The organism is Bacteroides sp. GM023, assembly GCF_014750685.1.
GTDB lineage: Bacteria > Bacteroidota > Bacteroidia > Bacteroidales > Bacteroidaceae > Bacteroides.
Genome location: NZ_JAAXGE010000014.1, coordinates 173,014 through 288,356 on the forward strand (window position 1 = coordinate 173,014; position 115,343 = coordinate 288,356).

Consider the following 115,343-nt stretch of genomic DNA (forward strand, 5'->3'; position numbering starts at 1 on the left):
GTATAATGCTTTAATAGACATCACAAATAAATTATATATACAACAAATTATCTTATATCAATAACATGATGTTTGTATTTTCCCAACATCCCATATATTTACTATATCTGGCTCAAAGATACATAAAAACGAAAATTTTATATCAAAACCTGAGAATTAAAAATATCGTATATCTATTTTATTCATAATATTCATCTATAATTATTTCTTCTAAGCATCATTTTTCTTAGCATATACAGATATTCACTAATAAATCTCCCTCTCCCAACCCCTCAAACCCTTATACATGAGAAAAACTTGAAGTATTAGATAGCACTGAATAAGCAAATGGTGCAGTCTGCTTCAGGTATTATAATAGAACAAATTGCCGGGTTGAATTCAATTGCAGAAGATGGTTGAAACATTCAATTCGAGGGATAGAAACGATACAAGTAATCATCACAGCTTTAGTCTTGATAATGAAAGTAGCGGATCTGTCAAAGAGCATGAGTCGAGATGATGAGTCTTGATAACGGCTCTTTATTTTTTTTCTTCCCCACCATTCCCATTTCCCCTCAAACCCTTATATATGAGAAATATATAAGAGAATAGAAACATAATATCAACAATTTAAAATCAAAAGAACAAAATGGGAAAATTAATCAAAGGAATCAAAATCGCGGCTTGGATAGCTGAGATTATCGTAGCAAGTTCAGTTATCGTTGAATTTGCAGAAAAGTATGGCAGCAAAAAGAAAAAAGAAGATGCTGCCGGTAAAGTTGGTACAGACAATGTAACAACAGAGAACCAATAGTACGTCTTATGAATGGAATATAATAAAGCACAGGACGTAATTATTACAATACTGGAAGTAACTGTTTCGGTATTAAAAGGGCTCAAAAAGCTAAGAGGATTTGTAAAAGCAAAGAAATAACCTCTTGGCTTTTTCTTTTATCGGATATTTATTAACCAACTAGAAGTAAATAAAATGGAAAGAATTAATTTATTATTGCCATCCATACAAAGGACGGCAGGAGCAAACGAATGGAAACAAGATGTGGAAGATGCAGTACTTATCACGGAACAGGCACACAAGCGTTCACCATTCATTGAAGCCAATACAACAGAGGTGACTTTGGAGCATCTCAAAAACGATTGTATTATACCGACTTTTGCCAAAGATAACGAAGTCTGTATATCACATCAGAGTTTCATAGAATCAGTCTATGAGGCAGCCAGAGATTTTTATCATGGGGAAACAATCTGCACCCCGGAAATAAGAACATCCCACATTGTCAGAGGGCGTATTCCGGAAGCGATCAATAAAAGAGTCGATCAGCTGTTGGAATCAGACAAGACAATGTATTATGAAAGAATGATTTTCAACATAGAAGTTCCGAGTATCAGCCGGAATATCAATGGAAATCAACTGAACCTATCCATCACAGGCTGTAAAAGCTATGCAAGGGATAATCTGAGCGGAAAGATGACGGCACAGAAATTCAATATTGCCGTCGGATTTCTCAATCTTGCCTGTACCAACCAATGTTTATCAACAGACGGGTACAAGGAGGAAATCAAAGCGACAAGTTCGAGGGGACTATATCAATTCACCCTAGACTTGTTCGGACAATACAATGTAGCAAAACATATTCACCTGATGCAGTCGCTGGGTGATACAATGCTGAGTGAACACCAATTCTGTCAGATACTGGGGAGAATGAGACTATACAACTACTTACCCCAGCACCAACAGAGGACATTACCGAGACTGCTTATTACAGACAGCCAGATCAACAATGTGGCCAGGCAGTATATCCATGACGAAAACTTTGCCGGGAATAACGGTGAATTAAGCATGTGGATGTTCTACAACCTGATAACGGGAGCAAACAAGAACAGTTATCTCGATTCATTTCTGGGACGTAGTGTAAACGCGACAGAGGTATCAGTGGGACTAGCGGAAGCATTGAATCACAGGGACGAAGCATATTCCTGGTTTATAGAATGACCGGAAGAATATGATTTGACTACTATATCCGAAGAGGGTATCACCAAAGAAGAACGGTGGTATCCTCTTTTTTTATTATCAGAAACTCAACTAAAAAAGAAAGGAGAAAAATATATGAGCGTAGCATGTGTACAGGACATATACAAATGTGACACCTGTAAATCAGCATCAGACGAGCACGGAAGGAATTGCAGGCACGGGATATTATTTCCCCTGCTTCTTTTAATGGGAAATTGTAAGAAGTGCATGAATTATGAATTTGATGCAGAAAAGGTAAAACTTCAGCTGCAAAAAAGAGAAAATGGACCAACAAGCCACTCTGAAAAAGATTTGGAAGGACTTAAAACTGTAAAACATGAGTGAATATTCATTGAAAGAAAGTGTTCGGATGTTGACAGCATCACTTGTTTATGGCGGTCCTATGACATTTGAACAAATCAAAAAGTTGGATTGGTTAAAACATACATCTGAATATGGGATATCCTTCTATATCCAGGAAGCGGAACGAAATGAATGGATAAAAACCAAATGTTTCAGCAATAAACCCAATATCTATTCGGCAACTGCAAAAGGTAGGAAAATGGCTGAAGCAAGAGATTAACATAAAGTATAATAGTAAAAACATAATAGAAAAGGAGTTATTATGGCATGGTTAGCAATAGATAAAATTGGAAGGGAAACAATATCACCCGGCAGACCTGAATTTGACGGTTCCGAGTGGTATTATGAAGAAGAAAACTCTATAGAAGGCGAATACGGGAATATAGGATACTCTATAGACCTGCCTGATGGAACAATTGAAAAGATATTAGGCAGGAAACTAACATATGAAGAAAGTCCTGTAGAAATCAAATAGAAAAGAATTATGGAAAAATATGAACTTGAAAACAGTAAAGAGTTCAAGGTGGCACAGGAACTGGAAGATGCCTTGAACAATATGTCATGGAACAGTGAGATATTCGCGGAGTCAGTGGGGTATTATCACAGGACACTCCAACAAAAGCTGTTCAGCACTATGGTAAAGGTCATAGAGATGATGGGAAAAGAGGAATATGGATATGACCTGAGAAATGAGGCTTCACACAGGATAGCCCGGAAAATAGTTGAATCAGGAATACTGGACGAGACTATACCGATCATTTGAAAAACGGTTGAAACAGACCGGAATTATATCTGAGGAGGATATCACAATCAACGTGGTGTCCTCCTTTTTTTATTTACCTAAAATACAAAAGATTATGTTATACTATAAATTTCAAAATTACGAAGAATTCAAAAACATGTTTGGTATTATCAAGCATGGAAACGGAGTATGCAGCAGAAAGAACAAGATACTGCTGGCATATGTGAAAGACAAGAGATTATTACATGAAGCCGTAGAGAAGAACGATTATACGCTGCTTCATATCTCTTCAATGGCGGAACTGAAAAAGACCGTTACCCGAAGAATAATTATAAGCGGACACTCGGATAACTCCCTACGTTATGTTCTGGAACTGGATGGAGACTTTTTCTATTCCAGGAACCTTGAAACGGACAGTCTGAAAGGACTCTGTGAAGACGGGGACACTAAGGCAATCCGCTACATTAATCATAAGAACGGAGAAAAGGTGTTTAAAATGAAAGCGGGAAAACTCTACCGCTCCATCATACAGGAAACGGAATTTGGCAGAACCCTTCCTGAACAGGTAGTGACCTATCTATGTGAGGAATTTTCGGCAGACTGGCAGGTGTATACTCATAGCAAACTCCCGAAGAACACACTACACGTTGATAAAGACTTTGAGAAGATATATTCATCAGACTGGTGCAAAGGAGATTTCTCTTCGTGCATGACGGACAAGGATTATTACTATTTCTATATGGACTCTGTCAATGCAAGTGCAGCATATCTGACAGATGAGGATGATATGGTGATTGCAAGATGTATTATCTATAACGAAGTCAAGGATCAGGATGACAACAAATGGAGACTGGCTGAAAGACAATATGCCAGTGATGAAAATGATATCCTGAAGCGTGCCTTGATAGATGCCCTGATCAAAGGGGGATACATTGACGGTTACAAAAAAGTCGGTGCAGGTGCAGGTGATGCAAGAGAGTTCGTTGACCTTGAGGAGAATTCATTGTCAGACAGGAAATTCAGAATAGAATGTGACCTGGACTATGACGATCCACTAAGTTATCAGGACTCATTCAAGTGGTATGATGAGTGCAATAGAATAGCTGACAATTATGGACATGGAGACATTGGACTGGATGTTACGGACGGTTCTATAAATGGTGAAGAAGAGGAGGAGGAATACGATGACTTCCATGACTATCATTGTCAGGCAACCAGAGTTGTATACTATCATGGGCAGGAATATTATTGTGATGTAGAGAATCTGGAAGACTTTACATGGGTGGACAGACTGGAAGAGTACCATCATGATTCCGATGTACTGCAATGTCCTGAATGTAAAGCGAATTTTCTGAAAGAAGACAAATGTGATTCAGAAATAACCGATGAGGACTATTGTTGTGAAGAATGCAGGGAAAAAGCAGAGGAAACATACAAGAAAGCAAACTGGTATTATTCCGATTATGATGAGGAATATTATGAGTATGCAGAAGACATAACCACGTATCAGGTATGGAACAATATCCTCTGTGAATATGAGGAGAAAAACATATCGGTTGAGTCCGGGAATAGATTATTGGCGAGAGGAGAACTTCATGAACTGAACGGTATACTCTATAGCAGAATAGATGAAGAAACCGGACTGCCTTATACATACGAGATGAATGAAATGACTGTTTAACCCACAAAAAATAAGAATTATGGAATTACTTAAGAAATTATATAAGATTTATAGCCCGAGCGGAAAAGAATGGGCGATGACAAAGTTTATATGGGATTATATAAAAAGAATCCCCGGTGCAAAACTTGAAATTGATAAAATCGGGAATCTGTATATAACAAAGGGGGACACGGAATCATATCCCTGTATCGTAGCACATCTTGACCAGGTGCAGAGGTTGCATTCAAAAGATTTCACGGCTATTGAGACCGAGGAAATTATATTCGGATACAGCTCCCGGAATAAAAGACAGGAAGGACTCGGAGCGGATGACAAGAATGGAATCTGGATAGCGCTCAAATGTCTGGAAAAGTGCAAAACCCTGAAACTGGCCTTCTTCGTCAGTGAAGAGAAAGGATGTGTCGGTTCAGAGAAAGCGGTGATTGACTTCTTTACTGACTGCCGGTTTATTATAGAACCGGACAGAAAAGGGTGTCAGGATATTATTACTGAAATTAGCCGGACTTCCCTCTGTTCTCCTGATTTCCTGAAAGCTACCGGACATGAGAAATTCGGATATAAGGAAACGGACGGGATGATGACTGATATTCTTGCATTGAAAGACAAAGGACTCGGGATTAGTTGTGTCAATCTTAGTTGTGGATATTACGAGCCACATACGGATCATGAATTTACAGTGAAAGAAGATATCATGGGGTGTCTAAGACTGGTGGAGCATATCATTGAGAATTGTACTGAAACTTATCCTCACCTGGCTGAAATACAGGGAAGGCGAAGGGGCATCTATGATGAATTCGATGAAGCTGTAGATGAAATATTCGCCCTGCTCGATCAGGAAGATATATGGAGTGTGAAAGACCTGTATTACATGTATCACTCTGTTTTTCCTGACCTGAAAATGGAAGATTACCAGAGAATTTATACTGAATATTACAACCTATACTCAATGAAAGAATATGGAGAACAGAAATTATGATCTAAAACTGGCAGGATATATATGGAGTATCCTGAGAACCCGACCGATTATCATAATGTCATGGGGAATAGATACGAATACGGTCAGACCTGTAAATCTTGGTCTGGAATTTCATGTACAAGGCTTCAAGCATACAGGAATGGTACAGGTTATTCTCGATGAAGGAAAGGACTTGTTTGAGATCCATCTCATCCCTGATCTGGAAGGAGAAAGGAAAATAATAGAAGACGTTTACTTTGACATGCTCGTTTCTGTGATAGATGAGAATGTGGAGAAAACGGATGACTATGAGAAGAGGATTTCTGAAGAGTACGGGATTATCAGAAAATGATGTTTCCCTGAAATAACAGAATCTGTAATAACTGGAATCCTGTGAGAAAGTAGAGTATATGAAAACTTGAAAACTCACAGGATTTCTTTTTTATAACCCGATTTCTTCCCGCTTAAAGGGAACTAAACGATCGTTGGGTATTCGAGAAGCAAATTAAAAAAAGTTAAAGACTAATTATGAAAACGACATATATAGCATACTTGAGACAAAGTACACAAAAACAGGAAATGTCAGGACTTGGAGTAGAGGCACAAAGAAGAACAATACAGAATTACTTGAAAGACAGAAAGCCGATCGCTGAATATATCGAAACAGAAAGCGGACGAAAATCTGACAGACCTAAACTTACAGAAGCTTTGGAAGTATGTCGAAAAACTGGTTCTACCCTGATTGTTGCCAAGCTAGACAGATTAAGCCGGAATGTTGCTTTCACCAGTAAACTCCTGGAAAGTGATGTTGAGATTGTATTTTGTGATTTCCCCGAAGCTAATAAACTCGTACTACATATCTTCTGTAGTATAGCGGAGTATGAGGCAGGGCTGAACAGCCAGAGAACGATACAAGCTCTACAAGCAAAAAGGGCTAGAGGATATAAGCTTGGTAAAGCTGAAAACTTATTATCCAGATTGGAACAAGCGGTAGAAAACAGCAACAGAACCAACCGACAGAAAGCTTTGGATAATCCGAATAATAAAAGGGCTATTGCAATGTTAAGAGGTTTAGTTAAAGAAGAAAGGTCATTGTCGGAAATGGCAAGAATACTGAATAAGGAAGGATTCGTAACTTCCAAAGGATGTCAGTTCAAGGCATCACAGGTGAGTATATTATTAAAAAGATATGATCTAAAATAGAAAAAACACGAAGTAAGAGAGACTATGATAATATGGTTTCTCTTATTTTTTCTTCTCATAATCTACTAAAAAAAGAGAGTACAAGAAAATACTTTGTTTGTGTATATAATATAATGGAAGTTTATTATATTTGCATCAACATTAATTACAATCGAACCAATATGTTATTATGAAAAGCATCAAAAAAATAGAATACTTATTACGTGATATAAATATCATTCGAAAAAAGTATGAAGAACGTGAAGCCAATGAAGATAACTTCAACCTTTTCACAATCTTACGAAAGGATTCTGACGAACGCTATCTTCATTCCCGTTTCATTTCCTCACTTCTGGATTTCAGAGGTCCTCACAAATTAGGCAGTACTTTTCTTTCCCTATTTCTAAATGTCATTGGAAGTAAGTTTGAATATGATGAAGGAAATATAGACATATGTCCCAATAATTCAGTACGAAGTGAATATAAGAACATTGACATATATCTCATTAACAAATTGAAACAACAAGCTGTCATAATTGAGAATAAAATATATAGTGGAGATTCAAATCACGAAGAAGAAGGGCAGCTTGAAAGATATTATGGAACGCTGATAGAGGAAGATAAAATCCCAAGAGATAATATTGAAGTTTATTATCTTACATTAGATGGACATGGACCTAGTGATGACAGTGTTAGTACTTTAAATAAATTCCCGGAATTAAAAGATAAAGTACAATGTATATCCTATTCATTAGAAATTCTTGACTGGCTTAAGAAGTGTGTGAAAGAAAGCTATAATAAACCCTCCTTACGTGAATCAATAATCCAATATACTAAACTTATAGAGAATATGACAAATAACGATACAACTATAGATGAAAGAATAGAGCTTATTAATATTATAGGCAATAATGATGATAATCTTCAAAGCGCCAAAATGCTTATTGATAATTTTAGACATATCCAGTGGCATACTTTGTATAACTTCTGGAAGGAATTAGGTGAAGAACTGCAAAGACAGGGATATAATATTTTTCAGACGATTCAAAATGACGAAATAGATTTACTGGTTCATGGCGGTCCCATACAAAGAAAGACAAATCTATATCTGATAATAACAACTAATAAAAAACTTCCTATTTATATAAGTGCCGAATATGAAGATTGGTTATTTTGGGGTATTTATAAAAATGAAGGCAGTGAAAAAATTCCTGAAATATACGAAAATACTATAGAAGAACTTATTAATAAAAATAGCGAATACCAAAAAGAGGGTGATTGGATCTGTTGGAAATACTTATCCTGCAATGAAGATGAACAGATTGTATGTTCCAATTTTTCAAGAGAAGGTACATTCAAACTTATAGCTCCGAAACATCGTAGTAAAATTATTGAATGTATCGTATCTGAGATCAATCAATTTGTTATAGAACTTGAGAATATAGTTGCCAAATCTAATTAGTAGTTTAATGGGAAAAAATGAATTCACAAATGAGGAGATCAAACAACTAGAAAAGTTGATTAGGTTACGTGTTGCTTCAGATAGAAAGAACCAGAAAAGAATCAGAAAAGACATGAGAACTATTGGTTTCTATGGTAGTGACTATGGCATAACCAATATGACTATTGACAAATTTCACGCTTTGATTGATCAAGGGCGGATTAAAGTAATTAGTGATTTTCCAGCCACAAAGCAGATAAAGCCCAAAACCATATCAACAAAACAAGAAAAGATAACAATTACTTCTTATTGCACTAGTATGAAACCTGTTATATTTCCAGACTCTGAAATTCTCATACTCGGAACCATGCCAGGAAAAACCTCATTAGAATCCCAAGAATATTATGCCGCCTCCAATAACTGTTTTTGGAAGATAATAGAAAAGCTTTATAATAATGGAAACAGACTGACTGATTATAATGAAAAAACATCCTGTCTTAAGCAGAATAAGATAGCTCTTTGGGATGTATACGAAGCTTGTGCCAGAAATGGTAGCCTTGATAGAAACATAGGTAAGATTCAATTAAATGATATAGATAAGCTCCTTTCCGACTACAAGAAAATCAGAAAAGTCATATTCAATGGTCAAAAGGCTGCCTCGGAATATACACCAAAAATTCCATATGAGATACTATGTTCAACAAGCAATAGTAATACCCATAACACACTAGAGGAGAAAATCAGTTTCTGGAGAAATGCTCTTATTTTGTGAATGGGATAAGAAATGTAGAGTGTAATGTTAGCTAAAGACCAGATAACCAGTAGATCTTTTTGAAAATAAAAATAATGTGATAAACGAATCTCTCCCAACACTAGTAGATAAGAAATGAATATAGAAGAATTTAGAGAATACTGCCTGTCATTAAAAGGTGTCTATGAAAAGATGCCATTCCTTAACGTTCCTGATAAATATAATCAAGAGATACTGTGCTTTTATATCGGAAGTAAATGGTTCTGTTATGTCAATATTGAAGTTTTTGATTTCTGTTGTATCAAATGCCCTCCCGATAAAATAAAAGAACTTCAGGAACAATATACAGGAATTACTCCGGGATGGCACATGAATAAGAAATACTGGATTAGCGTTCATTTTGATAGTGACGTACCCGACCAGAAGATAAAAGAATTGGTGAAAGGATCTTATGACATTGTACTTAAAAGTCTGACTAGGAAAGAAAGAGATATGGTAGGTATAGAATAAATTACTAACTACTAGGATAAGAAAAAGAACTCCCCTAGTCTATTTATTTAAGTTTATCTATTGATATAATATCTCTTCCTCTGAACCAAAAATTTCCATTATCCTATATAATAGTATATCAGAAAAAAAGAAAAAAGGTTACTATACTTGTCTTGTCGGATTTTTGAAATATTATGCAATATTATTTCTTTAAGACAACAAATATCCGCTCCTGTACTATAACTGATTGATCATTTCATATTGTCTGCCGATAACATTGATATTCCTATTCTGCAAAAATGATGTAATAGAACTGCATGAAATATCAGTATTCAGAACTTTAATAATATCCGCTTTTACCAAATGGAGTGCTTCTTCAAATAGATAGGCTGCAACTCCCTTTCTTCGAAATGGATGGTCAACTGCAATTTGAGTCAAGTCACCCGAATTTGGCTCAACAACACAATATCCAACAATCCCGGATGGTGTAAATGCTCCTAAACAGACTAAATCATCTCCAGCTCTTTTTATGGAATCCAAACTATTCTGCCAGGAAGGATAGAAATCACAAAATTCAGAAGCAGATAGAATAGAATTAACTTCAATCGGTTCTATTTTACAAAGGCAATTTCTTTCTCTTATCTCATTACGTACTTTGCTCTTTTCCTGACGAAAGTAATTGAACTCACGTGTTATCTTAAAACCCAACTTGGTATAAACGGAAATAGCTGCCGGATTATGCTGTAGAACTTCCAAAAGATATTGCTTTATTCCTGCCTCTTTCAGATAGGGAATGGAATATTTAAAGATTTCCTGTGCCATCCCCTTCCCTCTGTAAGCTTTCAATGTACCTGTTCCAGTATCATAAGCAGTAGCCACACCGTTATAACTCCCTACACCATTGAGAGTAAATGATATTATCTTATGTCCTTCAAATGCAGCGAATGATAACTCCGAATTAAAGCCCCGCCTTTTCAACATGGCACGAACCTGCTCTTTATCAAACTCTACTTCATAATCAGAAAACGCTTGCTCAAAAGCATCAAAAATGATCTGAATATCTACATTTTTAAGATTTCGTATTTCCATAATCAATTTATACTATATTTTTATAAGAGTTCATGGTACAAATATAAAAATAGATGATAACCGTCCACTGAGCTATTCCTTTTTTACTTTCGCTTATAAACAACCTCTATTATACCATTATAATTTGTTGTACCGATTAAACTTAAGTCTATATGTTGTTCCATTTCTTTAAACAGTCTTATGCCATGCCCAAGTATGACAGGTATAATGCAAAAATGAAATACTTCTATCAGATTCTCGCTCATCAACTGTTGAATAAGATCTGCACCACCACAAATCCAAATATCTTTGCCAGACTCTTGCTTCAACTGTTTTATAAGCGAACCTAGTTCTGAACCAGTAAATATGATATCAGCAGCTTGTCGGCATTGTTGTATCTCATGAGTAATAACATAAGTCTTCAAACCATAGTAAGGCCAATGATCAGGCGATAATTCTTTTACAATCTGATCGTATGTATTCCGTCCGATAATAATTGTATCTATATTCTTAATAAACGGTGTATAAAAATCATAATCAGATACTTCCTGACTTTCTCCATGCAACCAATCAACCTTTCCTTCAGCGTCAGCTATATATCCATCAAGACTTAAAGCTATGAATAGTTCTACTTTTCTCATTGCCACCCTTCCTTATTACTATTACCTTTATCTGTCTCATCATCTCCTAATTTGCAAATATAATAAATATAGTGTATCGTATAATATACTGTATGAACCAAAAATTTCTCATACTCTATATAATAGTATATCAGAAAAAAAGAAAAAAGGTTATTCTACTTGTCTTACCGAATTTTGGGATATTATCGGTTGGAAATATTGCAGTTGATGGAGGTTTAGACGAAGCAAGCTCTTTTATTTATGTATACAAAAAAGGCAGCAAATGTATTAAAATGCTGCCTTCGGTAGAAATTGATTTACTATGTATGTTATTCTGTAACCTTTTTATAGGTTGATGTTTCTTGATATTCGTATTTTATGCCATCCTCTGTTGCTGTTTCTGAAATTCCAATAACCAAACGTTCTGAATTAACTTCAATAACATTGCCTATTACATTTTCTGCATCTTCGGAAGTTGCATAAAGTTTACCATCTTTATAAGTCCAAGTAGCAACGTAATCTTCCTCTACCCAGACTCCATTAACTTTTTCATAACCTACCAATGTACCGTCAGAATTAAATCTCATTCTTACGTCGCTCAAATCTTCTGTGTCTGTATCTACAATTTGCCCATTTTCTTTTTCAACAGAATCAGATGATACACCTTCCCATAAGCCGATTAAATCAGCAGTATCAAAATCATCATCATCGTCACCACAAGCTGCAAAGTTTACACTCATAATTACGGCAATTACTGCCATTCCAATAATTCTCAAAGTTTTCATTTCAATTAAAATAAATTTTTTATTTATAAATTAGTGTTGTGATATTCGCGATTAAGAAATAGATTACAAAGTTAATTAATAATACTAACTCGTAAAAAGTGAAATTCCGTAGCTTATGACTAAATGGTACGAAAACATGCTTATTGGCGTAAAAATAATGATTAAATTGAGCAAAAATATTATTGAATATTTGTCTTGAAGTAGGAATATCACTTAGATTAATGAAAAACATTTCTCCAAGAACCATATTTCCAGCAACTCATGACATTGGATTTTTTATTTCGTATTTCTCATTTTTGTTCTATTCAATGGAAGACTGTATTTTTGCCATTATTTTAGCAATTAATAATTTATACAAATGGCTTTTATACACAATTTATTACTCATTCTGGGACGTGGAATAGGACAAGTAATGTTTCAGAATAATGCACTATCCGGGCTCTTTATGTTAATTGGAATATGTCTAAATTCATGGCAGATGGGAATACTGGTGGTCTGTGGTAATATAATAAGTACACTGACAGCATACTTTTCAGGATACAAGCATGATGATATTAAAAATGGATTATACGGATTTAATGGAACTTTAGTAGGTATAGCGGTTGGTGTATTTCTGCAATTATCGGTAGGAAGTTTAATCATGTTGGTTATCGCTTCAGCCCTTTCTACATGGATTGCCTATCTTTTCAGTCAGCAACGTTTATTCCCCGGCTTTACTGCTCCTTTCATTCTTGCCGTATGGGGAATGTTGGGAGTTTGTACCTGGTTTATACCCAATTTACTATTAGTTTCTGATACAATCATTAATACCACACAGAATATCAATTATATCCAAGCCTTCAGTTTAGGTATAGGTCAGGTCATGTTTCAGGGAAATACTATATTGACAGGCCTGTTTTTTCTTATAGGTATTTTAGCCAACTCTCCCAAAGATGCCTTCTATACGATCTTAGGAACACTTCTTCCTATCCCTTTAGCTATTTTGTTAGAAGTAGATGCAGCAAACTTAAATGCCGGATTAATGGGATACAATGGTGTATTATGTGCCATAGCTTTAGGAGGAACAAACTGGAAAAGTGGTGTATGGGCAGGGTGCTCTGTCTTACTGTCTACCGTATTACAGATTCTAGGAATGAACATGGGGATCACCACCTTGACTGCTCCTTTTGTTATGTCTGTATGGATCGTGATGATGATACAAAGAATGATAAAGAAGTAGAAAAGCCAGAAGTAATATAATATAAAACGCTTTATACAGCAGATAAATCCATACATTAACCTATAACTATAATGAATATTGATTTATATACAATAGACTGGACTGCTATAGGATCAATAGCAACTACAATCGCTTTAATATTTGCTTTCAAGTCCATAAATGCATCCAATAAGCAAAATAAGGAAAATCGTAAACTCCAAATCTCGCTAATTCGTAAAGAACAAGAGCAGAAAAGGCTTGATGAAATGGTAAATAATATTTTAGAGATAATCCATTCTATAAAACCAATTGATGTTCTCGACTTTTCTTCTAAGTGGATAGATGGAGCATTTACAACAGAAGATAGACATAAACTTGACCATATGGCAGAACAAGATCAATTGAATTATACCCGGCTGAATATCCAACTCATAAAATTAAAAAACTATCCTACTGCAAAGCCATTATTAGCCCGCCTAAATACAATCAGAGAGATTTATGGATCATGGGCCAAATGTATCAACCCACTACATGTATTCATAGAATCTGGAAATAAACTTAGGGCAGAAGAACGAGAAGCAATTATTGCAAATATAGTACATCAAATGGTCAATACATGTAAAAAAAATCCTGAATATACACCAATAATATCTGATATTTGCAAGAAAAAAAACAAGATAGAAGATATAGCTAGAGATGTAATGAACATTTTTGAAACAGAAATATCAAAGCAAATCCAAGCCCACAAATTAGCTTTCGAGAAGGAATTATATGAGTTTGTAAAGAAAGAGCAGGAAAGGATTGATAGTATTATTGATATCGAATAATTGGAAAAGTAAGTCATTATCTATTAAAACTATTCTAACTTTTAATAGTTACTTTTATTTCTCTTATCATTCTCTATTCTAAGTATTTGGATATATAGTATCATATTATCATATACTAGATGAACCAAAAATTTTCATTATCCTATATAGTAGTATAGTAGAAAAAAAGAAAAAAGGTTACTCTACTTGTCTTACCGGATTTTGGGATATTATCGGTGATATAACAGTTAATGTCGGAAGATTAGTTCTTTCTGCTATTTAGATATAAAATTGAAGTAACTTTCAGCCAATCATATATTTTATTAGAAAGCCCTGCTACGGGAAAAATAGCAGGGCAAATTTTTGTGTTTGTGTGTTAGAGTTATTATTTAGGACGTCTTTTTCAAATTGAGATATTAATTAGTTACCTGTGTGTTTAACAGAAAATTTTGTCGCGTTCTCTCTTACACAAAAAATATTGATTCAAAAAAAGGATTTATTGATTATTCTTGAATTGGGGTTATATTTCTAATTTGTAATATTCTACTTTCTCGTATTTCTGCTTCGCTATCCTTTAATATCCAGTAACCGTCATAAATATCGAATGCATCAATTCCACGATATTGTGTTACGATTTCACTATCAAGAAACACAGTTCCTTCCCTGTGTCTCAATTCATACCAATCATCATCAACAGGGACGAAGTTTTCAACTTTGATTTCTCCATTGCACTTCACCATTCGATATTCTGCATCAAAATCTATATTTGCAATTCCGTTAACACCGTCTTTTACATCATCATCACTGCCGCGACAACCAATAAATAATGTAACACTAAACAGCATTGTAAGCAATGCAAATAAATTAATTTTCTTCATAAGTTTGTAATTTAATTGATATTAAAAAATGATTTTATTGTATTTAGAATTGAAATATAGTTTGCATCATATATCACATGTTCACCGTTTGTTTTAATACGATGTAAATGCTTTTTCTTTGTTAAGATATACAATGTATTATCAGTATATAGAACACTGTATATTGCAGCGATTGAAAGAGTAAAACTTGAGTTTACGAAACACACCTCGTCAAAATCAACCGCCAAATTGAATTTCTTGCTGATTAGTTGAAGTAGATAAAATGCATTCAAATATGATGTCCGCTTCATCTGTTTTAAGATCACCTTTAATTCACCTCTGTTCATATTGTCGTATATATAGTGTTGCTGATTGCAAGGCACAAAAAAGAGTGCAGAACTTATCAAAAGCATTTGTAGTCGGTACTGGCATACCTTGAATCAATGCAGTTGTAAGTCTGCACCCATATTTTCATACATAGTATATAAACATAGATGCAGACAATTAACGCGTTCTGATTCAGATAGTTCAATTTGCCAGTTTCACTACAATCAGCGTTAAATGTCTTATAACGAGTGTTCGATGTTTCCTGAACACGTTGCAAAGATAATAATTTTTTAAATAAACTATGTGAGAAAGCCTGATTTAGATTACCATTACCAATAAGAAGAATATTAATATTCTGTAAGGGTGAATTTGAAATTTGTTTGATTGTAATATCTGTTTTGCATATAACAAACTGACAACTAGATTATCCTTTGATTAATTATAAAAGTCCGTTTTAATACATACCTTCAAGGTATATAAACCCCAATTATTTTAGGTAGAACCGTAGGAAGGAGTGTTCTTATGAATGAAAACATAAGAATCTCAACACTGCATCTATATTATTAAGTTATTGTTATTGAATAAGAGTTAGCTGGTGGCAGAAAACCATGAACAAAGTGAAGTATAGATATAGCTGTAAGACAAAGTGCAAATAAAAAAATCACAAAAGAAGTACAGAAGCTTAAAAAGATAGAGTTTCTGTTAGATTTATTGTTTTATCCTACGGTTATGTAACTCTCTACTATCGTATATCCCCTACATTCGATCCCTAATTATATATGAACATATTGAAATATCCTATCTGAATATATCCTCTTATTTGACTTGTGTAAATTTTGACAATTTTATAGCATATCCCAAAGAAGGCCATTCTATATAAACCTCTCCATCATCTATATGTCGGCTAATCCATATTTCTTGTGTAGGAGACAGGGTAGCAAAGAAAACATATTCTGTTAAAGGTAACTGATATTCTTTCTCAACACCTGATTCTACAAGAATGAGAGAAAAATACTTCCTACTAATAATCACATCCTTTATTTCATATATATTGGATTGACTAAACGATCCTCCTGTCTTTTGAATTTGTAACCAGCCTTTTCCTTTCACAAATTTATCAAGGAGTCGGCACCATATCTGTTCATTTTTTACACATGGACGATAAGCATTAATACAATGCATAGCGATAGGTAATTGATATGACACGTTAATCTCTGAACAGGGGACAAGATGTAATATATACTCATCGAAATCATATTTATAGTTATAGTAGCAAACTGTTTTATCGGCATTCATGATGTGAAGTTTATTTTCTGTAACTTCTTCTATAAATCGGAACACGTACATTTCTTCTATATGAAAAGTTTCTATATCATTACCGACTTGTATCTGATAAACAGTATAACATCCATGTGAAGTCGTATCAAAATCGTCTTGAAACCATACCCAAGCCCTTTCTCCTTCTTTATATTCAGTACCAGGAATAATCCAAAAACTCATTTTCGGACAATCAATCAGCTGAGATGAAGTTGCAGCCAATATACGTAAAAAGTCAGGTTCTGTATAAATACGGCATAGAATGCAGCCACTATAAAGCAACATCCACAAGCTTGGAATAAATTTTTCTTGCATTATGGTTGCTTTCAGGCCCAAGACACTTCCTTTAGCTCTTATGTTTTCAGGATAAATTTCAGAAAAAAAGATTTCCAGCTTATCTATCCAATCTATCCATAATCGTTTAAAATCTTTCTGATATGGATCAATATTCTCTACTTTTATATAAAGTAACAGTAGTATTCCCCAAAAAAAGTTTGGATTATCTCTCCTTGCCTCTTTTAAAACAGGTACCATTTCCTCTTTAAATTTTTCAGAGTAGTTATAATGTTCTTTTATAAAGGTACTAACTACCATATCTATCCATTTGGAATCCGACCTGTCTACTTCAGAAAAAAGATATTGTTGCAATATGGGGATACTTTTCTGGATGTTGTATAACAAGGTCAGTTCGCTATCTGTAACAACAAATAACTCTTGTAATTTCTCCCAGATTTCATCAATAATTCGTAATGAAGTTTTTCCATCCAGAAGACGATAAATTGTCATTTTTCCTTTATACCCCAATATTTTAGCCAAAGCAGAGGGAGAAGGAGCAAATACCCTACTTTCTATCAGACATTGCAATATTTCTAGTTTTTCATTCATATCCGTATCACTCTTTAGGTATTTTGGTACTTTTATTTAGTTATATCAAAAATGCTCCGGCATCTTTTTTAATTATAAATTATATTACCCTATTTTTGCAATAAATGATCGGTAAAGGTAAAAAAACTCTTAAATAAGAGCGTCATGTTCAAGCAAAAAATGTATATTTGCCACATTCGATTGGAGAAATAATCGGATATAGTGAAAGCGTTTTTGCCACACATCCTGAAAAACGAAATCGCCAATTTCAAAATCAGAAGGATAATGGACATGACGCTCATCTGTTTTTGTATATGTTGTTATAGCCTATGCTATATCTTCATACCAAGACGGCGTGGGAGTACTGTTTTTATTCATTTCTGATTAGGCGTTTGGCGATGCCTGTTTTTCGATGAATAGCAGACAAGTCCTCACGCCTTTACTTTTATATAAATCTAATGCTGAATTCTGAGGACTTATAAGCGTATAATATTTAAGGAGGTATCATTATGCCATTATTCAGAGTAACAGTAAAAAGAATGAAAAACTCTAATGGAGTTCGTCTTGAAGCAGGAATGACAGTAGACATCCCATCCAATTCCTTTAGTAATCCGGTAACTAGCAATGGAGGACAAGTCGTTGTTGATGCATTTTATCGTATTTACGGAGTAGATATTAAGAAGGCAGGTGCATTAAACATGTCTGATTTAGATGTACAACGTATTGACTGATCTGTTGTTACAAAAACTTGCCACATTCGATTTTACGAGTGTGGCTTTACTTGTTTAAACAAGAAATATGAAAAATAGATATATTGCAGCGTTACTGGCTTTCTTTTTGGGAGGTTTGGGAGTTCACAAATTCTATTTAAGAAAGTGGACTGGTGTTTTCTACCTTATTTTATGTTGGACGTATATTCCTACTATTGTATCTTTTATAGAGGGAATACTTTATTTAACCAATGGTGAAAGAGAATTTAATAGAAAGTACAATAAAGAGAGAAGTACTTATCAACAACAATCATCAGATTATTTAGAACAAAATTACAATTCTAGTAGCATAGAAACCTCACTATCTAAAATTTGCCAAAATTGTGGAAAAGAAAATGAGGCAGATAGTAATTTCTGTGAGAGATGTGGAAATAAATTATAAGTTTCAATTTTAAATAAAAGTATATGTTTTGCAAGAAATGTGGACAACAAATTAATAATGGAGCAAACGTTTGCTCTAATTGTGGAACCAAAGTAGTCTCAGAACAATCCATAAAAAAGATTTTCAATAAAGCCAATTGGAGTAACGAAAACGAATTAAATAACAGCGATTGTTTTGTCTATAACATACCAGAAGATGTAAAAAGTGAAGTTCGACAGAATTTTGGAATTGAATACAACGAACAAGTATTATTTGTGAGAGATACGTCTTTCTGGAATTCACGTAATCAGGGTTTGGTATTAACCGATGGTGGGATTTATTGTATTCCGGATAATGAAAAAGCTGATGAGAAAATATTCTTCACATGGAGTGCTGTAAAACAAGTAGAATACAAAGATCTAGTTTTATATTTTTGGGGATATGAAGAAGATAATTGTCCTATTCACATATCTTACTTTATGAAATCGGATGATAGCACTAAAGCTCTACGTTTAGGAAAGGCGCTGGCACAGAACTTTACTGAAATGGCTCAAAGCATAACACCGGAAGCAGATCCTTTTGATATGGCTGTTGAACAGTATGATCAATTGTATAATGCAGGAAAAAGAGATGAAGCTTTACAGTTTGCATTATCATGTGCAAGGCAAGAACAAGAAAATATGAAACTTTTTTATACAGCTGCTGCCCACTTATGTATGATCCAAAAAGACTATCTTAGAGCTATTTCTATTTGTAATGAAGGCTTGAATTATTGTGAATACACTAGTCGAATGGCAATGGACCTGTTATATGCAAAATATTCAGCATTTCAATGGCTCAACGATAAGGTTGAGGCACGAAAATATTGTTTACCGGTCATGTTATATGCTCCCGATGACCTGCAAATAGGTGATGGAGTCTTAATCAAAGAGGATGCAACAAATGATTTTGGTATATATGAAAAAGAATATGTCTCCAATTATTTAACACAAAGCTACGCCAAGCGTAAAGTTCTTTTGCCTGTTAAAGAGTATACAAATTTAGACCAAGAACATTTATCTGTAATTGACATAAAAAAACTTCCAGATACTCATATTGAATTTCCCATAGGGCATCCAGTTGCCTATCAGTTATATATAGGCCATCCCTATATAAGTCAAAAATATATACCTTTTGAGAATTACGAATTAGAATTGATTGAAGATAAAGTACGTGAATTTTGCCAGATTGTTCAAAAGTTGGGAGCTACAGAAATTACAATAGAGTGTGTAAACAGTTCTTCAAGTGACAATAATACACAGTCCGAACAAAATATATCTGGAAACATTTCCTATAAAATTGCATCTGCTTCAGGTTCTGTACAAAGGGAAAGAAATAATCATTTAATTGATGAAATCAGTCAATCCATCAATCTACATCAGAAATTTACTCCTAAAGCTCCTCTCAGTCTTCCAGACAATCTTGTGTGGTATCCTAATGAGCCGTCTTGGCAACGATTATATGAACAACGGCTACAAGGCACCCTTCTACAACATGAAGAGCGAATTGAAACTCGTAAAAACAGAGTGCTTGAGAGTAGTGAACTAAATTCAATAGAAGGCGAATTCAAAAGCCTTTTTATGGAAGCAAAAGGACATTGGAATAAAAATGATGAAGAAAAATTTACTCTTCAAGAAAATGCTATTTTATCTATTCAGGTCCATTTTATATCTTTGGAAGAACTACAAAATGAAGAAGTTATTCAGCAAGCTCAAATTAATAACATAACATTCACAGAAAATGAACGTATATATTTAGAAGAATTCCAAATTTGTTTAGAAGAAGCTAGTGAGATTTCCGCTCGTGAACGCCGATTATTAGACAAGTTCCGTATCCAATTAAATATTAGTGAAGATCGTGCTAAGGAATTGGAAGAAAGCCTTCTTTTCCCAAAACTAGCAAAAGAAGAACTAGAATATTTAGAAGAGTACAAGGCCTGTATAGAAGACGGAGAGATTTCCCCAAAGGAACAAAGATTACTTGATAAACTTCGTATAGGCTTGGGAATTTCAGATAATAGAGCTAAAGAAATCGAATACTTATGCAATCATAAACGTAAATAAAATGTTAGGAAAAGATGAAATAATAAATATTGCTAGGTTTTTCGGTTTTCCATACTTTGATCTATTTTATTTTTTATGGAAAAAATATATCGAGAATCTATTGAATACTCAAAAACGAATAGGTATTTCGATTATAGGAATGTCGGAATCAGGAAAAACATATTTATACGATAAAATTCGAGAAGAAGATAGATGCAAAGAGGGAACAACAGCTTTTAGTGAAAAACTAAAAGCTAAAATCATAAAAATAGAAGATAAAGAAATAGAACTGCAACCAACAATAGATATTTCCGGGGATTCAAAGGGAATGGAATATTTTGAAGAGCTGTATGAAAACTGTGATATCATGATTGTTACATTTGACATATATAAATTTCTTTCAAATGAAGATTATCGGCGTGATTTTGCTCAACGGATAAAAGCTGTTTTGACTAGAAAAGAAAAGAAAAAACGAAAAATTATTTTATTGGGAAGTCATTTAGACCAAATTGAAAAAACTAAAGAAAACCAAGTTAGAAAGAAAATTCTGGAATATGCATTGAACGAGAAATATATAGCATTGCAAGAATATATCAAGAGTATGAATCCACTTGTTTTAGGTAATTTAACCAACGATGATTGGATAAAAGAATTCAAAAGAAAATATCTATTCCTAGATCTATTAAAACAATGAAAAGTTATCTATGGTCACAGAAAGAATCTTATAATAAACCCTCTTTCATTATAGAAGATGGCACTATTTATACAGATGATATGATTGTGTACAGAAATAAATTCCAACTTTTGAAAAAAGAAATTGATATAGCGACTGTATTCTATCATAATAATGGAATACAGGTTGCAAAATCAAAACAAAGATTTATCATTTCAGGACATTATAATGAAATGGATGACATCCAAAGATATACAGCCTTTACATATGCCAGTACTTGTGTGAATAATACACAGAGAATACAAGAAGAACTAATAGAATTATCTAAAAAAATCAATCGTACTATCAATGTAAAAACCATTAATGAAATCACTGTAGCGATAAATGAATATAAGAGGATAAAACATAAAACAGATCGTATATTATTGTATCTCATGCTGATAGTTTTTATATTAATTCTAACCATTATAAATTACAAATTATGATTAGTACTATATTTGACAATAAAATAATATTAATTGGAAATGAAGAGAATGAAGGGCTTAAATACTTGAGTGAAAACAGGAGTAAAATGAAAGATATATATATCTATTCTATAGACAAGGCTAGACAGTTAGTACTTTCAGGGATGTTTAAATGTGGAATGCCTGAAGAAGGGATGATTTTCATAAAGCATCCATTTCTCCCTGTTTATTTGCCTAATGATTCACAATTAGAACTTAATATCTGTCGATGTAGCATCAATCATTATTTAGACTTTATAAGTAGATTAGGTGCCATAAAATGGAAATTTACAGTGATTATTGAAGAACATAGTTTTCTTAAACGAATATTCTCAGGGAAATTGAAAACTATACAAGGAAATGGCTCTTTACACGTTGAAAGCACTACTGAAAATAAATTTAAACAGGAACTCAATTTAGAAGAATTTAATTATTCTCAAAGCGATCGTTCCATACTAACATTAGAAGAATACGAAGAAGCCTGTAATTTCTATGACAAATCTTATTATTTAAAAAGTTGCCCTGAATGCCAAAGGATACTTGATTTTAGGGCACCTAATCGAGACAAGCAAAAGGGTGAATTTCATTTAAAACTCCAGATTTCCACTCGAATGAATGAAGTTTTAAAAATTGCAGCAGATCTGGATACACTACATGGTGTTGATATTAATACTAATTATACTAGCAATAACGATTTAAGACGTACCATCTTCATGGACTCTTCAGTCTCTTTTCTTAAGTAATAATTATAGAAATAATACAGTACCTTTAGAATATGGTATCCTATTTAAATTTTTGTAAGAAAATAGTCAAACTAAATCGTTCATCCTATTAATGAATATTGATGTAAGCATATGAAAACAGACGAAAATGAGTTTGGTATAAGTTCAATTTTAGGAAAAATTGTTTCTTTCTTCTTTTTCTCATTCTTTTTGCTATCTTGGGGAGTTGAATATTCATTCTCCTTAAAGAATATGAAAAAAGCATGGATTGAAATACATGAGATACAAAATCAGGTATATGGAATAATAGCTATTTTTATATTAGGTTTATTATGTCTTATTTTTTGTGCCATTTTTTACATTTTAATTAAAGATGAATTATCTAACTGGTTTAATCATCGCCAAAATAGATATAATCAATTAAAAGAAGAGAAAATAGGCATACAAACTAAAATCCTTTGTACCATCATATGCTTTTATTTATTTGACTGGTTCCTAAAATATGTTACCATATAGTGTAAGATGCTATATAAATAAACATCAATGGTAGTTTCATTTCCATTACTAATATCAAGTAATTATGACAATTAAGAAAAAAAAGAAACGCTCTATAAATTTGGAAGAGAGAGAAATATATTATCTCCAACTAATAGAAGAAAAACAAATTGAGCTCATTTGGCATCCTGCTCAAAGAGATCAATGTGGTATTCATTTCACAGCAGAAGATTCATCATGTATTTTATATGCCTATGCAGAAGATACTCCAATGTCCGTTTTTAAAGAACTGAATATGTTTCGATTGTTTCTGACTCATTTACAATTTGATGGTTTGACTAATGGAGATTGGAAAGCGTATGCTTTAAAAGCTGTTAGTTATCTACGGTTGTTACCGCCAGATGTACAAAAAACTGTACTTAATATGTATCATAACTCTGTAGCAAATGTATATGAAGAGGAAGGCAATATGGATAAGGCAAACTCTCATCGTAGACAGGCTCTGTCATATCAATTGCAAACGGAAAAGGAAATAGATGTCATGGATATAGAAACTTTGTTGCAGTCCATGGAGAAGACTCCTAATTCACAGCTTGATTTATGCTTGTATATACTGTTGTTGATTGTAGAACCCGGTATCTGGGCAACAGATGATTATTATAACTACTGGACACGATGCCATTATCAGCTAATTGAAACGATCATAAAACAAGATTTGACGAAACTTGTAACAGATGATAAAAAGATGCCTTACGTTGCCCTGTTAGTAAATAGTTTGAAGGGAATTTATTTCAGACGAACCAGACGTTTTGTCCTAGCGGAAAAATATTTACTAGCGGCTCTTGATATACAGGTAACTCTAAGAAAAGCAGACAAAAAGTTTCCCATCAGTCCTTTAATGATTTATCTTCAATTAGTCCTAAACTGGTTAGAAGGGGGAGATAAAGAAAGAGCTAAAGAATATATGAATAAAGCAAATATGGAAAGGGGTTGTTGGGATGCCGATTTACTAGATCCGGTAATTAATTCTTTTCATGGACAACCTATAAGTAAAGAAGAGTGGAGAGAACTGGATGCTTCATATGCAGATATTTATATAAACATTTACAAAGAGAATTATTCTCTCAGATCTGCTATTAAAGATGCTATAAGAACTATTTTCACCCCACCGGAAATTTATGATGATGAAGAATACGAGGAAGAAGTTGAAAATAATGATGAATACACATTTGATGATTGGTATGAATGTGCTGAGTCCGGAGATACAGAGGCACAGTTGGTTGTAGGCCATTGTTATTATACAGGTACTGCTGTTAGTCAGAATTATCGGTTAGCTCGTGAATGGTTCTTTCTGGCTGCTTTGCAAGGAGATGCCATTGCTCAACAGAATTTGGGTTATATGTATAAGAAAGGGTATGGGACGGAAATAAATCAAGAAGAAGCTGAAAAATGGTATCAAAAAGTAAAGGCCGGAACAAGTACATGGAGAGTTGATTTCATAGAATTCTTATTGAAATAATATACCTAAATATGATTCGCTATATACAAAATGAACAGCATTATAAATTACTTGTGAATGAAGTGTCCAAAGTAAGGCATACGCTATGGATCGGAACAGCAGATCTGAAAGATTTACATATCAGGCAAGGGAATTCTGTTGTTCCTTTTCTTTCCATACTTGAACAGAAGATCAGACAGAAAGTTTCCATTAGGCTTCTACATGCTAAAGAGCCCGGTGAGAATTTCAGAAATGATTTTGATAAATATCCTTTGTTATGGAAGGGACTGGAACGTTCTATATGTCCACGTATTCATTTCAAAATACTAATATTCGATTTACAATTAGTTTATATCGGATCGGCTAATCTTACTGGTGCAGCATTAGGAATGAAAAGTGAAAGAAACAGAAATTTTGAAGCTGGTATCATTACAAATGAACAGGAATTAGTTGACAACGCCATCACACAGTTTGATGAGATATGGATCGGAAAGTATTGTAAAGAATGTGGACGAAAAAATGTATGTAAAGATAGGATAGGGATAGAATTATAAGAAAGACCTATCAAAATATTATTTTATTTACTCCAAGCTCCATCAATTATAAAAGCTGTTGAGTCTTATTTCTTGATATATTATCAAATACAGGATATTAATAATTGAAATAATCTCCCCAATAAGCACGTGCTAGGACTCAAATCTTAAACACGTTTCTTTTATTTCCTTCTCCCAAATCGCTAAAACGCCATTCATAACCGTTCAAAACCTAATATCTGAATTAGAAGCTAATCTTATGTTTAGTGAATACATAAACAGAATATTAGGATCTGAACGAGGTTTGGGTTCTAATCGTCAGGTTTACGCTACACCTGATGTTATCGAAAAAAGTAGCATACCATCCAAATCCATTCCAGCCAAATACGAGAAAGATATAGAAGCTCTCAAAGAAAAGTATGGTGAGGAGCTTTTCTTATCTACCGGACTCTGTGTTATCAGTATGACATTACAGGAAGCTTTGTCTATCATGCCAAGAGAAAGAAGAAGGATTGATGCCTACAGAGGATTGGTATCATATTTGGGGAAGGTATGGAAAATTGAATTGAAGATCACATCACAAAAAACGAAGGAGGGAGAAGTATGATTATTCTGGCATCGAAAGAAAAGTATATGAGTGAGAAAGCGGAAGAGCCAAACCCTAAACTAGCCCAGTTACCGATAAAGGATCTTATTTTCTTACGCTTTATAACAGAAACAGATCTAATAAAATACTACACGGGAGAAACAGAATACATTCCATACGGTCTGGTAGAATTTATGTTGGACTCGCGGGCACAAAATAAAAATTGGATCAGACATGAGCTTTCCAGTTATGAGGATCGCTTTGTTATTTCATGGCATTTCCTGTTTGAACAAGCTATATCCAACAACTCCGAACTTGTACATATCGCTGTCGCTTCTGATATACTAAATTTGACTGATGAAGAAGTTTATGAGCTGGCGAAAGATGATGATGAACTATATAAGAGAAAGGAGAAAGAGATATATTATGTCACCTTCCAATGGTTAGTGAGTCAGTATATGGGATTGATCGAGAAACTAGGGGTTGAAGCTGATATTAGCTTAATCCACAAGAACAAGGACAAGGTAAAATTAATAATAAAAAGAATACTATGAAAAAGAAAATTTTTATAACATCAAAGGTGTATGATACGAAAAAAATGCTAGACGAAGAAATAACAGCATTAGTACAGGTTGATCTGGATACTCTTATTGGAAAAGGACGGGTTGAATTTGAGGTAAACACCACAGAAACAGAAATAGAACTAACCTTCAGAAGAGGAATTGATTACTCTGACGATAGACTACAAAAGAAATTGATTATTGATGCTGATGCCTATATGATTTGTGGAATTGGACTGAACGGATTTAAACCACCTGTAATGTGGTATGAACCTCCGTTTGGCTATACATACTTCTTCGATCAGGCAGAATTTGAGAAGTGTTATAAAAGGAGTGCAACAAAACTTGGAGCCAACAGAGTGAAAGACTTGATACTCGATGTCAGGAAAGATGCTTTGGTGATGAAGTTGAAGTGGGGATAAATAGGAAAAGGAAGATAGTGTAAAAGCTACCTTCCTTTATTCTTTAAAGGCAAGACTATATTTTATTGAGACAAATTGGGTACTATAAAATATAATATCTTTCTACTTCATGTATATTACACATTAGCCAAATGAGAAGGAGCAACGATCTTCCCCGTAGACTTCTATCAAACCATTTATACGCTGTATACATACTTTGTTTTCTCTAGCAAGCCAACCAATTGCCAAAGCTGTACTTTCTACGCTCAAATTTAGTTTTCTTGCTAACTCAGGAATACTAATTTCCTTTACCTCATTCAGAGCTTGCCAGACTTTGCCGGCATTGAGCCCCACGATTTTCTTGTCCATAAGACTTTGTGTTTAGATGTTATTAATGACTAAGACACTCACAATAAGATGAGATGCCCCAGTAGAGTATACTAGAAGATGATCAGACAAGTAACGAAATACTTATCTAATATATGAAGGGAGTTTCTTTTCTGTAGATTTCCAATGCTTGATCAGAATATCCGGGAAGAAAATAGGAAGGGTTACAGGTGCTTCTACCATATAGTTCTAAGTATAATTTGGCTTGTGCCCTATAATACAAGCCTGTTAAATAAAAAAGCGAAAGGGCATTAGCCTTGTCATAAGTGAGGGAGTCGAAGCCCTTGGTACAAACAGGAAACGCCCCCTCGCGAATATTGCAAGGCTGAACGTAAGGCTGTTTTTGCTGTACCAGTTGATGAAATTTCGACTTTTCACTTATACAGAAATCAGCTAAACGCTTTTTCTTTTCTAAAATGTAAAAACACCGTCGCTCTCTGTTACGACATCACAAATATATGAATTATTTTACATAAACCTAAATATTACGTCTTTTTATTTTATTTTTTGTTCAAAGAAGATAGTTAAACTATTGGGCAGTAGAAATGAGTACAATTAATTCCTTTCTTATTTTTTCTTCAACTTCGATATTTTTCCTAACTTTGTATATAATGTAAATATTATATATGCTAATACATAGCATTATAGAAAAATGCACAATAACAGGATACACCGCTTTCAATGAAGTTTATCAATGCAGGTATAACTTTGCAGCATAACAAAAAATATAAATATGACAGAAAAAAGAACTATTGGAGAACTCATCGAAAAGGAAGTTCGTAGGCAACAGCTTTCAATTGTGGAATTTGCAGATAAAATTTGCTGTAAAAGGAATAACGTGTATAATTTGTTCACTCGTAATAATATGGATATTCAACAACTTGCATTAATATCCAAAGTATTAGGACGTAATTTTTTCAAAGAATTAGCTGAAGACTTAGAGCTTGCCAATGAAACGGATGAGTCAGAAGAAGATGTTCAAAACAGAAAAGCCGTCTCTCAGTTTATGGAAGTAGCCCCAAAGGTATTACGAAAACTGAATGCCTCCCCCATCATCGTATTTAGTGTCAGTGAGGATGGAAAATACGAAGGGAGTCCTGTTCCAGACTTTATGCTTCCCGATTATGCTATCTCTTTTACAATTGGAGAGACCTTTCAAGAACGTGCAAAAGATTTCTATCATCCAAGACTTATCTCTATTGAAAGTCTCCAAAACAAGGGAGGAATTTCAATTGAAATCTCGACAAATCATCTGCATGGCTCCCGTATCATAAACATAAAGTTAGACTATAAATCAGAAGATGAATGGTATGATACCTTGAAATTCGCTCTTGAAGTCCATAATTCATTCAGAAAATAAAATTAGAACCGTTATGAAAGTAGATATTGATATATACACAGAGGTCAAAGATTGTACCTATAAAGATGAACACTATTCTGTTCGTGATAATGGAGCTGTTTTTCGTCATGCTAAAAATGGGCACAAGCCAAGGAAACTGGATGAACAATGGCTGTTCGGTACTAAGAATGAAAAAACAGGATATATGACTATAGGAGGTCATCGAGTCCACATAATTGTTGCAACAGCGTTTCATGGTAGTCATGATTCAAAAAGAGACATAGTAGACCATATTGATACTAACAGATGTAACAACCGGCCAGAAAATTTGAGATGGCTCACAAGGTTGGAGAATGCATTGAACAACCCCGCTACACGAAAAAAAATAGAATACCTATGTGGCGGTGATATTCAAAAATTCATCGATAATCCTGGTTGTTTAAGAGATCTCACAGGTACAAACCAAGATGTAATGTGGATGAGAACGGTTACACAGGAAGAAGCCAAAGCAGCTTATGAACGGGTTATGAAATGGGCTAAGGAACCAAACAAGCCGTATTCAAATGCAAGTAATATGGGAGAATGGATATTTACCCAACCTGATTCTCCAATAAATCAGGACACATATAGGCAAACACTGTTCCCTGCTCTTTCACCTGATACAGCACTGCAACGTGAATGGAAAACACCCACTGAATTCCCGCTTTGTCCTATACAAATCGGTGAGACTCCACTTACTTCATATCTAGACAACCTTTGTGTTGGAAAAGTTATAACGAGAAATCAATATACTACTCAAATTATAGATGACTTTGCTCTATGCAATGAGAATCTAATAATGGTAATATGTCATAGCCAAAATGAGGATCTGAAGAAATATACTTCTGTTTCTATCACTTTTGAAGCTGGTAAATATATCCATGAAGGACGTACATATTTTGAAAAACGCGGAGCACAAAAGACTCTCACAATAGCCAGAGGATTGGAGTGGGACGGACCGGACGGAATTGACGATTATTGTTAATATTAATTATATATATTATGATTGTACCATCAATGACGGAGCAAGAAATCCGTGAAGAACTATTGAAAGATTTAGCAGACTTAGAGAAACCAACAGAACGATTTCGTAAGAATTTCAGATCTAAAGTTCTGGACTCTTACAAGTTTCCAGTAAAAGCTTCGTATGAGTGTAAGAGCATCAAGAGAAAAAATCTTTTTGTCATAACTTTTACGGCTGATAAAAGAAGACAGCATAATAATCCCAACATAAGTATGTACTGTATATATGAACGTAAGGAAGGAAAATATGCAGCTGTTTATCAACCTATGACACATAAAATAACAATATATGCCCCCCATTTCTTCAGGAGGTATCAAGAGCGGATTCTTAAAGATAATAATTTGCCAATGCTTGAAATTATCAAAAAATACTTCAAAAATTGTTGGGGACTTACCAGTGTTGAGATTGATGAGAATCTGGAAGCAACCTACCAATGTTTTGAGGGCCATTATAGTGATGAAGTAATTGATTTTGTATCAGTAACGGCAGGAGGCTACTGTTTTGGTGAGAAACATGGAAATGTCTCTATTATAAAGACTATTATTTCGGAAGAGATGTTATCTGAAAAACAAAAGACATTTTTCTATGATTTGAAGAAACTATGTGATAATATTCAGATAGATTACACCAGCCAAGGGATAAAACTGATTGGGGGATAAAATTGTATAAGAGACAACTTATGATACAGATTGCTCAAGCCAAAGGGATAGCTGTATACAGTTTTAGACATGAACAAAATAAGTTATGCACAATACTAGAAATGGCATTAGCTTGTTTCTGATATTAATTATGAATGTATAGAATAGATCTTTGACGATTGTTTCCTATATTTGCCAAAAGTGTGTAACAATATTAATGGACTAATATGGACAATCTTCAAGAAAAACTACATATATGGGCTTTAAATACAGTAGAAGTCTATAAAACGATGGCCAAGGAAGAGGAGAATACCAGTTTTAATTCATATACATCTTTTTATACACAATCGGATTTAACAAGGCTTTCATCCAATCCGGAAATAGTAATAATGGCCACTAATCCGGGAAGTGCTGGAGGTTATCAGGAACAAAAAACAAATATAAATTGGAATCTTGATCCGAAAAAGGGAATGACAGCAGATAAGTTCTTACAGGGTAATCCTTTTTTCATTTCAGAGAAAGCCAAGTGGCATCTGTGGCGTAGATTAAACTCTATATTGCAATACGGTAATCTTGGACATATACTAGAAGAGTCTCAAAACTATGCATACACAAATCTTGTTTTCTTTAATACTCCCAAAGCATGTCAACTCTCTCAAAGAATTATAGAAAGATGTGCCCCTTGTACAATAGAACTTTTATCTATATTATCTCCAAAATTTATTTTATGCCTGGGCGAATTGACAATGGACGTATTCTGCAAATTATCAGGTTCTATTAAAGAAACCCTTATCAAAGGGGAACTATCAAGAACCTATTGGAATAATACATTAGTAATACACTTACCACACACAAGCAAATTCTATTCAAGAGAAGAGATGAACTTAGTAGGAAAAGGCATTTGTCTATTATATCAGAAGCCCTCAATCCCACAAAGTGAGTTTTATACGGAAATGTCCCCTTTGATTGAAGATTTGAAAAGAAAAAAAGAAGCTCCCGTAACTTCCTCAAAAGAACTTCGGTATGCTATTGAAGATTTATTTAACAAAAAAATGGAAGAGTTACACTATGAAAAGTTCCGATATAATCCGATTTGTTTTCCATTAAATGAGCATTTACTTGTGTCTGTTTCTCATGATAATAAAGCTTCTGTAAATATTAGACATCGTGATTTTTATATAAATGGCAAAATACATTATAGGCAAGATTTAAACAATATGGATGAAATTTATCCAAATTGTTCGGAATACGCTTCTATTTTACGTGATTTGGATTATACAATATATGCAGAAAACGTATGGCTTGGAACAAAGTCTATAAAAAAATTTAGAGGGAATAATGCAACAGAGATTGTTGGAAGTATTATAGAGGAAATTAAGAAAATAAGTATGACTAAACTTTCAAGCAATGACAACAAATAATAGATACATGTTTTGAAGGATTTTGTAATGCCAAGAATATACATATAGAAGGAGACGATACCACATAGATATCCCCCCTTCATCTAAACAACTTCCTTTATTTCTGATACCCATCCGGTAATATCAGAGAAATCTCATTCTTGTTTTTTCCATTCCGATACTTCTCCAGTTCCCTTTGGCATAACTTCGACTCCGTAAATCCCTGTTGTATAATCAATCTTCCCATACCCTTTAATACCCAGTTCATAATTCCCGGTAACTCTGTAGATATGATCTTCTGTGTCAGCTTAGGATCAATCTTTGATTTAGGTATCTGTACTTTGAAAGGAACAATGAGAAACCTTCTGAAATATCCGTCAGATCTGTCATTCGTCTTTGGAAGTTCATTCAGGCAGAAAATCATCCTGGCATAGTCTGTAATAGTGACAACATCCTTATACAGAATCTTGGCACTTATCGGCTCCCCACTAGCTATACGCTTGAAGATATCACCAGAAAAGGCATTGGGAGCTACATCAGAGCAAGTATTAAGAAGTTTACCTGCCAGATTTGCCCTACTGTTACCGCCAAATTCTCCACACATGTCAGACAAGGATTCATGGGAAACATTATCCCTTCCCAGGAGAGCTTCGATTATATCAACGAAGACCGATTTTCCATTGCATCCCGAACCGTACAAGAACAAAACTTTTTCAAGTTTCAGATCAGGCAGAAAAAGCCAGCCTATATACTCCGCCAACACCATTTGGGTTTTCTTGTCAGGTAATACTTCATCCAGGTATTTCATAAACATATGACAGGATGCACCGGAAATACAATCATATGGAAGTACATACCTGAAATAATCAGTAAAAGAATGTTGGTACACATTCCTTATTCCTAAATCAAGCGTACCATTCAGGAAATTGATCTTACCCCGTGCTTGTGTTACTCCAAAATTCATCACTGTATACGGGAATTGCTTGAAAAGTCCTTCTATCATATCTCTTTGTGAGGCTTTGATTGGATCACTGAAGATTTTCTGATATGCATCCCTAAGAAACACTTTCAAATCCAAGTCACTTATTTTCATCCAATGTGTTCCGGTATAGAGGTAGACACATTGATCTTCGAACATCAGGAAAGGATGTTTTATACTGAAGGCTGCATTTTTAATAACAGTACAAACCTTAGAAAATAAATCGCTCCCACTTCCTGTTATGGTTACAGGTTTGATTGCATTTATAATACAAATCAATATTTTTTGAATATTCATAATATTATATTTTTAATTTCATTTATATCCATCGTATTCTAAAACAGGGACTAATGATAAGCGGAATGAATGATCCCCTTTATCTCACAACTGGAGAAACCATTCTTTGCATCTCTATAGTAAGCCACTAAATAATCTGTTGCAAAGTCCTCCGGAATACCATCGTTATAGAAAAAGTTTGCTAACACAAACAGATTCTTATTTCTCACGCTGGGATACATGCTGTAGAATTCCTCAAATAACGAATGAGTTTCCAATGCTTTCTTTCTGATTTCCTTTGGATCAGTCAACAAAACAACCTTAGTAATATTCCTTACCGCGACTTTATCTCCCTCCGCTTCTTTACCTTTGGATGACGGTATAGAGACTGAAAGTTCATTCGGCTCTATCTGCAATGGAGCAGCTTTCTTATTCAGGTACAAGTCTGAATCATATGACCAAAAACAAGGGTGTGATATATTGGAGCAAGATGAGTCAAACTTCAAATCAGGTCTTCCAACTAAACCCAACATGTCACCGACATAATGGTATAAATCTTTATGCCGTGATGATTCAGTGAGATTGTGTACTACCATAACCTTCAATCCTTTCCCCGATGGTGATCTGAATATTGACAGTACAAAAGGGAAATCTTTCAATCTATTTATTTCAGCTTTCAGATTAGCTACATTATCAAGGTCTATACATATTACTTCCGACATAACAGTCAAGCCGTTATCTTCTCTCCTTTCAAAGGTACCGGAAGGACAGAATACAGGTAATATTTTTACTTTCAGATCATTTCTTTTGGTGTGATCCTTCTCCTTCCGAATCGTTGCAATATATTTTTTGTTATCACCATTTCCGCTTTTGATACTATCTAGAATATCGAGTAATGGAAGGTGTTGGGGGTTCTCCTTTACCTTAACATTAGGAAACACGGAAACCATAATATCTTTTAGTTCCATATTAATCTTAGTTTTAAGTTTGACAATCATAGTAACCTTTTTTCTTTTTTTTCTTATATACCATATATAGGATATTAAGATTTTCTGGTTCTATACTATATTCATATATATCTTTCTTTCATTCAAGAATTTAACTAAATCATTATATCTGTCTTTTGCTTTTCTTGATTTAGGGATAATACTATAAAGTTCATCAAGAGTAATATTGAATGAATAGGTAGTCTCATTCTCTATACTATCTCTTATCTTTGAATCATAAGAATAAAGTAATACCATATCTATCATCTTCCCCTTGTCCGGTTTTGTATATTTCCTGCATGGCTTCTTTATACCTCCTATCTTACAACTAGCCGGAGAGTTCTTTATGAAATACTCCTGGACATCAGCCATCAGATTATAGTCAATATCAGAAGAGAAATAAACTTTGATCGGTAGCTTCGAATGTTGTCTGATCCGAATCCTGCATATAGTCTGGATGATAAGCGATTTCATATAATCCTTAAACTTACACTTGCAACCGAACATCTTATTTATATCCCCCACTATATTATCAGGAATATGCCACTCACCGAGAAATACAATATTCTGAGAATCCCTGTATTCATTGGAACCTCTATCATCTCCGCTACCACGATAAATGACATCGAAACAATCCTGATTAACTCCGGACTCAATGAGGCATTCGCTAAGGAGCTTGGGAAAGTTATATTGTACCTTATCATCCTCCCTTTCATAATAGTCTGCATTACCATCATTCTTATGTTCCTTGAATATATCCAGAGACTTCCATGTGACAATCAAGGTCTTCTCTGAACTGCAACTTTTCTTGAGCATATCAAGTACGGATTTTCCAATAACCATGAACTTCTCTTTCGTCCAGTCCTCCTTATTCTTTCTCTTGAACGGCATATCGTATTGGATAAACTCAATATCACTATCGTAGCGTTTACCGGACACAGGAAGAAGTCTTAAGTCTGTTCCACTGAAAATACAATCAGCAGTTCCATCAAATAAAATGGTGCAGCTCTTGTCGGCAAAGTCTTTCAAACGGCTTAGGATAGGAGACAGACCATTCTCTAAGATATGCCGGAAGATGTATTCGGTTTTGTATCGGCTCAATTCATTCTTAGCTTTAAACAGCTTGTAACCACTTTTCAGATATGCCGCCTCCATTACATCGATATCCTGATAACAATGTTGATACCATGTCACTCCTGAATCATCCTCAAACATAGTCCCGGTTTTTCCATAATGAGTTCTATGCTTGTCTATGAAAGTAAGTATATTCCTCATTTCTATCGGTATGTCAAAAGACTGTGGATAGAAGTTTATCATTTCATCTATCAGTATCAATCCTCTGGTTCTACTTCCACCCTCATAAGACAGAAACAGTTCGTAAGGATCTATAATAAGTCTTGCAGACGTAATAATCAAAACATCTGAATGGGCAAGAGACAGAGGAGCTGATTTATATTCTTCCATTTCTGCTATTCTCTTCTGTCCGGAATGAAGAACCTTGATACTACACCGTCCAAAAGTATATAGTCCATCCTTCCATTCCTGTAGCCTTTCATCCAGTTCATCCGCTGCATTCATTGTTGCAGTTATCACAAGAATACCTTCCCTCCACTTGTCTTTGATAATCTCCTGAATCATGGTTGTCTTCCCTGAACCACAACCGGAAGAGACGATATGAAGGCCGTTGCTGGTAGGGAAAGGTATACTACAACTAATGAACTGCATATTTCCTGCTTTAAACTCAATACTCATCGTGTATTTGTTTAGAAATATAAATTAATATCCACCTAAAACACCCCTACTCTTTGCTATGTCCGGGATATTTTCAGACATAGAAGGGGCTGTGACAGGAGGTGAACGACCTCTTGCCTGAATAAATAATACCCTCATGTTTTTTGAAATTATAGAAAGAGAATAGTTATATCTTATCCAATATCACTCCTCGTCTACCGGTTAGAAAATTATGGATTCTGATTCTTCAAGAACCGCCCAACTACACTTTTGGAAATACCGAGCATGTCCGCGATTGCACGTACACTCTTACCCTCTGAACTCAACTCTAAAATGTTTTGCCCAATAAGTCCAGTAATCACACCACGATCAGTCTGCTTCGTTTCAAGATGATTCAATTCATCATCAAATTCTACGAACTCAAAATGAAGATAAGGAGACTCTTCCAAATTCATAACAGCAACTCCTGGCATTTTCATTGTACTACGTGTCTTCAATTGTTTCAAGTACTTAGTCTCCGGTCCTACATTAGAATCACCTATGGCAACTATACTGTCAGCATAGTTACTGATAATAGAACTACCCTGTATATTATTGATTTCGATAGGATTTCTCCTGTTGTGTTTATGAAAGTGTGCAACCAGTATGATTGTTAGCCTGAATACTTCCTTGAGATATTTCAATCTTTCCATTACCTTTTTTACAACGGATGATGATATGGTATTATCCATCAAAACCATCAAATTATCAATAATCAGTAGTTCAGGATGGTGGATAGATACCAGTTTTTCTATGTTCCCTAGTTTATCTTCAGTAGAGCACCCACGTACAAAAGAATTAAGATGTGCCCGTTTTACACTAGCGGAAACATCAGCCGGGATACCAACATAACGTCTGGCTACTTGAGAATCTGACATTTCAAAATCAATATAAAGAGTATTCCTGATTCTATCGCTGATCGGTTCGTCCCAATAAGAAATATTTGAAGCATTGGCAAAAGCAATATCACAACAAAGGACCGTTTTCCCATTATTGGTAGCTGCTCCCACTATGGCAAGTTCACCCTCCTTGATAAAGTCGCCAAAAACAGCTCCCGGTTCCTCGAAATTGCTCTTGTCATCAATTACCTCTTTTAATGTCTGTATAATGAATATATTATCCATAATTCTGTAAATTGAGGGGCGATAAATACTACCGCCCCAAAGTTTAAATTAGCTATAAAAAATCTTATCAAACAAGGTGCACAACACAATCTCAGTTGTCATAGTTTTGTCACCTCTGACACCTCTGGCGTCCTGTAACTCTGCAATACCCTTCGGATCAATAGCGGAAAATGCCCGGCTGATTTGCAGAAGAACCTCATCTTTATCCTCTGCCTGCCTAAATTTATTACAGGTCCACCGGGCAAGAGGTACACCTTTCAGTACCCTGGCCGAAGCGTTTCCAACGAAAATACCCTGATAAAGTTCCAAAGCTTTCTGCATGTAACTAACCAGATCTGTATCAACACTCACTGCCTGCCCCTTATTGATTTTAGTCACATCTTCCCTGGACAATTCCTTGCCGTAGACATAATGTGCAGCGGCTTTAACCACAAAACCTTCCTTCTGTAACTCATTGTAAAGTTTTGCACTAGGATCATTATACACTGTAACAGCGTAGCTTATTAGTTGTGCATTTGATGGCTTCTCTACATCAAAATTGATAGAAACGAATTGCTGCTGAAAAAGCTTAGGATCACGAATATCCTCATAAAAGAAGGGAAAGTCAAAAGGTTTGTAAGTAGGATCTTTCTTTGCCTCTTCCAAGTCCAGATTATGTCCTTCTCTTCGTCCGTTACCATCCATTACAACATAATAGGGATCTAGTAACGCGTCTGGAACCTCCTCCGAATTCCCGGTTTTCGGATTATCAATTACAAGAGTGTATCCGGCAGCTTTTACAACTCTGGCACCTACATATTTAGCAGGTTGGGCCATACCTACCGAGCGACATCTCCTTTGCCATTTTACCGCACGACCGAGACTGTCCCGGTTTTCCTTTATATAGCATTCCTTTAAACCTAACATTTTGTTACGGTTATAGAGAACTCCTTCTACCAAAGCTGTCCCATCCCACATTGCAAGATAGGGATTCTTCAAGGCTGTCCCACTTAGTACTGTCCCACTTGATGCTGTCCCACTTGATATGTCACCTATTGGGACACTTGTTATTGGGACACCTCGCGTATCCGCTTCCTTCGCGCTAACATTACTATCAGGTGTAGCACTCCCCTGAGGTTTAATACCAATATTATCACTCTCTACTTCTTTAGCGACTTTCTGTTCCGTTACGATCACAGAAGTCTCATTATTTTCAATTTTCATAATGCAATTATTTGAAATACTTACGTCCCCAGTTCTTATTAGATATTCTAAGTAAATCTAACGCCAGGTCAGCATCAATCACTATGATTTTGCCATTCTGAGAAATAGCTGCATCAAGTACACCACTACTCTTAATACGTTGAGCAGTAGAAGATGAAGCTCCCAACAGTTTGGCCAACCCTTTAATACCATAGACATAATGCTTTTTACTTGACGAAAAGGGATCGCCTTTAACTTCCTTACCAGGCTCATTAATAAAGCCTAATGCTTCTTTCATCACACTAGCCAAATCTTCTACAGTGCTATCGGAAGAAAGCAGTTCTTTTAATTTTAGATTTTTCATATTATTATTTTTTCTACTGAGAGTTTATAGTCAGAACCGTATACATGTATTTCATAGCTATCGTTCTGATTACGGATGCAAAGAAATAACATTAAGAAATACAAAATTAAGAGGAGGAATAGAAAAAGAGATCATCAAAAAAAGAACTCCCTGTAAAACAGCGTAATAGCTATCTTACAAGGAGATCAGAGACTATAAAATAGGAATGGATCAGGAACGGGTTATTTATGTTAAGTATGTCGCTTCAACCAATGGCTTAAGAAATTGAAAATGACGTCTAAGCTCTCTTGCCTTTTTCTTAACTGGCCCTTTACCTGCCGTATACTCCTCTTTAACATCTGGTAAATTCTCTAATTCAAATATTCGAGTTATATCATCGCGAAAAACAGAAAAGTTTTTATCACATATTGACTGATTAAAATATTTACTTCCCCACAACAATAAAGCAAAACCTGCAACATCAAGTCTAGTTTTAAGAGTTGGAATCACCTCATCTATAACTTTAAGCAAATACATCCGAGTAAAAAAATAATTTTTCTCATTAGTAGACTTATCAACATTATAATATATGGATAACTCATCTGCTACTTTCATCATATTCAATTGCTTGAAAAAACAAAAATCCCTACCTCCTCCTGTTAGCTTTCGATATTCATCATATCTTTCTTGAACATATTTTGACAAACCTAATTCCTGTAACTTATTAATTGTAATTTTCATTACTTCTGGTCTGATAAAGCCATAATTTATTGCATGAAAAAAACGATCGAAAATTTGTCCTTCGAAAAAACAATACCAATATGAAAAAATAGTATTCATACTTAGTGTATCTAAATAAAAATCAATAATGGTATCTGAATTAAGAATTCCACTTTCTCTCACGTTATCTTTCCATTGTTCATATTCTTCGTGATGTACATTCACAAAAGCTTGCAGATAATAATACTCAACTTTATCAGGCCCACGTAGTGGTACTCTTGCTGTATCTATTTCTATGTCATCCAAAATACGCCTAGTATCTTTCAGCTGTAACCGCCCTTCTCCCAGTTCCTTACAAAAAAAATTATTAAAATCTTCTTCATTTTCTGAATCAAATTTTTGTTGTAAAAGCTCCATCTCTTCACTTGTCCCTTCAAAAAATTGCTCTAAAGGATTTTCGAGGAATGATGAGAGCTCCTCCGTTATTATAGCAGGAGACAGTTTCTCATAACAGGGATTATTGTCCATATCCTTATCTAGTTCTTTTATTCGGGCTGTCAAGTCATGATATTCTTCTTCTCCTTTTGTTAATAATCTCCTAATCGAAAGTGGAAGAGAAGCCATAAAACAATAAACTTTCTCTGCAAAATCTTTCTTAGCACGGTCTAATTTATCTTTCAGACAAAGCTCTTTTAATTCAGCCCTTACTTTATCATCATCTACCTCGTGCACAAAAAGAATATGTATATATAAACTCAAATTAATAATAGAACACTCATTACCATCAGTATCATATACACATTTCTTATGTTCATATTTTGACCTGTCTAATTCACTTTCATCATTTATCAACTCCTCTATTATTTGCACATCATCGTCCTCCAAATAAAAATCTTCTCCCCCTATATTATAATGCCCCTCATCATCTCTCCAATATTTCAAATCATATCTAGACAATAAATCATAAATATTCAAAACTATATCACTTACAGAAACGGCCTCATTATTAATCAGATATGCTTCTTTTTGTAATTTATACTCCTCAATAGGTCTATTCTTGTTGTTAATTATATCTTCTACTAATGGAATAAGCTCCTCTTCAACGGATAACTTTCCACTCATGGTTTCATAATAACAAATCTCATTTTCCAGTTTTTTTCGCCGTATATAACGTGAACCTAACCATTTATTTATTTCCGTTATGAGATTAGCAACTGGTATTTCCTTCTTGTCTAGAATATAGCTTGACCTACTTAAATTATAATCTTCAATAGCTATATTCTCTTCTTGTACAACAATATCACGTATTATTGGAATTAACTCCACGACTTCATCTTCAAAATAAACCCTATTGCCATTTATTTTATAATAGTTCTCATCTATCTTTTCAAAAATACCTTTTATTAATTTATTTTCTTTTTCCATAATCAATTTAATTAGAAAGATTATAATAAAAAACAGCACCGGATTTTCCGAATGCTGTTCCAAATATAGGGATTTTTTTATTACGCTATACTCCTGATATGTTCATAAATTTCCTTTAATTGTGTCGAAGTCATTTTTTCCAAACTTTCTATAATATCTGATTTATACTGATGAGTGTTCCATTTATCCATTTGCATCTTCTGTGTTTCATCCGCTACTTCGATGTAAGGCTTCATACTTTCATAATCTGCATGTCCCGTACAACTCATTACAACAGATGGTGTTACGCCAAGAGCAAGTGAACAACAAACAAAAGTACGTCTTCCGTCATGGCAGCTAATCGTTTCATAAAATTTATGAATTTCCTCATGTCGCTGTGTTCCTATAAAATAAGTTTCGACAATCTCTCTATCCAATCCTGCTAACTCTGCCGCTTCTTTCAAGTAATCATTAAGTTTTTGATTGGAAGGGACAGGAAAGACATAAACTCCCTCATTATCCTTGTATTTTTCTAATATTCTACGAGCATGAGAAATGATCGGAATTCTAAGCTTATCCTTCGTCTTCTGTGTATACAATTCCATATATTCATCAGATACATTCGCTTTTTTCAGAGCTCTCAAATCTGAATAGCGTAAGGAGGTGAACGCCATAAAACAAAAGTAATCCCTTGCCCTATCCAAATATTCCTTATTCACGGGGAACTGAAAGGAAGCAAAATGAATTAGTTCCTTATATTTTAGGAAAGTAACTGTTTTAGGCGGAACAGGCAGATTAGTCTTATATGCAAAAACCTCTTTCTTTACCGGATAGCCATTAGAATCAGCCCACTTCAAAATACCTTTAAGATTTCGGAAATGCTTGTTAGTGGTAGCATTATGATAACCATTTGCAATATACCATTCTTTAAGCCCATTCAGTTTCTTCTTATCCAACTTCTCCAATGAAATGGAAGAATCAAAACTATTCAAATGATCCCACATCTGATTATACTTACAATGGGTTTTCTCCCCCCAGTTGTTCTCTGACGGACGTAACTTCATAAACTCAAAAAAAGCATTCTGCAATGTTTTCTCATGCACTTCTTCAGTTTCTTTCTCTGGAGTCTCGTCTTCTATTCTCCCTAACTTCTCATTTACCAACTCTTTTAATTCCTTTGTAGTCGGAACTTGAGCATGTACACCATATTCAGTGAAAGACTCTTCAATACATTCGAGAAACTGTGAGATTCGATTATTTATATCCCGGGCAACATACACCTTTCCACCAACTTTGTGAGTAGTATTGTATCGGGCTCTTTGATTCTCATTATCCCATTTTTCAGGATCAGCATTGCAACCCACAGAAAATCCAACTTCACGCTTCTTGTTATTCCATCTGACGCGAATCATAACCTGTCCATTCTTATGTAGAAACGTTCTACAATTGTAACTAATTTCCATCATACATTTACTCCTTTATTTGTTATTTTGGAGCAAATATAGAAAGAAAAACGGAGGGGAGTAAGCGTCTATTTCTACTCCCCCCTTTTTTGAGCGTACAAGATTTTATGTGCTATTAAAAGATAGAATCAAAGACATAACGCTCTGATTAATAACACTATACAAAATCAGTAAAAATCAGACAAATTCAAGCTATAAATCCCAGGCGGATCACCAAGAAAATCCCTGATAATCTATGATTATCGGGGATTTTTCTTTTCAGCTCTATAGCATTCACTTTTGCATACAAAAATCATACGCAATGGGACAGTTCAATGAATATATGGATCGCTTCGATTTCTCCGTATTTAAAGATATATTTATAGAGAAAGGGAAAATACGACATTACAAGAAAAACGAGTATTTTCTTCATAAAGGTGACAAACATACATATATAGGTTTTATTATAGAGGGCACATTCAGATATACTTGCATAGATAATAATGGCAATGAGCATGTAGTTGCCTACAATTTTTCTAATGAACCATTAGGAAATTATTCCGCATTTCAAAAGAAAGAGTCTGCTATACTAGATATACAAGCCGTAACAGATAGCACTGTTTATTTGTTGTCCCATTCTGATGTAAACGAATTCTATAATTCAAATATGGAGGCACAACAGCAAGGTAGACTATTAGCAGAGGAACTATTATATGTCGCGTGGAACAATATCATTTCGACACATAAAGATACTCCAGAAAAGAGATACAGAGAACTTCTACAAAGATGCCCCAATTTACCCAACCTAATAACACTGAAGGAATTAGCTTCATATATAATGGTAACTCCTGAAACATTAAGCCGCATACGCAAAAGAATTCTATTTGAATAAGTCTTGATTTCCATCAAGATTTTTATTTTTTCTTCTATCTAATTTCGCTTCATATTACTAAAACAACAATAATATGGAGACAAAGAAAATACTGTTTGATAACAATCTATGTTCTAAATGCGGCAAGTGTGTAAAAGTCTGTCTTAAAAGTGTATTCTCCCAAGAGAACAAAAAAGCAGATATAAGAACCGGGAATATAATGCAATGTGATCTATGTGGTACTTGCGTCGAAGTTTATAGAAGAAAAGCCCTTACAGTAGAAGGCATATCCCTTTATAGAATGACTTTCAGTGAACAAGTAAAAACAAAAGGAGTAGCATTTTCATTAATGCTCTTCCCTATAATGTTATTAGTGGGCTTCTTGATGCACCCGCATTTAGAACAAATGAAGATGATATTTACAGCACAAGATTTAGTGGAACGCTTTCACAACAATTCTTATTATCATATCGGGCATTTGATTGTCATGTTTTCAGTTCCCTTTATTATAGTTTCAATGATAGGCATCATGAACGGATTGCAATCCTCTGGAAAGAATTGGGGATTTTGGGGCTGTATCATTGGCGTATTTGGAGCATTTATTTTAGCTGTAGATAAAGGTGCTTTATGTTTAGTCTTATCTGCATTTGACACACTTCCAGAAACAGACTTTATTAAAATCAGTCCGTTCTTACAAGTTATTGTTGATAAAGCTGGATTGTTGAAAGTTTGCTATTTACTTCCTCTATTACCTATCGGTGCAATCATTCAAGGTGTAGGATTAATAAAAGAAAAATGTATAAAAAAATGGCAGGGTATATTAATGATTTTAGGTTTATTACTTCTGAACAACCCTGATATAGAGTTAATAAGCACTATTGGGACTCTATTTATGTGCTTTGGATATTTCCCTATTGGCATAAAGGCTTTACATAACACTTTATAATCATAACCTAAGATAAGGAGATTTGGAGAACAAACAAAGCAAGAAATCATTCAGCATACAAAGCTAACGCTTTGATATATAAATAATTTATCCACAATTTAAAATTTATGCCTATGAATGATTTATTGAAGACGAGGTTTTTCATCTTATTAGCTGATACCTCAAAAGAAGTAATTAACACGGAAATGAAAGATGCTTATGAGGAATTTATTAAGCAGATAGTAACAATTAGCTATTCAGAAGATTACTCTCATATCTTTCGGACGCTAAATCTCACTCGTATTGAGATAGCACCCCTAAAAGAGTTATATCAATGCGAGCAGGGGAAAAAATGCGCTTAAAAATTTATACATCCACAAAGCATTATCCTTGATTGATTCTGAACTGCAATTAATCAACCTTAAAATAAATCATCCCGAACAATTCGCTTCATCTGTTACTACAGAGTTCAAGTCCGATCTATATGTAATCCCTAAGTCAAAAGACTTGGGGATTATTGGTATTGCAGAAATCGTTATTGCCCTGTTTCTACAAGGGCAAATAGTCGGAGAAGATGGAAAGCCAGTTCCAGAAGTTCGTCTGGCTCGTGGCTTTGAACAGCTTTTCAATCTGAAATTCGGTAGTATTTATGATAAGGTAAACGAAGTATTTAATCGTAAGCAATACAATCTTACCAAAACATTAGATGCTTTACGAAATACCATTATTAAAGAAGACAAAAAACGTAAGAACCGTAAAGATTAGAAAAGATGATTTTTCAATTCGCTTATTGATAGCATTTTAAAAACTGTTTTTAGGGGAGTAGATAGCTACTCCTCTTTTTCTGTAACCTTGTTTTGCGGAACTTTGCTTCATCAATCGATTGAAAATAATAATGTTGAACTTAAAATTGAAGCAAAATGTATATAGACAACGAAAACTTCGAGAAGTGGATGGCAACACTTTCAAAGAAACTCACCGAAATCGGGCAAGACCTGAAATCCCTTATCAATACCGACACCGTATTAGATGAAAATGAGAAACTATTGGATAATCAGGATTTAGCCTTTCTGCTAAAAGCATCTTTCAGAACTCTACAACGTTATCGGGCAAAAGGGAAACTACCCTACTTTACCATCGGACGGAAAACGTACTATAGAGCGAGTGATATTCGGGCTTTTGTTCGTGAATTTGCCGATTTTCAAACCTATAAGCAGTTTGAAAAAGCCAATCAGTTAGCCGATCAGCCCTGAAAGCAAAAGGTAGCAGAGGAAAGAAGTCTGTGCTTAGGCTATTTCTCTATGTCACCACCCCGATTTAGCACAAACTGCTTCACCTATCGGTTCAGCCCGTTTCGCTAAATCGAGCAAGAGGGAACTGGGCAAGTCCTGTTCTTCCCTCTTGCCCTGCGGGGCAAAGCCTTCGGCTTTAGCGTGTTACAAGAACACGCTGTAATGACACCTGTAATAAGCATTTTCTTTGTAATGCTTATTATCAGGAATTTATCTATTCATATTTCTATAAAAAAGTAATTACCATGCCAAACAGCAGTCGAAAAACGATATTCACTACCATTTCCATAGACAAGGAAACGGCAGCTTTGGTAGAGAAGATATGCAAACGCTATTCACTGAAAAAGAGTGAAGTTGTAAAGTTGGCGTTCGGGTATATAGATAAGGCGCATATCAATCCATCCGAAGCTCCTGAATCTGTAAAATCAGAACTGGCGAAAATAAATAAGAGGCAGGATGATATTATACGTTTCATCCGTCACTATGAGGAAGAACAACTGAATCCCATGATACGGGCTACAAATTCTATTGCTTTGCGTTTTGATGCTATCGGTAAAACTTTAGAAACTCTTATTCTCTCTCAACTGGAAGCCAGTCAGGAGAGACAAACAGCCGTGCTTAAAAAGCTAAGTGAACAGTTCTGTAATCATGCTGATGTGATAAACAATCAGTCCAAACAGATAAATGCACTTTATCAGATACACCAACGGAACTATAAGAAACTACTCCACCTGATACAACTCTATTCGGAACTTTCCGCTTGTGGTGTGATGGATAGCAAAAGGAAAGAGAATCTAAAAACCGAAATCAGCAATTTGATAAATACATAGGATTATGTATATAGACTTTGCTCCACCATCAAATGGAACGTATAATAATGCTGGAAGTAGCCGACAGCTAGCTAACTATTTAGAACATGAAGATTTAGAACGGATAGAGAAAGGAATCTATACTGATGGCTTTTTCAATCTGACGGAGGATAATATCTATAAATCAACCGTCATAAAAGATATAGATACTAATATTGGACAACTTCTAAAAACTGATGCTAAGTTTTACGCTATCCATGTCAGCCCATCGGAAAAGGAACTTCAGGCGATAGGTAACACAGAGCAGGAGCAAACGGAAGCCATGAAACGCTATATTCGTGAGGTATTTATCCCTGAATATGCTAACAACTTTAATAAAGAACTATCTGCTACGGATATAAAGTTTTACGGTAAGATTCATTTTGATCGTAGCCGTTCGGATAATAAGCTGAATATGCACTGCCATTTGATAGTGAGCCGGAAAGACCAATCCAATAAGAAAAAGCTATCCCCGCTTACTAATCACAAGAACGCCGAGAAGGGAATAATCAAAGGCGGCTTTGATCGTGTGAACTTATTTCAACAAGTAGAACAAGGATTCGATAAGCTATTCGGCTACAATAGGCAATTAACCGAATCCTTTGAGTATTATAACACAATGAAGAATTATAGTATCTCCGAGCAACTCGATATGCTGGAACGGCAAATTGGTAATGAAAGTAGAAACACAGTTATACAAATAGAATTGAATAAAAACAAACAAAACAATATTCTGACAAATATACAGCTTGAAAATCAAGGAAGCAAGAATGAAGAAAAACAAATATTCAGCATCCCTAATTTGGGTTTATCCTCTGTATTAGATTTACTTACTCATGAATCTAACAACAACGATGAACAACAAATTCCCGTGAAAAGAAAAAAGAAGAAACCGAAGCGAGGTTTCGGACGATAATAGCCCAATTTAAATTTGTGAGACAAGATTATATTCTAAACCTGAAACGGAAATGCCAAACTTGGGTTTTAGTAAATGTCTTCTTTTTCGCCTATAAAAAGAGTAAATTTCTTAAAATCATTGTTTTATTTAGCCTTTCCACACAAGGGATGTCTAACAAATCTAAAAAGATGATATATATATATCAAAATGTAACTATGGCGTAAATTTGGGCTGGTTCCTACAAATATCCTAAAAAAAATCCTATATTTGAAGCCAAATTAAATTCTTAATCATGAATCGTATAAAAAAGATTCTCAATGAAAAAGGAATCAAACAGACATGGCTTGCTGAAAAATTAGGTAAAAGCTTCAAAATAGTGAATGCTTATGCTTGCAACCGAAAGCAACCAAGTGTAGAAACACTCTATGAAATAGCAAGGCTACTTCAAGTAAGTGTAAAAGATTTATTGACTGAAGAAAATAACTTAGAAAACGAAAATGGCAATTAAAAAATCAGAATTATATAGTACTCTTTGGCGTAGTTGTGATGAACTGCGTGGAGGGATGGACGCTAGTCAATACAAAAATTATGTATTGACTCTGTTATTCGTTAAATACGTTTCAGATAAAGCAAAATATAATGTAGAATCGCTGATAGAAGTTCCTGAAGGTTGCTCTTTTGATGATATGGTCAACCTAAAGGGAAAAACGAACATTGGCGAACAAATGAATATTAAACTTGCGGCATGGGAAGAAGCCAATGATTTAGACGGGATGTTTAAAGAGGCAGACTTCAGCGATGAGAGCAAGTTAGGCAAAGGGAAAGATTTAGTTCAGACAGTAAGCAACTTAATCGGCATATTTCAATCCTCAGGATTGAATTTTGGGAAAAATCAAGCAAGTGATGACGATTTAATGGGTGATGCCTATGAATATTTGATGAAGCACTTTGCCACTGAAAGCGGAAAGAGTAAAGGACAGTTTTATACTCCTGCGGAAGTAAGCAGAGTAATGGCAAAAGTGATCGGATTAAATAAGGAAACACGCCCCAATGTGTCCATATATGATCCAACATGCGGATCGGCATCGCTATTGCTACGCGCTTTATCCGAAGCGTCGAATGGTGCTGCTTTGTATGGGCAGGAGTATGATATTACTACTGTGGGATTGGCGAAAATGAATATGATATTACATGGGTATGAGACTTATGATATTCGTTCCGGCGATACGCTTAACAATCCTCAATTTATAAAAGATGATAATTTAACGACATTCTCCTACGCCGTGGCAAATCCTCCATTCTCACAGAAATCATGGCTTAAGAGTGCAAAGACAAATGATAAATATGAACGTTGGAATGAACACATGATAGGAGTACCTCCCGAAAAAAATGGCGACTATGCCTTTCTGCTTCATATCATTCGTTCGTTGAAAGATAAAGGAAAAGGAGCATGTATTCTTCCGCATGGTGTTTTGTTTAGAGGTAATGCTGAGGCTGATATCAGAAAATATCTTATAAAAAGAGGCTATATAAAAGGAATTATTGGATTACCTTCAAACCTCTTCTACGGAACAGGAATTCCTGCCTGCATTATAATTATTGATAAAGAAGATGCAGCAAGCCGTAAAGGCATATTTATGATAGATGCCAAAAATGGATTTGTCAAAGATGGCAATAAAAACCGTTTACGGGAACAGGATATTCGGCGCATTGTTGATACATGGGATGCTTTTGAAAATGTGCTTCATTATGCCCGATTTGTAAAAAACGAAGAGATAAAGAAAAATGAATATAATTTGAACCTGCCTCGCTATATTGATGCAGAAAACGATGAAGTAATCCATAACATTGAGGCTCATCTAAAAGGAGGTATTCCGGAACACGATATAAAACAGTTTTATCGCTATTGGGAAGCATGTCCTTCTTTACAACAAGTCCTATTTAAGAAGGACAACAGAAAAGGATTTTTCCAATTTATCCCTGATAAACAAAATATAAAAGAAACAATAAACAATCACCCTGATTTTGATAACCAACATAGAGAGCTGTTCCAAAGTTTTGCGGAATGGAGCCATATTTGGTCGCCTCAATTCGAGACTCTCCGACCAAATTCTTTCAATCCCAAACAAATGATTGAAGACATGGGTGATTCTGTATTGGAAAAATTTGCTAATTCTAAATTGGTTGATAAGTATGATGTGTACGACCAATTGATGAATTATTGTGCGGAAACACTTCAGGACGACCTTTATTTAATTGAATCAGACGGTTGGAAAGTACAAACTTATGTACCTCAACCAATAGAGAAAAAGAAGAAAGAATGGGCAGAGGAAAAGCCGAAAAAAGAAAAGGAAGCCAAAACAATAAAGGATATTGCATGCGACTTACTTCCTGTTGATTGTATTGTAGATGAATACTTTTCGACCGAAAAAGAGAAAATCGCTTTTTTAGAAGAAAAGCTATTAAGCACAGAAACTAACCTGAATGAGTTGGTAGAAGAATATTCCGACTCCTATTTAGATGCAAGTAATTATGCGGATAATAAACTAAATAAAGGAAATGTGCAGAAAAGGCTGAAAATAGCAGAAGGCAAAGAAGCTAAAATATTGCAGGAATATATCAATCATTCCAATATTATTGCCGGTTATAAAAAGCAGTTGAAGGATAATAATTCCGACTTGTTGGAGCAAGTGCTTCAGAAGTACACCTCTCTCTCCGAAGAAGAAATAAAGAAATTAGTAACAAACAAATGGTTAGTAGCTTTTGGGAATAGATTAGCCTCTGAAATCCAACAAGTAAGTCAATCATTAAACAGCCAGCTAGAAAGTTTGGAAGAACGTTATGAACAAACTCTACCAGAAATAAACAAAGAGGTAGATCTGTTGGAGACTAAAGTAATGCAACATTTGGAAAAGATGGGATTTCAGTTATGAAAGTACTCAAAAAAGGATATAAAGATACAGAAGTCGGAGTTATTCCTACGGATTGGCAAATAAGAAATATTGCCAATTCATGCTCAATTAAAGCAAGGATTGGTTGGCAAGGTTTAACAAAATCAGAATATCAAAAATTTGGAGAGTTTATCTTAATTACAGGAACTGATTTTAAAAATGGTACTATTTGTTGGGAGACTTGTTCATTTGTTTCCAAGTATAGATATGAACAAGATAGATATATTCAAGTACAAATAGGTGATGTGTTAATAACTAAAGATGGAACAATCGGTAAAGTCGCATTTGTGAATGAATTGCCATATCCTAGTACATTAAATAGTGGCGTATTTGTTGTACGCCCTTTAGACAAGGATATTGACAAAACATTTTTATCGCTCATTTTTAAATCAAAATATTTCGATGATTTTTTGGACAAATTGATTGCAGGCTCTACAATAAACCATTTATATCAAAAAGATTTTGTAAGCTTCAATTTCCCAATTCCTTCAAAGCAAGAGCAACAAGCCATAGCGGAAACCCTTTCCGATATTGATGCTTTGATAGATGTTTTAAATAAACAGGTTGAAAAGAAAAAGAATATTAAACAAGGTGCAATGCAGGAGTTACTTACTCCAAAAGCAAATTGGGAAATTAAGAAATTAGGTGACGTTAGTTACATTGTCGGAGGAGGAACGCCTAGTACATTCAATTCGGATTTTTGGGATGGTGAAATAAATTGGTTTACTCCAACAGAAGTTGGAAGCCATAAATATTTGTTTTCAAGCCTACGAAAAATAACTGAAATGGGATTAAGAAGTTCATCTGCCCTTATTTTACCTATTAATACAATATTGTTGACTTCAAGAGCCGGAATAGGAGACATGGGGATTATAAAAACACCAGCTGCAACAAATCAAGGTTTTCAATCGATCATATGTAAAGACATGGTTAGCAGTGAGTTTATTTATTATCTTATGCTCACAAAAAAAGAGGAACTTTTAAAAAATGCTTCTGGTAGTACATTCTTAGAAGTAAGTTCAAAGAAAGTGAGGAATATTGAGATCTCAATTCCTAAATCAAAACAAGAGCAAACAGCTATTGCTCAAATTCTAACTGATATGGATAATGAAATTGAGCAGTTAGAGAAGAAGCGGGATAAATATCTGAATATAAAATCGGGAATGATGCAGCAGTTGTTAACTGGACAAGTACGGTTGATAAATACTACCTCTTGTTCAGAAGCAGAAGAGGCAGAAATTAAGAATTATTCGACAGATAATAAGAAAAAACATAGTAAGCAATTTGAGGAAGCAGTTATAATCGGTTTCTTGGTCGATAAATTTGGTTCAGCAGCAGAACCATTATCCCGTTTTATGTACACAAAGCTATCATATCTTATTCATAGAAAATATGATTGTACAGTTGTTGATTACAAAAAGTTCGCTGCTGGACCTTATAACCCCAAATCAAGATATGGAGGTCCTGAAAAAATTGGAAAAAAGAATGAATATTTCGATTTGGTAAAAGATACTAAGGGTTATGATGCTTTTATCCCTCAAAAAAAGATCCAAGAAGCAGTAGATTATTTTATCCAATGGTATGGAGCAGATATTCAGAAGTGGATTGAGGAGTTTCGAAAATGCAAGCCGTGGGATTTGGAAACATTAGCAACGGTAGATATGGCAATAAACGATTTGGAAGAAAAAGGAGTAAAAGTGACTGTTAGTACAGTGAAAACATATCTTTCTTCCATACCTAAATGGAAAGCAAAATTAGATAAACCGCATTTTTCAGATGTACACATTCAAAGAGCAATCAATGAGAGTATAAGACTATTTAAAATATAAGACCTATGGATTCTCACATTGGCGAAAAAGAAATTCGGACACAAAAACGTTTAATCGGACTATTCGAGAAACGTTTAGGCTATACTGTTCTGGGCGATTGGAAAGATCGTGAGAATAGTAATATAGAAGAAAAACAGTTGAAGAAGTATCTAAAAAAGAAAAGATATTCCGATTCCGAAATTACTAAAGCAATCGCAATTCTTAAACGTGGTGCGAATGATTTGAGTGACGGCTTGTATCAAGCCAATTTGAGAATTTATAATCTTTTGCGCTATGGAATAAATATCTTGCCAGAAGTGGGTGAGCAAAAGAAATTCGTCCATTTGATAGATTGGAATAATCCTCACGAAAACGATTTCTACATAGCAGAAGAAGTAACCATAAAAGGAAAAGAAAAAGCAACAAAACGTCCAGATTTGGTCATTTATGTCAATGGTATTGCTTTAGGTGTTATTGAATTAAAACGTTGTACGAGCTCTGTCCACAATGGTATCCGTCAAAATCTGGATAATCAGAAAGATGCTTTTATTCCTCATTTTTTCACTACCATGCAGTTCCTTTTTGCGGGCAATGATACCGAAGGATTATATTATGGAGTAATTGATACACCCGAAAAATTCTGGCTTCGTTGGAAAGAAAGTAATTCTAAAGAGAAAAATGAATTAGATAGAAGTACTCTTCAGGTCTTTGATAAAGAGCGTATCTTAGAGCTAATCCATGATTTCATTATTTTCGACGGGGGACGGAAAAAAGCATGTCGTCCAAATCAATTTTTTGGAATAAAAGCAGCACAACCTCGTGCTAGAAATAAAGAGAGTGGTATAATCTGGCATTCACAGGGTTCCGGCAAAAGTCTAACAATGATATGGCTTGCACGTTGGATCCATGAAAATATAGATGACGCACGTGTAGTAATCATAACCGACCGCGATGAATTAGACAAGCAAATCGAAAATGCTTTCAAAAATGCAGGCGAAGAAGTAAAAAGAGCTAAAAGTGGTTATCAATTAATTGGTATGCTGAATAATGCCAATCCTTGGCTTATTTGCACACTTATCCACAAATTCGGAAAGGGTTCAGCCGACGAAGAACAAGACATATATGGCAAAAAACGTCGAAAACCATTAGATAAGTATTTGGAAGAAGTTGCAAATTCGCTACCTACCGATTTTAAGGCTAAAGGCAATTTGTATGTGTTTGTAGATGAGTGCCACAGAACTCAAGGTGGTTACATGCACGAAGCTATGAGAAAAATCATGGGTGATGATATGATGTTGGTCGGTTTTACAGGAACTCCATTGTTGAAAACAGAAAAAAAGACCTCGTTAGAAACCTTTGGTAGCTATATCCATACCTACAAATTTAATGAAGCCGTAGAAGATAAGGTTGTTTTGGACTTACGGTATGAAGCTCGAAATGTGGAGCAATATCTTGGTAATAAAAACAAAATAGACGAATGGTTTGAGAAGCGAACGTTAGGCCTTTCCAATGTTGCTTCTGCTATATTGAAGCAACGTTGGGCTCGTATGGAAAAACTGTTTAGCAGTAAAGAGCGAATACAACGTATTGTTGCTGATATTTGTCAAGATATGGATACTAAGCGAGCCTTAGCGGGTGGTTATGGTAATGCCATGCTTGTTGCCGACAGCATTTATCAAGCTTGTCGTTATTGGGAAGTATTTCAAGAAACAACATTGAAAGGATATTGTGCGGTTGTTACAAGCTATGGTGCAGAACTGAACGACATAAAAGGCGAATGTGTAGGTGAAGGAAAAACCGAAGAAGAATTCAAGTTTGATATCTACAAAAAAATGTTGGATGGTAAAACGCCGGAACAATATGAAGAATGGGCTAAAAAAGAATTTATAGAAAATCCAGCTTCAATGAAACTCCTTATTGTAGTTGATAAGTTATTAACCGGATTTGATGCGCCTTCGGCAACATATCTATATATTGATAAAAATATGGTAAATCATAATCTGTTTCAAGCTATTTGCCGTGTAAATAGAGTGAACGGTGAAGAAAAAGATTATGGTTATATTATAGATTATCAGGATTTATTCAACTCAATAGCCTCTTCTATTAAAGATTATACAACCGAAGCATTTGAAGAGTACGACCAAGAAGACATACAGGGACTGCTTACCGATCGCCTTCAAGAAGGTCGAAAAGCACTAGAAGATGCATTACAGGCAGTTGTTACATTGTGCGAGGTTGTTTATCCGCAAACTCGTGAAAAGTTTTTTGAATACTTCGTTTACAGCGAATCAACTCCTTATGAACTACAACTAAAAGAGAGAGAGGACAACGCAGAAAAACGTGATAAGTTATATAAGTTAGTGAGTAATCTGGTCAGAAAATACATTGATATTGCTAATGATATCTATGCTGCCGGATATACTCAGGAAGAAGCATCTAGAATAAAAGAACAGGTTGATTTTTATAATGATCTGAAAGACGAGATTAAACTAAAAAGCGCTGATGCTATAGACCTTAAGATGTACGACCCTGCCATGCGTCAGCTAATTGATGCTTATGTCAGAGCTGATGATAGTGAGGAATTATTGGAATTTAATGATACTTCATTTCTTGATTTGGTCGCAATAGCAGGAGAGAATGCTTTTGGAAAACTACCTAAAGGAATTCGGAACAATTTGAAATCCATAGCAGAAACTTTGCAGGCAAATATGCGTAAGGTTTTCATTTATGAAAGACCAAACAATCCTGCATATTATGATAAGTTATCGGATATTTTACAAAAGTTGATAGATGAAGTCAAACAGGGAAAGACAGATTATAAAGAGCATATCAAAAAGCTGATTGAACTTGTTCAGAACAATAAAAATAAAACTCAATTCACATATCCGGAAAAGATAAAGACTGATGCACAAAAAGCTTTATATGATAATTTAGATAAAGATGAAGAATTGACATTAGTTGTCCACAATAGTATACTTACAAATGCAATGGATGGATGGAAAGATGGGATTCCGCCGACAAAAACAAAAAAAGTAAGGCGGGCTATCGCTAAGGCTATGGAACTGCAAGAAAACAATGAGAGAGTTACTGATATTCTAAACATTGCGAAAGGGCAAGGAGAATATTAATGGAGCGAATAGTTGTAAATAACATTCCGATTGAAGTTGAATATAAAAAGATTAAAAATATTCACTTATCGGTTTATCCTCCTAATGGAAGGGTTCATATTTCCGCACCGGAAACGATGAAACCCGATTCCGTGCGTTTATATGCCATTTCAAAACTAAGTTGGATAAATAAACAGAAGGAAAAAGTCCTTCAGCAAGCAAGGCAAACTCCTAGAGAATATGTTTCAGGTGAAAACCATTACTTCAAAGGACAACGCTATCGCTTAAAAGTCATATATCACAAAGACGTTCCTAAAGTTGGATTAGGTGGGAAAAAGTTTATCAATCTTTATGTGAGAGAAGATTCAACCGTTGTTAAGCGAGCAGAAGTCCTGAAGGAATGGTATCGAAAAGAGCTAAGGGAAACTTTATCGCCTTTGGTTGAGAAATGGTCGCAAATATTACAAGTATCTCCTAAACACTGGGAAATAAAACAAATGAAAACAAGATGGGGAAGTTGCAATACACGAACAAAAAGACTTCTTTTTAATCTTGAATTGGCAAAAAAACCAACTCATTGTATTGAGTATATTGTCGTCCATGAACTCGCTCACTTAATTGAACGGCAACATAATGAACTATATATTTCAACACTAAACACTCAATTACCTCAATGGGAAGTGTATAGAGACGAATTAAATGAATTTATAGTGTAAGATTCATATCTTTGCATAAAGATAAAACGATTACAAAAAATATGATTATAAAATATTAGAAGTATGGAATTAGAAGTTCGTTTTACAGTAAAAGGAAAAAGCATTGAATACCCCTTTACGGTTATTGATTTGGGTGAAGGTGATTTATTTCTATATTCTAATTATGGAAATGAAGAGTTTAAATATAAACTTAATAATAAAGAGGGGAATCTTTCGCTATCAGATCAAAATAAATATCCTTTTGAAGAAGATGAATCTATCGTAGAAGAAAGGCTTGTTGGATTATCCTCAGCTTGGCTTGAAGCGAAATCTCAAGGATTTGAAAATGAATCAGATTTTGATTCTGGGTATTTATCAAAACCAGGTTATGGTCCTGACGATATTTTTGTTGAAAACAAACCATTTTCTTTAAGACAAATTGTTGACTTAATAAATGACGGTGATATTGATCTTTCGCCTAATTTTCAAAGAAATTTTATCTGGGATAAAACACGACAAAGTAAGTTAATTGAATCTATTCTTCTTGGCCTACCTTTGCCATCTATATATTTAAGCCAATATGAAGACGGAAGATTAACAATTGTTGACGGTTTGCAAAGATTGACAACTATAAAACATTTTTTAGAGGACAAACTTGTATTATCAAATTTGGAATATTTAGAGAAATGCAACAACAAAAAGTATTCCGAATTAGAAAGCGTTCTTTCTCCTTTAAGATTAAGACGATTTGGGCAAACTCAGATTATGTGTTTTGTGATAGATTATCGTTCACCAAGTAAACTTAAATATGATTTATTCAAAAGATTAAATACAGGAGGGAAACCTCTTAATAACCAAGAAATAAGAAACTGTCTATCCAGGCCGCATTTGCAAAATGTTTTACATGAAATGGTGAAATCTGATGCTTTTAAAAATGCGACCAATGGAAGTGTTAAAGACACTAGAATGGAAGCTCAAGAAGCGGCACTTAGGTTTATCTATTTTTACGATCAATATAATGCATCAAATCCAATTGGAAACTATAATGGGTATATGGATGATACTTTAGATGGTTTTGTTGATTATTTAAATCAGGTAAAGGATGTTGGTAAATACATTAATATCTACGAAAACGCCCTAAAATGCTCTTATTATTTATTTCAAGAATATACTTTTAGAAAAGTATTTCCTGATGGAATTGGTGGACGAAGAACCCCAATTAATAAATTACTAATGCTCAGTATAACCGTCTTGTTAAGTAGGTACAGTTATGATTCAATAGAATCTAAATATGAAAAAGGATGTCTAATTAGACCTTTAGCAGATATTATTCTAAATAATAATGAATTCTTTAATGCCATAACATGGAGTACTAACTCAAAATGGAATATCAATACAGCATTCATTATACTGAAAGAAGAATTGCTTAATATTTATTTAACCTAATAAGCCATGATTTCACGATTTAAAATAAATGGATTTAAATGTTTTAATGAAGATATATTTGAGCTGAATGATATTACCATTCTTTGTGGGAATAATGGTGCTGGAAAAAGTAGTGTTATTCAGGCTTTACTTCTAATAAGACAAGCTGTTGAGAATAATTCATTCATCCAAGAAGAACATTACAATTTAGAACATTGGAATAACTCTCGTGTCTTTTTGAATGAAAATTTTGAGTTAGCTTTGGGGATTACAGATGAAATATATAATGAAAAAGCAACGAATAATATTGAAATTACATTAGATTCGCATTTTTTTAAAATACCCCTACCTGAGGAAAATAATACATCGGATTCTGTTGTTATTCAGCATGAATTATTAGCGGAAGATTTAAGCCATTTTCTTTCATATAAAGAATTTTACTATTTAAATGCAGAAAGAATAGGACCTCGTTATAATTCAGATACACATTATTCTAATTTTATCCACTGTGGATACAAAGGTGAATTAACAGCACAAGCATACTTAAGAAAAGGTTTTTATAAAGTGCAAAAAGAAAAAATATATAACCAAACTCAAAAAGATAATTTCCAGATACAAGTAGATGAATGGCTTAGTTACATTTGTTCTGGTACTGCAACAGTCAAAGTAGAGCCAACAAGTCAATTAAGTAGTCAAATAAGGCTTAGAAATAGTAAAACAGGGCACACTGCAACTGCTACAAATATTGGTTTTGGAATAAGCTACCTTCTCCCTATTATTATAAATGGATTAATTGCAGAAGAAGGTAGAGTTTTTATAGTTGAGAATCCAGAAGCACACCTCCATCCAAAAGCTCAATCAAATTTGGGCTTCTTTCTGGGACAATTGTCTACTGCTGGAGTAAAAATTATAATAGAAACACATAGTGAACATATTATTAACGGCATTAGAAGAGCTTGCTTATCTGAAAACATACAATTAAATCATGAGGTTGTGAATATTTATTTTTTCAAAGGGTTTAAAGAAGATTTTTCTGTAGATTATCATTTAATAAAAATCCTAAAGAATGGAGACCTCAGTGATTTTCCTGTTGATTTTTTCGATCAAACGAGACAGGATTTATTTGAAATATTAAAATTATCTCAAAGATAAAATGGGAAATTTATTATTAATTAATGAAAGTTTTGAGCTCGCAGATTGCAAAGAAACAGAGAGAGATGCTAAAGTTCGTAATTTTTGTGATATGACACAAAAATGCAAAAACGACCATGATATTTTTTATGCACTTACATCTCTTGTAACCCATGAATATTCTTATGGCAATTTTTATAATGATTTTATTTACAAAGAATGGGAAGAAATAATAAAAGAGCCTAATTTAAAAGGGATATCAAGCACTTCTCATAACCTATTTTTCCACCTATGCTTTGAATATCCGTCTTTTGCAAAACTAATTGAAAATAGAGACATGTTTGATAAAATGCCTCATCATAAAGGTTATTCTGGACTAGAATATCAAAATAGCGAAGAGCCATTTGTTAAATGTATTTCTTCATGGTATATATGGAAAATTAGTTGGCTATCCAAAAATCAAAAAGAAATATTTTGGAAAAATAAAGATTCATTCTTACCAAACAAGGAATATTCTAACACAATCCTTCTTAACGAAATCAAAAAGTATAATAAAGAGGACAAATTGGAGAAACATAAAAAGGATGTAGCTATAACATTTCATGAAGAAGTTATGAAATACAAAGGGCGAGATCTAATTGCTTATACGATGAAAATTGGAAAAATGATTTGCGAAGCAAATTATTATATCTATGAAGGAGAATTATCAAAGAGAGAACAAGCTCTGTCTAAATCCTTGAGGCATATCTATAGTGTTATTGGAAATAATGGTAAAAAACAATATATTTCTTTAGACTTTCGACATGGAATGTTTGAATTTCATAACTCAAAAGGTGAGCATTTAGGAGAGTTTCACTTTGATGGGAGTTACAACTCAAAATCTGAATCTGATCATAGCCTAAAATCGTTTCTTTAAAAATTATCTTATTAAGAAGGAAAATTTGTATAATTATGAATTTCGAAACTAACCGATAGAATACAAGCAACAACTTACAGAAGATTTAGGAAAAGAAGCAATTGTACCGAAAATGGATCTTATAACTATAATTCTATATTTTGTAAATCTGAAAAAAAAGTTTATCTTTGCTCTTAGTATTCTCCATGAGCAAACTACCGCAAAGGCACGTAGCAAATTAGTGGGTTAAATCATGGGATATGCTTGAAGCTAAAAATATAAAGTTTTAAATATCAGCGTGGTAACTCTTCAAGGAGAATCCCAGGCGAATCATCCAAAAAGCCTCTGAAAAACAGAGGCTTTTTCTTTTATGTGGTATTTTTATTAAATTGTGTATATTTCTAAATAACTAAATATAGAAAAGCCCCCCTTTTCACCTACTTTCCTCGTTTTCCTTATTATATTTCTCTCTTTCTATTTTCAACAATTCCTCAAACAATTTCACAGCCTGCTCCATTGAAAAGTGATTGAGATTTTCCACATGAGTTATAGGACCTATATTAGATGCACTCACATGGCAATTTTCATAAAAGTTGTTTGTACTATACAAAACAGTTTCTTCCGTGAACTTCTTCAAACCATCTTCTGTAACCCCTAACGCTTCAGCTACTTGTTTTAGTTTATCATCATCTATTTTTTCCGATTGTTCCATTTTGGAGATAGCTTGTTTACTCACTCCCAAAAGTTTGCCCAAATCAGTCTGCGTCATACCACGAAGACGCCGTATCCGTTCTATTTTCCGTCCTAAATGCGAATTGTTTGTATAAGATTCAGTTTCCATAATAATAAATTTATTTTTAACTTACCTCAATCGGCTAATTTATAATCACTTATTTTTCAATAACTCTACTTTTTCTCTTTCACTTTGGAGCAAACGCTCATACAACTCCACAATTTTATCCACTGGATTAAATTGTTGTGCAATTGATGTAGAACCTTGCTCAAAAGTGTTATCTCTGATATTATTAATATTGTAGATAGCCTTCTCCACATCAAAGTTTTTAATAACTTCAGCAGATATTCCCAACACAGAACCAATTTGATTTAAAAGCCCTTCCTCTATCTCCTCTTGTTTCTCAATCTTTGAGATGACCTGTTGGTTTACACCAAGATCAGCCGCTAAAGCTTCTTGTTTCATACCAAAGTAAACACGGATCTTTTGCAGATTATGTCCTACATGTCTCCGGTTCGCTTTATCTTTTACTTCGATATCCATATCATTATTTTTTAAGTGAATACATTGAGACAAAGATAGTAAAAATCAACCCAAATCAATTCAAAGTCAACTTTATTTTTTTCAATCCCCAGTTCTATATGCATAATTTTGCCCTGTCAGTTTTTTTGCTGACAGGAATCGTGGCGCCACATTCAAAATATTTGCAGAATGATGTTCAATATTGATATTCTGAACAATCATTATTTAACCAATAAAATCTAATAGCCTATGGGGTAAGTAAAGTCATTACAATCGAGACGTAGCTTTGAATTGTCCGGAAATTTAGCTATTCAAAAACAAATTAATAAACATACAATTAAACAAAAAGCATGAAATCATTTTCTGATAAAACAAACATAGGGTGGAATAATCCCCTAAAGACTGTTTATAGAATGAATTTTTACCTATTATTCCTATTAATAGGTTCATTATCAATACTTGGAACAACACGGGCTTATTGCCAACAGAGCAGAACAATCTCGGGTATAGTGAAAAACTCTCAGGGAGAGACTATTATCGGAGCGAATATCGTTGAAAAAGGCACTAGTAATGGGACGATTACGAATGTAGACGGGCAGTTCACACTACGCGTGTCGTCCAATGCTATATTAAAGGTGTCTTATATGGGATACACGGAACAGGAAGTCAACGTACGCAACAGAAGCAAGCTGGAAATCATAATGGCAGAAGACGCCAGACTGATTGATGAAGTGGTGGTGGTAGGATACGGCTCGGTCAAAAAGCGGGATTTGACGGGTGCGGTAACCTCTATCAAGAGTGCGGAAGTACTGGCAACTCCTACCAATAATGTGATGGAAGCCCTTCAAGGGAAGATACCCGGAATGGATATCACCAAAACTTCAGGACAGGTAGGCGGTGATGTCACTATCCTGCTACGCGGTTCACGATCCATCTATGGCAGCAACGAACCGCTGTTTATTATTGATGGGACTCCCGGTAGTTATAGTCAGGTCAGCCCGTCGGACATCGAGAGTGTAGATGTATTGAAAGATGCTTCTTCCACCGCCATTTATGGTTCTGCGGGAGCAAACGGCGTTGTAATCATCACTACCAAAAGAGGAAAAGAGGGAAAAGCCACCGTAAACTTCGATGCTTATTACGGATTCAGCGGTTCACCCAATTACAGGCACGGAATGACTCGGGATGAATGGGTGACCTACCAACGGGAAGCCTATAAATATAAAAACGGTGACTATCCCACCGATATGTCCGCCCTACTGGGTAAACAGGATTTTATAGATGCCTACAACGACGACAAATGGATAGACTGGGTAGATGAAGTGTCGGGCAATACGGCTACCACACAGAAATACAGTCTTTCGGTCAGTAGCGGCACTGAAAAGACTAAATTATTTGCTTCGACTTCCTACAATCGGGAAGAAGGTTTACTCAACAACGAGAACCTGAACAGATATTCGTTACGTCTCAATCTGGATCAGCAGATATTTTCATGGGCAAAGGTGGGCTTTACCTCCAATTTAGTCTACCGGGACTTGAACACCGGAGTGAAAAACACGTTCACCAAATCTCTCTCTGTCATTCCGCTGGGTGATGTTTATACCGAAGAAGGAAAGATCAATCATGAATACATCACGGGACAATATTCTCCGATGAGTGATTTCATAGAGAATCAGTATGTAGACAACACACGTTCCACCTATCTGAATATGAGTGGCTATGTTGAGCTGACTCCTGTCAAAGACCTGACTTTTACCAGCCGTGTCAATGGTACTTTAAACCACTCGCGCCACGGGCAATACTGGGGAGAAAAGTGTAATGCCAACCGTCCGTCTTATGCAGGTTCGCCACATGCTTCCATCACTAACAACAATGCCTGGAATTACACATGGGAAAATACCCTTGCCTACAACACAACCATCGCAAAAGTCCATAATCTGGGAGGTTCGCTGGTTACTTCCTGGAATAAGAACCAGTCGGAAAGCAGCATGGCTGCCGCCAGTGGTCAGATGGTAGATCAATGGTCTTTCTGGCGACTGACATCGGGCACTTCCCAACATGTGGAATCCGACTTCGCACAGACACAGAAAATGTCCTTCGCTTTCCGCCTGAACTATTCATACAAAGGTAAATACCTGTTTAATTTCTCTACCCGTTGGGACGGTGTTTCGCAATTTTCCACCGGGCATAAATGGGATGCCTTCCCCGCAGGCGCACTGGCGTGGAGAATATCCGACGAAGCATTTATGAAAAAGACACGCAGTTGGCTGGACAACCTGAAGTTGAGAGTGAGCTACGGCATCACGGGCAACTCGGGAGGAACAACCGCATATAGCACCACAACACAAGCTTACGTATATACAGCTTCGGGAATTTCCATTAACGGGAAGATCGTTCCTTTCACGCAATACTCAGGTACTTACGGTAGTTCCGATCTCGGATGGGAGAAGTCATACAACTGGAATGTAGGGTTGGATTTTGGTATTCTGAACGGTCGCATCGACGGTTCGGTAGAATGGTTCAAGACGACAACCAAAGGATTATTATTCAAACGTACTCTGCCTATCACCAGCGGCTTGACCGGATGGGGATCGCCTTTAGCTATTTGGCAGAACATCGCCCAAACCAGTAACCGGGGTGTGGAAGCAACAATAACTTCACACAACATACGGCACAAGGATTTCACCTGGAACACCACTTTATCCGTCACCTGGAATAAGGAGCAAATAGATGACCTGCCTGACGGTGACCTGATCGCTGAAAACCTGTTTGTCGGCGAACCGATTAAAGCCATTTACGGATATAAATATGCCGGTATTTGGGGAACCGATACTTCGCAGGAGACATTAGACGCCTACGGCGTAAAACCCGGATTTATCAAGATAGAAACCTTAGACCAGAAGGGTGATGGAGGCGTACACAAATACAGCACGGAAGACCGGCAAATCCTGGGACATTCCAATCCGGACTGGATTATCGGATTCAACAATTCCTTCACCTACAAGAATTTTGACTTGTCCGTCTTTGCCATGGCACGTTACGGACAAACAATCAACAGTGACCTGCTCGGCTATTATACCGCCGAACAAAGCGTAACCAAAAATCAACTGGCAGGCGTAGACTATTGGACAGAGAACAATCAGGGAGCCTATTTCCCCCGTCCCGGAACGGCAGACGAGCAGAAGACCGTCTATCCTTCATTAAGAGTGCGCGACGGTTCCTTTATCAAGATTAAGAATATCACCCTAGGATATACACTGCCCGCAAATATCTCACGTAAGGTTTTGATGGAGAAATGCCGCATCTATGCCACAGCTTACAATCCGTTCATCTTTGTAAAAGACAAACAGTTGAAAGACACCGATCCCGAAACCAACGGTTCGGACGCATTTCCCACCTACCGGCAATTTGTTTTTGGCGTTAATTTGACATTCTAACTAAAGATTATAATCATGAAAAGTATATCTATAAAATTCATATTTTGCAGTGTGCTACTCTCGGCATTGTCTCTACACTCCTGCACTTTGGAGGAGTACAATCCGGGCGCATTTACCAAAGAAGCTTTGGCTACTTCCATCGACGGATATGAAACCCTGATTAACCAGTGTTATTTTGCAATGGAAAGATTTTATTATGGTTCCGCGGACTGGATGTCACTGACTGAAGGCGACACCGATCTTTGGACATACAAAGCCAACGAATCGACAAGTTACACACAGTGGTTTTGGTTTTTCGCAGGAACATCGCCCAATACGACTTACACCAATAATTGGTGGAACGGGACGTACGACGGCGTAGGAGCCTGTAACGAAGCTATCGCATTAGGAGACAAACCGCCCTACACCACGGAAGCTGAACGGAATGCAAAGATTGCGGAAGCCCATTTTCTTAGAGCAGTCTATTATTTCAACGCAGTGGAGCAATTCGGAGCAGTGACGATGCTCACAGAACCCATAGTGACGGAAACGATGACTTACTCCCCCACCCGTACCGATCCGATGACTATCTATCAGGAAGTTATTCTACCCGATTTAAGATTCGCATCCGAATGGCTGCCGACAGGTACTCACGCAACGACTACCACCCCGACAAAGAAAGCCGCTCTCGGTTTTCTGGCTAAAGCCTGCTTACAGACGTACGAATATGGAAGCACCGAATACTTGCAGGAAGCTCTGGATGCAGCCGGGAAATTAATTACCGATTGCGAAACCGGTGGCGGGAAGTACAATACGTATATGTATCCATCGTACAGCGAAGTGTTCAAAGAAAGCAATAACCGGGAAAACAAAGAAGCCCTTTGGAAGCATCGCTGGTATGCAGGAGCAGACGGTCACGGGTCAAGCAACGGAAACTATAAGTTAAATCGCAACGACGAGTATTTCTTATGTAATATCAATAAATTCGGTGCGCGTGAAGACAATCAGGAAACACGGCTTACCTGGGAAGGCTCAATCACCGGCATCTTTATGCCTACACAGCATCTATTGAATTTGTATGTACAGAAAGACGGGACATTAGACCCCAGATTCCACGAATCGTTCACTACAGAGTGGAACGCAAACAAGAATTACACTTGGGATGAAAGCGCCGTACATATGTATGACAAGGAAGAAGCCGTCATTGGTAAAGCTCTGAACAAAGGCGATTTAGCCATTAAGTTCATCATGCCGCAAGATATGGATTATTTCGTAGAGAAGCAAAAAGAGCACAATGCCGATTATTTGCTCATTGATTATCACCATGTATATAGTGACGACAATAATAACGTGAACATGAATTATGCTTATACAAACGTCACAGGCAATTACAAGAATGACGGAACGAATGAGAATCAGTTCCGCTACTACTATCCGTCACTGAATAAGCATAACAGCAGTAATTATTATGTAGCCAATGCTTCCAAACAGAGAAACGGTAATCTGAATGCAACATTTATCATGCGTATGGCGGAAGTTTATTTGATTGCGGCAGAAGCTGATATTTACCTGAATGGCGGTGCGAATGCAGCCGGCTATATCAATAAGGTTCGTGAACGTGCCGGAGCAAATCCGCTTACAGGAAGTATTACGGTGCGGGATATCTTGGACGAAAGAGGTCGTGAGCTTTGTGGCGAATATTGCCGCTTCTACGACTTGAAACGAACAGGAATGTTCAAAGATTCCGAGTATCTGGAAAATACTCATCCGGATCTAGCCCAATTCTTTCATCCGAATTATGCGCTACGTCCCATTTCAACAACTTTCACTGCCACGATCACTAATGGCAGTGAGTATCAAAATCCGGGATATTAAGTAAGTATCTCAAAATGTACAGGTGTCGGGATTGATTCCATGACATCTGTACATTATAATAATTTCAGAGATTTCTTTAAATATGCCTTGTTACCTTCCACCTCTTCCCTATTTTCTAAATAACACTTAAATCTTCACGGCAAGTTCCATCCCTCACCCTAAATATCGCTATATTGCAACAAATTACAAATATAATTTAGAATGAAGTGCAAAGCCTTTTCAGATAGTTTCAGACTGCACTAACTAACTAACTAACTAACTAACTAACGATACACAAAACCAATAAAGATTATATGAATATCATTTCACTTCGAAAATCACCCCAATATTTAGAAAGAGCTATTGCCTATTTTCAAAGCAAATGGGCGGACAATGACTCAAAGATGGTTTATGACGACTGTTTCAGACATTCCATCACAACAGAAAGTCCTATTCCCCAATGGTATCTTTTAATGAAAGATGATGAAATCGTCGGGTGTGCAGGTCTTATAACCAATGATTTTAATTCTCGTATGGACTTATATCCCTGGCTGGCAGCTTTGTTCATAGAAGAAAAATATAGAGGAAATAATTATGCGAACCTTTTAATAGAACAGGTAAAGAAAGAAACGTTGGCAATAGGGTATTCAAAATTATATCTAAGTACGCACCATACTTCATATTATGAACGCTTTGGCTTTACTTATATAGGAGAATGTTATCATCCGTGGGGTGAGCACTCCCGGGTATATGAAATTGACTTGAAATAAACAAGATATTAATCAAATACTAAAAACAAGCATATGAAACTTTGGAAATATAGTGGAACATTTTTAACAGCAACAGGAATCATTCATACGATTTATGCATTATTTATTGGGAAAGATGCCTTTTCTGAAATGCTCGGAAATGGATTGATAAACTCTGTTGGGGAAAATTTCAGTCTGGGATTTGCTTTCTGGTTCTTAATCTGTGGAATAATGCTTATTCTTTGGGGAGAAACACTCCAATATTATATCAGAAAAGAACAGAAACCGGCACCTGCATTTTTAGGTTATGCTCTCCTGCTGTTTACCATAATTGGCTGCATCATTGAGCCAGTCTCCGGTTTTTGGCTTTTCTTGCCACAAGCAATAATCATTATTTATTCAAATATCAAAACAAAATAACATAGTATATCACTCAATCAATATTTAGAGAATATCCCTTAGCAATATCAAAGAACACTCTTCCTGTATTTAGTCGGGCTGACGCCAGTTTTTCTTTTAAAGTATTTGCTAAGGAAAGACTGGTCTGAAAAATTCAGGTCGAAAGCAATATCCTGAAGGGATTCATTGGTGGACTGCAAGCGTATCTTTATTTCAGAAATCACATAATCATCAATCCACTTTTTAGCGTTCCTTCCATCCATTTCCAGAACAACCATAGAGAGATACTTTACACTTATATTCAGTTTGTTTGCATAAAACAAGACCTCCCTGTTTATTCTATAATCTTCCATCACAAACCGGGCAAACTGTTCAAAAAGCTCCATTTTTCGTGTTTTACCAGTCAAGCCATTATTCAATAATTTATAAATGCTATTATACAATTCCAAATAGTATACGCGTACCAAATTCAGAATTATATCTCTGCGACAGACATTGCACCTATCATCAAAAGCAGACTTCAGCATTTCAAATCTTCGCATTTCAACTTTTATATTTTCATACGAATCGTGGCATATCACCTGTTCTTTGAAGAAAGTAGTAAACTCAGGAGGAAACCGAAACAAAACTTCAGTCAGAGCCGCTGCGGAAACCGTAAAATACATCACTTCAAGATTTTCACTCATTGCTTTTACACCCACAATCTGTCCGGGAAATAACACAAGAAAGGTATTCCTGCAAATATACAGTTCTTTCCTATCCACTGCCATTCTTATTTCACCATTCAGACATATGCAGACAATGGCTTCCTGCACTCTAAGAATACCACTTACAAAAGGAAGTTTTCTGTCAGATAATTCGACACGAAAATCCTCCTCTATTTGCTTGTTTTGAAACAGAGGAGTATTGCCTGCCTGTATATTAGTTTTATTCTTAACCATATTGAAGTTATTTCGCATTGATTTAACAAATATACGAAAAAAAGGCAAATCCAGTACCGAAATCGGCAAATGCCGGGCATAGAAAAATGCCGAAATTTGCATGATGAAAAGAAGTACAAATTACTCACATTTTAAACTTTACAGAATGAATGAAAGAAAACAAGAAAAGAATTTGTGGATAAAGATTAAAAAAGAACCTGCGTAAGTGTCCGGTAAGACAGTTAATCATATGTTTAATTATCAATCATATCAAATTACTTAAAATGGAAAAAATATTAGTTGCACAAATTATCGCTCATTACATAGCAGATTTTTACCTTCTGCCTAAATCCATTTGGAAAGGTAAACGTAATAATATCATACGTTCATGGCATATTTATGTCCATACATTAATCGTATTTTTCACATCAGCGGTATTGACTCCGGCTTATGACTTTATATTATATGCAGCATTGATTGCTACATCCCATTATGTGATTGATTCACTGCTGGAATATTCAGAGCATCTGTTGCTGGCATACCGTATGAAACAAAATAACAGTACAGAAAACGAGAATAAAGAAAGATGCAAGTTTTCAGAATTTTTCTTTTCAGACCAACTCTTACACATGTTGTCCATTTATATCTTTGTAAGGTTGTATTGTGCCAATGGAGGTTCCACGCCCGTTTATTTCAATACTCTATCCTTAAGGATTATGCTTATTGTATGCTGTATCATATTCTGCCTTAAACCGACAAGTATTTACATTAAGAATTACCTGAGGGGATTGAGGCTGACATCTCCTAAAGAAGAATCTTCCATCACAATGGAAAGCGGAGTAGGACTTGACAGGGCAGGAAGAGAAATAGGTTATATTGAGCGGACTGTTACTTTATTGCTAGTCCTACTTGGACAATATACGGCAATCGGCTTTATTCTTACAGCCAAATCCGTACTCAGATATGCGAATATTCAGTTTAAGAAAACGGAATATGTATTAACCGGTACGCTTTTTAGTTTCGGGATAGCTATCATTGTCGGAATACTGCTTGAAGAAGGTGTTTGGGAATACATCATACATTATATCTCCATTTAATCGTCTTCGATATACCGGAAGGATACATTTAATATCTTTTCATAGATTAAGTATGGGGTAGAGTTTTATTTGGCCTATCTTTAGCCCGAATATTTATTATTATAAATTACATTATGAGAAAAGCAATTTTTGTTTTCGTAGCATCTGCATTTGTATCGTTTACATATGCTCAGGATGCGAATTTCGATGTCTACAAGAGAATCGAATCGGATAAGGTGTTGAACCTGTCAGCCGACCAAATTGCAAAAATCAAAAAGTTAAATCGAGAAATCGGACCTAAATTCAGAGCTATCGGAAAGAGCAACTTACCAGGTTATGAGAAAGGAAGGAGAAAGAGGGAGCTAGCCCTTGAGCACAAAGCAGCCATCAGAGAAATTCTCAATGAAGGCCAAATTGGCAGATGGGAGCACCGCTATGGAAGTATGGATTACAACGATGGGATGAAGAATATCGTTGGTGAAAAATACGATGCCCGCCTGGAACAACTGGAAAGAAAGTTTGAGCAGGAAAAAGAAGCTATTGAAGATAGCAACTTGCCTAAAGATGTCAAGAAAGACAAGATCAAGGCGCTCAAGAATGAGTACAAAGCGGAAAAAGAACGTTTAAAACATGAACGTAATGTCGCTAAAGCTCATGTAACCGGAGAGATACGATAAGGAATAAGGTAGAAAGGAGACTGTCTCAAAGTTGAGTTCAGTCTCTTTTTTCTTCGTCATACCCTCGGAGATAGTAAACACGATACCCCAAAGAATATTCTTGGAAAATTATAAATAACCTGTCATGTCAATAGAAATAAAATATTTTGAAAACAGAAAAGAGTGGCGAGAGTGGCTGGCTGCCAACTTTGAGACTGCCAATGAAATTTGGTTTGTATTTCCCTGCAAATCTTCGGGCGAAAAAAGCATTACATACAACGATGCTGTTGAAGAAGCCCTCTGTTTCGAATGGATTGACAGTACAATAAAGGCGCTTGACAAAGAACATAAGATTCAGCATTTCACGCCTAGAAATCCTAAGAGTACCTATTCACAAGCCAATAAAGAAAGGCTGAAATGGTTATTGGAAAATAAGATGATACACCCTAAATTTGAAGATAAAATACGTAATGTCTTGTCTGTTCCTTTTGTTTTTCCCAATGATATAATGGACAGGCTGAAAGAAGATAAGATTATATGGGGGAATTATCAACGTTTTTCCGACACATACAAACGTATCCGGATAGCATATATTGAAGCTGCGAGGAAACGACCGGAAGAATTTGAAAAGCGATTAAATAACTTTATCAATAAGACGAAAGAAAATAAAAGAATAACAGGATTTGGAGGAATTGAGAAGTACTATTAATCCAAATATACTTTATCTGCACTTTACTCTCATCATATCTCTACACTCCCCTATCCTGTATCGTTCTGATTTTAGCGGTTCTTTTGCAATTTAGTTGAATTATTCATTATCGTATAGAAATGAATTAAACGTATCGGCATAAATAGTTCCTGCATATTCCTATTTATTATATGGGTTGCAATTAATTTCCAGTTACACATAAATTTAATCGTCTGACTATAGTGCTTCTTTCGTCTGACTATAGTTGAACTTCCGTCTAACTATAGTCAGACGAAAAAGAAACTATAGTCAGACGATTAGATCTGTGCATAGCAAGTATTAGTTTTCGGTGAATAAAGAACTAGTACTTGCTATGAATAATTTTATTCGTCTGACAGTTGTTGTCTTTTCGTCTGACAGCTGTTAAACTTTCGTCTGACAGCTGTTGAATTTGCGTCTGACAGCTGTCAGACGAATAGATTTATGTATAAACTGGAGCTAATTGTAATCCATATAATAAATAGGGATATGCAAGAACTATTTATACCGATACGTTTAATTCAAAACAGTACGATAATGAACGATAAAAAAAACAGTTCATCACCATCCGGGCTATACACTTTGCACAAAACTTCCAGTATTTATTCCCGTATTTCCAATATATTTCAAAAAAATCACATATCTTTGTCATGCACTTTCAGCCCATCGGCGTGATGAAACTGGTGGAAAGTGTTTTTTTATTTCCTTTATGGAGTAAAGAATGTATTGTCTCTCTGATTCGAAAATAGCAAGTTCCAAGCAAGGAGAGATGATACAACAGATACTCCACGTGAACGGATGTATATCAACATATTCGTAAGAGATGTGTTATATATAAACGATTGGCGTGGGTGTCTGTTGTTATCATTATCTTTTGCAAGGGTATTGCTAGCCTCGAATCAAGATAATGGTGCAACAGCATCTACGCCTTTCTTGTGTCCGGTCGGTTTGTTCTCATAATCCGCAACATCCCTAAACACTCCACCCGCCGGATTATAGAAAGCATAGATGCTTGTTGTACTAATATAAAAAAGAGGTTTCCCCTCTTTTCATTGTATCACACATAAAAAAACAAACGCTATGGCAGAATGGATTAGCACAAAAGAAGCGGCCAAGAAGTACAATATTGATGAAAGTTATATTCAGCTTTGGGTGGATATGAAAGCAGTCACTGCATACTTCAAAGATGGCAGAAATTTAGTTTACGATGAAAGCCTTCAAGGTATATTGAAAGTCAGGGAGCAAGGGGATAACTCGGTATATGTCAGAATATTAGAACGGTTTTGCATAGGCAGATCCGAAACGTGTATAACTTATGCTTACCTCCTGGGTGCACGTGACAAAGAACTCCTATTATATAAAGAAGCGCAATCCGAACGGGATGCATTACGAAGAATGTGGCTGGAGCAAAACGACCAAATGCGGGATTTGGCAATAGAGCTAGCTTTGGAGCAGGACGACTGCCACCAATGTTGGCTGAAAAAGCTGTGCCTGAAGGTGAAAAAGATCAGTAAGAAAATCGAGAAAATAAAAAGAAGAAAAAAGAGACGAAAAGCAAATAATTCCATAAAATAATAAGACATTATCCATTTATTTTCAGAAAAAAGAGCATAAGAGCAAAAGAAAAAGCAAGATACCATCAAAAGATTGCATAGAAAATTTGTTCTTGTGTTCTTCTATCTGAAACATCTCCTCTTCGCGCGCACGTTCTTATTTACGTTTATAAAAAAACAGGTATTACTAGACGGATAACACACAATAGAACAACACATTACGAAAGAATAATTAAATCAGTCCTCATACAAACAACCAAGAAAGAAGTGTTCTCTTTTTCATCAGAATCTCTGAAAAAACGGAATTGTTCGCCGTATTTTCTCCCGAAAATATCCTTTTAGTCCGCAAAACTGGTTGATATGGAGCAAGTTTCCTTACAAATTTTGCGAGTATAAAAAACCTTTCATATTTTTACCCCCATTATGAAAGCTATCAGTGTAAAAAAGGTTGGAACGAAACGTGAAATGGACGATTTCGTGAAGTTCGCAGGTTGGCTGTATGCAGGCTGTCAATATTACGTTCCTGACTTGGAAATGGACATTCGTGATACATTTGATTCACGTAAGAATGCAGGATTGGAATTTTCCGACATACAGCCTTTCATTGCATATAATGAGGAGGGAAAAGTGGTCGGCCGCATAGCGGGCATCATCAATCATCGTGCCAATGAGAAGTGGCAGAAAAAGAATGTACGGTTTGGCTTCATAGATTTTATTGATGACACGCAGGTGTCGGCGGCATTGCTCAAAGCTGTGGAGCAGTGGGGCAAGGAGCATGGCATGGAGTATATACAAGGGCCGATGGGTATCTTCGATTTTGATAAGGAAGGCATGCTTATCGAGGATTTCGATAAGATGGGGTCGATGATTACAATCTATAATTATCCGTATTATCCTGAACATATGGCGATGCTGGGCTATGAGAAGGAAGTGGACTGGGTGCAGATCTGCATTGAAGTGCCCGAAGAAGTACCGTCCAAGTATGCGCGGGTAGCCAAATTGTCGAAAGAAATGTTCGGACTGCATATGAAAAAGCTGACGAATGAGGATGTGTCGAAGCGTGGATACGGAAAGAAGGTGTTCGATCTGCTGAATACGGCGTATGCTCCCCTGTTCGGCTATACGGAATTATCCGATAAGCAGGTGGATATGTATGTAGACCGGTATTTTCCGCTGATAGATAAACAGATGTTGCCTATCATAGAGAATGACAAAGGCGAAGTAGTCGGAGTGGCTATTACCATGGGAAGCCTGTCTCGTGCCTTGCAAAAGGCAAAAGGGAAGATTTTCCCTTTCGGATGGTATCATCTGGCACGTGCGCTGAAGTGGAAAAGCGAGGAGAAGGCGGAATTGCTTTTGATTGCCGTGCGTCCCGATTATCAGGGGTTGGGGGTGAATGCTTTGTTTTTTGATGATCTTATACCTGTCTATAATAAACGGCATTTCAAATGGGCGGAAACAGGGCCGCAACTGGAAGACAATATCAAGGAACTTACCCAATGGAAACCGCTGAATCCCACATTGACTAAGAGAAGACGATGCTATAAAAAGAAACTATAAAACGATAAAGAAGTATGAAAAGAAGAGTAGTGATAACAGGCATGGGAATATGGTCGTGTCTCGGAAAAACACTCGAAGAGGTACGCGATTCGCTATATAGCGGAAAGAGTGGTATTATCTTCAGCCAGGAACGAAAGCATGCCGGTTTTCGTTCAGCGTTATGTGCCAATATAGAAACTCCTGATCTCAAACCGTTCATTCCACGCAACTTACGACATTTCATGCCTGAAGAAGCTCAATATGCTTATATGGCGACACGTTCGGCGCTCGAAAACGCAAGGCTAGATCAGGATTATATCGACAGTCACGAGGTGGGCATTATCTATGGTAATGATTCGGTGGCAGAGGCTACCATGCAGGCGCTTGATAAGTTTCGTGAGTTCAAGGATACGTCGGCTTGCGGCAGCGGCGCTATTTTTCAGTCGATGAATTCTACTGTGACGATGAATCTTGCGTGTCTGTTCAGACTGCGGGGAATTAACCTGACGGCTTCGGCTGCCTGCGCTTCGGGTTCACAGTCCATAGGGTTGGCACATACGCTTATACGCAACGGGTTGCAGAATTGCGTCATATGCGGAGGGGCACAGGAAGCGAACCTGTACAGTGTGGCTTCGTTCGATGGTATCCAGTCGTTTTCTATTCGTGAGGATGAGCCGGCAAAGGCGAGCCGTCCTTTCGACCGTGACCGGGATGGTTTGGTGCCGGGTGGCGGTGCGGCTACGGTGATAGTCGAGAGTTATGAACATGCCGTGAAACGCGGTGCGCCGATACTTGCCGAAATCGTCAGTTGGGGATTTTCGGGGAATGGGGATCATATTTCGACTCCGAATGTAGAAGGGCCGGCACGTTCATTGGAATTATGCCTGGAGAACGGGGGGATTCATCCGCATCAGATAGGGTATATCAATGCGCATGCGACTTCAACACGCATCGGCGACAGCAGGGAAGCATCGGCCATCGCCCGTATATTCGGAAATTACAAGGTTCCTGTGACATCTACCAAGAGTCAGACGGGGCATGAGATGTGGATGGCGGGTGCCAGTGAGCTGATTTATTCGATGTTGATGATGAAGAACGGTTTCATAGCGGGAAATATCAATTTCGAGAATCCCGATGAAGAAACAGCCTGCATCCATATAGTGCCGGAGACACGGGAGACGCATTTCGATATGTTCCTTTCCAATTCCTTCGGGTTCGGCGGAACAAATTCAACTCTTATCGTAAAAAACTTATAATATATACATTTAAAAACTAGATGATTATGACACGTGAAAACATTATCGAGCAGGTAAATGCCATACTGGCTGAAGAATTTGAAGTTGATTCAACACTTTTTACACCGGACGCGAATGTGAAAGAAACGCTTTCTTTGGATAGCCTGAGTCTTGTGGATCTTGTGGCGATTATCCAGCATACGTATAAGATAAAGATACCTGTGACGGACTTGCAGCAGATTCAGACTTTCAATAATCTTTATGACTATATAGAGTCACATTTCGGACAGAATGGGTAATGAAGATATAAAGAAGCTCGTTCCGCAACGCGATCCTATCTTGATGGTCGACAGTCTGATGGAAGTGGATGGTGATGTAGCTGTCACCTGTCTGAGCGTCAGAGCCGACAATTATTTCATAGATGAAGATCGCCTGCTTGCCGAACCGGGGATTATAGAACATATCGCCCAGTCGGCTTCGGCATTTGCGGGATACAGGGCGATGCTGGCGGGAGCTGCCGAGCCGCCTATGGGATATATCGGTGAGGTGAAGAAATTCCGTTGTTACCGTTGTCCCCAGGTGGGTGATGAATTGCGTACCACTATTACTATGGGGGCGGAAATGGCCGGGGTGACTATCATTACCGGTGAAGTCCGGTTTTCCGGCGGAGATGAGATAGTAGCTGACACGCAAATGAAGATTTTCATTAAAACAGAATGATTAAACAACAAGGTCTGCCATGCTACTTGAGAATAATTATTATAGGATAATTGACAGGCACAGTGACGGGATGAGTGCTGTTTACCGCATTACCTTTTTGCCCGGTTGCGATGTCTATCGCGGGCATTTTCCCGGCCGTCCGGTATGTCCCGGCGTTTGTAACATCGGGATGATAAAGGAATGTGCCATGATGCTGACAGGCAAAAGGTTGTGGATTAGCACCATCAAGCAATGCCGCTTGACGGCGGTTGCTACGCCTGCGGTTTGTCCGGAAGTGGATGTGGCAGTCAGCGTCTCTCCTACCGACGGGGGATTCACCGTCACGGCAACAATTACCGATACTGAAAGAACGTACATGGAGTACAAAGGAGACATGATTGTATGACAGAAATCTGCATAAGAATTTATCGCTTTTTCCGTAATCACCGGGCTGTATTTTGGCTGTCGATGATTGCTTTATATGCCTTCTTCGGATATTTCGCTTCGAAAATATACCTGGAAGAGGATATAAACAAGCTAATGCCTTCGTCGAAGAATGAGGACGGCAGTACCAAACTGGCTTTTGCCAATCTGCGTATCAAGGACAAGACTTTCCTGCTTTTTGAGGGGAAAGACGGAGCTTCCGTGGAACATATCACGGAGATATGCGATGCGTTCATTGATTCCCTGGAAGCGAAAAACGCGGCTATGGATTCTACGCGGCAGATTATCGGAAATGTTTTTTATAAACTGCCGAATGATTTGATGCCGGATATCATTGATTATCTAAGTGCCCACTTGCCGGCTTATATTGACACGGGTGTTTATGCGCGTCTTGACACGATGCTTACTACTCAGCAGATGAGCCGGCAGATGCAGGCGAACCGCAAAGATTTGCTAAGTCCGGTGGGGAGTATGTTTCCTGAACTTATAGAGATGGACCCCGTGGGATTGCGCAATCTGCTTATGGAGCAGATGAAGCCTTTCACGGAGGGGGCGGCAGGTAGTTACAAGACGATTGACGGACATTTCTTTGTGCAGGATTCTACGGTGTGCGTGGCATTTATCACGCCGATGTATTCGGCTACCAATACAGGACAGGGCTCTACCTTGTTCCGCATACTGAATGAGCAGATAGAGCAGTTTTCCGCAAGTGCGCCGGATGTAAAAATCAGCTATCACGGCACTCCTGCCAGTGGGTTCTACAATTCATGGCGGATTAAGTCGGACTTGAAGGAGACAATTATCGGTTCGTTGATACTGGTGCTTATCTTTATTTTTATCTGTTTCCGCAATTATGATACGATACCGTTATTGCTGCTTCCTGTTGTGTTCGGCACGTTGTTCGGGCTTGCGGCGATGTACTTTATCAAAGGGCATTTCTCACTGTTGGCACTCGGCATCGGGGCGGTGGTGTTGGGGGTGGCACTTAGTTATGTGCTGCACATTATCACACATTCCAAGTATATCAATGACCCTGAACAGGTGCTTCGCGATCAGGTGAAACCGGTTTGTTTGGGATGTCTCACTACTATCGGGTCTTTTATGGGGCTTATCTTCATTCAGACGGAACTGTTACAGGATTTCGGCCTGTTTGCCGCTTTTGCCATTGTAGGAACTACGTTCTTCAGTCTTGTTTTCTTGCCGCAGTTCCTCAATCCTAAGAAGAATAAGGTGAATCAGCGTGCGTTTGCCATTATCGACCGTATCAATGCTTATCCGTTCGACCGTAAGAAACCTTTGCTTTTCACGATATTTGCCGTTGCAGTGGTATGCATAGGGTTCTACATTGCCGGGGGTACGCAGTTTGATGCCGATATGCACAATTTGGGGTATAAGGCCGAGAGTACTTCGTATTCGGAGAATCTGCTTCGTTCCAAGACACATACGGGAGATAAGCAGAAGTATTTTGCCAGTTCGGGGACGACAATGGAAGAAGCTATCGAAAACTTCGAGATGATGGCGGGGAAACTCGACTCTTTGCAAAAAGCCGGACTTGTGAAAAGTTATACGCATACGAACCGGATATTTGTGCCTATGCAGGTGCAACAGCAACGGATTGATGCATGGAAGAACTTTTGGACGGAAGAACGGTTGCAGCTTGTACGGAATCTGATTGACAAGACTGCTCCCGAAGCGGGACTTCGTCCCGACGCGTTCGCTCCTTTCTTTGAGTTTGCGACTGCTGATTATGAGCCTGACGAGCTCTATAAAGCGGGGATTATTCCCGAAGGGTATCAGTCTACTTTGATGGAACAGTCTTACAATGGCGAGTATCTGTGTTTTACATCCGTGAGATGCAAAAATGATTCTGTCCACAGCAAGGAAAGTGATTACAACCGGATTTGTGACGCGGTGGTTTCATCGCCTGAGTTGCTTGTGCTGGATACTTATTATTATACCACTGACACGTTGATTCAACTGAATGATGACTTCAATGTGCTGCAATGGGTTTCGATGCTCTTTGTGCTTGTTGTGCTTTTCTTTAGTTTCCGTTTCAATATTAAGCATACTTTGCTCGGTTTCATGCCGATTTTGTCGAGTTGGCTTATTGTGCTGGGCGCGATGGTGATTTTCGACATGCGGTTCAATCTTATCAATATCATCATTTCGACATTTATCTTCGGGATAGGTGTGGATTACAGCATATTTGTGATGAACGGTCTTATCGGCGGGAAAGAGAATTCACGGTTGTTGGGGTATCACAAGACGGCTATATTCTTTAGTGCGGTGATTCTGATTGTGACGGTGAGTTCCATGTTGTTCGCTGAGCATCCTGCTATCAAGTCGGTGGGATTCTCTACGCTTGTGGGGATGATTTCGGCAGTGGTGCTGTCTTATGTGGTGCAGCCTGCCATTTTCAGAATGATTAATAAGAATAAGGAATGAAATACGATGTAATTATCATAGGCAGCGGATTGGGCGGACTGGAGTGTGCACACATTCTCTCGAAGGCCGGTATGAGTGTTCTTTTGCTTGAAAGGGGAACACAGGCCGGTGGCTGCCTTCAAAGTTACAGGCGGAACGGGCTGTCTTTCGATACGGGATTCCACTATGTGGGCGGGCTTGATGAAGGGCAGTCGCTACATTCTGCGTTCAGGCATTTGGGATTGTTGCGGCTTCCGTGGCAGCGGATGGATGCTCATTTCGATCGGGTGACGATAGGGAATCGTACGTTTGCTTTTGCACAAGGGTATGAGGAGTTTGTCGATACATTGGCGGCAGAGTTTCCTCGGGAGCGTGGTGCGTTGGGCAGGTATGCAGAGATGTTGAAGCAGTCTGGCGAGCAGCAGCTTGATGCGTTGAATCCGCAAGCGGGGGAATTGTTACATTCTCACAGACTTTTTGAGACGGGGGCGTATCCATATCTGACGGAGACTTTTCAGGATTCACTTCTGATAAATGTACTTTCCGGCACTTCGCTGAAAATGGAACTGCGGAAGGAGTCGCTGCCACTGTTTACTTTCGCTCATGGGAATGGTAGTTTTATCGAGAGTAGTTGGCGGTTGAAGGGAGACGGTTCGTTGATTGTCCGTTCGCTCGTGGATGATATTCGTATGCATGGCGGGGAGATTGTCTGCAATGCCGAAGTGCGGGAGTTGGTGGAGAAAGACGGAAAACTGGTGCGTGCGGTATGTGCTGACGGGGAGAGTTATGAAGGTGATGTTTTCATCAGTAATGTTCATCCTGCCGTTACTTGCAGTTGGGTGAAGCAGAGTGAAAGGATGAAGAAAGTGTATCGCAACCGCATGGCGCGTTTGGAGAATACGTTCGGTATGTTCACTGTATCGCTTCGTATCAAGCCACGGATGCTCCGGTATTTCAATTGGAATCAGTATGTGTATAAGCGGCCTGATGTGTGGACGTTTTATCTTGGTGATGGGGCTGTCAGTGGAGTGCTGGTTAGTTGCCGGCTACCGGAAGACGGCAGTGAATATACGCAGCAGGTGGATTTGCTTACGCCGATGATGTGGAGCAAGTGCGGGGCATGGAGTGATACGAAGGTGGGGCGTCGCGGTGATGAATATAAGGCTATGAAAAGGCGTGTGGCCGATGAGTGCGTCATGTTGGCTGAGCAGTTCATACCCGGACTTTGGAATATGGTGACAGGGTGCTATGTCAGTACGCCACTCACCTATCGTGATTATACGCTTACGCCGGAAGGTTCCGCTTATGGTCTGCGAAAGGATTTCAATCATCCGATGACTACCCTGCTTTCACCACGTACACCGATTCCGAATTTATTCCTTACGGGACAGAATCTGATGTTGCACGGGCTGCATGGCGTGACAATGACAACGCTTTTCACTTGTGCGGAAATACTTGGGAAAGAGCGGATATGGGATATAGTAAAAAACTAAAAATAGATAGAACTATGAAGTATGCATTAGTAACCGGTGGCAGCCGTGGCATTGGCCGCGCTGTCAGTGTGAAACTGGCCCGGATGGGTTATCATATCATTATCAATTATGCAAGCAACGCCACGGAAGCTGAAAAGACGCTCGAGCTGGTGCGGCAGGCGGGTCAGGATGGGGAGATGCTGAAATTTGACGTGAGTAATCATCAGCAGGCCCGCGAAGCTATCGAGTCGTGGGAAAGTGTTCATCCTGAAGAATATATCGAAGTGTTGGTTAATAATGCGGGGATTCGTCGTGACAATATTATGGCTTTCATGCCGGAAGAGGATTGGCGGCGGGTGCTCAATATCACTCTCGATGGTTTTTACAATGTGACGCAGCCTTTACTGCAACCGATGTTGGTTCATAAGTTCGGACGTATCATCAATATGGCAAGTGTGAGCGGTCTGAAAGGGATGCCGGGACAGACGAATTATTCTGCGGCAAAGGGGGGTATCATAGCCGCCACGAAGGCACTGGCGCAGGAGGTGGCACGCAAGAATGTGACTGTCAATGCGGTGGCACCGGGCTTTATCAGGACGGATATGGTGGAAGGGTTGGATGAGGAAGCGTTGAAGAAGACTATTCCGGCCAATCGTTTCGGTACTCCCGAAGAGGTAGCCGAGTTAGTGGGATTCCTGGTTTCGCCTGATGCCGGTTATATCACCGGCGATGTGATTTCGATTAATGGGGGACTCTATACTTAATTTTTTTATGCTTAAACCACCTTATATGAAAAGACTATTTACCCTGTTCATCTCTGCTACCTTCGCGTGTGTCACTCTGTTTGCACAGGAAAGTGACATACGGAAGGTAGCAGTACACTACAAGAACATGAAAACAATGACGGCTACTGCCACCCGTACCAAACATAATGCGGCAGTGGCGGACGATGCTGCCTTCAAAGGGGAATTCTACTTCAAGAATCCCGACAAGATGTGTATGATATTCAATGACGGAAAGGATATGCTGTTGATGGACGGCAGCGTCTTTACGATGGTCAATAACGGGAAAAAGAGTATTGCCAAAGGGGAGACTGCCAGGCAGTTCGAATCGCTTCTGGTTGTTTTCAAGCATCTTATGTCGGGGAAAGAGAATGATGACACAATCAATGAACTGGCGGCTGTGGAAATCACGAAGCAGAATCATATGTGTGTCGTGACGGTCACTCCCGTTGTTTCGGATGCAAAGGCAAAGCGACGGTTGATGTTCACGTCATTCGTATTAACTATCGACACTCAATCATCCGAATTTAAGAGTCTGCGTATGAATGAGAGAGGTAAGAATTATACGCAATATGACCTTTCAGGCTATGTGCTCGATGGCGTAGTCAATGATAGTGTCTTTCATCCGGAGTTTTAACTCTCATTCTCCGTTTTAAAGAAAGAAAGCGCTATCCGGTTATTTTCATCGGTTCGCGAGGGTAATTAATGGTAGACAAGGGCGATTAATGACAGGTAAGCCCGATTAGTATCAGGAATGGCAGAACAGGTTTCTGCGTCAATAGGAGATTATCATGGGAAAGAAGATTGTTTTTTTGTTAGCAGCCTTATTCTTTGTATGGGTTGCGAACGGGCAGAATACGACCATAAAAGGGGTTGTAACTGATTCGATTACGGGAGAAAGACTGTCCTATGTTTCCCTCAAACTGAAAGGAACAACCATAGGGGCGGCTTCGGATGAGAATGGACTTTTTTCATTCTCCAGTCCTACTGCGGACAGAGTTTTGGAGGTTTCTTATTTAGGGTATGACAGGAAAGAAATAACCATCACTCCGGGCGTAACCAATAATCTCAAAATTCAATTGGCTCCCAACGGAATTACATTGAATGAGGTTACCATCAAACCGCAAAAGGAGAAATACAGTAAGAAGGAGAATCCTGCCGTTACATTTGTGAAGCAGGTGATTGCTTTACGGGAGAATAATGCTCCGCACAATCACGATTATTTCCGGTATGACCGATACGAGAAAATGGTCTTTGCCATGAATGAGTATGAGCCGAAGCCTAAAAAGAACGGTAAGGCAGGCAAGTTCGATTTCCTGGTCGAGTTTGTTGATACGCTCGATGCGGGTACGACTATTCTTCCTATTTCGGAAAAGGAAAGAGTGGAGACGGTTCATTATCGGAAAAGTCCGAAGTCGGAGAAACGTGTCGTGAAAGGGAATAAGTCGTCCGGTGTGGATGAGATATTCTCACGAGACGGTGTGCAGCAGGTTTTGCATGAGGTCTTTCGGGAGGTGGATATTTTCAAGAATGATATACCGTTATTCCTGCAACGGTTTGTCAGTCCGCTTTCTACCATCGGCCCTAATTATTATAAATATTATCTGCTCGATACGCTGAGTGTAAACGGGCAGCAGTGTGTGGACTTGGGATTTGTTCCTTTCAATTCGGAAACCTTCGGTTTTACCGGACATTTGTATGTCACGCTCGATTCTACTTATTTTGTTCAAAAGGCTGTTCTCAATGTTCCCAAAGATATTAACTTGAACTTTGTTTCGAGGATGACCGTCGAGCAGACGTTTGAACGGGCGGCGGATAGTACGCGTATTATTACGAAAGATGATATTAGTGTCAATTTCAAGTTAAGTGAGAAAACGAAGGGGATGTATGCCCGACGTCTGAATATTTACAGTAACCAGTCATTTGAAGAGCCGGATACGGAACAGGCATTAATATTTAAGGAGAGTGCGCCTGTCATCACATTGAAAGAGGCTTATAGACAGCCGGATGACTTTTGGGTAGATAACCGGCCGGAAGAAGGGAACAAGAGGAATCCGAATTCGGTGAAGAAGTTAATGACGAAGTTGCGCTCCGTTCCCGTCTTTTATGTAACGGAGAAGGTGGTGACTACGCTTGTTTCAGGCTATATTCCTACGAATAAGGAACCACTGAAAAATAAGTTTGAGTTTGGCCCGATGAATTCTACTATTAGCGGTAGTGCTATTGAAGGTGCCCGCTTCCGGGTGGGAGGAACGACGACGCCCGCACTCCACAAGAATTTATTCTTCGACGGGTATGTGGCGTATGGTACGAGAGACGAAAAGCTGAAATATGATGCTCTCATCGAATATTCGTTCAATGACCGTAAGGAGTATCGCAAGGAGTTCCCGTTAAACTCAATTCGTTTTGAGTATATGTATGATATTAATAAGTTGGGGCAGCAGTATATGTACACGAGCAAAGATAATATCCTCTTGTCGATAAGACGCCAAAAGGATACAAGAGCTACGTATCTGCGAAAAGCTGAACTTACTTATTCATATGAACAATACAACGGACTGGGGTATAATGCGATTCTCCGCAACCGTCGCGAATATGCTACGGAATATGCAGCTTTCAACCGTATCAATGCGGACGGAACAATCAGCCATCCCGGGCATTATGATATGACGGAATTAGAATTTAAATTTCGCTATGGCAAGAATGAAAAGTTTTATCAAACACGCAATACCCGTGTCCCGATTACTTTTGATGCTTTAATCTTCAACTTCAGTCATGTGATGGCAAAGAAAGGTTTATTAGGTTCGTCCTACGATTATCACCGTACGGATATCGGTATTCAAAAACGTTTTTGGTTTTCTGCCTTCGGATATATAGACATCATTACCAAAGCTGGAAAAGTGTGGAACAAAGTTCCGTATCCATTATTAATCCTGCCAAACGCGAACCTGTCTTATACCATCCAGCCGGAAGCCTATACGAACATGAACGCAATGGAATTTATCAGCGACGAATATGCATCCTGGGACTTGACATACTACATGAACGGAAATCTCCTGAACCGTCTGCCGCTTATCAAAAAGCTGAAAGCAAGAGAAGTTTTTTGCTTCCGTGGGTTGTGGGGGCATTTGACGGATAAGAATAATCCCATGAATGGTGGAAAAGGATTGTATCTTTTCCCGGAAGGTTCTTATACGTTAGGAAAGGTTCCGTACATGGAAGCAAGCGTCGGCATTGAGAATATATTCAAGTTCCTTCGTGTCGATTATGTTTGGCGTTTGAATTATCGCAATCATCCGGGGATTCAGACAAAGGGAATACGGTGTACGATGCGATTATCGTTTTGATAGCTATTAAACGACAAGCAGCAGACAAATCTAATTGCCTGCTGCTATTTTCTTTCGTTTTCAATACCCACCAACTATGGGAGGAATTTCACTTTTTTCAATACGTAACAGTACACGGTTTACCTGTCGACGGATATGTCAAATCAAAGTTAACCCGGATAGTATGTATCTCATTGACTTCCTCCGGAGCTATACGGATATTCTCAACTACGTAGCAATCAAAACTTTCGCATATTTTATCCAACTCTATATGATGGCTGCCGTGCTTACCGATCCCATAAGAATCAATTAAAATCAATTGAGGAGACTTTTCTAAAATCGACAGAAGCGACTCTTGCTGTATAGATGTATCTGTTTCGTCGAAATACGCCTTACTTCCGTATTCATTCCGATACAGATTTCCGGTATAGAGTATCAGTGCTTTATCATCAAGTGCCGGCAATGCAGATACCATCTCAACATCCGGCATCCCCTGCCGACAGTCAAGGATATAGACAGGAAGATGGAATTCTTCCTGTTGGGGAGTCGAGGTATAACAATCAATGTGAGTTCCAAAATGCCCTCTGGATCCAATCTTGTCAGCTTGCTTTTCGAGCCATGAATATGCAGGATGGCTCTTATCCAGTTCAATATGTAAATTCATAATCGTTTATTTATAAATGTATATTATATTACTAATCACAAAAAGGTGATTTACACATCTACCAAAAAGCCGGATTATACACTTTGATTATTCTTTTCATACACTCACTTATTTACATTCACTCATTATTCGCTACAAAGATACTATTTTTGAAGCCAAACGCAAAGTAAATATAAAGTAAATATAAGGTAGCAATATCAGATTCTCTTTTCTTCAGAGATTCATTCTTTCTTTAGAGATTCATTCAAATTTGTTTTTTGTTACAGAAGCAGGAAATTCCAATTTATTTCGCTGTCCATTTGCTAACTACTCTACGTAGCTCAGGCGGCGAGACCGGTTTAGTCAGAAAATCATTGCAACCTGCATTGAAAGCCAGTGATTTATCATTAGCATAGGCAAAGGCCGTAAGTGCGACAATGGGAACTTGAGTTCCGGTTTTTCTTAACAAGATGGTCGTTTCTATTCCGCCCATACCCGGCATTTTCATATCCATAAGTATGAGGTCAGGAGTTTGGGCGTTGAAAAGTTCTATGGCTTCGCTACCATCGTGTGCTCTCAATAAGCGATAATCCTTTTTCAGTAACGCTTCAATCAGCAGGTAGTTGCTGTCTATATCCTCGGCTACCAGAATCAGAGGTTTATAGTTTCTTGGGGTAGTCTTTGGGATTGGAAGCTGTTCGTTTTCCGCTACTATTTCCAAGACAGATTGGGTATCGGATAGATATGGGTGTGTGAACCAAAAACAGGAACCTTCTCCTTCACGGGATTCAACTCCAATTCTTCCGCCCATCCGTTCGACCAAACTTTGACATATTGAAAGCCCAAGACCGGCGCCTTGCGCGAATGAGTCGAGTTTCACAAAACGATTAAAGATTTCATCTCGCTGTTCGGCAGGAATGCCTTTCCCCGTATCCGTTACACAGAAACGTAACTGACCGTTATTCTCTAAAGTATAGGAAAGAGTAATCGAGCCTTTTGTAGTAAATTTCAAAGCATTGGTCATGAAATTAGAAAGTACCTGCACGATTCTATTTTTATCGGCATCCATCACTATCTGCGGTGAACTTTCATCAAAACGGAGTTCTACTGCTTCATCATGTTTTTTGTGCGAGAAGGTAGCTATCACTTCTCTGCAAAGTTGATGTAAATCCACACTTGATATAGTGAGTTCTATTGTACCCGCCTCTATTTTAGAAATATCCAGAATGTCAGAAATAAGGTTGAGCAACAGTTCATTATTCTCTTGTACCAGTGGCATATATGATTGACGCAGCTCCGCCTCATCAGTTTCGGCAAGCAGGCTGGAAAAGCCTACAATGGCATTCAGGGGAGTACGTATTTCATGACTCATATTAGCGAGAAATGCCGATTTGAGCCTGTCTGCTTCTTCGGCTTTTTCTTTAGACTGAATCAATTCCAGCTCTACGTGTTTGCGGGTAGTGATGTCGGTGGCAAGTTCCATGATTGCCCATCGTCCGTCGAGCCACTTTATAGCCATACTTTGGATGGTGTACCAACGTTCGGTATTAGGATTATAGTCTTCCCAAAAATGAACGCCTGTAATCTTGCGATTAGCATCGAGCAACTGCGGCTTCGGACAATGCGCACACTCACAATTCAACCCCGCATTCAACATTTTCCAGCATTTCGCCCTTTCCGGAACCATTCCAGCTTCTTCTCTGAAAGGTTTATTTGCGAAAAGTACTTCCAGCGAATCATAATCGCTAACAAAGACATTAGCATTAATATTGTCCAGTACCTTTTGCATAGTTCGTTGCGACTGTTGCAAAGATACTTCAACCTGCCAGCGTTTCGTAGCAGTAGATACAATTTGTGATATTTGGCTCATGAGTTCTACGTCTTTCTCATCCCATTGCTTATTCCAGCAAAAGTTAAACGAAAGGAAACCGAAATGTACCCCCAACTGAGATAGGGGAAACACTGCAATGGCCTTTACCCCTTGCACTTCGAGCATTTGAGTAATAAAAGGGTCGAGCGAATAAATATCGGATGTACAAATGATGTTGTTATCTTCGAACATATCAAACCAGGGTTTTCCCGCTTCAATAGTCATACTGCGCAAGTAATCTATCGCAGGCTCAATGCCATCATTACACCATTCGTAGGTACATCCGTATGTAACTCCATCCAAATGGTTTTCCCATGTCGCCAAACGGTCAACACCAGTATAACGGCCGATTTCGGCAAGTGCCATATTCATGGCTGTGGGTATATCGGGTTCCAATTGGAGTATTTGCAGTACCTTGATGAACAATGCCTGTCGCCGGTTAGTCGCTTCGAGATTTTCCTGAATAGCAATCAGGTCTTTAGATTTTTCTTCGACCATCTGTTCGAGCCGGGTACGGTACTGCTCCAGTTCCATATCGGTTCCTTTTTGCTCGGAATCGGTAGTTTTCATAATAAATTTAGAAGTGGTGATAATGAATAAAATAGTAATTTCAGACTCTGACAATACATTCTCTATATTCTGCAAATATAGAGATTAATTTTAGATTCCAAAATATTTCTTCTTAAAACAGAGTATTATCGCAAATACCTGTACACAAAGAGTGTATGTATTGCATTATTCATCTCCTAAAAAATCTCACTTTCCTATCCATCAGTCTATCCCTGCATATTTTCCCGTTTTCCTTTCTCTTTTTACATCCCAATCCATATTCTTAGACGGCAACTGCGCTCCAACCGTTTCTATCCATTTTTGGAGAAGATTATTGAGTTCATCCACCTTTTCAGGGTATTTATCCTTCAGATTCTTTTTTTCTCCAATATCCTCTTTCAGGTTATATAGCTCATATGTATCCGATTCGTATTGCTTAATCAGCTTCCAGTTGCCCAAACGAATTGCCGAGTAAGGTCGTGCTCCCCCATTATGATAATGAGGATAATGCCAAAAAATAGGGCGTTCCTTTTCTTTTGTCCCTTTTATAACAGGCCATAACGAAACTCCGTCAACCGTTTTATCATATGATTTCACTTTAGCAACATCCAAAATCGTACTAAACAAATCCATAGTGATAGCAGGAGTACTTATTTTCTTATTCACAGGTGTTTTACCTGTCCAATTCATAATCAACGGCACACGTATTCCACCTTCATACTCAGCCCCTTTCCCTTTTCGCAAAGGATAACTTCTTGATATTTTATGCACAGCCCCATTATCACTTGTCACAATAATCAGTGTATTCTCAAGTATTCCTTTTTGTTTTAAAGCATATAATATACGGTTCAAACTTTCATCCACACTCTGAATCATTGCCGCATATGTAGCATTGTTGTGAAAATAAGAACTATCTACCAAAGCTTCATATTTTCTCTCTAATTCGGGTTTAGCCCCCAGCGGAGTATGTACTGCATAATGTGCCATATTCAGATAAAAGGGGCTTTCACCTTGCTTTTCAATTAAACGAACAGCTTCATCTGTCAACCTGTCGGTGAGATACTCTCCCTCTTCTCCATTATTTAACCGTGGCAAGCAATAGGGAGAAAAATAGCCATTACACCCTTGTTTGTTTTTGATGGGAGCTCCTTTATAATTCCCACCAATATTCACGTCGAACCCCTGGTTCTCAGGCCAATATTTTTCATCATCACCTAAATGCCATTTACCCACATGCCATGTTTGATAACCAACTTCTTTCAAGTATTCTGCTACCGTTTTCTCCTCTAAAGGAAGATATTTTGTCCAGTCCGGAATTCGCAATTTAGCCCAAGGATAATTCCAACCGGCAATCCAGTCCGTAAGATGGAGACGTGCAGGATATTTGCCGGTCATTAAAGCTGCTCTGGTAGGAGAACTTACTGTACAAGCGGCATATCCGTCCGTAAATAAGACTCCGGTATGCGCCAAACTATCTATAGTGGGTGTTTGATAAAACTTGCTCCCATAACATCCGAAATCATTCCATCCCAAATCGTCTATCAAAAACATTACAATATTAGGTGGTTGTTCACATTTCTCTTTTGCCAACAATGAAATTGCCGGCAAAAGAGCTAAAGTTGTCAAAGGAATAATCCTAGTCTTCATTACGTTATTTATTTTGAGTTTTCCCATTTAAAATGCTGACTTTCTGTACGAGCCTTCATCGCCAGTTCGCGCAGCATACCCGCTTTGCCAGGATATTGATTAATCAGATCCTTCTCTTCTCCAATATCATCCGGCAGATAATAAAGTTCTTCTTTCAATTTTTCCGGTTTGGACATATTCAGGCGAATCAACTTCCAACCATCTTTTAAAATAGATTGCTTTCCTCCCTGCTCATAAAATTCATAATAAATATAATCATGGTTACGGGGCTCCTTACCTTTGCCTGTCAGCAAAGATAAATAAGAGATGCCATCAACTTCCTTCACAGGCTTTGCTCCTACAATTTCGGCTACTGTAGGAAGAAAGTCCCAAAAGGTAGTGATATGGTCCGTTGTCCTTTTCTTCTTTATCACATTCGGCCAGTTTACTATAAAAGGAGCACGGACTCCACCCTCATATAAATCTCTTTTATACCCACGATATGGACCATTACTATCGAAAAAGTCCGGTTCATGTCCACCTACACAATGTACGCCATTATCTGAAGAAAAAATAAAGATAGTGTTCTCCCAAACACCCTTATCCTTTAGCAACTGAATAATTTGCCCCACATTTTTATCAATCTCACTCACCATAGAAGCATATGCAGCCTTAGGTTTCATCTGTGTCTTAAAGCCTTTCTTCTTGTTATTTATATAAGGAGTTTCAGGAAAAGCATCTTCATACTGACTTAAATCCGGATAGTCCAAATCAGCATGAGGAGGAGTGATGGCAAAGTAGGCAAAAAAAGGCTGATCAGCATTTTTCTTTATAAAATCAAGTCCTTTTTCCATAATCAGGAAATGACTATAGACTTCTCCATTCAACATTACCTTTTTCTCATTTTCGTAAAGATACTCCGGATAATAACGATGAGCTGCTCCCTGACTTAAATATCCAAAGAAGTAATCAAAGCCCTTATTTATTGGACTCCCTGAAGTTTCGGGACCGCCTAATCCCCATTTTCCTACACACATCGTAGCATATCCCTGTGCCTTGAGTATTTCAGCTACTGTTATTTCCTCCTGCGGCAAATGCAGGTCAAAAAATCCATTTTCTGACTTCACACCCTTATTTCCACGTATATAGCCATGCCCCGTATGTTTACCTGTCAACAAGCTGCAACGTGAAGGAGCACTTACTGTAGAACCACTGTAATGATTAGTGAATAATAATCCTCCCTCGGCTAACTGGTCAATGTTGGGTGTTTTAATTTTTCTCTGACCATAACAACCCAAATCGCCAATCCCCATATCATCTGCCAACACAAAAACAATATTAGGTGCCTTATCCTTTACTTGTCCTAAAGTCTCTACGGAAGCAGAGACTAGAATAGCTCCCATTAATAACGCTGATTTTTTCATCACACTTATTCTTTAAACAATTGAATTACATAACCATACCGATAATCTCTTAATAGTATCCGGTAATCTACGTGTACCGGATTACCCCAAGAATTGTCTCCACCGACTCCCATCTGACCAAAATCTATATTCAGAAAAACGTCCTTCTCCTGCTTCAAATCTATAGTATTCCGGATAGACTTTCCATTAATCTCATAATTTTCTTTAGGTGCATATTGGGCATTAAAACAAATCAATGGCAATCCTGTCACTTTCATCCTATTTCCTCCGGTTGACGACAATATCAGTTCACGAACGTCTGTTCTATATCCATTTTCTTGTGGACGTACATACGAATATGCTAATTCTTTCACCGGCATCCGATAGCGCCCCACCAAGGCAGATGTTTTACGATCTGCATAATTTTCCCATGGTCCTCTTCCATACCATGCAGCCATCTCCAATTCACCATTCAACTTAAACAGTTGACCTATACGAGGTACCGACATCTCTCTTTCCGCATGATAATAAACAGGAAGAAATTCATTTTCCACTTTTATTGTCGCATTCGGATAAATAGTATAATTCGTATTAAACCAAACTTCAGATAAATCCGGTGTTTGATCTTCCGGATCTACATTTACCAACATTTTAAACGATAGTTTCACTGACTTTACAATCTCCCTTTTATCCTCTTTCTGCTTTTCATAAGATACATAAAAGGTATCCAAAGAACATCTTTGATGTGCATTTTTCCAATACTTGCCATCTTTAAACCAACCGTCATTATCTGTTTTCACCCGCCAAAAGTCTGGGCGAACAGGCGTATCCAAATAAGTAAATCCATTTAGGATTAAACCTGATAAAGCTCCTGAGCGTTTATCAAAAACAGAACTGAAGTTTTCATTTCCAATCATTATTTTCTCTTCTGTCTCATTTACAATCAGGCTGCCACTCAAAGAAGAAGGTTGATAATCAAACATTCCGGATTCCTGAATTTGAAGCTGGTCATAAGCTACACAATAATCTTTCGGAAGCATTCCTTCCATTCTTAATGTTTTAAATTCAAAAATAATGAAATATTCTTTGTCAACGTCCATTCTTGTTTGAAAAGGAACCTGAAACCTCATCGAACCAAGCGGAGTCAGTCTCAATTTAAGCTCACCCTCCTCTATCTTCACCCCATTTTCTTCCAATCTCCAACATTGCCGATAATGAGATGCATCTGTAAAACTTAGATTGTTAACCAATTCAAATTCATTCTTCATACCAGGGATAGCTTTTACCCTGAGTCCCTGCATCACTTTCTTCGCTTCATGGGCATGAGGATTCAGCTCCCGGTCTGCATTAATCAGACCATTCAAACAGAAAGCTTTATCATTACGTTCGTTTTGTAAACCGAAAGCTCCTCCATAATCAAGAAAACGAGTACCATCACGAAAATCTTCCATTCCCTGGTCTACCCAGTCCCAAATAAAACCTCCTTGCAACATTGGATATTTTTCAAATAAATCCCAATAGTCCTGGAAATTTCCCAAGCTATTCCCCATAGCATGGGCATATTCACATAGAATCAAAGGACGGTAAACGTCAGTAGAAAGTGCATAGTTACGAATTTTATCCATACGCATATACATAGGACAATATATATCAGTATGTGCCTGTGTCCCCGCCTGCTCAAACTGAACCAAACGGGTGGAATCCGTTCCTTTCAATTTATGATAACCATTTTGAAATATTATCCCATCACCACACTCATTACCCAATGACCAAATAATGACGGAAGGATGATTTTTATCTCGTTTGAACATCCGAAAGATTCGATCATGATGTATCTTTTCCCATGATGGATCATCAGCTATATGTTTTTTTAAATCATAAGGAGCCTGTAATGCTGCTCCCAAACCATGCGACTCAATATTGGCTTCATCACAAATATAGAGCCCGTAGCGGTCACACAGTTCATACAGATATGGATCTGCCGGATAATGACAGGTTCGAATAGCATTAATATTCAATTTCTTCATTAGTTCTATATCCTTTTCTACCGTCTCACGAGGTACATAATGCCCATACTTCGGGTGATGTTCGTGACGGTTTACTCCGCGTACATATATCGGACGACCATTTACCATCAATTGAGCATTTTTTAACTCCACTGTACGAAACCCAACCTTAGAAGATACATAATTCAATTGCTGGTCACTGTCACCCGAAGAAATCAATAATGTATACAAATACGGAGTTTCTGCCGTCCATGCTTTAACACCCGGTAAAGTGGCACTAAAGCATATTTTGGTTTCTTTCCCCTTGGCTATTTTCACCGATTCTGCCGCACTATACACAACGTCTCCATTTTCATTCATCAGTTGTACATTAACTTGTTGTTTGTCAGCCCTCAAATTTGTAGCCATTTTCACTTCCACATCCAATTTTCCATCTTTATATTCATTTTTCAATGAAGCTTTTGCCCAAAAATCTTTAATATATGCCTTAGGAGTAGCATATAACCATACATCTCGTTTGATTCCAGCCAAACGCCAGAAATCCTGACATTCAAGATAGGAACCTATTGAAAAACGGTACACTTCAACTGCCAGTACATTCTCTCCCTCATGCAGGTACGGAGTTATGTCAAACTCCGCTTGCATCTTCGAATCCTGAGAGTATCCGACCTTCTGCCCATTTATCCATACATAAAAAGCAGACTTCACCGCCCCAAAATGTAAGACGACACGCCTGTCTTTCCATTCCTGAGGCACTGTAAATACCCGTCTGAATGAGCCTACCGGATTCCAGTCATGGCGCACACGCGGAGGATAAGGATTCTTCAATGCAAATTCATAAGGATGATTCAAATAAATAGCTTTATCATAACCTTGTAATGGCCAGCTACTAGGAACTTGTATCTCATCCCAACCCGAAACATCGAAAGATGGTTTATAAAAATCAATTTTTCTCTCATCCGGGTTAGTCGCAAAAGAAAATTTCCATTTACCGTTCAAGGATATATTGTCAGGACAATTATAATATCCTCCATTTATAGCAGTCTCTTTTGTTGAATAATACCAAAAAGAAGCTCTGCTATCTTCTCGATTTATTCCTGTCACCTGATTATCTTCCCACTCTTTCAACATTTCCACCGCATGGATAGTCAAAGAAATAATACCTAATACGAATATTAGAAAGACTTTTTTCATCATACAATCCGTCTATATATAAATAATTTATGTTTTTCTTTTCTGAGGCAAAAATAGAACTCTATATGCACATTTGCCGGAGAAGAATTATGCAAAAAGGTAGAGCATTTATGCAAAAACAGGAATAGATATTTCTCTGCGGGCATATCTATTCCTGTTTATTACAAAGAAAGAATCACAGTATTATTTTTCCTGTTCAATCTATCACCATTCTTCATAATGCAGATCCTTCAAAGGATCTTGTCTGCGAACTAAAGTTTCTTCAACCTCATATTGTTTGGCATCCTTCTTAAAACGATACTTCAACGAGATTTCAAGCCGTTCTTTTGTATCATCATAAGTTCCACTTCCATCAGTGATCTCTATACTGCCGTCTAATGTTTCTACCGTTACTGTATGATTGGATTGCATTGTCATTTTTACATTTTCAGCACTAACAACCGAAAAATCCGCAACGCCTTCTCTCACCAATATGTTTTTAGATAAAGAATTTACAGCGCGAGTGATATTCTTTGATAGGTCTTTATTCTCATATTTCTTTGTTTCTACAACTTCACCCGATACACTCAACTCCTTTATTGTACCTTTCACATAGTAGGTGCCATGATAAGTGCTAATGTATTTTACAGCCACAATACTTGTTTCCTTCCCCTCCAGAATCTTATCGAGTGAGCTATCCGTCACTCTAAAAGGTAGTGCGTAGTGTACTTTAGTTGTTTTCTCATAATCTGCATAAAAATCATCAGTAAAACTAATCACAACATCTGCTACTGCCAAAGAGGTCTTAGAAACCTGAAATCTGTCAGGGTTTGATAATGTATAATATTTCTGAGGAAGAAGTGTCAGACCTGTCCCTTCCAACAAAGTAGGATCAATCTCGAATTCTGCCCAATCATCAGTGTTGACTTCACGTTTACCTCCAATAGCTACTCCTACCTTCATTGTCATGTCACGGTCGGCAATCACTGTACGCAAAGGATTTTGAGAAGCAAAATATGTTGTAGAAACATCATAATCTTTCACATAATCGTCATAGCAGGATGTCATCAGAAACAGACATAGTGCATAATACAAAATATTCATCTTTTTCATCGCTCTATAATTTATTTATTATTATTTCCAGCCTAAATTATTAATCAAATTTGGATTCTTCACACATTCATCATATGGAAGCGGTGAATAATAGTAACGAATATCATCAAACTGACGAGCTTCTATTTCCTTAGAAGTGTTGTATTGCAATACTCCATTCTGTTCGGTTACCGTAACACCTCTAACTGGCTCGTTCAATGGTAACAACCACCTGCGTATATCATAATAGCGATGATTCTCGAAAGCTAATTCCAGGCGTCTTTCATTTTGGATAAGTTCACGAAAAGATGCCTTATCAACTGCCATTTCATCCAAATATCGCGTATCTGTTATTCCTCCGGAGGTTTTACGTATAGTTTTAATGATCTCATACGCCGTATATTTACATATTCCATCCGGATCCTTACCTTTTGGTCCCCAAGCCTCATTAGCCGCTTCCGCATAATTTAAAAAGACTTCGGCTTTGCGCATAATAGGATAATAATGTTGGGAATTTGTCGATGTGACAGGGTCAAGCATCGCTTCTTTTTTGGACAAGAATTTCGCCAAATAGTATCCTGACCGGGAAGCGTAACAATCGAAAGACTGGGAATCCTTGCCACCATAGATTACATCAACAGGTAATCCTGCCTCTCCATATATAGCCCCATGATAATAGATATTCAAATAAAAACGATTATCACGTCCCTCATACGGATGTTGTACATCATAACCAGACTTTACCTCACCAGCACTAATCGGATAACCACTATTTTTCATTGGAAAAGCATCCACCAGATTCTGAGAAGGAACTGTGTTCGCCTTTCCCAAATAATAAGGGGTAAAGTGCCTGTTCTCCATCTCTTTAGTATTATGGAACGTCCGAAATAGAAATTCTGCCGGAGTTGCATTCCCTGCATCAGCCAAATCTGTAGATTTTAAGGCATAAAAGTTACCAAAGCCATCCATTTTTAATACCTCGTCTGCTATTTTTGCAGCTACTACCCACTTTTCTTCATACATAGAAGGATCTATTACGGAAAAACGGCCCATAGATTCTATCTGAGTACAAATATTGGGTTGGAATGCCGGACTGGCGGCATACAATGCCACCCTACTTTTTAAAGCAGCCGCAGTCAATTGGGTAGCTCTACCAATTTCCGTAGCCCCAACTACCGGGTCGGATCCTTCATATTTCAACGGTAAGCATTTCATCGCCTCGTCACAATCATTCATTATCTGATTTGCACATGCCTGATAAGTATCCCGTTTAAAAGACGTCAGTTGGGAAGCTTCTTCCTCCGTAATAAAATGTAGGGCAAGTGGATATCCTAAGGCCTGTCCGTTGTCGGTTTTACCACCATAATGTTGCAATAGCCTGAATCCCCAAAAGGCACGTAAAAAATAGGCTTCCCCTCTTAAACGTTTTTTATAAGCAGCATCCTTCTCCTCATCGACTTTATCATACTTAGTCTGATCAGTCAAACCATTCTCCAAAAAGCTATTGATATACTGTAATTGCTGATAACATGTAGACCAATTTCCCAAAGGATTGTCCGTTACGGAAAGCTTGCCTGATACTATTTTATACACAGATGAGCCCAACTGGCTTGTCAGTGCATTATCTGTAGCTGCATCCAGAAAGTTACCATCATAATTATCCGGACGTTTGGGAATGGCACTATAGGCATTGTTTAGAACACCTTGAGCTATATCAGACACACTCCAAATATATTTAGGTTCCCATTCATTGTTTGTCTTTTCGACAAATGTATCATCACACGCACTTAATGTACCCAACAATAAGGGAGTCATATATAATAATCTTACTAATTTCATAATATATACAAATTAAATTACTCAAAATGTTACCGTCAATCCACCAGTCAGAGTAGTGTATACCGGATAATTAGTCAATCCGGCATTCATCATCTCCGGATCTAAATCTTTCTCTTTTGATAAAACAAAAAGATTAGTTCCACGAGCAAAAATTCTGATCTTCTTAGTCAAGCTGTTTTCTTTCTTATTAACAATGGTGTAGCTTAACTCTACATTCTTCAAACGAAAGAAAGAGGCATTTTCCAACCAAAAACTAGAGTTGACAAAATTATTATCACCCTCTGTTACAGTCAACCGGGGATAGGAACCGTTCGGGTTGTTAACCGGATGATATCTGTCCATTACAACCTTTGAATATTTTTCCTCTCCCTTATTCCAGTAATAAGTATTATTCTTCCATGTGTCCACTCCCAGTTCGGCCGTTCCCAACACATAAAGTCCCCAGTTTTTATATTGCAAATTAACATCCACTCCCCAGGCGGTTCTGGGATGCGAATTACCAAGCATTTTTTTATCTCTGGAGTCTACCTTTCCATCATTATTCAAATCAGCATAAGCAATATCTCCTTCCTGATAATGTCCCAAGAATTGATTGGAACCCTGCAATGGAATATTCTTACCGAATAATCCCAAAGACTGATAACCAAACATTGCATCAGTGGGCTTGCCAACTGCCTTCGTATATTGATCCGGATATTGAGGTTCATTCCATTCTAATAGTTTATTTTTTGACCAGGTCATATTAACACCTACCTGATATGCTAAATTCTCACTCCTGTCACTCCATTGCACATATGCATCTATACCATTATTACGAATCTTACCAATGTTACCCAAACTTACAAAGTTGCCAACCATGCTAGCTTGCACTGCACTTTTACTACCTATAATATTATCTCTTGTCTCGTTAAAATAATTCAATTCCGCTTTTAAACGATTCTTCAAAAAGAATCCTTCAACACCAATATTCCACTCTGTGGAACGTTCCCATTTCAAATTCTTATTGCCGATACGAACAAAATCTGTGGTATATGCAGTCGTTTTATTCTGTTCTCCAAAAGCCGTAGTAGAACCATTTTTCCAAGCTGTTTTATAAAGTAAAAAATCAGTTCCCCGGTCATAACCTAAAATGCCAAAGCTCGCTTTTAATTTTAAAAAATTAATTGCCGCACAATGAGACAAAAAAGATTCATTAGAAAGAATCCAGCCGGCCCCCATTGCACCTGACAAGAAATACCGTTCACCCTTTTCGAAACGATTGCTTCCCATCAATGCCAAATCACCTTCGAGCACATAGCGATTATCAAACCCATAATTCAAACGAAGCGTAGTATTGGTATTTTTCACATCTTGTGATCCTCCTTTTACTTCATCCTGATAATAGTTATAAGCTAACAATGCAGAAATGTGATGCTTATCAAATTGATTAGTGTATCCCACATTTGCCCGCCATCCTAAAGTTCGACGAGTTTCTTCTCCCATTCGTGACTGATCATCCTGAAGCGTTAATTTTTTCATCTGAAGAAACTCAGGTGTCCCGTCTGTTATACCACGAACTGCATATGTAGGATAGACATTAGTTTGTCCTTGTTTGAAAAAGTTATAATTATCAAAGGTAACAAAGGCATTAGCAGTCAGTCCCTTCACCCATTTATCCAATGTAAAATCAAGTCCCACATTTGTCTGACTGGTAATATATCTCTCTGACAAAAACCCACCATACTCCATATCAGCCAATAAGTTGGACGGATGACGAAGACTTGCCCCGAAATAAGGAATACCCTTTTCATCCGGCTGTAAACCTAATGCATCTGAAGCTATAGTTAATGGATACTCATTAGGGCGAGTAGTAGATAAAGCTGTATAAACGTCCGCATTGCCCATGCTACTCCAACTTTTCATCTCCAAGCGTGCTGCCGCATCCGCCACCACACTCAAGTAGTCTGTCACTTGGATATCCAAGTTACCACGCACATTCAAACGATTCAAATCCGGACGATCGCCGACTTTCTCAAAGCCATTTCCTCCGATGTAATTGGCAATCAATGAGTATTTGACTTTATTACTCCCGCCATTCAGATCCACTACTGCTTTACGATACATACTCTGCTTTTGCAGAAAATAATCATAATAGTTTACGTTCGGATATAAAAGGTCGTTGACACCGGTACTGTTCTTATAACCATTCAACTGCTCCGGAGTATAAAAATCAGGCAAACCGTCGTTTTGTCTCGCCTCATTATATAAAGTTGTATAATTATAAGAATCTAAAAATTCAGGTGTTCGGGTAGTAAGCATTACGCCAGCCTCAACTGATGCACGTATCACTCGTTTATTCGCTTCTCCTCTACGAGTTGTCACTACCAAAACTCCATTGGCAGCACGTGCACCATATAAAATTTTAGCAGTAGCATCTTTCATAACATCAATAGTCTCTATTTCCTCCGGAATTATATCCTCCATACTACGTTCGATTCCATCTACTATTACAATAGCTTGGTTATTATCTTTCCTATGCAGACCTCTCACAAACAAACTGGAGCTATTCAGCGCAAATGCACCGGAATTAGAACGAACAACCAACCCCGGTACTCGTCCTTGCAACGTATTCGATAAAGAAAATTCTGGAAATGAGCTTAACTCTTCCCCGGTTATGGAACTAATAGCTCCTACCAGATCCTTCTGATTCGTTGTTCCACCATCAGGACGATTCAAAACATACTTTCCTGATGATAACATTTCTGTTTTCTTCAATTTCAATACTTTGGGAAATTGTTCTTTAGACAGATCTACAATCACATCTTCATATCCCAATGCTTCGATAAGCACCACTCCATTCGCCTTTGTCTGAATGGATACTTTACCCTCCTTATCTGAATAATGAGTGATGGCCCCTTCTCCGGCGATAACCTCCGCATCTTTTATCGGATGCCCTTTTTCATCAACAATTTTAGTGCTGACGTTTACAATCAAAGCCGCCTTAGTGGTTTTAGGTCTTTTCTGATTTTTTTTATTTTGTGCATTACAAGGCGAATTAACACAAAAACCTAAAGCCAATATTAAACTACTCGTATATAGTATATATTTATTCATTGCTTTATATTTTAATGATCTTATAAACTAACACACTTACCAACCGGGATTCTGCTCTAGATTATTTAATGAAGCAGCATCATTCATAGAGAACGGATACCAGTAATTCTTCATCTCAAATACCCGTATTTCCGGAATGACATCAATGGTTTTAAACGTAAATTCCAGAGTACTTTTATCTGCCACCTTCGCATGGTCTTTATTCTTCGGAGTAGCCTCAATTCCCTTTATAGGATATTGTCCCGTAAAAAGCTCATGTGCTATCATCCAACGGCGTATATCCCACCAACGATGATTTTCAAACATCAATTCGACTGTTCGTTCACGACGAATAGCTTGTCTAAAAGCGTCCGAATCATTATAAATATCAGACGGAACATTACCTATTCCAACCCGGTTACGAATTATATTTATAGCCTCTAATGCAGAATAATCACACCCCTCCACCTTAGTAGTCACACTTCCTGTTGCCTCGAACGATGCCTCTGCCAAGTCCAGATAAATCTGAGCTACTCTAATATAGACAGTTATCACCCGGTTCAATCCATACAATTCCTTCCACTGATCGGCTCCTTCCCAAAGGAACTTCTTACATAAGTATCCAGTCTGCTGACGTTTATTTGTCTGATTATTATTGATGACCGTGTTATACATATTTCCTCCGACATAGGTGGTTATATACTGATCCTTTCCACTTTTATTCTCTCCCCATTTATTTCCCGGATACAATATATTATTATAAAAACGTGGATCTCTTTTATCATATGGATGCTGATCGTCATAGCTCGCCTTCATATGCGTTATTGGATAATATAACCCATCATCTCCCTGTTTTTCATATATATCTACCATATTCTGTGTCGGAGCATTATATGCCACCGCATCATTTCCAGTACCTGATGCATACTCACCTGCCAGCCAAAATGCACGTATATACCTTTTGTAGTTATATTCTCCCAATGCTTCCTGGGAACGATTATACCATAGATATTCCGGTTGCATATATGGAGGAGCTTTCCAATAAAATATATTAGTATATTCTTCTTTTTCCATCAAGCGATACCCCATTTCCGGATGGTCCTTTATATATTTCAAAACCGCATTTGCCGATTTTGCAGCTGTTTTTGCCCTATCGGCATCATATTTCATTATTTGAATACTGGAAAGATCGTTTTGCATCAAAGGACTTGCATCATATAATTGCGCCATTGACTTGAAGGACATCGCTGCGATCTTATTCGGTCGTCCCGCATTGTTATCATCCCACATATCAGGCAACATCGTTACAGCCTTTTCAATATCGGTCATCATCCAATCATGAGATTCATGATAAGTTTTTCTAGGCAAATCTTCATCTCCATCTCCTACGAATAATTTATCAAATATCGGCATCCCGCCATATCTATTAATGAGCTGAAAATAAAACCATGCCCGCAAAAAATGAGACTGTCCCAATAATTCGTTCTTCTGTTGTTCTGTAAGTCCCGAAACCATATCTATATCACGGATCACTCGATTCACAATACGTATCCCCTGATAAGCTTTCCAAATAGAGGTACCTCCATTCTTATTACTATTACCAATTTCAAAATCGGTACCTTCCTTACTCAACCAGCTCCCTGAATTTATAGGTTTAGCTTCCGTAAAATTATAAAGTGAAGCGAACTCGTCGGAAATAGCTCCTATATATGTGCGACCATTATTATATTTCTGATACAAATGGAAATTATCCAAGAAATTATAAGCCCGGTCCATGAACCCTCTAATTGAAGCATAATCTTTATAAACATCATCCTCGGATAATCCCATATCCGGTGATTTATCCAGAAAATCCTCACAACCAGTATGAATACCTAATATACAAATGGCAATCATACCAACCCATATTTTTTTCATATTTATATTCATGACAATCTATTTATTTCTAGAATGAAAGTCTGACTCCTACATTATATCTCTTAACAATGGGATACACTGAACTGCTCCCGGTTTCCGGATCTCTTCTGCTATCAACATTAGAGATTGTAAATAAGTTATTGCCATTTACATATACCTGACAACTACTAATGCTCATCTTTTTTATCCACTTTTTAGGAAATGAATAATTTATTTCCAAATTCTTTAAACGAAGATAAGAGTGGTTGGTATAACTATATGTACTGCTTTGACTATTATAATCGTTAACCAGATGTACTGAAGGGCGGGTTATTCGAGTCGAATACATATCATCCGGCGTCCATCGGTCTAACGCATCCGGTTGAGCTTTTATATTACCCTTTGGAAAGTCCCATAAAAAAGAGCCTATCTGATCTTTATATACTCCCGTAGCTGCATAAAATAATGCATCTATACCAATTCCCTTATAAGTAAATCCTAACGAAAAGCCATAAGTGGTTAATGGATAGTTCATGTGAGCTGCCGGAGCCGAGTCTTTTCCGTCAATGACACCATCTCCATTATAATCAATATATGCCAAATCACCAGGAATCAATTGATTTTGTAAACCGTTAGTGATATTGCTCTGGGTATAATTGAATATATCATCAATAGATGATAAATTCCCCGAAACTATATACTTTCTCACATATCCGATCGGTTTTCCCGCAGCCTTTAAATAATCATCCATACGATTAGGATCGTCCTTAAATACTACACGGTTTTCACTAGTAGCAAAATTAAACTTTGCATAATAGGATATATGTTTCCCTATCTTATCATTCCAGGCAAACTCCAGTTCCAAACCATGGTTTTTCGTTTCACCGATATTAACAGATGGTAATCCAGCTCCCATCCATGGTGCAATCGTGTTGCGCGACATTAAAATGCCTGTACGTTTTTCATTAAACAAGTCGACTGATGCTTTAAACTTTCTGAAAAGAGTCATTTCTATACCCAGATTCTGTTTTGTTGCAGTTTCCCAAGTAGCATCATGATACGCTAAACTACCTTCTGTATACAAGGGGCCGTAAGTTACATCCTGATTCTTTCCAAAAGTTACATTACCGCCCGACTCAAACAACTGAATATAATTGAACCGGGGAGCACCCTTGTCGCTACCGACTTCTCCATATGAATAACGAATCTTCAAGTTTGTCAGCCATTTTTCTTGGATTTTCTTCATAAACGGTTCTTCCGACAATCTCCATCCTATGGAAAAAGAAGGAAAAAAACCAAAACGTTTTCCCGGAGCAAATTTCTCAGAGCCAGTATATGCCGCATTTACTTCTGCCAAATAACGTTCTTTCCAGTTATAGGTAATACGTCCTACCCAATCTTCTTCATAAGAAGCAAACGACATCTTACTATTATTATTGGATTCTGTACTATCTGTAATCTTACGGTTGAATACAGCCAAAGCTGTTACATTGTGGTCATTAAAACTTCTCTGATAATTCAAAGCTATTTCATAATATAATTTACGTCCATAATTCTTAAAATTATCATGACTGGCTCCAACCGGACGGTCCTCTTCCATTTGCCAAGTAGGAAAACGGTCTTCTCTTATCACCGGATAATCAATTGTTCCATCCGCATTCACTGTAGGATTTGCATAATCATACACTCTATAATATCTGATAAAAGACTTAGAAGATGCATCAGCATCATTGTTTCCATACATTTTAGCTTTAAAAATGCTTGATTGCCTATCCGAATATGTGTTGTATGAAACTGACGCTTTCACTGAAAGCCCTTTAGTTATCATACTCAAATCTTGTTTTAAAATAACATCATAAAAGCCTTGAAACGATTTATACTGCCGCTGTCCCTGAGAATTCATCTGAGCTACAATATTTCCATCTCCCTGTCCGTCAGCTCCCCATTCACCATCAGAATATTTAATAGGAAACAGATTGGTCGGTGTCTGTATAAACGGATCGAAAATATAACCATCCCCATTATCTGCATCCCGATATCCCGGCTGATTCCTATACCCCATCTTTCCTGCAATATTCACAGAAAATGTAGTGGTTTTCGTCAGTTTAAAATCAAAGTTAGTACGCCAATTATATCTTTTATAATAAAACCGAGGGTCAAAATCAGGCTGTTTCTTTGTATTATAAATATCCCCATCGTTCAACATTCCTAATGAAGCAAAGTAAGACATACGCTCTGTACCACCACTGATATTTAAATTGTAGTTTTGTTGAAAACCAAAATTACGTACCATCTCATTCCACCAGTCTACCTGAGGAAAATAATCATTATAAGGTCCATAATTTCCTGTTGCATATGCATGCTCCCAAGCTGCAATAGTTGATTCGGGAATGCGTTTATCCCACATACCATCATTAGCAGCCGCTTCATTGTACATTTTCATCGAAGTAGGATAATCTGCCCATTCTAACTTTGAAGTAGGTTGTTTAAAACCAAAGTTTGCAGAGAAATTCACTACTGTTTTTTTATTCTCTCCGCGTTTCGTTGTAACCAAGATTACGCCATTTGCTCCTTTCACACCATATACAGCTGTAGCAGAAGCATCTTTCAATACCGAAATAGATTCGATTTCATTAACATCAACATCATTAAAATTACGTTCCACACCATCCACAAGAGTCAACGGAGCCGCATTTCCCCATGTAGCCTTTCCACGAATAAACAGATCAGCAGCGTCTGCTCCCGGTTTGGAAGATGTATTTATAGCAACCACTCCCGGCATCTGTCCCTGCAATGCTTCCGAAACAGTTGTTACACTACCAACCTTTAGCAAATCATCTCCTTTGGCTGTTGCAATAGAGCCAACACTGGAAGCCTTTTTTTGTTGTCCATATCCAACGACAACAACTTCTTCAATCTGTTGCATACTTTCGGACATGATAACTCTCGACAAATTGAGATTAGGCTTTACTACAATCTCAACATCCTTATACCCAATAAACGAAAACAGCAATACTTGATTTTTCTGTGCTGTAATAGTGAAATTACCGTCTACATTGGTAATCACCCCATTAGTCGTTCCTTTCACCGTGACATTTACTCCAATCAGAGGTTCATTAAGCACCTCATCCCAAACTTGCCCTTTCAATGTCATCTGTTGAGCATATCCGATCCCCATCGAGCACACCACTAGCAGCAAGGCAAGTACAGACTTGACTTTCATGTTCTTCATATATTAAAAATTAAATGTGTTATTTTTCAAAAGCGAACTTCCAATTATCATTGGTCGTTCTGGCTTGTTTCATAATCTTCTTTAATTCCTGCACTTTCTGAGGATACTGCTTTAATACATCTGCTACTTCCCCCGGATCTGCATTTAAATTATATAGTTCATACTTCTCTTTCTTCGGATTATTAACCTGAAGATGTAATAGTTTCCATCCGTCTTTAATCACAGCTTGCTTACCTCCCTGTTCGTGAAATTCAAAATAAAGGTAATCATGCTGTTTTTGCTTTCCCTTACCTGTCAAAGTTGGCAAGTATGAAATACCGTCAATACCGGCGGGAGCTACCGTACCAATCAATTCACACATAGTTGGCATAAAATCCCAAAAAGAAGAAACCTGATAAGATACCGAACCTTCAGGAATCACTCCAGGCCACTTTACTACAAATGGAGTACGTATCCCCCCTTCATACAAATCACGTTTCATTCCTCTAAACGGACCATTACTATCAAAATATCTGGGATCATGCCCACCTTCCTTATGAGTACCGTTGTCTGAAGTAAAAACAATAATAGTATTATCTAAAACCCCTTTTTTAGACAACAAATCAACAACTCTTTGTACATCCCTATCCAAACGCGTAACCATAGCCGCAAAAGTAGCCCTCGGTTTTTCCTGTGGACGATACCCCTTACCCGGATAAGGAACTTCCTCAAATTTTCCATCATAATCAAACAATTCATTATTGGGTACTACGATATCTGCATGAGGAATCGTTGGAGTCAAATACAAGAAAAAAGGCTTATCTGTATTCTTATCTAAAAAGGCAAGTGCTTTATCCATTATCATGTCATGAGAATACACTTTATTTTCCAACCTTACCGGAGTATTGTTCTCGAATAACTGGATAGGATAGTAGTTATGAGCATTTCCTTGCCCCAAATAGCCGAAAAAATAATCAAAGCCCTGGTTATTAGGATGTCCCTCGGCCGAAGGACCTCCTAACCCCCATTTTCCGACACATGCCGTCACATAATCTTTAGTTTTAAAAACCTCCCCCAATGTTACTTCTTCATCAGCCAAATTCAAGTCATATTGCCGTCCATCTTCGGCTGTATACCCCTTATTACCTCTGATAAAAGAATGCCCGGTATGTTTTCCAGTCAATAAAACACAACGAGACGGAGCACTGACTGTCGAACCGGAATAATGTTGGGTGAACTTCATTCCCTGTTCAGCCAATGCATCAATAGCCGGGGTTTTAATTCGTTCCTGTCCATAACATCCTAAATCTCCAATCCCTAAATCATCAGCCATAATAAAAACAACATTAGGAGTTGTCTTGTTAGAGTTTTGCTGTTGAGCATATCCTGAGACAAATGGAAGCATCAGCGTACCGGATGCTAACAAAATCTGATTCACTTTATTCATCTGTGATTTCATTTCTACACTAATTTAAAGTCAAACGTTTATATTCGCACTACAAAAATAGACACTACAAAAGTTAATCAATGGTGAAAAATAAGTCATTCGCAGGGTAAAAAACGGTCATTAGTATCTTTGAATGCCATTTTCAGAGCATTTTAACTCTGCCATTTGTATAAAAGCATATCTTTGGTGTTTTTCCAGTTCCGAGCCTTTGACCTTTTCAGGCCGAAATGGCTCCACATGATAAAAAATATAAGTTCTATCATCTTGCACAAGCACACTGGGATGCCTTGCCTGACTCCAATCCAAAGTTCGGGAAGAAGTGCCAGTTTCCATGATTTGTCCATGATATTTCCAAGTGATTCCATCATCGGAACTATAAGTTGCGAGTCCTTTGTGCGGATCGGTCAACATATAGAAGCGGTCTTTCCACAGGAAAACATATACTCCTTCCTGATAGCCTATTCCATGTACTTTCTTATCATTAACCTCTCCTTTTACGTCTCCCTTTACAGTCCAATCATTTAGATTACTACTTTCAGCATATCGAATCGTCTTACGTCCCTTTGTATCCTGATTATTAACACCTCCAACATAATACATCCGAAAATTCCCGTTCTCCAATTTAATGACTGAAGCATCCAGACAATCATCCTCACCAATAGTGACGTCAACTCGTTTCCATCCATTCAACATATCGGCAACAGAAGCCTTATAATGTGCAATACACCCACCCGTTCCCCATGGTGGAGTGGCATCTTCTTTGTATGTGACGAACATATGAGCTTCATCTCCATTGAGAATAATTCCCGGAGCCCAAAAAGTATGCCTGCTATCTGGTTTTCCTCCTTCTCCATCAAAAAGGCAATATCCTCTAAACATCCAATTTTTCAAATCCCTGGAAACCGCCACTCCTATCGGATTACCACACGTAGCCGCCACCCCCAAGGCCGGACGCCTACCTGTATAAAAACACATCCATTCTCCCGAAAAAGAATTCCATACAATTTCCGGGTCACACGAACCACAATAGTAAGGATCAGCATAAATAGGAGCAGAAAACTCTACCATCTGTTGAGATTTTAACGCACCAGGAAACAGAAGTAATATAACGGTCACATAATATTCAAAAAATGTATTTTTCATTTCACCTTTAAATATTTTAACCGCCAATCTACACCATTACACTTCTGAGGAACATCCGCCGCATCTAATACGAACTGATACCCTAAACCGGCATCTTGCAAATACGTGATGTCATTCAGTATCAAAAGAGATTCCGCACCGGTCTTTGCTATCTTCAAAGCCTCCCGCATTGGATTTGCCGGATCTATTTGCTTTACTTTACTTAAAGCAACAATAGCCCGACTCCGCACATAAGCTTGCGAATCGTTCAATAGTTTTTTTAATTCTTTATTTAAAGAAAAAGACTCCCTTCCAAAAGAAGCACATACTGTAGCCCCCCAATAACGATCTACCGGATCCAATGAACTTAATGCTTCACGAAGTTTTCCTTCTATTTGTTTGAAAGGGTAAAGTTCCAAATCTGCAATATCCGAATACCTTCTTAAGGAGATAGAATTATCCCGACCGAACTTTGTCGGATTCTGTTTTCCATTCTCCAACCATTCACACTCCGGGAAAAAACCTAGATCATATTCATCAAGCATCTTTTCTTTCAAAATTCTACGTAATTCTTTCAATTTGGCTTTGTATTCCGGATCATCTGCCAAATTATGGATTTCATAAGGATCAACAGACAAATCATACAACTCCTCAGCTCCCTGTGGTTCAAAGAAACGTCTCTGAACAGAATTCAACTTACCCATTTCATACAATTCACGCCATTCACGAAAAGCCGCCTGTTTATAACGATAAAATGCATAAAGAGATTTGGAATGATAAGGTTGGAAATTACGAGAATACTTAAAATCTCCTTTTCGAAGTGTACGATTAAAAGCATAAAGTTCATCAAAACGATCGCCATAACCATATACCTCATCGCGCGCTTCCAACTGTTCCAAAGAAATGTCAGTTCCCAAAAAAGGAATACCATCCATATCGTCTGGTATATCTACTCCTGCCAAATGAAGTAAAGTCGGTCCAAAATCCATAAAACTGACTAATCCGTTTGCTCTCGTATCAATTTTAACTGGCAATTTATCACGCCATTTTTTAGGAACATACACAACTAAGGGCACTTGCAAACCGGTTTCAGTCGTATACCCTTTCGTGCCCGGAAGAGAACCGCCATTATCACCAAAATAAAAAATAAAGGTATTATCCAGCTCACCGTCAGCCTCAAGCATATCTATCAACTGCCCCAGTTCTTTGTCTGAATCCTGAATACGGTCATAGAAAGTAGCATATGTATACCTGAACAGTTCTGTGTCAGGATGATAAGGATGCACGAAAACTTTGGAAGGACTATTGATTGTTGGTACTTCCTGAAGAGCAGTTTTCTTAAACTGCAATTTCCCTTCATGCGTCACTGCATTCGTACGTACATGGAAGAAAGGCATATGTTTATCAGGGCGTTTACGCCAATCACCCATTTTTCCATCAACAATATCCCATGCTGTTTTATCCAAAAAGCAATTATAATCCGTTTTTGAAGCATTCGAAGTATGATAACCTACATTTCGTAAATAAGCCGGAAACATTTTAAGACCCTCAGGCATAGGCACTTGTTCCAGTTTACGATGAAAACCAGCTCCTAAACGAGGTGCATAGCACCCTGTAATCAAGGTAGAACGGGCCGCAGAACTGACAGGAGCATTACTATATGCATTGTTAAAAACAATGCCTTCATCAGCCAATCTTTCTACGTTAGGAGTTACGGCTCCATATTCCCCATTATTATATAAACTCAAATAATGTTTAGATACATCTTCGGTCATGAACCATACAAAATTAGGGCGTTCCTGTTTTACTTCTTCGGCAGACAGCAATGCAAAACTGCCTGATGCCCACAAAAAACCTATTCCTTTTGCTAATTTATTATTCATATAATATCATTTTTGTCTTTCTGAAAACGAATTCACATCTCTTCTTTTATTTTCTCCCCTGTCAGCCTGTCTGAAATATCTTTTTTCAAATTTGTTTCTCCGGGAAAATGGTCACCAACCGATTGTTGCCATATATCAAGAGCCATTCTTAGTTCTTCAACTGCCCTTTTCTTTTGTTTCTTCCCTGCAAGATTCTTCGTACAATGTATATCATCAGGTATTTCATATAATTCCTCAGCTCGACGCGGAGCTGTAAAGCAATCTTGCTGTACTAAAGGAAGCTGTCCTTTTAAATAGCTATCAAGCATCTTCTTATAAGCAGGCATACGCATCGTTTCACCAACAGATGGATTAGGCAAATGAGGCAGCCAGTTCTTTATATATACATATTTTCTAGTAATAACCGAACGCTCATAAGCCTTAAAGACATGCCAATTATGTTCTGCAAAAGCATAATTACGTATCTCATCCTGAGGATTTTTCATTATAGGCAACATACTTACCCCTTGTAGACCGGGAGAACGTTTCACTCCGGCCAGTTCCAGTAAAGTAGGTCCAATATCAACAGCACTAGCCAGGCTATTTGTCACAGTTCCCTTTTTTATTAAAACAGGATAGTAAACAATAAAAGGAGACTTCAAACCCTGCACATTGACACGAGTTTTGCATTGTGGAAATGGACGTCCATTATCAGTCATTACTATAATAACCGTATTCTCCAATATCCCTTCCTCACGTAGTACATCTAAAACTTGACCAATATGATTATCAAATCTCTCTATTTCATCATAATAGTCGGCCAGTTCTTCACGCATTTCCGGTGAATCCTGCAAATAGGGCGGAACTATTACATCTTTAGGATCAAAAGGGTGTTCAAAATGTCCTTGCTTATATGGCCGGTGCGGATCAATAGATGCTGCAAACATAAAAAAAGGTTTATCTTTGGGACGTTGATGCAAAGCTTCCTTCCACAAATCAACCATTGTCCATGGTTTTGACCAGTCAATGAATTTACCATAATCAAAGCGTGCTTTTACTTTCGGATTATTTGTTCCATGAGTCTTTCCAACAAGCATAGTGTAATATCCCTTATCATGCAAACGATCCGGGAATAAATTAATATGTTCCGGCATATTCTCATGCAAATTAGGTGCCCCGGTAGCGCTAGGATACATCCCCGTCAAAATTGAACAACGACTGGGACTACTGGAACTTGCCGTCAAATAGAAATTATTAAAGCGCATTCCGTTTCGGGCCAGCCAGTCAATATTAGGGGTGTGAATGGTCGGATGCCCATAAGCACCGATTTCCTCCCATCCCAGATCATCTGCTATAAACACCAGAATATTGGGCTTCTGCACTGGAGCATCAGCTTTGACAGCATGGGGTGCGGCAACACTACATAAAGTAGCTAAAGAATAGATTACATTTTTCATCTCATTTCGTGTTATTCAATTTCAAAATCAATATTGCAAGATTGTAGCAATGGGGAAGTTAATTTTATGTTCACTTTTCCTTTGCTGATAGTTTGAATATAGCCTAACAACGTACCATTCTTACAACGTTGTCTATTATCACGATAATTGTCAGCGACATTATTATCACCACTTTCAAGCCCCAGCAATTTGGCCGGTCCTTCCATATGACATGTTATTTGATTATCTGCCAATACTACCGGAATTCCATTCTCGTCTACAATGTGAATCATCAAATGTATGCATTCCTTTTCTTGTATATGGTTATCCTTATCCAAAGTTGCCTTTATAGCATACGGACGTCCACTCGTACGTATCATTTCCTTCGTAACGGCCTTGCCTTCTTTATATCCTACAACCTCTAAAGTTCCGGCAATATAAGGAATATCCCAATAAATAATGGCAGTCTGGTCATCATATTTTCTCTTTTCTCCTACCAACCCACCGTTCAAATATAACTCTGCTTCTTCACAATTGGTATAAGCCACTACCCTAACGAGCTCTCCTTGTTCATAATTCCATACTGCCGGGGCATTGGTTAAAAGTTTTTTCTTATTTTCATTATTCTTATATGTACCTATATAAATGGTAGGAGCATCGGCCCATAAAGCACGGCGAAAATAACCATTAGGCTTTATGTTACCAGCCAAATCGATCATACCGGTAGTAAAACCTCTTGACGGCCAAGGTCCAGCCTCCCCCAAGTAGTCGAACCCTGTCCAAATAAACTGTCCCAAAATATACTCATTATCACGAACCGCTTTCCATGCATTCAAGTCATGACGAGTTTCACTGCCATAAAGTATCCTTCGGGGATATTTTTCATGGTCAAGCTTATATCGTTGTTCCGTATAGTTATATCCAACAATATCCAGAACACCCGGATAATCCGTTTCATTGGACATTACTGCTCCTGCCAAAGCAGCAGTAACGGGACGAGACAAATCATATTTTTTCACTTCAGCCACCAGTTCTTTGGCAATATCTCCTAAACGCTCCGCACGAGGCTGATTTTTTTGATACCCCTTCACATGCTGCTGCCCGATTCCCTCTTTATCTAATATTGGATGCGAATAAGGATCATTGGGATAATCAACTTCGTTACCAATACTCCACATTATGACCGAAGGATGATTACGATCACGACGAACCATATCAGACAAATCCCTTTTACTCCATTCGCGAAAATAAGAAGCTGATCCCTCAAATCCAGGTTTACCTTTATTCCATCCTGCTATCCATTTCTTTTTAGGATATTCCCATTCATCAAAAGCTTCGTCTTTCACCAATAAACCTAATTCGTCACAAAGTTCATAAACACAAGTAGCCTGCGGATTATGGCTCATACGAATGGCATTACATCCTATTGCTTTCAATTGCATCAAACGACGACGCCACACTTCCTTAGGAACCGCCGCCCCCAAACAACCTGCATCGTGATGGACACATACGCCTTTTATTTTCATACTCTTCCCATTCAAAGCAAAACCTTTATTGGAATCAAAAGTAAGAGTACGAATTCCTGCCATAGTCCGAGTTTCATCTAAAACCTTTCCATTCTGTAAAACACGGGTATAGATAGTATATAAATGAGGAATATCCAAACTCCAAAGTTCCGGCGACGGAATAGCAATGCGACTTTCAGTCGTAGTTACTTTATCAGGCAAAGCATGACAAACAGAAATATCCCCGGCAACCTTCTTTTTATCCGGAGAATATACTTCATGTATAATTTGTACTTTGGATGAAAGCGCCGTCGCATTATTTATCTCTGTCTGTATTATCAGATCCGCACTATTCTTCTTTACCTCTGCCGAATAACTTACTCCCCATTGATTAATATGCACCGGAGCGGCATATACCAGATACACATCCCTATAAATTCCTGAACCTGTATACCACCTGGAATCCGCATCTTGCGAATGATCTACTCGTACGGCTAATACATTTTTACCACCATAATGTATATAAGGAGTCAAATCATACATAAAAGAAACATATCCGTTCGGGCGCTTGCCAATCCACTTCCCGTTAATAAAAACTTCACTATTATTATAAACGCCCTCAAAATAAATATAAACACGTTTCCCTTTTTCATTTGCAGGAATATCCAAATCTTTACGATACCACCCAATCCCCCCCGGCAAATATCCGGTACAACTCGATAAGTCCGGGCTTGCAACAGCCTCGACACTCCAGTCATGCGGCAAGTCTAATTTCCTCCACTGAGAATGGTCAAAATATTCTGCACCTAAATATTTCCCGTCTCCCAGATAAAAAAACCAATTGTCATTAATAAGTTCTCGTCTGCCAAAACCTTGGCTAAAAACCTGCAACAGACACAATTGCATTGCCAGAAAGAATATAAATCTATACTTATTCATCATAGTCATAATTTTATGCTCAAGAATACAATACTTTTCGAAGGAAGATTAACAGTCAATGAATTATTTGCCATAGTAAGCTTTTCACTTTGTCCCTCTATGGGAAGTGATATATCAAACATGATTTGTTCTGCCTTTCCCTCCAATGACGCGCCATCCAAAAGGAGTGATACATCTTTCAAATCATTCTCATTCTTATTGATTATAGTAATAAACAGCTCTTCATCATTAACAAAAGCCATCGTATAAACATCATCTTTTATACCATAAGCCTGAATAGGAACATACCACATGGTATTGCCAGCTATCGCATTGGCAAACACTTTCATAACATAATAAGAACGCATTCTTTTAGCCTCTTCGCCTTTTTTAAAATAAATGGATCTTGTTTCCGAATTTACCCCTCGGGAAAAAGGCTCGAAAAAAATTTCTCCCTGAATCCCATCCTTATAAAACTCAGCTTTCTCTTGATAAGCATCCAGTATAGCATCCAATGTTTCCGGCTCTACCCCATTTGTACGTCCTCCGGAGCCAATTCCAGTCTCATCCGCAAATGCATATTTCCCATTACGTCGCGCTTCTTCAACAAACATTTCGTACAAGTACTGATCGCTCTCATTATTATTTAAATTGTGAGTTGAAAACCCATAATACAAATCAAGGCTACCATTTTCCTTTGCTGATTTTATAAAGTTCACACCTTGGGTAATTCCCCAGCTTGCCGGGTCTACATATAAAGGCTTTGTTATGCCTCTAGCCAAACACTCTGCATTCAACCGTAATATGATTTGTTTAGCACGTTCGGCATTAATTACTCCTACCCACTCTTTGGCAATAGCCAAATACTTGACAGGCACTCCATTGTTCTGCATATATTCCAGATAATCAGCGAGAAAAACAGCATATTTCGCACAATCAAAGCGGGTTGTCGGCTTATAATCGCAAATCCACTCAGGAAGATTATTTTCATTATTATAACCATTATAGTCACTTTTCATAGTAGCCCAAAACTGAATATTGGAATTCACTGCCTGCAATAGTTTCATACTTTTCACCGCATCTTCATAGAATGAAAGATTCTTTTGCCCTTCTTCCAATTCCTGCTTCTTGTCATAAGAAACCCGGCAAACATCGAAATGTATATCTTGAAAGCACCATTGAGCCACTTCTTCCGGGTTAGCCGCCTTTTGTAGAAAGAACTGACTACGTTCCATATCTCCTCCAACCAGAAGGATTCGCTGCTTTCGTTCATTCAAGTTTATTTTCAAGGCATTATCCAAAGGAATTTCATAATCTTTCAATATGATGGTATAAGTAATCTGATTGTCTGTGCTTCTCGCAACAAAACGCTCCTCTCTCTCCCAATTATTCAGGTAAGTATGCGGATCAGGATATAGGGTTGTTCCCGGAATCAAAGTATATCCGAGATTCGTTATTTGGCTCCCATCTTTAACCCCGCTAATTATAATTTGGTGATTTTCATTATCCACCACCGCTTCTATTTTCTGTTCATTCATCCATACCACAAAGGAACTTAATAATCCCTCATTCGTTATTTTATTATCATTGGAGCAACAAACATGTGATACCCCTATGAATAGAAGAATCAACCAAAAGAAATATTTCAACTTACAGTTTGTATATACATGTCTCATCATAAACTCTTGTATTTTAAAATTCTGTTCTACTTATTTCCTAAATAATAAGGATTCAATTCCATAGGAACGGGGGCTTTAGTACGCTTTATCCAATCCATTAATTTTCCGTAAAGCTCTTTCCTCTTTACCGACTGGCTACGGGACAAATCATGAGTTTCACTCAAGTCATCCTTCAAATTGAATAATTCTACTGACTTGTCTTCATAATAGTAAATCAGTTTCCAATCGCCGGAACGAATACTGGAATATGGAGTAGCACGCCAATCCTTACCACTCTTTTTATAAGATTCCAAATAAGCCGGAAAATGCCAGAATAAATCTCTTTCATATGCCTGTCTACCAAGTAATGAAAAAATATCATCTCCATCCAACTCTGCTACCGGCTTCCCTCCCGCTATCTCGACAAATGTCGGATAAAAATCTACTCCGGAAACGGGCACATCAGAGATTGTGCCAGGTTCTATCTTTCCCGGCCATTTTATGATTAACGGAACACGAGTCCCTCCCTCGTAAGGAGAGCCTTTACCTTCACGCAGAGGAAAATTGTCTGTCACAGGTTCCGAACCACCGTTATCTGAATAAAACACGATAATCGTATTGTCTGCAATACCCAATGAATCGACAGCACGGCAGACCCTGCCTACATTTTGGTCAAGACTTTCAATCATAGCAGCATATACCGGATTGGAATGATATCTGCCTTTCGCCTTTTTCTCGTATTTTTCAATCATTTGCTGAGGTGCACGCAAAGGCGTATGTACCGCATGATGTGCCAAATATAAAAAGAAAGGCTGCTCTTTATGTTCATTCATAAATCCGATTGCCTCGCTTGTAAGCCGGTCTGTCAGATATTCACCGGGAGTTCCTTCGTCCAACCCCAAGTGGCACTTTTTCTTCTTAGGATTGCAATACGGATAAAAATAAGCATAAGGAGTTCCGGCTCTTTCTCCTGCAATATTGAAAACGAACCCCTGCGACAGAGGTCCTGTTCCATCTTTATCGTCTCCCAAATGCCACTTCCCGACATGCCCGCATTGATATCCATTAGACTGTAAGGCTTCAGCCATAGTTACAAAATCAGCACAGACATCTTCATTATTAGGTATTGGGATAAGTTTGCGTTTAGTCTTGTCTCCACGATCAGGCGGATTAACTGTAAACACTCCGTGACGCGGAGTGTACATCCCTGTCATAAAGCAGGCACGACTCGGAGCCGAATTGGCAGCCGCAGCATAAGCATTGGTAAACAACATCCCCTGGGATGCCAGCCGGTCAATATTAGGAGTCTCATAAAAATCACTTCCTGTCACTCCCAAATCAGTCCATCCCAAGTCATCGGCCATGATAAATACGATATTGGGCTGTGATACTTTAGCCTGCAACGCTATTGAATGCATACCTAAAGCAAGCGTTGCAAAAGAATACATAATCTTTTTGTTCATCTCTTCTTTTTATTTAAGTTGAAATTGGATATGTGTAATCGACCGTCGTGGCAAATTTACAGAAAACGTCTTATCACTCACTTTGTTGGCTACTGCGTCTTCCCCTTCAACCGGGGTGTTATCCCTCCATTGAGTGTAAGTAACTTCACCGTCAATTGTTCCTTCGTCCAATCCAAATTCATAATTCTCATAATTAACAGCCTCCGACAAATCATTTTCCGGGCACATATTGATTGCATATACATTCAACTGATTTCCTTCTCTGAAAGCACGCGTCTGGAGTTTTCCTTTCTGAAAGATATCTACACCATCATGGTCAGTCATTTCAACAGGGCGAGCACCACGCAAAGGAGCGGATACGGCACGCATCAGACATCCTCTCAGGTTACCATCCCGCTTGTAATCCCACCACATAAATCCGTCCATTCCTAAATCCGTTTGATCCCATAACGCGCAAATGGCTGTTTCAGCATGATTCAATATATCCGGT

At 37.5% G+C, this 115,343-nt stretch carries 100 protein-coding genes (2 of these 100 only partly in view); 64 read left to right on the top strand and 36 right to left on the bottom strand.

Translation table 11 applies throughout. The features are described 5' to 3' along the window. Positions 1-21 carry the 5' end (the start) of a hypothetical protein gene (locus HC965_RS23270; protein ID WP_191033713.1) on the bottom strand. The gene continues 1,455 nt to the left of window position 1, outside the view, so 21 of the gene's 1,476 nt are visible here — the first part of the coding sequence; the start codon lies at positions 19-21; its stop codon lies beyond the left edge, outside the window. A gap of 607 nt (positions 22-628) precedes the next feature. Here HC965_RS23270 and HC965_RS23275 point away from each other — a divergent pair. The 13 genes from HC965_RS23275 (at position 629) to HC965_RS23335 (ending at position 9,633) form a co-directional block, all read left to right on the top strand. After that, positions 629-793, top strand: coding sequence for a hypothetical protein (locus tag HC965_RS23275; protein WP_191033714.1), 165 nt, complete (start codon positions 629-631; stop codon positions 791-793). Between the two features lie 174 nt (positions 794-967). Further along, a complete protein-coding gene (locus HC965_RS23280) occupies positions 968-1,990 on the top strand; it encodes a DUF3871 family protein (RefSeq protein ID WP_191033715.1) in 1,023 nt (340 codons plus the stop codon). 15 nt (positions 1,991-2,005) lie between these two features. Further along, entirely contained in the window at positions 2,006-2,353 is a 348-nt protein-coding gene (locus tag HC965_RS23285) for a hypothetical protein (RefSeq protein ID WP_223854996.1), read from the top strand. Next, the gene (locus tag HC965_RS23290; RefSeq protein ID WP_191033716.1) at positions 2,346-2,591 is read left to right on the top strand and encodes a hypothetical protein; all 246 of its coding nucleotides are present in this window, start codon (positions 2,346-2,348) and stop codon (positions 2,589-2,591) included. Before HC965_RS23285 ends, HC965_RS23290 begins: the two co-directional genes overlap by 8 nt. 42 nt (positions 2,592-2,633) lie before the next feature. Continuing rightward, on the top strand, positions 2,634-2,846 hold the full coding sequence (locus HC965_RS23295; RefSeq protein WP_191033717.1) for a fructan hydrolase: 213 nt from the start codon (positions 2,634-2,636) through the stop codon (positions 2,844-2,846). 9 nt (positions 2,847-2,855) lie between these two features. Continuing rightward, positions 2,856-3,134, top strand: a complete 279-nt coding sequence (locus tag HC965_RS23300) for a hypothetical protein (RefSeq protein WP_191033718.1) — start codon at positions 2,856-2,858, stop codon at positions 3,132-3,134. 94 nt (positions 3,135-3,228) lie between these two features. Continuing rightward, positions 3,229-4,794, top strand: a complete 1,566-nt coding sequence (locus tag HC965_RS23305; protein ID WP_191033719.1) for a hypothetical protein — start codon at positions 3,229-3,231, stop codon at positions 4,792-4,794. A 19-nt stretch (positions 4,795-4,813) separates the two neighbouring features. After that, on the top strand, positions 4,814-5,770 hold the full coding sequence (locus tag HC965_RS23310) for a hypothetical protein (protein WP_191033720.1): 957 nt from the start codon (positions 4,814-4,816) through the stop codon (positions 5,768-5,770). After that, positions 5,751-6,101 (top strand): hypothetical protein, encoded by a 351-nt coding sequence (locus tag HC965_RS23315; RefSeq protein ID WP_191033721.1) that lies wholly within the window; start codon positions 5,751-5,753, stop codon positions 6,099-6,101. Before HC965_RS23310 ends, HC965_RS23315 begins: the two co-directional genes overlap by 20 nt. Before the next feature lie 176 nt (positions 6,102-6,277). Further along, positions 6,278-6,952, top strand: a complete 675-nt coding sequence (locus tag HC965_RS23320) for a recombinase family protein (RefSeq protein ID WP_191033722.1) — start codon at positions 6,278-6,280, stop codon at positions 6,950-6,952. A 169-nt stretch (positions 6,953-7,121) separates the two neighbouring features. Continuing rightward, entirely contained in the window at positions 7,122-8,393 is a 1,272-nt protein-coding gene (locus tag HC965_RS23325; RefSeq protein ID WP_191033723.1) for a PD-(D/E)XK nuclease family protein, read from the top strand. A gap of 7 nt (positions 8,394-8,400) precedes the next feature. Further along, positions 8,401-9,144 carry a DNA-deoxyinosine glycosylase gene (locus HC965_RS23330; RefSeq protein WP_191033724.1) on the top strand — a complete coding sequence of 248 codons (744 nt, stop codon included), beginning with the start codon at positions 8,401-8,403 and terminating at the stop codon, positions 9,142-9,144. Between the two features lie 114 nt (positions 9,145-9,258). Next, the gene (locus tag HC965_RS23335) at positions 9,259-9,633 is read left to right on the top strand and encodes an MmcQ/YjbR family DNA-binding protein (RefSeq protein ID WP_191033725.1); all 375 of its coding nucleotides are present in this window, start codon (positions 9,259-9,261) and stop codon (positions 9,631-9,633) included. A gap of 216 nt (positions 9,634-9,849) precedes the next feature. On the opposite strand, the gene HC965_RS23340 is transcribed toward HC965_RS23335, so the two are convergent. From HC965_RS23340 to HC965_RS23350, 3 genes are all read right to left on the bottom strand, one after another. Beyond that, positions 9,850-10,701, bottom strand: coding sequence for a GNAT family N-acetyltransferase (locus tag HC965_RS23340; protein ID WP_191033726.1), 852 nt, complete (start codon positions 10,699-10,701; stop codon positions 9,850-9,852). Positions 10,702-10,784: 83 nt separating this feature from the next. Further along, the gene (locus HC965_RS23345) at positions 10,785-11,321 is read right to left on the bottom strand and encodes a dihydrofolate reductase family protein (protein ID WP_191033727.1); all 537 of its coding nucleotides are present in this window, start codon (positions 11,319-11,321) and stop codon (positions 10,785-10,787) included. A 308-nt stretch (positions 11,322-11,629) separates the two neighbouring features. Next, the gene (locus HC965_RS23350) at positions 11,630-12,085 is read right to left on the bottom strand and encodes a lipocalin family protein (protein WP_191033728.1); all 456 of its coding nucleotides are present in this window, start codon (positions 12,083-12,085) and stop codon (positions 11,630-11,632) included. A 358-nt stretch (positions 12,086-12,443) separates the two neighbouring features. Between HC965_RS23350 and HC965_RS23355 the strand changes: the two genes are divergently transcribed. Together HC965_RS23355 and HC965_RS23360 are read left to right on the top strand one after the other, a co-directional pair. After that, on the top strand, positions 12,444-13,304 hold the full coding sequence (locus tag HC965_RS23355; RefSeq protein WP_191033729.1) for an urea transporter: 861 nt from the start codon (positions 12,444-12,446) through the stop codon (positions 13,302-13,304). A gap of 71 nt (positions 13,305-13,375) precedes the next feature. Then, positions 13,376-14,110 carry a hypothetical protein gene (locus HC965_RS23360; protein WP_191033730.1) on the top strand — a complete coding sequence of 245 codons (735 nt, stop codon included), beginning with the start codon at positions 13,376-13,378 and terminating at the stop codon, positions 14,108-14,110. Between the two features lie 482 nt (positions 14,111-14,592). Here HC965_RS23360 and HC965_RS23365 read toward each other — a convergent pair whose 3' ends face one another. Next, entirely contained in the window at positions 14,593-14,967 is a 375-nt protein-coding gene (locus tag HC965_RS23365) for a hypothetical protein (protein WP_191033731.1), read from the bottom strand. 1,122 nt (positions 14,968-16,089) lie between these two features. Next, on the bottom strand, positions 16,090-17,475 hold the full coding sequence (locus tag HC965_RS23370) for a hypothetical protein (RefSeq protein ID WP_191033732.1): 1,386 nt from the start codon (positions 17,473-17,475) through the stop codon (positions 16,090-16,092). A gap of 488 nt (positions 17,476-17,963) precedes the next feature. Between HC965_RS23370 and HC965_RS23375 the strand changes: the two genes are divergently transcribed. From HC965_RS23375 to HC965_RS23430, 12 genes are all read left to right on the top strand, one after another. Beyond that, positions 17,964-18,185 carry a DUF6140 family protein gene (locus tag HC965_RS23375; protein WP_191033733.1) on the top strand — a complete coding sequence of 74 codons (222 nt, stop codon included), beginning with the start codon at positions 17,964-17,966 and terminating at the stop codon, positions 18,183-18,185. A 67-nt stretch (positions 18,186-18,252) separates the two neighbouring features. Then, positions 18,253-18,606: an NINE protein gene (locus HC965_RS23380; RefSeq protein WP_191033734.1), complete on the top strand. Its 354-nt coding sequence runs from the start codon at positions 18,253-18,255 to the stop codon at positions 18,604-18,606. A gap of 23 nt (positions 18,607-18,629) precedes the next feature. After that, positions 18,630-20,687, top strand: a complete 2,058-nt coding sequence (locus HC965_RS23385; protein WP_191033735.1) for a zinc ribbon domain-containing protein — start codon at positions 18,630-18,632, stop codon at positions 20,685-20,687. A gap of 1 nt (position 20,688) precedes the next feature. Continuing rightward, the gene (locus tag HC965_RS23390) at positions 20,689-21,360 is read left to right on the top strand and encodes an ADP-ribosylation factor-like protein (protein ID WP_191033736.1); all 672 of its coding nucleotides are present in this window, start codon (positions 20,689-20,691) and stop codon (positions 21,358-21,360) included. Next, positions 21,357-21,824 carry a hypothetical protein gene (locus HC965_RS23395; RefSeq protein ID WP_191033737.1) on the top strand — a complete coding sequence of 156 codons (468 nt, stop codon included), beginning with the start codon at positions 21,357-21,359 and terminating at the stop codon, positions 21,822-21,824. Before HC965_RS23390 ends, HC965_RS23395 begins: the two co-directional genes overlap by 4 nt. Next, positions 21,821-22,585, top strand: coding sequence for a hypothetical protein (locus HC965_RS23400; protein WP_191033738.1), 765 nt, complete (start codon positions 21,821-21,823; stop codon positions 22,583-22,585). Before HC965_RS23395 ends, HC965_RS23400 begins: the two co-directional genes overlap by 4 nt. A gap of 111 nt (positions 22,586-22,696) precedes the next feature. Then, on the top strand, positions 22,697-23,080 hold the full coding sequence (locus HC965_RS23405) for a hypothetical protein (protein ID WP_191033739.1): 384 nt from the start codon (positions 22,697-22,699) through the stop codon (positions 23,078-23,080). A 64-nt stretch (positions 23,081-23,144) separates the two neighbouring features. Next, positions 23,145-24,578, top strand: a complete 1,434-nt coding sequence (locus HC965_RS23410) for a tetratricopeptide repeat protein (RefSeq protein WP_191033740.1) — start codon at positions 23,145-23,147, stop codon at positions 24,576-24,578. Positions 24,579-24,589: 11 nt separating this feature from the next. Continuing rightward, positions 24,590-25,111, top strand: coding sequence for a phospholipase D-like domain-containing protein (locus HC965_RS23415; protein ID WP_191033741.1), 522 nt, complete (start codon positions 24,590-24,592; stop codon positions 25,109-25,111). Positions 25,112-25,349: 238 nt separating this feature from the next. Further along, on the top strand, positions 25,350-25,697 hold the full coding sequence (locus HC965_RS23420; protein ID WP_191033742.1) for a hypothetical protein: 348 nt from the start codon (positions 25,350-25,352) through the stop codon (positions 25,695-25,697). Further along, positions 25,694-26,230, top strand: a complete 537-nt coding sequence (locus HC965_RS23425; RefSeq protein WP_191033743.1) for a hypothetical protein — start codon at positions 25,694-25,696, stop codon at positions 26,228-26,230. The genes HC965_RS23420 and HC965_RS23425 overlap by 4 nt, the downstream gene beginning before the upstream one ends. Continuing rightward, positions 26,227-26,658, top strand: a complete 432-nt coding sequence (locus tag HC965_RS23430; RefSeq protein WP_191033744.1) for a hypothetical protein — start codon at positions 26,227-26,229, stop codon at positions 26,656-26,658. The genes HC965_RS23425 and HC965_RS23430 overlap by 4 nt, the downstream gene beginning before the upstream one ends. Before the next feature lie 123 nt (positions 26,659-26,781). Here HC965_RS23430 and HC965_RS23435 read toward each other — a convergent pair whose 3' ends face one another. Next, entirely contained in the window at positions 26,782-27,006 is a 225-nt protein-coding gene (locus tag HC965_RS23435) for a winged helix-turn-helix domain-containing protein (RefSeq protein WP_191033745.1), read from the bottom strand. A gap of 751 nt (positions 27,007-27,757) precedes the next feature. On the opposite strand from HC965_RS23435, the gene HC965_RS23440 reads away from it, so the two are divergent. The 4 genes from HC965_RS23440 to HC965_RS23455 all read left to right on the top strand — a co-directional run bounded on the left by HC965_RS23440 (position 27,758) and on the right by HC965_RS23455 (position 31,485). Further along, on the top strand, positions 27,758-28,384 hold the full coding sequence (locus HC965_RS23440) for a hypothetical protein (RefSeq protein WP_191033746.1): 627 nt from the start codon (positions 27,758-27,760) through the stop codon (positions 28,382-28,384). A gap of 13 nt (positions 28,385-28,397) precedes the next feature. Then, positions 28,398-29,387, top strand: a complete 990-nt coding sequence (locus HC965_RS23445; RefSeq protein WP_191033747.1) for an HNH endonuclease signature motif containing protein — start codon at positions 28,398-28,400, stop codon at positions 29,385-29,387. Positions 29,388-29,404: 17 nt separating this feature from the next. After that, a complete protein-coding gene (locus tag HC965_RS23450) occupies positions 29,405-30,085 on the top strand; it encodes a hypothetical protein (protein WP_191033748.1) in 681 nt (226 codons plus the stop codon). Positions 30,086-30,291: 206 nt separating this feature from the next. Next, on the top strand, positions 30,292-31,485 hold the full coding sequence (locus HC965_RS23455) for a uracil-DNA glycosylase family protein (protein ID WP_191033749.1): 1,194 nt from the start codon (positions 30,292-30,294) through the stop codon (positions 31,483-31,485). 97 nt (positions 31,486-31,582) lie between these two features. Here HC965_RS23455 and HC965_RS23460 read toward each other — a convergent pair whose 3' ends face one another. The 8 genes from HC965_RS23460 to HC965_RS23495 form a co-directional block, all read right to left on the bottom strand. After that, positions 31,583-32,740 (bottom strand): phage/plasmid primase, P4 family, encoded by a 1,158-nt coding sequence (locus HC965_RS23460; protein ID WP_191033750.1) that lies wholly within the window; start codon positions 32,738-32,740, stop codon positions 31,583-31,585. Between the two features lie 50 nt (positions 32,741-32,790). Further along, positions 32,791-33,687 (bottom strand): BT4734/BF3469 family protein, encoded by an 897-nt coding sequence (locus HC965_RS23465; protein ID WP_223854997.1) that lies wholly within the window; start codon positions 33,685-33,687, stop codon positions 32,791-32,793. 90 nt (positions 33,688-33,777) lie between these two features. Continuing rightward, positions 33,778-35,457, bottom strand: coding sequence for a DEAD/DEAH box helicase family protein (locus HC965_RS23470; RefSeq protein ID WP_191033752.1), 1,680 nt, complete (start codon positions 35,455-35,457; stop codon positions 33,778-33,780). Between the two features lie 209 nt (positions 35,458-35,666). Then, positions 35,667-36,599 carry an AAA family ATPase gene (locus HC965_RS23475; RefSeq protein ID WP_191033753.1) on the bottom strand — a complete coding sequence of 311 codons (933 nt, stop codon included), beginning with the start codon at positions 36,597-36,599 and terminating at the stop codon, positions 35,667-35,669. A 48-nt stretch (positions 36,600-36,647) separates the two neighbouring features. After that, positions 36,648-37,802: a hypothetical protein gene (locus tag HC965_RS23480; RefSeq protein ID WP_191033754.1), complete on the bottom strand. Its 1,155-nt coding sequence runs from the start codon at positions 37,800-37,802 to the stop codon at positions 36,648-36,650. Between the two features lie 7 nt (positions 37,803-37,809). After that, on the bottom strand, positions 37,810-38,145 hold the full coding sequence (locus tag HC965_RS23485) for a DUF3853 family protein (RefSeq protein ID WP_191033755.1): 336 nt from the start codon (positions 38,143-38,145) through the stop codon (positions 37,810-37,812). A gap of 225 nt (positions 38,146-38,370) precedes the next feature. Next, a complete protein-coding gene (locus HC965_RS23490) occupies positions 38,371-40,269 on the bottom strand; it encodes a hypothetical protein (protein ID WP_191033756.1) in 1,899 nt (632 codons plus the stop codon). A gap of 80 nt (positions 40,270-40,349) precedes the next feature. Next, positions 40,350-41,714: a site-specific integrase gene (locus HC965_RS23495; RefSeq protein ID WP_191033757.1), complete on the bottom strand. Its 1,365-nt coding sequence runs from the start codon at positions 41,712-41,714 to the stop codon at positions 40,350-40,352. 298 nt (positions 41,715-42,012) lie between these two features. Between HC965_RS23495 and HC965_RS23500 the strand changes: the two genes are divergently transcribed. The 15 genes from HC965_RS23500 to HC965_RS23570 all read left to right on the top strand — a co-directional run bounded on the left by HC965_RS23500 (position 42,013) and on the right by HC965_RS23570 (position 58,557). Continuing rightward, positions 42,013-42,582, top strand: a complete 570-nt coding sequence (locus HC965_RS23500) for a Crp/Fnr family transcriptional regulator (RefSeq protein WP_223854998.1) — start codon at positions 42,013-42,015, stop codon at positions 42,580-42,582. Between the two features lie 73 nt (positions 42,583-42,655). After that, entirely contained in the window at positions 42,656-43,507 is an 852-nt protein-coding gene (locus HC965_RS23505) for a 4Fe-4S dicluster domain-containing protein (RefSeq protein ID WP_191033759.1), read from the top strand. A gap of 107 nt (positions 43,508-43,614) precedes the next feature. Next, positions 43,615-43,848 carry a hypothetical protein gene (locus HC965_RS23510; protein WP_191033760.1) on the top strand — a complete coding sequence of 78 codons (234 nt, stop codon included), beginning with the start codon at positions 43,615-43,617 and terminating at the stop codon, positions 43,846-43,848. Beyond that, on the top strand, positions 43,817-44,251 hold the full coding sequence (locus tag HC965_RS23515) for a hypothetical protein (protein WP_191033894.1): 435 nt from the start codon (positions 43,817-43,819) through the stop codon (positions 44,249-44,251). Before HC965_RS23510 ends, HC965_RS23515 begins: the two co-directional genes overlap by 32 nt. Before the next feature lie 155 nt (positions 44,252-44,406). After that, positions 44,407-44,739 carry a helix-turn-helix domain-containing protein gene (locus HC965_RS23520; RefSeq protein ID WP_191033761.1) on the top strand — a complete coding sequence of 111 codons (333 nt, stop codon included), beginning with the start codon at positions 44,407-44,409 and terminating at the stop codon, positions 44,737-44,739. Between the two features lie 284 nt (positions 44,740-45,023). Further along, complete coding sequence (locus HC965_RS23525; protein WP_191033762.1) at positions 45,024-45,608, top strand: BfmA/BtgA family mobilization protein; 585 nt, start codon at positions 45,024-45,026, stop codon at positions 45,606-45,608. Positions 45,609-45,612: 4 nt separating this feature from the next. Further along, positions 45,613-46,542: a DUF5712 family protein gene (locus tag HC965_RS23530; RefSeq protein ID WP_191033763.1), complete on the top strand. Its 930-nt coding sequence runs from the start codon at positions 45,613-45,615 to the stop codon at positions 46,540-46,542. 274 nt (positions 46,543-46,816) lie between these two features. Beyond that, positions 46,817-47,032, top strand: coding sequence for a helix-turn-helix transcriptional regulator (locus HC965_RS23535; protein ID WP_191033764.1), 216 nt, complete (start codon positions 46,817-46,819; stop codon positions 47,030-47,032). Next, on the top strand, positions 47,022-49,457 hold the full coding sequence (locus tag HC965_RS23540) for a type I restriction-modification system subunit M (RefSeq protein WP_191033765.1): 2,436 nt from the start codon (positions 47,022-47,024) through the stop codon (positions 49,455-49,457). Before HC965_RS23535 ends, HC965_RS23540 begins: the two co-directional genes overlap by 11 nt. Then, positions 49,454-51,304: a restriction endonuclease subunit S gene (locus HC965_RS23545; protein WP_191033766.1), complete on the top strand. Its 1,851-nt coding sequence runs from the start codon at positions 49,454-49,456 to the stop codon at positions 51,302-51,304. Before HC965_RS23540 ends, HC965_RS23545 begins: the two co-directional genes overlap by 4 nt. Positions 51,305-51,309: 5 nt before the next feature. Further along, complete coding sequence (locus HC965_RS23550; protein WP_191033767.1) at positions 51,310-54,411, top strand: type I restriction endonuclease subunit R; 3,102 nt, start codon at positions 51,310-51,312, stop codon at positions 54,409-54,411. Next, positions 54,411-55,106 (top strand): M48 family metallopeptidase, encoded by a 696-nt coding sequence (locus HC965_RS23555; protein WP_191033768.1) that lies wholly within the window; start codon positions 54,411-54,413, stop codon positions 55,104-55,106. Before HC965_RS23550 ends, HC965_RS23555 begins: the two co-directional genes overlap by 1 nt. Positions 55,107-55,169: 63 nt before the next feature. Further along, positions 55,170-56,531: a DUF262 domain-containing protein gene (locus tag HC965_RS23560; RefSeq protein WP_191033769.1), complete on the top strand. Its 1,362-nt coding sequence runs from the start codon at positions 55,170-55,172 to the stop codon at positions 56,529-56,531. Between the two features lie 6 nt (positions 56,532-56,537). Further along, the gene (locus HC965_RS23565) at positions 56,538-57,662 is read left to right on the top strand and encodes an AAA family ATPase (protein WP_191033770.1); all 1,125 of its coding nucleotides are present in this window, start codon (positions 56,538-56,540) and stop codon (positions 57,660-57,662) included. 1 nt (position 57,663) lies between these two features. Continuing rightward, on the top strand, positions 57,664-58,557 hold the full coding sequence (locus HC965_RS23570) for a hypothetical protein (RefSeq protein ID WP_191033771.1): 894 nt from the start codon (positions 57,664-57,666) through the stop codon (positions 58,555-58,557). 412 nt (positions 58,558-58,969) lie between these two features. Here HC965_RS23570 and HC965_RS23575 read toward each other — a convergent pair whose 3' ends face one another. Continuing rightward, the gene (locus HC965_RS23575; RefSeq protein ID WP_191033772.1) at positions 58,970-59,377 is read right to left on the bottom strand and encodes a helix-turn-helix domain-containing protein; all 408 of its coding nucleotides are present in this window, start codon (positions 59,375-59,377) and stop codon (positions 58,970-58,972) included. 45 nt (positions 59,378-59,422) lie between these two features. After that, complete coding sequence (locus HC965_RS23580) at positions 59,423-59,812, bottom strand: helix-turn-helix transcriptional regulator (protein ID WP_191033773.1); 390 nt, start codon at positions 59,810-59,812, stop codon at positions 59,423-59,425. A 329-nt stretch (positions 59,813-60,141) separates the two neighbouring features. Here HC965_RS23580 and HC965_RS23585 point away from each other — a divergent pair, with 329 nt between their 5' ends. The 4 genes from HC965_RS23585 (at position 60,142) to HC965_RS23600 (ending at position 66,230) form a co-directional block, all read left to right on the top strand. Then, positions 60,142-63,228 carry a TonB-dependent receptor gene (locus HC965_RS23585; protein ID WP_191033774.1) on the top strand — a complete coding sequence of 1,029 codons (3,087 nt, stop codon included), beginning with the start codon at positions 60,142-60,144 and terminating at the stop codon, positions 63,226-63,228. Positions 63,229-63,243: 15 nt separating this feature from the next. Further along, on the top strand, positions 63,244-65,082 hold the full coding sequence (locus HC965_RS23590; RefSeq protein ID WP_191033775.1) for a RagB/SusD family nutrient uptake outer membrane protein: 1,839 nt from the start codon (positions 63,244-63,246) through the stop codon (positions 65,080-65,082). A gap of 293 nt (positions 65,083-65,375) precedes the next feature. Beyond that, a complete protein-coding gene (locus HC965_RS23595) occupies positions 65,376-65,831 on the top strand; it encodes a GNAT family N-acetyltransferase (RefSeq protein WP_191033776.1) in 456 nt (151 codons plus the stop codon). 33 nt (positions 65,832-65,864) lie between these two features. Further along, positions 65,865-66,230: a DUF6463 family protein gene (locus tag HC965_RS23600; protein WP_191033777.1), complete on the top strand. Its 366-nt coding sequence runs from the start codon at positions 65,865-65,867 to the stop codon at positions 66,228-66,230. 47 nt (positions 66,231-66,277) lie between these two features. On the opposite strand, the gene HC965_RS23605 is transcribed toward HC965_RS23600, so the two are convergent. Beyond that, positions 66,278-67,150 carry an AraC family transcriptional regulator gene (locus tag HC965_RS23605; protein WP_191033778.1) on the bottom strand — a complete coding sequence of 291 codons (873 nt, stop codon included), beginning with the start codon at positions 67,148-67,150 and terminating at the stop codon, positions 66,278-66,280. A 263-nt stretch (positions 67,151-67,413) separates the two neighbouring features. Here HC965_RS23605 and HC965_RS23610 point away from each other — a divergent pair, with 263 nt between their 5' ends. From HC965_RS23610 to HC965_RS23675, 14 genes are all read left to right on the top strand, one after another. Further along, positions 67,414-68,226: a DUF3307 domain-containing protein gene (locus tag HC965_RS23610; protein WP_191033779.1), complete on the top strand. Its 813-nt coding sequence runs from the start codon at positions 67,414-67,416 to the stop codon at positions 68,224-68,226. Between the two features lie 113 nt (positions 68,227-68,339). Next, positions 68,340-68,882, top strand: coding sequence for a hypothetical protein (locus tag HC965_RS23615; protein WP_191033780.1), 543 nt, complete (start codon positions 68,340-68,342; stop codon positions 68,880-68,882). Between the two features lie 124 nt (positions 68,883-69,006). After that, positions 69,007-69,570: a YdeI family protein gene (locus HC965_RS23620; protein ID WP_191033781.1), complete on the top strand. Its 564-nt coding sequence runs from the start codon at positions 69,007-69,009 to the stop codon at positions 69,568-69,570. A 1,098-nt stretch (positions 69,571-70,668) separates the two neighbouring features. Then, positions 70,669-71,163, top strand: a complete 495-nt coding sequence (locus HC965_RS23625; protein ID WP_191033782.1) for a hypothetical protein — start codon at positions 70,669-70,671, stop codon at positions 71,161-71,163. 401 nt (positions 71,164-71,564) lie between these two features. Then, a complete protein-coding gene (locus tag HC965_RS23630) occupies positions 71,565-72,701 on the top strand; it encodes an N-acetyltransferase (protein WP_191033783.1) in 1,137 nt (378 codons plus the stop codon). Between the two features lie 14 nt (positions 72,702-72,715). Next, positions 72,716-73,936, top strand: a complete 1,221-nt coding sequence (locus tag HC965_RS23635) for a beta-ketoacyl synthase (protein WP_191033784.1) — start codon at positions 72,716-72,718, stop codon at positions 73,934-73,936. Positions 73,937-73,962: 26 nt separating this feature from the next. Next, positions 73,963-74,214: an acyl carrier protein gene (locus tag HC965_RS23640; protein WP_191033785.1), complete on the top strand. Its 252-nt coding sequence runs from the start codon at positions 73,963-73,965 to the stop codon at positions 74,212-74,214. Continuing rightward, positions 74,207-74,635, top strand: a complete 429-nt coding sequence (locus HC965_RS23645) for a beta-hydroxyacyl-ACP dehydratase (protein WP_191033786.1) — start codon at positions 74,207-74,209, stop codon at positions 74,633-74,635. Before HC965_RS23640 ends, HC965_RS23645 begins: the two co-directional genes overlap by 8 nt. Positions 74,636-74,654: 19 nt before the next feature. Continuing rightward, entirely contained in the window at positions 74,655-75,020 is a 366-nt protein-coding gene (locus tag HC965_RS23650) for a beta-hydroxyacyl-ACP dehydratase (RefSeq protein WP_191033787.1), read from the top strand. Next, positions 75,017-77,503, top strand: a complete 2,487-nt coding sequence (locus tag HC965_RS23655) for an MMPL family transporter (protein ID WP_191033788.1) — start codon at positions 75,017-75,019, stop codon at positions 77,501-77,503. The genes HC965_RS23650 and HC965_RS23655 overlap by 4 nt, the downstream gene beginning before the upstream one ends. After that, positions 77,500-78,975, top strand: a complete 1,476-nt coding sequence (locus HC965_RS23660; RefSeq protein WP_191033789.1) for an NAD(P)/FAD-dependent oxidoreductase — start codon at positions 77,500-77,502, stop codon at positions 78,973-78,975. Before HC965_RS23655 ends, HC965_RS23660 begins: the two co-directional genes overlap by 4 nt. A 14-nt stretch (positions 78,976-78,989) precedes the next feature. Further along, entirely contained in the window at positions 78,990-79,718 is a 729-nt protein-coding gene (fabG, locus tag HC965_RS23665) for a 3-oxoacyl-ACP reductase FabG (RefSeq protein WP_191033790.1), read from the top strand. Positions 79,719-79,743: 25 nt separating this feature from the next. Then, positions 79,744-80,373 (top strand): outer membrane lipoprotein carrier protein LolA, encoded by a 630-nt coding sequence (locus tag HC965_RS23670; protein WP_191033791.1) that lies wholly within the window; start codon positions 79,744-79,746, stop codon positions 80,371-80,373. A 154-nt stretch (positions 80,374-80,527) separates the two neighbouring features. After that, positions 80,528-83,083, top strand: a complete 2,556-nt coding sequence (locus HC965_RS23675) for a DUF5686 and carboxypeptidase-like regulatory domain-containing protein (RefSeq protein WP_191033792.1) — start codon at positions 80,528-80,530, stop codon at positions 83,081-83,083. Between the two features lie 97 nt (positions 83,084-83,180). Here HC965_RS23675 and HC965_RS23680 read toward each other — a convergent pair whose 3' ends face one another. The 18 genes from HC965_RS23680 to HC965_RS23765 all read right to left on the bottom strand — a co-directional run. Continuing rightward, positions 83,181-83,726, bottom strand: coding sequence for a hypothetical protein (locus tag HC965_RS23680; protein ID WP_191033793.1), 546 nt, complete (start codon positions 83,724-83,726; stop codon positions 83,181-83,183). A gap of 283 nt (positions 83,727-84,009) precedes the next feature. Next, the gene (locus HC965_RS23685; RefSeq protein ID WP_191033794.1) at positions 84,010-86,145 is read right to left on the bottom strand and encodes a GAF domain-containing hybrid sensor histidine kinase/response regulator; all 2,136 of its coding nucleotides are present in this window, start codon (positions 86,143-86,145) and stop codon (positions 84,010-84,012) included. 201 nt (positions 86,146-86,346) lie between these two features. After that, a complete protein-coding gene (locus HC965_RS23690; RefSeq protein WP_191033795.1) occupies positions 86,347-87,771 on the bottom strand; it encodes a sulfatase in 1,425 nt (474 codons plus the stop codon). Between the two features lie 8 nt (positions 87,772-87,779). After that, complete coding sequence (locus tag HC965_RS23695; protein ID WP_191033796.1) at positions 87,780-89,174, bottom strand: arylsulfatase; 1,395 nt, start codon at positions 89,172-89,174, stop codon at positions 87,780-87,782. A 5-nt stretch (positions 89,175-89,179) separates the two neighbouring features. Continuing rightward, on the bottom strand, positions 89,180-92,356 hold the full coding sequence (locus HC965_RS23700; RefSeq protein ID WP_223855000.1) for a glycoside hydrolase family 2 TIM barrel-domain containing protein: 3,177 nt from the start codon (positions 92,354-92,356) through the stop codon (positions 89,180-89,182). Positions 92,357-92,557: 201 nt separating this feature from the next. After that, positions 92,558-93,445 carry a BT_3987 domain-containing protein gene (locus HC965_RS23705; protein ID WP_191033797.1) on the bottom strand — a complete coding sequence of 296 codons (888 nt, stop codon included), beginning with the start codon at positions 93,443-93,445 and terminating at the stop codon, positions 92,558-92,560. A gap of 21 nt (positions 93,446-93,466) precedes the next feature. After that, complete coding sequence (locus HC965_RS23710; protein WP_191033798.1) at positions 93,467-95,263, bottom strand: RagB/SusD family nutrient uptake outer membrane protein; 1,797 nt, start codon at positions 95,261-95,263, stop codon at positions 93,467-93,469. A gap of 21 nt (positions 95,264-95,284) precedes the next feature. Further along, positions 95,285-98,356 (bottom strand): SusC/RagA family TonB-linked outer membrane protein, encoded by a 3,072-nt coding sequence (locus HC965_RS23715; RefSeq protein WP_191033799.1) that lies wholly within the window; start codon positions 98,354-98,356, stop codon positions 95,285-95,287. Positions 98,357-98,392: 36 nt separating this feature from the next. Next, positions 98,393-100,252 (bottom strand): RagB/SusD family nutrient uptake outer membrane protein, encoded by a 1,860-nt coding sequence (locus HC965_RS23720; RefSeq protein WP_191033800.1) that lies wholly within the window; start codon positions 100,250-100,252, stop codon positions 98,393-98,395. A 28-nt stretch (positions 100,253-100,280) separates the two neighbouring features. Then, entirely contained in the window at positions 100,281-103,463 is a 3,183-nt protein-coding gene (locus HC965_RS23725) for a TonB-dependent receptor (RefSeq protein ID WP_191033801.1), read from the bottom strand. A 19-nt stretch (positions 103,464-103,482) separates the two neighbouring features. Beyond that, positions 103,483-104,889 carry an arylsulfatase gene (locus HC965_RS23730; RefSeq protein ID WP_191033802.1) on the bottom strand — a complete coding sequence of 469 codons (1,407 nt, stop codon included), beginning with the start codon at positions 104,887-104,889 and terminating at the stop codon, positions 103,483-103,485. A 120-nt stretch (positions 104,890-105,009) separates the two neighbouring features. Then, positions 105,010-105,957 carry a family 43 glycosylhydrolase gene (locus tag HC965_RS23735; protein ID WP_223855001.1) on the bottom strand — a complete coding sequence of 316 codons (948 nt, stop codon included), beginning with the start codon at positions 105,955-105,957 and terminating at the stop codon, positions 105,010-105,012. A 71-nt stretch (positions 105,958-106,028) separates the two neighbouring features. Then, positions 106,029-107,894, bottom strand: a complete 1,866-nt coding sequence (locus HC965_RS23740; RefSeq protein WP_191033804.1) for a sulfatase-like hydrolase/transferase — start codon at positions 107,892-107,894, stop codon at positions 106,029-106,031. 32 nt (positions 107,895-107,926) lie between these two features. Further along, complete coding sequence (locus tag HC965_RS23745) at positions 107,927-109,330, bottom strand: sulfatase (protein ID WP_191033805.1); 1,404 nt, start codon at positions 109,328-109,330, stop codon at positions 107,927-107,929. A gap of 11 nt (positions 109,331-109,341) precedes the next feature. Next, a complete protein-coding gene (locus HC965_RS23750) occupies positions 109,342-111,753 on the bottom strand; it encodes a sugar-binding domain-containing protein (RefSeq protein WP_191033896.1) in 2,412 nt (803 codons plus the stop codon). 5 nt (positions 111,754-111,758) lie between these two features. Further along, positions 111,759-113,411, bottom strand: a complete 1,653-nt coding sequence (locus tag HC965_RS23755; RefSeq protein ID WP_191033806.1) for a DUF4971 domain-containing protein — start codon at positions 113,409-113,411, stop codon at positions 111,759-111,761. Between the two features lie 26 nt (positions 113,412-113,437). After that, complete coding sequence (locus HC965_RS23760; RefSeq protein ID WP_191033897.1) at positions 113,438-114,808, bottom strand: sulfatase; 1,371 nt, start codon at positions 114,806-114,808, stop codon at positions 113,438-113,440. A 54-nt stretch (positions 114,809-114,862) separates the two neighbouring features. Then, on the bottom strand, positions 114,863-115,343 hold the 3' portion of the coding sequence (locus HC965_RS23765) for a DUF4971 domain-containing protein (RefSeq protein WP_191033807.1). It continues 1,136 nt past the right edge of the window; the window shows 481 of its 1,617 coding nt (coding positions 1,137-1,617); its start codon lies off the right edge, out of view; it ends in the stop codon at positions 114,863-114,865.

Coding starts and splice junctions, on each gene's coding strand:
- HC965_RS23555 (WP_191033768.1), top strand. CDS start 54,411: ATGGAGCGAATAGTTGTAAATAACATTCCGATTGAAGTTGAATATAAA.
- HC965_RS23755 (WP_191033806.1), bottom strand. CDS start 113,411: ATGATGAGACATGTATATACAAACTGTAAGTTGAAATATTTCTTTTGG.
- HC965_RS23530 (WP_191033763.1), top strand. CDS start 45,613: ATGTATATAGACTTTGCTCCACCATCAAATGGAACGTATAATAATGCT.
- HC965_RS23500 (WP_223854998.1), top strand. CDS start 42,013: ATGGGACAGTTCAATGAATATATGGATCGCTTCGATTTCTCCGTATTT.
- HC965_RS23315 (WP_191033721.1), top strand. CDS start 5,751: ATGGAGAACAGAAATTATGATCTAAAACTGGCAGGATATATATGGAGT.
- HC965_RS23460 (WP_191033750.1), bottom strand. CDS start 32,740: ATGAATATTCAAAAAATATTGATTTGTATTATAAATGCAATCAAACCT.
- HC965_RS23725 (WP_191033801.1), bottom strand. CDS start 103,463: ATGAAGAACATGAAAGTCAAGTCTGTACTTGCCTTGCTGCTAGTGGTG.
- HC965_RS23390 (WP_191033736.1), top strand. CDS start 20,689: ATGTTAGGAAAAGATGAAATAATAAATATTGCTAGGTTTTTCGGTTTT.
- HC965_RS23380 (WP_191033734.1), top strand. CDS start 18,253: ATGAAAAATAGATATATTGCAGCGTTACTGGCTTTCTTTTTGGGAGGT.
- HC965_RS23745 (WP_191033805.1), bottom strand. CDS start 109,330: ATGAAAAATGTAATCTATTCTTTAGCTACTTTATGTAGTGTTGCCGCA.
- HC965_RS23675 (WP_191033792.1), top strand. CDS start 80,528: ATGGGAAAGAAGATTGTTTTTTTGTTAGCAGCCTTATTCTTTGTATGG.
- HC965_RS23430 (WP_191033744.1), top strand. CDS start 26,227: ATGAAAAAGAAAATTTTTATAACATCAAAGGTGTATGATACGAAAAAA.
- HC965_RS23680 (WP_191033793.1), bottom strand. CDS start 83,726: ATGAATTTACATATTGAACTGGATAAGAGCCATCCTGCATATTCATGG.
- HC965_RS23705 (WP_191033797.1), bottom strand. CDS start 93,445: ATGAAAAAGATGAATATTTTGTATTATGCACTATGTCTGTTTCTGATG.
- HC965_RS23580 (WP_191033773.1), bottom strand. CDS start 59,812: ATGGATATCGAAGTAAAAGATAAAGCGAACCGGAGACATGTAGGACAT.
- HC965_RS23475 (WP_191033753.1), bottom strand. CDS start 36,599: ATGGATAATATATTCATTATACAGACATTAAAAGAGGTAATTGATGAC.
- HC965_RS23445 (WP_191033747.1), top strand. CDS start 28,398: ATGAAAGTAGATATTGATATATACACAGAGGTCAAAGATTGTACCTAT.
- HC965_RS23300 (WP_191033718.1), top strand. CDS start 2,856: ATGGAAAAATATGAACTTGAAAACAGTAAAGAGTTCAAGGTGGCACAG.
- HC965_RS23715 (WP_191033799.1), bottom strand. CDS start 98,356: ATGAATAAATATATACTATATACGAGTAGTTTAATATTGGCTTTAGGT.
- HC965_RS23310 (WP_191033720.1), top strand. CDS start 4,814: ATGGAATTACTTAAGAAATTATATAAGATTTATAGCCCGAGCGGAAAA.
- HC965_RS23535 (WP_191033764.1), top strand. CDS start 46,817: ATGAATCGTATAAAAAAGATTCTCAATGAAAAAGGAATCAAACAGACA.
- HC965_RS23385 (WP_191033735.1), top strand. CDS start 18,630: ATGTTTTGCAAGAAATGTGGACAACAAATTAATAATGGAGCAAACGTT.
- HC965_RS23350 (WP_191033728.1), bottom strand. CDS start 12,085: ATGAAAACTTTGAGAATTATTGGAATGGCAGTAATTGCCGTAATTATG.
- HC965_RS23405 (WP_191033739.1), top strand. CDS start 22,697: ATGAAAACAGACGAAAATGAGTTTGGTATAAGTTCAATTTTAGGAAAA.
- HC965_RS23660 (WP_191033789.1), top strand. CDS start 77,500: ATGAAATACGATGTAATTATCATAGGCAGCGGATTGGGCGGACTGGAG.
- HC965_RS23620 (WP_191033781.1), top strand. CDS start 69,007: ATGTCAATAGAAATAAAATATTTTGAAAACAGAAAAGAGTGGCGAGAG.
- HC965_RS23435 (WP_191033745.1), bottom strand. CDS start 27,006: ATGGACAAGAAAATCGTGGGGCTCAATGCCGGCAAAGTCTGGCAAGCT.
- HC965_RS23335 (WP_191033725.1), top strand. CDS start 9,259: ATGAATATAGAAGAATTTAGAGAATACTGCCTGTCATTAAAAGGTGTC.
- fabG (WP_191033790.1), top strand. CDS start 78,990: ATGAAGTATGCATTAGTAACCGGTGGCAGCCGTGGCATTGGCCGCGCT.
- HC965_RS23750 (WP_191033896.1), bottom strand. CDS start 111,753: ATGAATAAGTATAGATTTATATTCTTTCTGGCAATGCAATTGTGTCTG.
- HC965_RS23395 (WP_191033737.1), top strand. CDS start 21,357: ATGAAAAGTTATCTATGGTCACAGAAAGAATCTTATAATAAACCCTCT.
- HC965_RS23600 (WP_191033777.1), top strand. CDS start 65,865: ATGAAACTTTGGAAATATAGTGGAACATTTTTAACAGCAACAGGAATC.
- HC965_RS23290 (WP_191033716.1), top strand. CDS start 2,346: ATGAGTGAATATTCATTGAAAGAAAGTGTTCGGATGTTGACAGCATCA.
- HC965_RS23295 (WP_191033717.1), top strand. CDS start 2,634: ATGGCATGGTTAGCAATAGATAAAATTGGAAGGGAAACAATATCACCC.
- HC965_RS23420 (WP_191033742.1), top strand. CDS start 25,350: ATGTTTAGTGAATACATAAACAGAATATTAGGATCTGAACGAGGTTTG.
- HC965_RS23685 (WP_191033794.1), bottom strand. CDS start 86,145: ATGAAAACTACCGATTCCGAGCAAAAAGGAACCGATATGGAACTGGAG.
- HC965_RS23340 (WP_191033726.1), bottom strand. CDS start 10,701: ATGGAAATACGAAATCTTAAAAATGTAGATATTCAGATCATTTTTGAT.
- HC965_RS23570 (WP_191033771.1), top strand. CDS start 57,664: ATGGGAAATTTATTATTAATTAATGAAAGTTTTGAGCTCGCAGATTGC.
- HC965_RS23550 (WP_191033767.1), top strand. CDS start 51,310: ATGGATTCTCACATTGGCGAAAAAGAAATTCGGACACAAAAACGTTTA.
- HC965_RS23330 (WP_191033724.1), top strand. CDS start 8,401: ATGGGAAAAAATGAATTCACAAATGAGGAGATCAAACAACTAGAAAAG.
- HC965_RS23650 (WP_191033787.1), top strand. CDS start 74,655: ATGCTACTTGAGAATAATTATTATAGGATAATTGACAGGCACAGTGAC.
- HC965_RS23510 (WP_191033760.1), top strand. CDS start 43,615: ATGCCTATGAATGATTTATTGAAGACGAGGTTTTTCATCTTATTAGCT.
- HC965_RS23625 (WP_191033782.1), top strand. CDS start 70,669: ATGGCAGAATGGATTAGCACAAAAGAAGCGGCCAAGAAGTACAATATT.
- HC965_RS23490 (WP_191033756.1), bottom strand. CDS start 40,269: ATGGAAAAAGAAAATAAATTAATAAAAGGTATTTTTGAAAAGATAGAT.
- HC965_RS23345 (WP_191033727.1), bottom strand. CDS start 11,321: ATGAGAAAAGTAGAACTATTCATAGCTTTAAGTCTTGATGGATATATA.
- HC965_RS23280 (WP_191033715.1), top strand. CDS start 968: ATGGAAAGAATTAATTTATTATTGCCATCCATACAAAGGACGGCAGGA.
- HC965_RS23605 (WP_191033778.1), bottom strand. CDS start 67,150: ATGGTTAAGAATAAAACTAATATACAGGCAGGCAATACTCCTCTGTTT.
- HC965_RS23365 (WP_191033731.1), bottom strand. CDS start 14,967: ATGAAGAAAATTAATTTATTTGCATTGCTTACAATGCTGTTTAGTGTT.
- HC965_RS23320 (WP_191033722.1), top strand. CDS start 6,278: ATGAAAACGACATATATAGCATACTTGAGACAAAGTACACAAAAACAG.
- HC965_RS23560 (WP_191033769.1), top strand. CDS start 55,170: ATGGAATTAGAAGTTCGTTTTACAGTAAAAGGAAAAAGCATTGAATAC.
- HC965_RS23585 (WP_191033774.1), top strand. CDS start 60,142: ATGAAATCATTTTCTGATAAAACAAACATAGGGTGGAATAATCCCCTA.
- HC965_RS23505 (WP_191033759.1), top strand. CDS start 42,656: ATGGAGACAAAGAAAATACTGTTTGATAACAATCTATGTTCTAAATGC.
- HC965_RS23305 (WP_191033719.1), top strand. CDS start 3,229: ATGTTATACTATAAATTTCAAAATTACGAAGAATTCAAAAACATGTTT.
- HC965_RS23325 (WP_191033723.1), top strand. CDS start 7,122: ATGAAAAGCATCAAAAAAATAGAATACTTATTACGTGATATAAATATC.
- HC965_RS23410 (WP_191033740.1), top strand. CDS start 23,145: ATGACAATTAAGAAAAAAAAGAAACGCTCTATAAATTTGGAAGAGAGA.
- HC965_RS23540 (WP_191033765.1), top strand. CDS start 47,022: ATGGCAATTAAAAAATCAGAATTATATAGTACTCTTTGGCGTAGTTGT.
- HC965_RS23740 (WP_191033804.1), bottom strand. CDS start 107,894: ATGAATAATAAATTAGCAAAAGGAATAGGTTTTTTGTGGGCATCAGGC.
- HC965_RS23720 (WP_191033800.1), bottom strand. CDS start 100,252: ATGAAAAAAATATGGGTTGGTATGATTGCCATTTGTATATTAGGTATT.
- HC965_RS23655 (WP_191033788.1), top strand. CDS start 75,017: ATGACAGAAATCTGCATAAGAATTTATCGCTTTTTCCGTAATCACCGG.
- HC965_RS23590 (WP_191033775.1), top strand. CDS start 63,244: ATGAAAAGTATATCTATAAAATTCATATTTTGCAGTGTGCTACTCTCG.
- HC965_RS23450 (WP_191033748.1), top strand. CDS start 29,405: ATGATTGTACCATCAATGACGGAGCAAGAAATCCGTGAAGAACTATTG.
- HC965_RS23465 (WP_223854997.1), bottom strand. CDS start 33,687: ATGGAACTAAAAGATATTATGGTTTCCGTGTTTCCTAATGTTAAGGTA.
- HC965_RS23640 (WP_191033785.1), top strand. CDS start 73,963: ATGACACGTGAAAACATTATCGAGCAGGTAAATGCCATACTGGCTGAA.
- HC965_RS23470 (WP_191033752.1), bottom strand. CDS start 35,457: ATGAGTATTGAGTTTAAAGCAGGAAATATGCAGTTCATTAGTTGTAGT.
- HC965_RS23440 (WP_191033746.1), top strand. CDS start 27,758: ATGACAGAAAAAAGAACTATTGGAGAACTCATCGAAAAGGAAGTTCGT.
- HC965_RS23595 (WP_191033776.1), top strand. CDS start 65,376: ATGAATATCATTTCACTTCGAAAATCACCCCAATATTTAGAAAGAGCT.
- HC965_RS23760 (WP_191033897.1), bottom strand. CDS start 114,808: ATGCATTCAATAGCGTTGCAGGCTAAAGTATCACAGCCCAATATCGTA.
- HC965_RS23415 (WP_191033741.1), top strand. CDS start 24,590: ATGATTCGCTATATACAAAATGAACAGCATTATAAATTACTTGTGAAT.
- HC965_RS23690 (WP_191033795.1), bottom strand. CDS start 87,771: ATGAAGACTAGGATTATTCCTTTGACAACTTTAGCTCTTTTGCCGGCA.
- HC965_RS23480 (WP_191033754.1), bottom strand. CDS start 37,802: ATGAAAATTGAAAATAATGAGACTTCTGTGATCGTAACGGAACAGAAA.
- HC965_RS23630 (WP_191033783.1), top strand. CDS start 71,565: ATGAAAGCTATCAGTGTAAAAAAGGTTGGAACGAAACGTGAAATGGAC.
- HC965_RS23425 (WP_191033743.1), top strand. CDS start 25,694: ATGATTATTCTGGCATCGAAAGAAAAGTATATGAGTGAGAAAGCGGAA.
- HC965_RS23545 (WP_191033766.1), top strand. CDS start 49,454: ATGAAAGTACTCAAAAAAGGATATAAAGATACAGAAGTCGGAGTTATT.
- HC965_RS23730 (WP_191033802.1), bottom strand. CDS start 104,889: ATGAATAAAGTGAATCAGATTTTGTTAGCATCCGGTACGCTGATGCTT.
- HC965_RS23615 (WP_191033780.1), top strand. CDS start 68,340: ATGAGAAAAGCAATTTTTGTTTTCGTAGCATCTGCATTTGTATCGTTT.
- HC965_RS23565 (WP_191033770.1), top strand. CDS start 56,538: ATGATTTCACGATTTAAAATAAATGGATTTAAATGTTTTAATGAAGAT.
- HC965_RS23635 (WP_191033784.1), top strand. CDS start 72,716: ATGAAAAGAAGAGTAGTGATAACAGGCATGGGAATATGGTCGTGTCTC.
- HC965_RS23670 (WP_191033791.1), top strand. CDS start 79,744: ATGAAAAGACTATTTACCCTGTTCATCTCTGCTACCTTCGCGTGTGTC.
- HC965_RS23455 (WP_191033749.1), top strand. CDS start 30,292: ATGGACAATCTTCAAGAAAAACTACATATATGGGCTTTAAATACAGTA.
- HC965_RS23495 (WP_191033757.1), bottom strand. CDS start 41,714: ATGATGGAAATTAGTTACAATTGTAGAACGTTTCTACATAAGAATGGA.
- HC965_RS23575 (WP_191033772.1), bottom strand. CDS start 59,377: ATGGAAACTGAATCTTATACAAACAATTCGCATTTAGGACGGAAAATA.
- HC965_RS23700 (WP_223855000.1), bottom strand. CDS start 92,356: ATGATGAAAAAAGTCTTTCTAATATTCGTATTAGGTATTATTTCTTTG.
- HC965_RS23275 (WP_191033714.1), top strand. CDS start 629: ATGGGAAAATTAATCAAAGGAATCAAAATCGCGGCTTGGATAGCTGAG.
- HC965_RS23485 (WP_191033755.1), bottom strand. CDS start 38,145: ATGAAAAATCTAAAATTAAAAGAACTGCTTTCTTCCGATAGCACTGTA.
- HC965_RS23400 (WP_191033738.1), top strand. CDS start 21,821: ATGATTAGTACTATATTTGACAATAAAATAATATTAATTGGAAATGAA.
- HC965_RS23520 (WP_191033761.1), top strand. CDS start 44,407: ATGTATATAGACAACGAAAACTTCGAGAAGTGGATGGCAACACTTTCA.
- HC965_RS23360 (WP_191033730.1), top strand. CDS start 13,376: ATGAATATTGATTTATATACAATAGACTGGACTGCTATAGGATCAATA.
- HC965_RS23645 (WP_191033786.1), top strand. CDS start 74,207: ATGGGTAATGAAGATATAAAGAAGCTCGTTCCGCAACGCGATCCTATC.
- HC965_RS23735 (WP_223855001.1), bottom strand. CDS start 105,957: ATGGTAGAGTTTTCTGCTCCTATTTATGCTGATCCTTACTATTGTGGT.
- HC965_RS23710 (WP_191033798.1), bottom strand. CDS start 95,263: ATGAAATTAGTAAGATTATTATATATGACTCCCTTATTGTTGGGTACA.
- HC965_RS23370 (WP_191033732.1), bottom strand. CDS start 17,475: ATGAATGAAAAACTAGAAATATTGCAATGTCTGATAGAAAGTAGGGTA.
- HC965_RS23610 (WP_191033779.1), top strand. CDS start 67,414: ATGGAAAAAATATTAGTTGCACAAATTATCGCTCATTACATAGCAGAT.
- HC965_RS23695 (WP_191033796.1), bottom strand. CDS start 89,174: ATGAAAAAATCAGCGTTATTAATGGGAGCTATTCTAGTCTCTGCTTCC.
- HC965_RS23355 (WP_191033729.1), top strand. CDS start 12,444: ATGGCTTTTATACACAATTTATTACTCATTCTGGGACGTGGAATAGGA.
- HC965_RS23375 (WP_191033733.1), top strand. CDS start 17,964: ATGCCATTATTCAGAGTAACAGTAAAAAGAATGAAAAACTCTAATGGA.
- HC965_RS23525 (WP_191033762.1), top strand. CDS start 45,024: ATGCCAAACAGCAGTCGAAAAACGATATTCACTACCATTTCCATAGAC.